The sequence below is a fragment of the Amycolatopsis sp. NPDC104863 genome (assembly GCF_055582965.1).
This window is the reverse complement of the sequence record NZ_JBVJOW010000006.1, coordinates 414,845-525,572: the sequence shown is the minus strand read 5'-3', so window position 1 is coordinate 525,572 and position 110,728 is coordinate 414,845. Positions and strand designations below refer to the sequence as shown.

Below are 110,728 nucleotides of genomic sequence, written 5' to 3'. Positions count from 1 at the left end.
CCCGGCGAGCGCTTTCTGGCACAGGACGACCGGGGCGTCGACGTCGGTGACCATCACGCTGATCCGGTCCGGCGGGTACTCGGGGTCCAGGGGCAGGTAGGCGGCACCCGCCTTGAGCACCGCCAGCAGCGCCACGACCAGCTCCGGAGAGCGTTCCGCGAGCACGCCGACAACCGTCCCGGGGGTCACTCCCGCCGCACGCAGCCGTCGCGCCAGCTCGTCCGTCGCCGAATCCAGAGCGCCTCGGGTCAGGACCCGGTCCCCGGCCACGACGGCGACGGTCTCGGGTTCGCGGCGCAGGGCCGCGCGCACCAGTTCGTGCAGTGTGGTGGCGCGGGGGAAGTCCGCCGCCGTGTCGTTCCACCGGGCCGTTCCGGCGTCGGGAGGCGGGGCAGTCATGGAGTTCCTCCTCTGGTCCGTGCCCGGCGCGTCGTCCCCGGTGGCGGTGACGCGGCCCAGCAGTGACGTCCAGTCCTCGACCACGGCCCGGGCGGTCGCCCGGTCGAAGAGGCCGGAGCTGAACTCGACGACCCCGTCCAGTTCGTCGCCGTGGTCGGTCACCTGCCAGCCGAGGTCGAACTTCGCGGTTCCGGTGGGCACGAGCTCGCGGATCCCGGTCACCGGTCCGAGCCGGATGTCGCGGTGTTCGTGGGTGTGCATCTCGAAGGCGACCCGCACCAGTGGTTCGCGATGGCCCTCTTGGCTGTGCACAGCGCGTTCGACGACGTCGAACGGCACGTCCTGGTGACCGAAGTCCGGCAAGACGGTGGTGCGGACCCTGTGCAGCAGCTCCCGGAAGCCGAGGTGCCCGCCGAGGTCGAACCTCAGCGCGATCAGGTTCACGAAGTAGCCGACGAGACCCTCGAAGCCGGCCGGGCGGCCGCTGACGGGAGTGCCGAGGACGATGTCGTCCTGCCGGGCGCGCTCGCCCAGCACCACGGCACAGGCCGTGGCCAGGACCAGGAAGGGGGTGACTCCCTCGGCGCGAGCCAGCGCGCGGATCCGCCGGGTGGTCTCGGTGTCGAGGCCGAAGGTGACGGTGTCGCCTCGGTAACCCTGGTCTTCCGGTCGAGGAAGGCCGTGGACCGGCGCCAGACCGGCCAGCCGTCGTCGCCAGTAGGCGACATCGTCGTGGAAAACGTCGGTTTCCGCTCGGTTCGCCCGGAGTTCGACGAAGTCCTGGTACTGCCGGCGGAGCGGGGAGAGCGGGGTTCTGCCGCCCGCGGTGTAGATCTCCGCCAGCTCGGCCTCGAACACCGCGAGCGACAGCTCGTCCCAGACGATGTGGTGGACGACGACCATCAGGTCGGACTCCTCCTCACCACGGCGTAGGAGGACGGTACGCATCAGCGGGCCCCGGGCCAGGTCGAACGGCGTCCGGGCGGACCGCCGGATGATCGCGGCGGCGTCCTCGGGACCGGCGTCGCGCAGGTCGTGCAGCTCCAGCGGCACCCACAGGTCAGGCAGGTCCACCCGGCGCGGTTCGCCCCAGGGGCCGGGGAACGCCGAGCGGAGGGGCGCGTGCCTGCGAACCAGCGCGTTGAGGGACCGTTCCAGCAGCCCGGGATCCACCGGCCCGTGCAGGTGGAAGCACCACGGCACGTTGTAGACGGGACTGTCCGGAGCCCAGCTGTTCAAGAACCACAACGATTCCTGGCCACTCGACAGCGCCTGCTCGTGGTCCACGGCTCGTGTTTCGGGCACCGCGGCCGCGGCAGACGGGCCGACCAGGTCGAGTTCCGTCGCGAGGTCCGCGAGCGTCGGCGCGGAGAAGACGGCTTGGGCGGGAACGTCGGCGCCGTACTCTTCGGTCAGGCGCGCGATGGTGGTCAGCGCACGGAGTGAATCGCCACCCAGCGCGAAGAAGTTGTCGCCGGGGCCCACGCGGTCAACGGCGAGGACCTCGCGCCAGACCGTGGCGAGCCGGGCTTCCGTCGAGGTCAGCGGCCTCGGCGTGGCCGGCTGCGGCTCGTCGGCGGGCTCCGGCAGCGCGCGGCGGTCGAGCTTCCCGTCCGCGGTGAGCGGGAGCGCGTCCAGAAGGTGGACTCGGGGAACCTGCGGTGGAGGCAGTGCCTTTTCCATGTGTGCCAGGAGTTCCGCGGCGTCGCAGTCCGGCGCCACGACGTAGGCGACGAGTACGGTGCCGCCGCCCGGCGCAGGGCGGCCGAGCACAGCGCACGACCGCACGGCGGGATGCCGCTCCAGGACCTGCGCGGTTCGTGCGGGTTCGACCCGGAAACCGCGGATCTTGACCTGGTCGTCGATCCGTCCCACGAAGTCCAGGTTTCCGGAGGGGGAGCGGCGGACGAGGTCACCCGTGCGGTACATCCGTGCGTGGTCGTCGTCGGCGAAGGGGTCCGGCACGAACGCCGCGTCCGTCGCTTCGGAATCGCCGTGGTAGCCGTCGGCCAGCAGCGGGCCGCCGACGCACAGTTCACCCGGCTCGCCATCGGGTACCGGGTCCAGGTGCTCGTCCACCACGTACAGGAACCGTTCGCCGCAGGCCGAGCCGATCGGGACGTCGGTCACGTCCGGGGAAAACGCTTCCGGCACGCGGTAGGTCGTCGCCGTGATCGCGCATTCGGTGGGGCCGTAGGCGTTGACGAGCGGAACGTGCGGCAGCTTTTCCCGCCAGGCCCGCACCGAACCGGGGGACATCCGTTCGCTGCCCGAGATCATCAAGCGAAGCCCGGAGCACGCGGCGACGTCTTCGGGGCGCAGCGCGAGCGCAAAAGCGTTCCAGTACCCGGCAGGCAGGTTCGCCACGGTGACCCGGTGGCGGGCCAGCAGCGCCGCGAGCTCGGCGAACCTCGGGGGTGCCGCGCTCCGTGCGACGATCGTCGCACCGACGCTCAGCGGGAGAAGAGCCTGCTCGATCGAAACGTCCACGTGCGGCGCGGCAAACCACAGGACCCGGTCACCGGGCACCACACCGAACGTTTCCCGTATCGACGAGAGGTGTGCGGCCAGTACGGTTCGGGAGACCTGCACGCCTTTCGGTAAGCCGGTCGTCCCCGAGGTGGGCACGGTGTAGGCGATTTTTTCCGCACCTGGTGGACGGGGTGCGCGATCCGCCGTTTCGGACAATTCGTCCAGGCAAAGGAGGCCGCTTTCCTCTTCGCGGACGATCAGCCGGGCTCCCATCGCCCGGCAGATGCCGGCATTGACGCTCGCCGGCGCCAGCGGATCCACCGGAACGTAGTTGACCTCCCTTTTCAGGCATGCGAGCAGGGCGATCAAGGCGTTGACGCGTGCACGGCAGGAAACCGCTACGGCCTCGCCGTGGTGAACCTGGTGGCGTTCCAGCTCGCGGACGAGTTTTCTGCATCTTTCGTCGAGTTCGCCATAACTGAGAGAGCGATCCTCGTGGATGACGGCTGTCGAGTTCGGTGGATGGCCGGACAGCAACGTGTTCAAGTTCACGGGCATGCCGAAAGGATCCCCCTGTGAATGCGGAGTCGGCCCGGTTGTCGGATGTCGGAGACGGGACGAATCGGGCGCGTATCGGTAAAGGGTGCTCAACTGACTGAGATTGCTTGACGATCCGTTGGTTTACCTGGATTCCACGTTCCATTCTTGCGGGAACGATGGTTGCTGACGGCGCGGGGCCTACCCGCAAGCGGTTTTTGATGATCACGCTTCATCCGATGCTACCCACGACCTGATCGACGTGCTACTCGGCCTGGGCACATCACCCGATTAGACCCCCGCTGTTCGCGCGTCTCCGAGTCCGCCGTATGCACTACCCGGAGTGGGACTGGTCAGTGCTGGCGAAAAGGCGATCGAACAGGGCGTGGAAAGCAAGGACGGCGACATTTATCCTCGTTGTTGCTGGTCACGGTGATATGCGGGTACGTCGTCCGCGCGGTGGTCGAAGCGCCGCCGGAGCCGGGTGGCACCCGGTGCGGCAGCAACTCGGGGAGGGGGCCTTTCGGGTGACGGTCATGAAACCAAGTTGTCGAATGAGCCTCTTGAAATAGTCGAATGTGCGTTTGTGGCAGAGACTGCGCTCGTTAGGGCGTGGACGAGGCCCGGCAGCCGAATATGCGGCCATGGGTGCTCCGAACGGGCCGCGACGCCACCCGCCGGCGTCGATCGTCGTCCGGGGATGAGGCCTCCTCGGCCGACGCCGAGAGCGGATCCCGGTCGTGCGGGCCGTTCGCCCAAATGCACAACACCGTGTCCCGAAGGCGGCGAACTCCCGGCCGGCCTGACTGCGGCCGATGGCGCGAGGTGGGTCGCTATCGCCCTGCGGGGCGCCTTGGGATCGGAGCGCCGTGGCGTCGGCGATCCGGTCGTAGGCGATGCCGGCGAGACCGGTTCGCGGGCGGCGAGCTCGCGGTAGGCGGCGTGTCGTTCCCGATTCGGGTCGCGGGTGATGACTGCGCTTGGTGCGCGTGGTGGTGACCGGCTCGGCGTCGTCCGGTGCCGCGCGGCAGGGCAGCGAGCCGGTGCTGACGCGGCGGATGTCCGGCTCTGCCGGCTGCCCGGGGTGCGACCGGGGACGACGACGTCGACCGGCAGCGGGATGGCGTCGGTGAAGCGCGCCTCCCCGCCCGCGAACGGCACCTGACCATTCATCAGGGACACATCCAGGGGTGAACGAGGCCGGCCAGGCAGCGCGGAACTCCGGCGGACCCGGGGCGTCACCGAAGTTCGGCTGCGGCCGACCGGGCCCGGCATCCGACGGTGTTCGCCCAGGCCGTCCGTGGGTGACCGGACGCGCTGGTCCGGGATTGCCGTCGCCGGCCAAGGGTGTCCTGGCCGCACTCCATCGTTCTCTAACGCACCTTGTCGTTGCCTTAAGAGGGTGCTAGCCTGATTAAAGCAACAAAGCGTTGCTTTACTGGTGAGTCAACGGAGTAAGGGGTGGACATGCGGATCCTGATCAGTGGGGCAGGAGCGGCCGGGCTGAGTGCGGGCATCGATCTCGCGCGGGCCGGGCACACAGTGGAGATCGTCGAACGGGCCGACCACCTGCGCGTCAACGGCTCGCCGATCGACGTTCGCGGCGAGGCCATCGAGACCGCGCGCAGGATGGGCATCCTCGACGCGGTACTCGAGCACCGGATCACGATGACCGAGCAGACGACGTTCGTCGACCGCTCCGGCGCGGCCGTGGCCTCCCTGGTGATGGCGGAGATCAACGAGAGCCCCGACGACATCGAGATCCCCCGTGAGGACCTCATGGCCGTTCTGCGGCAGGCCTTGCCCGAGCAGGTCGACCTGCGCTTCGAAGAGTCGATCGCGGTGCTCGCCGACGAGGGGAGCCGAGTGGTGGTCACCTTCGCCTCCGGCCGCGAGGCCGCTTACGACCTCGTCGTCGGCGCCGACGGGGCGCACTCGGCGGTGCGCCGGCTGGTGTTCGGCCCGGAGAAGGACTTCGCCGAGCACCTCGGGGTGTACGTCGCGATCGGGGACGCGCCCGGCCAGGCGGCTTCCGGCGACCGCGTGACGGAGGTCCTCAACCTGCCGGGGTGCTTCGCCGGTGTGGCCCGCTACCGCGATAAGGCGTTGGGGATCTTCGAGTTCCGGTCCGAGCCGATCGACTACGACCACCACGACCTGGGCGCGCAGAAGCGAGTCCTGGCCGAGGCCTTCGCCGGGATCGAGGACTGGAAGGTTCCCGAGCTGGTCGCGACGGCCCAGGACGACCCGAACCTCTACTTCGACGTGCTCGTCCAGATCCTGATGCCGAGCTGGCACCGGGGACGGGTCGTGCTGATCGGGGACGCTGCGCACTGCGCGACGCCGATGGCCGGGCGCGGCACCTCGCTGGCCCTGCTCGGGGCGTGGACGCTCACCGAGGAGCTCGGTCGCCACGGTGATGACCTCGAGGCGGCGTTCAACGCCTACGAGCAGCGCCAGCGCCCCCACGCGGCGGCGGCCCAGGAGTTCGCGCGCGGCGGCGCCGACCTCATGGTTCCTGCCACTTGGGAGGCCATCGAGGCGCGCAACGCCCGGCTGCGCTCAGTGCAGCCGCTGTAGGGTGTCGTCCGTGGCCGACGACGGACCCGAGCGAGAACCCGCCCGCCGGCCGGGTGGGCGGACCGCCCGGCTGCGCCGGCAGATGCTCGAGGCCGCCGTCGAACTGGTCGCGCGGGACGGAATCCGAGGCCTGCGCTACGAGGACGTCGCCGAGCAGGCCGGGGTCAACAAGACCAGCGTCTATCGCAACTGGCCCGACCGTACGGCCCTGGTCGCCGACGCGCTGACCGCCTTCAGCGCCGATGCGGCGCCCCTGCACGACTCCGGTGACATCGAAGCCGACCTCGTCGACTTTCTCGAAGCCCTCGCCGCCTCCCTGGTGAGTCCGCACGGACGGGCCCTGCTGAACGTGATGAGTTCGGCCAGGGAGGACCCCCAGCTGCAGACTGTCGTCGACGAGGTCTTCGCCCGGCGCCAAGCGACGCTGCGCCGGCGGGTGGAAACGGCGATCCGAGCCGGCGAGCTGCCACCGGTCGATTCGTATTTCCTCCTCGAGATGCTCAGCGGTCCCGTCCACCTGTTCCTCGGGCGCGGCGCCCGTGTGTTCACCCGAGCCGACGCGCGGCGAGTCACCGCGATCGTGCTCGCCGGGGTGCGTGCCACCGGTGGCTACGCCGGGCCGGAGCAGGCGCGAATGGTCCGTGGCGCCGAAGCAGGCACCTCGCACGCCACCGGACAGCACGCCGCCTCTTCCGGCGACGCCGCGCGGTGACCGCATCTTCCGAGAGCTCGACCGGATCGCTGCCCAGTCCTGGCTACCGATTCGCCCTCGCGTGCTGCTCCGCCCATGCAGGTGATTTCGCGCGACTGAGGGATCGAGTCCGAGCCGGAATGGCTTTGCGCGCGCCACTGTGGTCGCGGGAGTGAATGGCCCTCCGGGTTGGTGGGGTGCGGTCGATGGCGCCGCCATGGCGGCAATGACGAGGCCCGGGCCTCCGGTTGTGTCGAGCACCGGAGCAGGTCCGGCGGCGCCCTCGTTCGGTCATCGGGACATCGCCGCAAGTGCCGGGGGCAGACCGAGCCAGGCCCGCGCCCGCGCCATGGTGGGGACCACGGTCAGTTTCCGGTCCAGGCCCAGCGCCTGCACCGGGCGCAGCACGGCCCGTTGGCGGGTCACCAGGACGAACCCGCCGCGGGCCAGCAGGTCGTCGCGGTGCGCGTGGCTGTCATGGGCGGCGTCGAGCAGGCCCATGCTGCTGGCCGCGCAGAACGTCACCGCCTGCAGGTCGGCGATCAGGGGCAGGTCGGGGTCGGTGGTGGCCAGTTCGACTTCCAGCTGCGGGTCGGTGTGCAGGTCGAGCGCGCCGGCGGCGACCACGACGCTGACGTCGGGGTGCTCGCAGGTGGTGCAGCAGAGGGTGGTGGGTTCGGTCATGCGGATCGTCCGCCTAACGGTTGCGGGACGCCGAACGGGTGTTCCGGCGTCGCAAGCTCAGCTCGGTTCCGGCTCGAGCGGGTCCGAGGTCAGAGCCGCGGTGGTCGTGGTCAGAGCCGCGGCCAAGGAGGTCGTGATCGTGAGGTAGCGGTTCATGCCCAGCAGCGTCAGCGGGCGCAGCACGGCATCGACGTCGGTGGCCACCACCAGGGGCAGCCCGGCCTCGGTCAGCCGGACCGCCGTGGCCGCCAGCTGCCCGAGGATGCACGACGCGCAGAACGTCACGGCGGTCATGTCCACGATCACCGGCCGTCTTCGCGTCTCGGCCTGGGTGAGGGTGGCGCCCAGCAGCGGCTCCGCGGCCAAGTCCAGCTCGCCGGACGCTTCGACCACCACCACGTCGCCGCGGTCGGCAGTCTCGATGGTGAACAGCGCACGCGAGGACGCGTCGTCGACGGCCATGGTGCTCCAGCCCGTGATGCGGTGGCCCCTGGCACCGTCAGGCCGGTCGCGTGCGAGGCGACCGCCGGAGTCCGGTGCCGACGGGGGTGAAGCGACGGGGCTGGGTGCTCAACGACGTCGCACGACGAGACTACCCGGAGGCACCGACAGCTCTTGCAAAGCGGGCTCGACCTTCACCCCGCTGTGACGGATCCGTCACAGTGAGAAGGCTGCCCGTGACGGCCGGCTTGCGCGCCCGGATGCCGTACCGCCGTCCGTGGTTGGCCACCCGCCGCACGGGGCATAAGTCCAGTGGACTGTGTTGCCCTGGGGGAGTCGGGGCGCCGAACCGGAATGGATCGTTGATGACGGCTGACCGTGCCCAACACACCGAAAAGCAGGTCGAGGTCAGAATCCTCGACGTGGCCGACGACCTGGCCGAACTGGCCCGGGTCCGCGGCTGGGCGCGCACCGCCCTCGCGGACATCCCCGCGCGGGAGCTCACCGACATGATCATGGTGCTGGACGAGCTGGTGTCCAACGCCCTGCGCCACGGCACCCCGCCGCGGCGGGTCCGGCTCAAACGCCGGCCGGGGTGGCTGCGCATCGAGGTCGACGACTCCTGCGTGGACGGAGCGTGCCCCCGTCCGCCGGCCGAGGACGGCGGCCGCGGGCTGACGCTGATCGAGTCGTGCGCGATGGTGTGGGGCCAGGCTCAGCACGAAAACGGCAAAACGGTCTGGGCTGAGCTGACCTCGGTCGATCACCCACAGGGCGCGGTGCTGGAGTAGCTCCGCGCGCACCGAGGGGTCCACGGACTTCCGTGGCCGGTCTCCGATGCCGGCGAAAGACAGGCCGGCACGACCAGCGACGACCACTGCACGAGCGCGGCGTACGTCCCCGACACCGCGGCGGGGGATCAGCGGCATGCGGCCGGCCGAGGAGGCCGCCGACCGGTGGGGTCAGTGCGTGACCGTCGCCGGCAAGACGGTGCGTGACGGAGTTCCAGCCGTTGCCCACGACTGCTCAGGACGAGACGGCAGTGGCGAGGTGGGCGAGTGACTCCTGGAGCTGCTCTTCGGTCACCAGCGGGAACGACACCTTCTGCAGGATGTTCTTGTCGGTGACCTTGCTCCAGTCGTAGGTCAGCGCGACGACGGTGGATTCGGGTCCTTCGGGGGTGAGCTCCCACAGCCATTCCCACCCGGGCGGCTCGGTGCCGGCCGGACCTGTTCGCCAGGCCAGCACCTTGTTGACGTGGTAGCCGGTGACGTGGTTGTCGGTCTGGTAGTCGCCGCCCATGTGCTCGCCGGTCATGTTCATGGTGAAGGTCTGCCCGGCCGCGGTGATCCGCTGCGGGTGGTCGGCCGACCGCACGAAACCCGACCCGTCGATGTCGGCGTGCCGGTCGGGACGGGTGAGCAGGTCGAAGATGTCGTGGGCTGCCGCGTCGACGGTGCGCTCGACCGTGATCCGCTTGTCGCTGGTTGTCATGGGTGCATTCTGACCCGGATATCCCGGGAGGACGACTCGAGCAGCTCGGGACTTCGGGCCGCACCGCATTCCCCGCGGCGCGGCCCGGGCCGAGATCGGCGCCTCGCGGGCGGGTCCCTGGTGTCGACGACGCACTCGGGTTCGGCGGCCGCTCAGCTCGCGTCGGATGGCGGTCCGAGCACAACGGGGAAGGTTCGCGGCGCGTGGACGTGCACGCTGCGGCGGAACGTCAGTTCGTCCTCGGGTGCGGCGGCGCGAAGTTCCGGGAAACGGCCGAACAACGCCGTGAGAGCGACCTCCGCTTCCAGCCGCACCAGCGCCGCGCCGAGGCAGCGGTGGATGCCGTGCCCGAACGCGACGTGGCCGGCGGGTTCGCGATCCGGGTCGAGGGCGGCCGCGTCGGCGAACCGGCCGGGGTCGCGGTTGGCGGCCCCCGTGGAGAGGGTGACCGAGGCGCCTCGGGGGATCGGGACGCCGCCGATCTCGAGGTCCTCGGTGGCGAACCGCAGCGACGCGTTGAGGGCGGGGGAGACCCAGCGCAGCAGCTCCTCGACCAGCTCCGCCGCGGCACCCGGCTTCAGCCGCCGCCGCGCCGCCGGGTCGGCCAGCAGGGCCCGCACGCTGTTGGTGACGAACACCGCCGTCGTCTCGTGGCCGGCCATCAGCAGCAGCATCGCCATCGCGACGATCTCGAGGTCGGACAGGCGTTCGCCGCCGTCGGACGCCTCGATGAGCCCGGACAGCAAAGCGTCGTCCGGCTCCTTGCGGCGCAGTGCCACGAGCCCGCCCAGGTAGTCCGCCAGCTGGTTCGAGGCGCGGACCAGCTCGGGTTCGGGGCACTCGTCGATCAGCACCGTCGACCAGTGGGCGAAGTCCTCGCGGTCCAGTTCCGGCACGCCGATCAGCGCGCAGATCACCTCCATCGGCAGGGGAATCGCGTAGCCGGCCACGAGGTCCACCGGTTCGCCGGTGGGCAGGCCGGAAAGCAGGTCCTTGGCGATGGCCTCGACGCGGGGGCGCAGTTCGGCCACCCGGCGCACGGTGAACGCCTGGGTGACCAGGCTGCGCAGCCGCGTGTGGTCGGGCGGGTCGAGCGAGGTGAGCATGTGCGACATGGGCGCGGGCAGTCCCGGTGGGGCGGTCGCGCGTTCTTCGGCGGGCAGCGCGGCGCGGTAGTCCTTCGCCAGCCGCGGGTCGGCGAGCCCGGCCCGCACGTCGGCGTACCGCGTGACGAGCCAGGTCGGCCCGGTCTCGAAGGTCACCTCGCGCACGGGGGTGTGCTCGCGGGCGTAGGCCAGCGCGCGGTGCGGGTCCTGCCAGTACAACGTCATGAAGTCCCGGTCGTCCACGGCGTCAGTCCTTGACCGCGGTCGCGCTCATGCCGGCGACCCGGTGGTGCGGCCAGCGGGCGCCGTCGCCCTTGGGCTCGTCGCCGAGCACCGTCACCCGCCGGCCGACCCGGCGTGCCGAGTAGTCGTTGACGGCGTGGTGCTGGGTGGCGCGGTTGTCCCAGACGGCGACCGCTCCCTCGGTCCACCGGAACCGGCACACCCGTTGCGGGCTCTCGGAAACGGCGAACAGGGTGGCCAGCACCGCCGCGCTCTCTTCGGCGGTCAGCTGCGGGATGCGCTTGGTGAACATCCGGTTGACGTAGAGGGATCGCCTGCCGGTTTCCGGGTGCACGCGGACCACGGGGTGCTCGGCCTCGCTGCGGAACGACCCGTATTCGAACACGTGCAGCGCGGTGAGCCCGTCGGCCAGTTCCCGGAGCGGTTCGGACAACGCCTCGTAGGCCAGGTACTGGTTGCTCCACATCGTGTCGCCACCGACTTCCGGCGACCGCACGATCTGCAGGATCGAGGCGATCGGCGGGGAAGCCGCGTAGGTGACGTCGGTGTGCCACACGTCCGCCTTGGCGCCCTGGTCGGAGTCGAGAACGACGATTTCTTCGTGCTCGGCCAGCTTGGGCAGGAACTGGTGCACTTCGAGCGGCCCGAAGCGGCTGCCGAAGGCCTTGTGATCGGCGGGGGTGAGCCCGGCTTCGTCGCGGAAGAACAGCACCAGGTGCTCGAGCAGCAGCTGGTGGATCCGGTCGAACAGGGCGTCGTCGACGTCGGCGAGCGCAACCCCGCGGATCTCGGCGCCCAGCGCCCCGGTGAGGGGGCGAACGTCAAGAGAAATCATTTTCCACTCATTCCTGAAAGCCGTTCCGCATCACGCGGAACGGATCGTCGAATATCCCCGGAAACTTGTCCGAGCCGGTTTTTCGTGCCATCTTCAGAAGGTCATCGAATCCCTCTCCGGGACATTCCCGAAAGGACCACCGTGACCAGTGAGACCACCGGCACCGCCGCCCTCGCCGCTCTCGTCGACCTCGCCACGCCGTTCGCGGTGCGGTCCGCGGTCGCGTTGAAGCTGCCCGAGCTGGTGCGGGACGGGTGCACCACGACAGCGGCGCTGGCGCGGGCGTCCGGCACCGATCCGGACGCGCTGGCCCGCCTGCTGCGTCACCTCGTGGCGGTCGGGCTGTTCGCCGAGCCCGCACCGGGCGAGCACGAGCTGACCCCGGTGTCCCGGGCCCTGCTGGACGAGCAGAACGCGCTGCTGCGGTCGTGGCTCGACGCCGACGGTCCCGGCCTGAAGATGGATCTGGCCTACAGCGGGATGCTGCACGCCGTCCGCACCGGCGCCTCGGCCTACGGTGCGGTGCACGGCCGGGACTTCTGGGCGGACTACCGCGACGACGAAGAGCTGCGGTCGTTCTTCGGCGCGACGATGGCCGGGTTCGCCTGGCAGACCGGTCCCGAGGTCGCCGCCCGCCACGACTGGAGCGCCGTGCCGAGCGTGCTCGACGTGGGCGGCGGCACCGGCGCGCTGCTGGCGGCCGTGCTGACCGCGCACCCCCACCTGAGCGGCGCGGTGCTGGACCTGCCCGAGGTCCGGCCGGAGGCCGAGGAGTTCCTCGCCCGGCTGGGCGACCGGGCGAAGTTCGCCGGCGGCAGCTTCTTCGACCCACTGCCCACCGGATACCACGTGCTGATGGTTTCCCGCGTGCTGACCGACTGGCCCGACGCGGACGCCACCCGGATCCTGAGCCGCTGCGCGGAGGCGGTTCCGGAGGACGGCCGGGTGCTCGTGGTGGAGGTGCTCGCCGGCGCGGAGCACGCCAAGAACAACTCGTCGTTCGACCTGCAGTCGCTGACCCTGCTCGGCGGCCGGGAACGGCGGCCGGAGGACTTCGACGCGCTCGCCACCGCTGCCGGTCTGAAACCGTGTGGGCGGATCGAGGGGGCGAACGGCCTGGTGATCCTGGAGTACGCCCGCGGGTGAGTCCCCCGGTGCGTTTTCCCTGACGCCTCGGGGAAAACGCACCGGGCCGGACCGGTCCGGACTCATCGGGCCGGCTCCCCGGAGACCGCCCGGTTCACCCAGGCGGGGAGCCGGGCCGCCCGCGGGTCGGGCAGCAGTTCGATCTGGTGCAGCCGGTCCAGCGGGGTGAGCCGGCGCACCCCGAGCCCCGACATCGTGTGCATGACTTCGTGCCGGAGACGGTCGTTGCGGCCGGTGCCGGCCAGCGCCCGGCGGCCGACCCAGGACCGGGTCGTGATCATCCGCGCGGCGTTGTGACTCGTCCGCGCGATGTGGGCCAGGTTGGCCCGGCGCGCTTCGTCGTAGCGGCGCAACGCGTGGTCGAGGACGTCGGCGGCCAGTGTGCCGCCCTGGCGCACCATCGCGGCCAGCTCGTGGGCGTCCGCGATCGAGCTGTTCATGCCCTGCGCCGCCATCGGGTGCACCGAGTGCCCGCTCTCGCCGACCAGCGCGATCCCCGGCGCGACCAAGGTTTCCGCCGTCGACCGGGAGACCGGCAGCACCTGACGGCGCTCGAGCCCGGCGCGAAACGCCGCGGCCAGCGGCGCCAGGCCGGGACAGCCGTCGAGCACGCCGTCCGCCCACGTCCGCAGCCCGTCCGGGCCGATCCCGCGCAGCTCGTCGGGGCCGGCCTGGACGTAGAGCCGGACCCGGCGGCCGGGCAGGGGGTAGTGCAGCCGCAACCCGCCATCGGTGACGTAGGCCGAGAAGTCCGGTTCGAGCTCGGCGACGTCGTGCAGTTCGAACGCCGCCAAGCGATGCGGGTAGTCCTGCCGCCGCGCGCTCAGCCCGGCGGCGGTGCGCAGCCGAGAGGACATGCCGTCGGCCGCCACGACGAGCGTCGCGGGGATGTCCCCGTCCTCGCACCGGACGCCGGCCACCCGGCCGCCGGCCCGCAGCGGTTCGCGGACGTGCACGCCCCGGCGCACCTCGACGCTGTCCGGAAGCGCGTCGGTCAACGCGTCGAGGATCGCCTGGTAGTCGTGGGCCAGCAACCACGGCTGCGCGGCCGGAAGCCGGGCGTAGTCGAGCACCATGCGCGGTGAGCCGTCCGCGGCGCGGGCGACCAGGCGCGACAACCGCACCGCCCCGGCGGCTTCGAGCCGGTCGGTCACGCCCCAGTCGTGCAGGATCGCCAGTGAGCCCGGTTGCAGCACCTCACCTTTGGCCACGGGCGCGGGCGAGGGCTGTTTCTCCAGTACGAGGACTCGCTGCCCCAGCCGGCCCAGTGCGCAGGCGGCGGCGAGGCCCGCCACGCCGGCTCCGCAGACGACGGCGTCCGGCGCGCTCATCGGGCCACCGCCCGGTAGCGGCCCAGGGCCCGCAACGCCATACCGGTGGTGAACCCCGGGTTGGCGTAGCGGCTGACCCGCCGGACGTATTCGTGCACCGGTTCGGCGGGCCACCCGCCGCCGTCGGCGCGGGCGTCGAGCAGCCAGCGGACCCCGGCCGCCACCGCGGCCGGTTCCTCGCCCGCCGCCAGCAGGGACGACACCGCCCAGCCGGTCTCCTCGACGGTCCCGGGCGCGCCGTGCCCGTCACCCCACGAGCCGTCGTCGTTGCGCGTGCCGAGCAGCCACGACCGTGCGCGGGTGCCCGCTTCGCCGTCGGCGGCACCGCAGCGAGCGAAGGTTTCCAGCACCGCCGCGGTGCCCATCGTGTGCTCGCGGTACCACACCGACTCGTAGCTGCCGTCGGGCAGCTGCGCCCGGCCCAGCCACCGCACCGCGCGCCGGATCCGTTTGCCACGAACGGAAACTCCCGCGTCGAGCAGGGCGTCGACGGCCTGCGCCGTCGTCATCGGGCACGGGCCGCTGTTGGCGACCTTGGTGTTGCGCACGCAGAGTCCCCACGAACCACGGCTGTCCTGGCGATCCCCGAGCCAAGCCGCGCCGGTGCGGACGGCGTCGGTTTGGTCCTGCCCGGGCAGCTTCGCCAGGGCAGAGACGATTTCGCCGGTCTCCAGCACCGCGGGCCACCCCACCGCACCCGACCAGCCCCAGAACCCCGGTGGGCAGGCGAACGCGAGGAACGGCCGGTGCTGCTGGAGGCGCACGAACAGGTCCCGCGACACCGCCAGCCGTTCGTCGTCGCGATAGCCGGCCTCGATCAGGCCGCGGACCGCGTACATCGTCCAGGCCGCGTCCAGCGGGGTCGTCGCCCACGAGCCGTCGGGGTGCATGGTGCGGCGGAACCACCGCACCGCCGCGTCGACCATGTCCTGGCCGAGCCCGGCCCGCGCGAGGCCGATGCAGACCAGCCCGGTGACCCAGGCGTCCTCCGACCAGGAGCCGGCGGACCCCTCGTGTTCGAAAGCCTGCCGGATGCCCAGCAGCGCGTTCGGCTCCGCCCGGCGGGCCAGCGATCGCTGCAGCCGGGTCAGCGGCCGGTGCCGGACCTGCGCGAGCCCGAGCGCCGAGGCCATCGGCAGCCGCAGGTCGAACAGCCGCCGGTACAGGCCCGGCACCAGCGCGAGCTCCAGCGGGAACCGGCGCATCCGCTCCGGGGCGAGCCAGCCGGCGAAGCCGTAGAACTGGCGGCACCACAGCACGACTTCCGGGTGCGGGATCGCCTCCAGGCCGCCGTAGTCCGCCATCCACCGCCGCCCGGCCTCGACCACCGGTGCGTTGCCGGCCGGGTCGATCAGGTGCAGGGCCGCCGCCGACACCGCGGTCGGGCCCGGCTCACTCGGCAGGCCGGGCACCATCGCCCAGCCCCCGTCGTCGTTGCGGGTGCGGCGCAGCCGGTCGGCGCCCGTTTCGATCAGGTCCGCGGCGCCGCCCGGGTCGGCGAAGTGCAGCGCGGTGATCGCCCCCGCGGTCGCGAGGGTGGAGCGCAGGGTGCTCGCCCCGAAGTCGAACACCCCGTCCGCACGCTGGGCCCCGAACAGGTCCCGCGCCCCCGCCGAGATCGCGGTTTCCAGTTCCGCCACCGTGCCGGTGTGGACCGAGGTCATGGCCTGTCTCCCTTGTTCGGTGTGCCGTCCGGGAACTCGTGCCGGGACCGCATCCGGCTTTGCAGAGCGAGTGAGAAGACGAGCGCCGGCACCAGCACCGGCAAGGCGGTGCCGGCGCCGGCGGCCCCCGCGACCACCGCGGCGGTCAGCACCAGGCGTTCGGCGACCAGGAGCTCGTGCGAGCGGAGGGCTCGCCGGGCCGTGAGCGACACCGGCCGTGCCACCGAGAACGCGCAGCCGCCCAGCAGCGCGGCCACGACGACCAGCGCGAGCTGCGCGCCCGGCCGCGCGGCGACCAGGGCGCCGAGGCCGACCGCGGTGGTGCCCGCCAGCCACAACCCGCTCGCGAGCTTGACCGCGGTCGCGACGCCGTGCCGCACCGGCACCGAGTGGTAGCCGCCGGCCCGGTCGCCGTCGACGTCCCGCACGGTGCCGATCAGGTTGGACGCGGTGTCGTGCAGCAAAAATCCCGCGGCCACCGGCAGCAGCGCCATCGGCGGCCAGGGGACGGCGGTCATCGCGCCGATCACCAGCGCCAGCGCCGACAGCGCACCCCGGCTCAGGTTCCCGCTGAACCCCATCCCCTTGAAGACGGCGCTGTAGGCGACGACACCGCCCATCGCCAGCGCGAAGACCGGCAGGATGCGCCAGTTGAGCGCGACCGCGACCGCCAGCGACGCCGTCGCGCAGCCGATGCCCGCGGTCAGCGCCGCGGTGGGGGACAACCGCCCGGACGGGATCGGCCGCTGCGGCTTCGCGATCGCGTCCAGGTGCCGGTCGAAGTAGTCGCCGAGGTAGTGCCCGGAAATCCAGCCCAGCACCGGGGCGAGCACCGCGGCGGCGATCTCTGCGGGGTGCCGGCCCCCGGCGAGCAGCACGCCGGCGAGCCCGAGCAGGGCCGGGTAGCACGTCGTGTAGGGCCGCCACGTCTCCCAGTGCGCCTGCGCCCGTCCCCGTACCGTCCGCCCGGCGATCCCGGGGGCGCGTGCCTCAGTGGTCACGGTCGACGGCGAGCTCGGCGATGCCGGCCAGCCGGTCGGCGGCCTCGGCTCCCGGCAGCTCCCGCAGGCGCGCCATCGCGATGCCGGAGCGCTCCCGCGCGAGGTGGCGAGCGGTGTCGAGCGCGCCACTGCCGATCACCGCGAGCCGCAGCGACTCGAGTGCCTCGGCCGGGCTGAGCGAGCCGGAAAGCGCGGTCTCGACGGCCTTCCGGTGTTCCGGCCGGCCGTCGCGGTGCGCGATCAGCACCGGCCAGGTCGGCCGGAGGTTGGCGGCGTCGCTGGCATCGGGCTTGCCGGTCCGGCCGGAGTCCAGGTAGGGCAGCAGATCGTCGTACATCTGGAAGGCCACGCCGGTGTGCCGGCCGTAGTCACCGAGCAGGTCGACCTGCTCGGCCGAACCGCCGCCGAGCAGTGCGCCGGCCCGGCACGCGGCGCGGAACAACGCCCCCGTCTTCAACGCGGCGACGTCGAGGTAGTCCGCCAACCGGCTTCCCGGCCGATGCGGTCCCGGCGGTGTCATCGCCGACTCCAGCACCTGCCCACGGCACAGATCACCGCCCGAGCGAGCCAGCTCGTCGACGACCGCCACCACCACCTGCGCCGGTGCGCGGCATTCGGCGACCGCGGCGAACAGGTCGAACAGCAGGGCGTCCCCGGTGACGATGGCGTCCGCGACGCCGTAGCGCGCGTGCACCGAAGGGCGGCCGCGGCGCAGGTCGTCGCCGTCGATGATGTCGTCGTGCACCAACGAGGCCACGTGCAGGTGTTCGACCGCCACCGCCGCGGGCAGCGTGTTCTCGGCGGCGCCGCCGACCGCTTCCGCGGCCGTGACGAGCATCAACGGGCGCAGCAGCTTGCCCGGCACAGCCATGGCGTAGTGCGTCAGCTCGTCGAACCGGTCGCCGGCCCCGGAACGCCGCCGGACGAGGGCGCCGCGGATCACCTCGGACCGGTCGCCTGCCTCGAGCGCCTGGCTCATCGTGCCGGTCATCGCGCGGCCTCCGTGACGAGCGGGTGGGTGGTGAACGAGCGGGCCGCGGCGAGCACGGCGTCGTTGGCCTCGGGGAGCCCGGTGCTCACGCGGACACCACCGGCGACTTCCCGCACCGCCACCCCGTGTTCGGCCAGGTGCGTGATGAACTCCTGGTTGCGCGGCCCGAGCCGCACCCAGAGGTAGTTTCCCCCGCTGGGCGGGACGTCGAAGCCCAGTTCGTGCAGGCCCGCGCGGACCCGATCCCGTTCCGCGGCCACCTCCCGGCACTGCGCGCGCATCCGGTCACCGGCGTCGAGAGCGGCCAGCGCGGCGGCTTGCGCGACGGTGGGCACGCGGTGGAACGGCGCCGTCCGCCGCAGGGGCCCCACCACTTCTTCCGCCCCGACGAGGTAACCGACTCGCAGGCCGAGCAGACCGTGCGACTTGGAGAAGGTGCGAACCACGGTCAGACGCGGATCCGACAACGTTGTCGCGTCCCCGATCAGGACGGGATCGGCAAATTCGCGGTACGCCTCGTCGACCAGCACGAGCACGTGCGGCGGCAGCGCGGCGAGCAGGGATCGCAGCCACGGCAAGCCCAGGACCTCGCCGGTCGGGTTGTTCGGGTTGCACACCAGCACGACCCGGGTCCGCTCGTCGACGGCTCCGGCGAGGGCGGCGAAATCCTGCCGGTCGTCTTCAGCCGCGGGCACCGCGACCGGCTCCGCTCCCGCGTTGCGGATCAGCAGCGGGTAGAGGTCGAACGACGGCTCGGTGTGCACCACGGTCGAGCCCGGCGCGCAGTGCGCGGTCAGGAACTGCTGCAGCAGAGCCCCGGAACCCGCGCCGGCGACCACCCGGCCCGCCGGCGTGCCGAGGTCCTCGGCCAGTCGCCGTTCCAGCCCCGCGGCGAGTGCGTCACCGGTCAGGTTGATGGTGGCGAGTGAGCCGGCCAGCGCTTCCGGCACTCCCGGCAACAGGGGCCAATGATTCTCATTGAATGCCAATTGATGAATGATTCGAGTCAATTTACGAACCTTCCCGATCTGGGCGATCTCGACCTTACGATCGTTGCCGTTCCACGGTCAAGGCATCATGGGTGCAATTCTTGAACAACAATAATGTAATTCGTGCATCTGTCTTGTGAGCCGATTTTCTGCCGTTGTCAAGCGCGTGGGAGTGTTTTGCCCTCGTGGACAGCAGGCGCATCACAAAGAGTCATGGTTGGCCGCTGTCACCCTGTCGGCGGAACGGGCACGTCGGATTGTGCCATTCGGCAGAGTAGGCGTCGTCGAATGGCGGAAGACCTTGGTCGAATTCGCGTATACGGCGATTTTTCGGGACTGGTCGAGATTAATGCGATTCGTGGTCGACGGGTGGCGGGCGGAGCGGTGTTCGGCTAAGGTCGCGCGCCGCGACACCGGCCACGACGATGGAGCCCGGTTTCTCCTGTTGCCCGCATTTCCGAATTTCAGTTCCGAGATCCGGCGTCGGGGCGGTGGTCCGGTTGGGCGCCGGAGGCGAGTTCAGGGGAGCGCGGCCAGGAAGCCGGTGAGCGCGAGCAACCCCGTCACGCCGAAGTTGACGAGCCGATGCTCCATGAGGATGGCGGTGAACTCCCGGATGGTGGCGCTGGGCCAGTAGTAGAGGGCGGTCGGTGCGCCGACGACCTGTCCGTTCACCTTCGCCGTGCGGGCGAGGATCGCGGCGCGGAAGGCGTGGAAGTTGTTGGTGACGACCACGCACCGGTGCCCGGGCCGGTGCTGCCGCATGAGTTCACGGCTGAACGCGAGGTTCTGCGCCGTGGTCGCCGAGCGGTCTTCGCGGAGCACTTTGTCGGCGGGAACGCCGTGGGCGATGAGGTAGTCGGCCATGGCGTGGGATTCGGGCTGGTTTTCGTCCGGTCCCTGGCCGCCGGAGGCGACGACCACCGGGTCGCCGCCCCGGTCGCGCTCGTCCCGGTAGACGGCGATCGTCTTGTCGAGCCGGGCGGCCAGCAGCGGCGGGATCCTGCCGGTGATGATCCGGGAGCCGAGCACGATCACGAAGTCCACGCCGGGACGGACGCGCAGCCGGCTGTACAGGAAGGCGTAACCCAGGTAGCAGCAGAACAGGAAACTGACGTAGGACACCGCGGCCAATGCGGCGACGGCCACGGCGCCGATGGCCGGGTGCTGGGTGTACTGGGCGGTGACCAGCAGGACCACCAGTGCCAGCAGTCCCAGGCCGGCGAGGAAGGACAGGAGGTTGCCCAGGGACCGGCTCTCACGCCGGATCATGGTCACCCCGTTCGCGAGCAGGAAGACCGTCAGGACCAGCACCGTGATCAGCGGTGCCAGGAGGACGAAGAACACGACGACGCCGGCGGTTTCCGGGGGAAGCCGGTCGATGTCGTCGAGGAGCGCGATGACCAGGCCGGCGACGGCCAGGCCGAGCAGGACCGCGTTGCGGAACCGCCGACGGTCCTGGCGGATGCTGACCAGTGCCACGATCAGGAACAGGGCGGCCAGGGCGTAGAGAATGGCTGTCGCCTCCGGGGTCTCGGGTTCGGATCGCCAGCAGGATCATCGGGCCTCGGGAGTGAACGGCGCGGTTGTGACACTCGTCGGCGACGGCGATTCACCTGACCGGGCGGAGGGTTCTCCGCGCTGTACGCTCCACTGTGGCGTGTCGCCGCGAGGCGCCCGATCGCGGGGCGATCGCGTCAACCGGCGGCCGCGGGCCCGGCTGAGTGCGCTGCGCCGGGACGGCTCGCTTCAGGACGTGCTCGGCAGCCCGGCGGCGGTGGCGGCGATCATGCGCTGCAGGGTGGGCCGGAACGGGGGGAACACCCCGGCGATCTCGGGTTCCTGCTCGTACAGCTCCTGCAGCGCTCGCGGGGGACGGGTGAGCGGGAACAGCTTGGCGACGAACGCGCCGGCGGCCATGACCACCGCGGCGCCGTCGGCGACGTCCAGCTGGGGGCAGGCGGTGGAGATCTGCCGGCCGAGGGTGAAGTACATGTCCACGGCCCATCGCTTGTGGGCTCGCAGTGCCGCGACGGAGACGTTGTGTTCGAGCATCGTCTCGGTGTGGATGGTGAGGTCGCAGTACAGCGGCCGGTCGGCGTAGGCGCCGGCCAGGGCGGCCGCGACCGCCGTGACCCCGCTCTCGCCTTCGAGGGCGGCGCCGGCCGCGGCCGCCCAGCCGGTGCCCTCCCGCATGGTCAGCTGGAGGTAGATCTCTTCGCGGGTGCCGAAGTAGCGCAGGACGTTGGACTTGGCCAGGCCGACCGCCGTGGCGATGTCGCCCAGGCTCACCCGGGTCACGCTGGATTCGAGCGCGAGTTCGCCTGCCGTGGCGAGGATCGTCTCGCGCCGCTGGTCCTTCTGTTCCGGGCGCCTGGCCCGCTGGAACGCCGCATCCATGATGGCCGTCAGAGTACCGCCAGGTTTTAAGCAACACTGTTCTCTTGTTAAGGAGACGGTGTTCTTATAACCTGGGCCCATGACGGTCAGCAGTGCCGGCCTGAGCCGGACCATCGATGCGTTCGTGGCCTCCTTCAACGATCCCGACCTCGACCGGGTGATGTCCTTCTTCGCCGAAGACGCCCGTTACCTGCCCGGGCGCGCTCCGGAACTGCGCGGGCTCGCGGCGATCCGGGCGGCCTTGGCGCCGCAGTTCGCCGGCCGCTACGGGGAGCTGTTCTTCGACGTCTACGACGAGGTGGTCGACGAGGAGCGAGGCCGGGCGGTGATCCGATGGGTGTGCCGGCTGGACCTGACCGGCGCCGAGGGCCGGCGCGCGACCCCGCTGTTGCGCTGGTTCGCGCGGCTTCGCCACGGCGGCCGGGTGCAGTGGCACGGCCTGGACGTCTTCCACTTCGACGCCGCCGGGAAGATCACCGGCAAGTTCACCTATGCGGCCTTCCGGATTCCCCTCTGGGAACCGGTGCGCCGGCCGAGGGAGCGGGCATGATCAGCTTCGCCCATTTCGCGGCCCTCGTGGCGATCCTGAGCACCGGGATCGTCTACGGCACGGACACGTTCTGCGCATTCGTCCAGCGCCCCGCCCTCGCGCGGGTCGACGACGCGACGCTCACCTCGATGATGGGCAATGTGCACCGGTTCGGCGATCGGCGGATGCCGGCTCCCGGCATCCTCGGGGTCGTCGCCGCGGCCGCCGCGGCGGCGGTGGCCGCCGTCGCCGGGCACCCCGCGGGATCGGTGGCCGCGGCGGCCGCGTTCGTGCTGCTGGTGATCTGGGTGCTGGTCTACCTGCGCGTCAGCGCCCCCATCAACCGCAAGCTGACCGCGGCGGCCGACGCCGGCGACACTCCCGTCGAAGTCCGCGCGTGGCAGCGCAACTGGGACCGCGTCATCGTTCTGCGGGCTGCGCTGCAGGGCTTGGCCGTGCTCGCCCTGGGCGTCAGCCTGCTCGGCTGACCGGCGTACCCCGACCTGGAGCGGAGGCTCACTGTCATGACCACGAACGCCTACCACGTCCGATCGACCGCGGAGACCGGCCACGACGGGTATCCCCGCTTCGCACACCATGACTCGATCTCGGCACTGTGGTCGCAGAAGTGGCGGGCGCCCTGCGCGGCGGGGATCTACCCGTTCACCGACGGCAGGGTGGCCGACTTCGACCCGATCTTCGCCGAGCTGAGCGACGTCTTCGCCGACGATCCGGCGATCTTGTCGCGTCCCGACGACTACGCGAAGCCGTTCTTCCCGGTCGCCGACCGCCTTGCCGCCGCCGCGGACGAAGCTGCGTCGGTCCGCCGCGCGGTCGAAGCGAAGGAGCTGTACCTGCGCGCGGCAGCGGTGTACCGCATCGCGCGGTTTCCCATCAACCGGTCACCGTTGAGCCGGCAGGCTTGGCAAAAGGGCAAAGCCGCCTACGAACGAGGCGGCCGGCTGCTCGACCCGCCGAGTGTGCCCATCGAGATCCCCTTCGCCCACCTCGACTCCGCTGCCGGCGATCTCGGCACGGGCATCGCCGCTCACCTCCGGCTGCCCCGAGGTCCGAAGCCTGCGGCCGGCTGGCCCGTCCTGCTTTTCATCTGTGGCCTCGACGCCTACCGGACCGATCACACCCCGCGCACCCAGGCCCACGTCGAGCGTGGCTACGCGACGGTCAGCTTCGAGATCCCCGGGACCGGTGACTGCCCCGCGGCGCCGAACGATCCCGCCTCACCGGACCGGCTGCTGAGCAGCGTTCTCGACTGGACAGCCGGCGCCGCCGACGAGCACGGGTTCGACATCGGAAAGGTGTTCGCCCGAGGCATCAGCACCGGCGGCTACTACGCGCTGCGCGCCGCCCACACCCACGCGGACCGGTTGCGGGCCGTCGTGGCCCAAGGCGCCGGCTGCCACCACATGTTCGACCCCGGCTGGATCGGTGCCCAGAACCGGATGGAATACCCCTTCGCCCTGGCCGACGCGCTCGCCTGGAAGTTCGGTTACCACGACCCGGATCCGGCGGCAGCCGTGGCCCGGTACGCCGCGGAGGCGGGCAAGTTCAGCCTTCTCGACTCCGGCGTGCTCGACACCCCCTCGTGCCGGCTGCTCGTCATCAACGGGATGGAAGACTCGATCTTCCCGATCGAAGACAGCATTCTCGCGGCGACCCGGGGCCGCGGCAAGGACCTCGTGGTCCGGGGAAACCGCCGGCACATGGGTAATCCCGGTGCGGAAGAGATCCTCTACGAGTGGCTCGACCACGCTCTCGCCGACCTGTCCTGACCGGCTCCACGGCCGGCGCCGGCGCTGCTCCGAAGCCGGGAAGGCCGCCGCCGGATGGCGGCCTGCTCGGGGAAAGGGGACCAGCCCGGACAGCGCCGGCGTGTCGGTCGGGCCGGGCATGACGGCATCGACCCGATTCCACGGCCCTTGAGCTCGTGGGCCCAGGTTCGGGCGAAGGACCGGGGTCCCGGTTGTGGACGGCCGCGTGGAGCCGGTCGAGGTCGGCGAGGTGCGCGATCTCACCGGTCGGCCTCCGCCCAGTTCCGTATCGATCGATGCGAAAAGGGGTAGCCTGTGGCCGTGGAGACCGGACGGCGTCGCTCGACGGGGCGGCCACGGGGATTCGACCCCGAAGAGGCACTCGAGCGTGCCCTGCTCGTCTTTTGGGAACACGGCTACGAAGGGGCGAGCCTGGTCGCGTTGACCGAGGCCATGGGGATTTCCACCACCAGCATGTATGCGACCTTCGGCAACAAGGAAGAGCTGTTCCGCAAGGCGGTGGAGCGCTACACCGAGGGCCCGAGCGCGTATGTCGTGCGAGCGCTGGACCGGCCCACGGCGCTGGAAGTCGCGACCGCGCTCATCGCGGGGGCGATCAGGACGACCACTCGGCCGGCTGGTCCGCACGGCTGCCTGGGTGTCCAAGGGGCCCTGGTCACCGGAGACACCGGCCGCGGCGCCCGTGATCTGCTGATCGACTGGCGTGAAGACGGCTACCGGGCCCTCCGTGACCGGTTCGCGCGAGCCGTCGATGAGGGTGACCTGCCGTCCGGGGCGGACCCGGCCCTGCTGGCCCGCTACCTCACGGCCCTGGCCTACGGCATCGCCGTGCAGGCGGCCGGCGGTGTCGGTCGCGCCGAGCTGGAGGAGATGGCCGACGCGGCTTTGCGCGCCTGGCCGCTTTCCTGAGACGCCCGCCACTTCTGTAGTGATCGATGCAAAATCTGCTACGGTTGAGTTCTGCATCGATCGATGCGGAATTGGACCGAGAGCGGAGGCGGCAGATGCCCGACCGCGACCTGCGTGAGTTCTACGAGCGCTACCTGGGCGAGCTCAACGCCCACGAGTTCGACCGGATGGCCGAGTTCATCGACGACCGGACGACCCTCAACGGTGAGCCGGCCACCCGCGACGACCTCATCGCCGTCCAGAAGGCCGACGTGGCCGCGGTTCCCGATCTGCACTGGGAGCTCCAGGACCTGCTCTTCGACGGTGACCGCCTGGCCGCGCGCCTGGTCAACACCGGCACCCCGGTGCGGGAATGGCTCGGCGTGGCACCGACCGGAGCCTCGTTCGAGATCACCGAATACGCCATCTACCGGGTCCACAACGGACGGTTCGTCCACATGGCCGCCCTGCACGACGCCGGCGAGCTGCGCCGGCAGCTCACCCGCTGAGAGGAAGATCCATGACCGTCACCCTGATCACCGGCGCCAACAAGGGCATCGGGTTCGAGACCGCGAAGCAGCTTCTGCGGCACGGCCACACCGTCTACGTCGGTGCCCGCGACGCCGAGCGGGGGGAGAAGGCCGCAGCCGAGCTCGGCGCGCGGTTCGTGCAGCTCGACGTCACCGACGACGCCTCGGTGACCAGAGCCTTGGCCACGATCGACGCCGCCGAGGGGCGCCTCGACGTTCTGGTCAACAACGCGGGTGTCCTCGGTGGCGGCTCCCTCGACGGCCCGACGGCGTTGCGGGTGTTCGACACCAACGCCGTCGGGCTCGTGCGGGTCACCGAAGCCGCGTTGCCCCTGCTGCGCAAGTCGTCGAACCCGACCGTGGTCACGGTGTCCAGCAGCGCCGGTTCGTTCTGGGCGGTGACCAACCCGGACCGGCCGGAGTTCGGGCTGCCGCTCGCGCTCTACTCCGCGTCCAAGGCCGCGGCGACCATGCTGACCGTCCAGTACGCGAAGTCGCAGCCGGGCATCAAGTTCAACGCCGTCGAGCCCGGCACCACCGCCACCGACATGACCGCCGCGTTCGGCATCGGACGGCCGCCGGCCGAGAGTGCCAAGACGGTCGTGCGCCTGGCTGTTCTCGCCGCGGACGGCCCGACCGGAACCTTCCAGGACGAGAGCGGCGAACTGCCCTGGTAGGCCCGGTAAGGCTGCTTTCGCGCTCGACTCGGGGGTGGCCGTCCTGCCGTTCTGGTCAGGGAAGCTGCGCGGCGCGGTCGAGGGGCGCCGGCACGGCCGGCAAAGCCTGCAGGGTCGCGTGCGCGGCCAGGAGACCATCCGGCCGGTCGGCGGTCGAGGCTTCCCAGGCCCGGCGCAGCGGCACGCCCTCCGCGAGGACGAGGTAGGGGCCATCGCCGTGCCGGCCGGCCAGGACGACTCCGGTCTTGTCCCGCTCGCGGGGGCCGGGAACGCCGCCGGGCAGGAAGAGCAAGAGGCAGGTTTCGCCGCTGCCGGTGATGTCGTCGGTCAACCCGGTGCCGGTGAACCGCTCGGACGTCTCTCGGTCGGATTCGTCGGCGGGCACCGGGGCGTCGGGGTAGGCGAGGTTGTACTCGGCGGCGGAGAGGTATGCCGCCGGCGGCGCAACCGGGTCGACTGGCGAGGACGTCATGAGAGAACTTTAGGCGCGCGTCGCCTGGCCGGCAGTCCTCGCGGAGCGACGGTCAGGCAGGCGCGGTCAGCGCGGGCAGCAACACGGCGTCGATGACGGCGACCAACTGGTCGGCGGTCGCTTCGGTGCCGGTGAAGAGCTTCTCGACGAAGACGCTCCCCAGCAGGAACATCTCGGCGTGCGCCAGTGCCGGGTTGTCCGGCCGGATGGCGCCGCGGTCGACGTGACGCCGCAGGATCGCCGCCAGGGCGCGCAGGTGCGGGGCGAACAACACTTCACGCAGTGCCCGAGCCAGTTCCGGTTCGGCGAGGACCGCCTGCCAGATTCCCAGGGTCGGAGCTCCGGCGGGATGCGGAGGCGGCATCAGCCGGGCGAGGGCGACCAGGTCTCCGCGCAGGTCACCGGTGTCCACTTCGGGCAGCGGCGGGTACTTCCGGGCCAGCAGCGCCGTGATGACCAGCTTGGGTTTGCTGTCCCACTGCCGATACAGCGTCGCGGTGCTGGCCTTGGCCCGGCGCGCCACCTCGTCGACGGTCGCGCGCTCGTAACCGACCTCCGCGACCAGGTCGAAGGTGATCTGCAGGATCAGCTGCTCACGCTCGGATGTCAGGCGCTTGCGCCGCGAAGCCGGCGTACCGCTCACGTACTCTCCCTAGTTGTCGAAAACGTACTTTCGACTGTACGGTTTCGACAACGCGTTTTCAAGAAGGAGATGGACATGACGGACGACCTCGTCCTGGTCACCGGCGGCACCGGGTTCCTGGCCACGCACTGCATCGCCCAGCTGCTCGAGGCGGGTTACCGGGTCCGCACCACGGTGCGCCGCACCGCTGCCGAACGTGACGTCCGTGCCGCCGTGGCCGCGGCGGGCGCACCGGGCACCGACCGGCTCGCCTTCGCCGTGGCCGATCTGGGGCACGACGAGCACTGGGCGGCCGCCGTCGCCGGCTGCCGCTACGTGCTGCACGTCGCCTCGCCGTTCCCCGCGAGCCGGCCCGAGCACGAGGACGACCTGATCGTCCCCGCGCGCGGAGGGACGCTGCGAGTGCTCCGGGCCGCACGGGCCGCCGGTGTGCGCCGCACGGTGCTCACGTCGTCCTTCGGGGCCATCGGCTACGGACATCCGCCGACGCCGCACGCCTTCACGGAGGAAGACTGGACCGAGCCGAGCGGACCCGGTGTCACGCCCTACATCAAGTCCAAGACCCTCGCCGAGCGTGCCGCCTGGGATCTTCTCGCCGAACCGGGCGGTGGCGACATGCAGCTGACGGTCGTCAATCCGGTCGGGATCTTCGGCCCCGCGAGCGGGGCGCGCCTGTCCGGGTCGCTGCAGCTCATCCACGGCATGCTGCGCGGCCGGCCGCCGGGAATCCCGAACCTGTTCACCGCGGTGGTCGACGTGCGTGACGTGGCGGACCTGCAGCTACGGGCGATGACGCACCCGGACGCGGCCGGCCGGCGGTTCATCGCGGCCGCCGGGGATGCCGTGCCGTTCGCCGGTATCGCCCGGATCCTGCGCGAGCACCTCGGCGAGGCGGCCGACCGCGTTGCGCGACGCAGGATGCCGGACGTCTTCGTGCGGCTGGCCGCCCTGGCGATACCCGCGCTGCGGGAGATGACCGGCAACCTCGGGGTCGTCCGGCACGTCGACAACAGCCGCGCCCGTGCCGTGCTCGGCTGGCGACCGCGCTCGACCGAAGACGCCATCGCCGCCAGCGGGCAAAGCCTCCTCGAACTGGGGCTGGTGGGCACGGCCCCGCGGTAGGAAACGGGAACCGGCCGGGCGCGGCGCCGGAACCTCCGACCGCACCTCTTCCGGGTGAGTCTCGTCGCACGGGCGAATGATTGTCGGCCTTTCCGCCACCGGAGGGGGCCGGGCTACGCATGATTGCTTCGCAGCCGATCCGCGGGCCGCGCGGATCTTCCGGCCTCGAGGAGGGCGCAGTGCGCACAACCATCGCCTGGCGAGCCGGGCTCGCCGGGGCCGTCCTGGTGGCCGGGTTCGCCGCGACCACGGCGCCGGCGCGGGCCGATCCACAAGCCGGTGTGGCGGACATCGGCTCGGCCGAGTTCACCAAAGCCGGTTCCACGACCACGGTTCCGGTCCAGGGCTACTGCTCGGTCGACGGACCGACCAGCGCGACCGCGCCGCCGGTGTCCAAGACGGGTGTCAGCTTCGGTGGCGGCACCTCCTCCTGCACGACCACCGTGACGGACCCGCAGACCGACACCACGGCCACGACCTCCACCGCGACGGGGAAGAACGTCGAGCTCTCGGCACTGGTGAGCGCGGGAGGCCCTCGCATCAAGCTCGCGTCGTTCACCGTGAAGTGTGAAGCGACCCAGACGCAGACGAACGCGGGCTGGACCTACAGCGGCCTTTCGGGCATCCCCGCTCCGCCGAAGCCGGTTCCGGTCGGCTACGTGACGCCGATCAAGAAGACCAACGGAACGGTGCTGGCGAACGCGGTGTTCAACGCCCAGACCCTGCCGGGCGACGGGAGCATCGGCCTGACGATGCTGACGGTCACGTTCCTCCCGGCCTCGGGTGTCAGCGGCCAGGTCGTGCTGGGTCAAACAGCCTGCGCACCGACACAGTGAGCGGCGGCGGCAACGGAATCCTTCCGGGTCCATCGCGCATCGGCTACCGCGAAGGTCAACGGGCTTCCGTCGCCTGCTGCTGATCCGGCGAAGCCGGATCATCGAAGCCCGGCGGGGGGGGGGGGGGGGGGGGGGGGGGGGGGGAGGGGGGGGGGTGGGGCGTCCCCACGGCCTTCCATCTTCCCTCCCCCTCCCCCTCCCCCCCCCCCCCCCCCCCCCCCCCCACACCCCCCCCCCCCCCCCCCCCCCCCCCCCCCCCCCGCCGGGCTCTCGACTGCCCGTCAAGCCGGTTCCGCCACGGCCGGGCGCCTCAACAGGCGAGCGTGACCGGCTCGCAGTCGACCGGAACGTTGCCGGTCACGACGGAACCGCTCACCGAAACCGCCGACCTGCTGCCGATGCCGGCGGCGATGCCGCCGCCCTTCACGTTCCCGCTCACCGCGGTCACGGTGTTGCTCTTGATCTCGCTGTCGGTGACGGTGACGGTCGCCCGCGGTCCGGCGACGTACAGCCCACCGCCGATGCCCGCCTTCACGCCGTCGACCCGGTTCCCGTTGATCTTGGAGCGGGTCACGGTCAGCTTGACCTGCTCGCCGACGTCGATCCCGCCGCCGGACGTCCGCTGGTCGAGCACGGTGGGCAGCAGCTTGGCGGCCCGGGAGGCCACATTGCCCGACACGCTGCTGTCGATCACGACCGCCGAGGTGTACGCGTCGAGCGCCAGCCCGCCACCTCCACCGGTCCCGATGCCCACGGAGCTGTTGTTGTCCACGATGCTGTGATCCAGCCGGACGGAGGAGTTCCGGTCGGACACACTGACACCGCCGCCGGCGCCGGGGGCGGACACCGTCGTGTTCCCCAGCACCGAACTGCCGGTGAGAACCAGCGCCCCACCGCCGCGCACCCGTACGCCGCCGACGTTCTCACGGATGGTCGAGTTGACCGCGGTGACCGTGCCGCCGAGCACATCGATGCCCCGGGTCGCGTTGCCGAACACCACGCAGTCGTTCAACGTCACGGTGCCACCCACGGTGGCCACCCCGCCCAGGCTCGCGCCCGCGGCGCCGGTGATGCCGAAGTTGGTCAGCGTCAGCACGCCTGTCTTGGCGACGACGAACGCGGAGTTGACCGCGCCGATCGCGGTCGCCTTCGTCGCGTCCACGACCAGTCGTCCGCCCCGGGCGACGAGGTTGAGCTTCCCGGTGAGCGTCGGCAACAGACCGGACGCCTCGATCACGCACCCGGCCGAAGGGGTGTCCACGGTGGCGGTCACTTCCGAGGAGACGGAGTTGGCCTGGCTGATCAGGCTGACCATTCCTTTCAGGTCCAGGCTGATCTTTCCGGTTCCCGCGGCGCACACCGCGAGTTTCGGTGCGGCGGCCGGCCCGGTCGGCTGCGCGGCCACCGCGGTGCCGGACACGGCGCCTGCCGCCGCGAGCAGGGCGACCGCGCACGTCGCCGCACCGAGCCGGACTGGGGTGAAGACGGTCATGAACACGCTCCTTGCACTGGGTCGTGAGACTGCCTCTCTCACCATCCTTCACCACTCGCCGTAATTGGGCGTTGACGCAGAGGGTTCACTCGGTTCAGGGGCATCCACCACCCATCCAGGGTGGAGCGGCTCGTATCCGGCTGGTGCGCCTGGATCCCACCCGAAGGTCTCGGCGTGGCATGGCCGCCACAGCCGTACTGGGCAAGGAGAAGGTTTATTCGTAGACGACGTAGGACGGCGTCGGCTCGAGGGCCAGCACTTGCGAGGGTGTCATCAGCGCGGAGCCGTTTCGCGTGTCTTCGTCGAAGAAGAGTTTGAAACCCGTCCGGACCCGGTCGGGGAGATCGCTGGTCAGTTTCCGCCAGGTCGCGCTCTTGGCGGACGCCGAGCCGATTCCGTCCACCACTTTGAGCGCCGAGACACCGCTGTGGACGCCCAGCGACCGTTCGTCGCGGACCACGGACGACGCCACCTGGTGGTAGGCCATGATCTTGTCCGGCAGCCGATGGTCTTCGACCAGCTTCCCGAGGTAGCTCGCCACGTCGTCGAGTTCGGACCCGGTGGTGTTGCCGAACTCTTCGCCGGGGACGACCCCGGGATCCACCGCCCATTCGGGATCGAGAGCGACGCCGACGTCGGGTTCGGTGAGCCATCGCTCGTACGCCTGCACTTCGGGCAGGAAGTCGGCCTGCCCCGGCTGGATGTTGAGCAGGAGCACGCCACCCAGCTCCCGCGCGACATCGAGGTAGTGCCGCACCGTTTCGTCGGTGCACCGGCTGCGGTACCTGCCGTCGGCGCCGGGCGAGCGGTGCGCGGTCGTGGCGATGAGCTCGACGACCGGTTGGACCGGTCGCGCGGGAGGGTAGGTGCCGATCGTTTCGCGGAGCTTCCGGCTCGCGACGGCCAGGTCGCCCGTCATGGCGCCGAGGGCGGGAGAGCCGGGCGTGCCGCAGAAGCCGACGAGGAGCGGGGGCGTGGTGTCCGCTCTCGAAGATGGCGAAGGCGTGGATTCCGGGGTGGGATCCGGTGAAGAGGCCGGCTGGGGTGGTGCCGTCCGGGCGGCCGGACTCGGCTGGTGGGTGCCGCAGGCGGACGCCGCCCCCGCGAGCGCGAGCGTCAGCAGCAGTCGTCGGTTCACAGTTTTGGCCCGCACGGTTCAGGAACCGGATCGGCGCACGCCGGTAGTGATCGTCAAGAGACTGATGACCCCCTCGGTCCGTTCTGGCGAACTGAGTGATCGAATACCCGTTCGAGCCGCGGGCAAAACGTGGTCCGCCGCGTCCCGAGGCGCAGGGTTCACACCGGGAAGTCAGGGATCGGATCGTGCCTGCGCGGACCTAGCCCGCTGGTGGACGACGACCAGCGTGATGATCATCGCGATCGAGAGCAGTGCGAGGAACGCCGCCGGGGGAACGGCAGGCCGAAGTCGTCGGCAAGCCACCGGCCGAAGTCCGAACGGTTGAGCTTGCGGCCGAAAGTCACGATCGTGGCGAACGCCGCGGTGGCGGGCAGGATCCAGGAGCGAGAGATGATTTCCGCGCGTGTCGTCCTTCGGTCGCCGCCGGACTCGCCGGGCAGGAACGCGCCGACCACCGCGGTGAGCGGCAGCACGGCGAAGAGCCAGAGCATTCCGCCCAGCGGCACCGCGGCCAGCCCGAGGAGGGACAGCAGCAGGATCGCCGTGTGGATCCCGAAGTGCCGGTCGCCGGAAGGAGTCGAGCCCGGGGTGGCCACGAGCATCACGACGAGCCCGGCGGCGACCGGGCCGAACCACACGACGGCCGCCGTCACGCCGGAAGGCCCGCGCCGTTCCGGCCAGGAGTCGAAACCCCAGGCCAGTTTCTCGCGGAGGTCGAGGTCGGTCCGGAGGTAGACGGCCGACAACACCTGAAGCAGGCCGTTGAGCGCGTAGGCGCCCAACAGCAGCGTGACGCCGAGATCGCGGGCATGGGTGTCGCCGTGGACGAAGAACGTGAAATAGCCCCACAGCCCGGCAGCCAGTGTCACGCAGGCGGCGATGATTTCGGGGCTCGCCCGGCGAACGTCCACCCGGGTACCGTATCCGTCCGCCGGACCGGGTGCGGTGGGTCGATCGACCGACACGGAACGCCGGGAGCTCGGGTGCCCGGCCCTGTCGCGCGCGTCGAGCGGCCTTCCGCTGCCGTCTTCACCCGGCCACGGTCGTCAGCGGAAGAGGCGGAAGAACCCGCGGATCTGCTCGACCAGCGACTCCGGTTGCTCCAGCGCGGCGAAGTGGCCCCCTCTCGGCAGTTCCTCGAACCAGCGGAGGTCGGTGAACCGCAGCTCCGCCTCCCGCCGTGACGGCCGGGTGATGTCCCGCGGGTAGACCGACAGCCCGGACGGTGCGGTGACCTTGTCCCGGAAGCGGGCGAAGCTCTCCCAGTACAGGCGCGCCGATGACGCGGCCGACGCGGTGAACCAGTACACCGAGATCTCGTCGAGGATCTTCCGCCGGGACACCGCGTCCTCGTGGTCGCCGTCGTGGTCGGTCCACGCCCGGAACTTCTCGGCGATCCAGGCGGCCTGACCCGCCGGGGAGTCGGTGAGGCCGTAGCCGACGGTCTGCGGCCGGGTCGCCTGCACCGCCGAATACCCCCGGCCGGTGCGCTGGAACTCCCTCTCGGCCTCGAGGTTCGCCAGTTCCGCGGGCGTCGGGTCGTCGAACGTGCCCGCCGCCACCGACCCGAGGTTCAGGTGCACGGCGGCGACCCGTTCCGGCGCCACTTCGCCCAGCGCGCCGGACACCGCCGACCCCCAGTCACCGCCCTGCGCGCCGTAGCGCTCGTAGCCGAGCGAACCCATCAGCGTGTCCCAGGCGCGCGCGATGCGCGTGACGCCCCACCCGGTCGTCGACGGCTTGTCACTCCAGCCGTACCCGGGCAGGGACGGCGCGACGACGTGGAAGGCGTCCGCCGGGTCCCCGCCGTGCGCCCGGGGGTCGGTCAGCGGGCCGAGGACGTCCAGGAACTCGAGCACCGATCCCGGCCACCCGTGCGTGAGCACCAGCGGGAACGCGTCCGGTTCCGGTGAGCGGACGTGCAGGAAGTGGATGCCCAGCCCGTCGACGGTGTCGCGGTACTGGGGGAAGGCGTTGACCCGCTCCGCGAATCCGAAGTCGTAGTCCTCGGCCCAGCTGCGGCACAGCTCTTGCGTGTACTTCAGCGGGATGCCCTGTGACCAGCCGGGCACCGGCTCGGGTTCGGGCCAGCGCGTCCGGCGCAACCGGTCGCGCAGGTCCGCGATCTCGGCGTCGGTGATGCCGACCTCGAACGGCTCGGCGGCCACGACGAACTCCCCTCCGTTGCCTGCTTCCTCCCCTGCAACGGTAGCTCGACGGCACCGCCAATGGCCGGCGGAGCAGGCTCAGGTGAGCAGCCAGCGGTACCAGTCGGTGTCGTAGCGGGTGCCGATCGTCTGCTTCAAGAACGTCCGGGCGGCGCTCCACGCGCCCGTGCGGTAGTAGCCGAGGAGCTGGGCGACGTCGGCGGGGTGGTTCTCCGCCATGTACCAGACCGCCAGGTAGCCCCAGACGTACGTGCGCGTCTGGTCGTTGCCGGGCGTGTTGTCGAACAGCGTGCTCAACGCGTACGTGCGCTTCCCGGCTTCGGTCGCGGCCTGGCTGTAGAACACCTTTCGGTAGCTGTAGCTCACGTACTCGGCGAGACCCTCGATCCACCACTGCGTCGGCGTCGAGGTGTTGGCCCGGTAGTCGCCGTAGAGGTCGTACCGGCCGTCGAGGTAGTGGGTGTACTCGTGGTTGAGGTTCTTGATCTCGAACGCCGGCTTCGTGTCGTCGCGGTAGGCGACGAACCGGGCCTGGTTGCCCGCCGCCGACGGGTCGCCTTCGAGGTAGACGCCGCCGTTGTCGGTGCTGATGCCGAACATCGACGGCGCGTAGTACTGGTAGTCGGCGCGGGAGTCGAACACGTCCACCTCCAGCGCCGTGTTGCGGTCGCCGGCGACCGGGCCGCTGTCCTTCACCAGCTGGTGGAAGTAGGCGTCCTGCCCGGTGAGGCTCGAACAGGTCGCGCTCAGCTGGGCGGCGGTCATCCGCTGGGCACGGATCCGCAGCGCGCTCGTGCAGGACTTCGTCACCGGCAGGACGTCGGCGGCGGCCTGGGCGGGCGCGGCCGCGGTGGTGACGTCGCCGCCGGGCCCGAGGGGGTGGCCGGCGGTCCTCGGGTGGGCGGTCAGAGCGGAGGCGGGCGGGACGGTGACGAGGGCGAGCGTGGCGCAGACGCCCAGGACGGGGGCGGCGAAGCGCTTGAGGCCGCGTCGGACCGGCGAGTCGTTCATGTCGTGCTCCAGGGAGGAGAGGAGTGGGGAGGGCGGCTCCGGCTCGGGGAGGGCCGGAGCCGCCCTCGGGCACGGACAGCGGTGGCGTCTTCGTGCCGGCAGGTTCGGCGCCGTCCGACCGCGCGATCGGGACGCGGGATTGTCCGCCGGCGCCGCAGCTCTGCCGGAAGAGATCCTCGCTCCGGAGCCGCCCGCCCGGCCATGCGCGAGCCGGGAACTACGGATACCCAAACAAATGCCGGGGCCCGCCTTTCGGCTGGTGTCCTCCGCCCGGGCCCGGCCTACGATGCGCCGATGAGCCCCCGCACCCCCGGCGACCAGGCCCGGTCCACGGCCGGGCTCGTGCGGCAGACCCTGCTGGGGGAGCGGGACCGGCCGCTGCTGGTGCTGGTCACCGGCGCCGCGGGAACCGGGAAGACCACGCGGACCGCGGAGCTGGTCGCCCTCGCCCGCGACGCGCGTGTGTCCCATGTGGACTTGTCGTTCACCTCCGCGCACAGCCCGGTCGTGCGGTCCGCCGTGGGGGTCGGCCCGCCGCCGGATCCCGCGAAGCGCGACGACGCCGGCGCGTGGCGCGAACGCCTGGCGCGGGAGGCGCCCGCGCTGCTGGTCGTCGAGGACGTCCAGCGCGCGCCCGCCGGGTTCGTCGCCCTGGTGCGCGACTGGGTGGAGCGGGCGGGGAACGGATGCGTCACCGTCGTCACGGCGCGCCCGGAGGAGCTCGCCGATCCCGACCTCCCGCTGGGACCCGGGCTCGCGCTGCCGGCGGCGCTCTCCGTGCGCCACGACCGCACCGCGCCCTGGACCGACGGCCGGGTGCAGGAGCTGGTCCACGCGCGGCTCGGGCCCGAGCGCTGCCCGCGCCAGGTGGTGGCCCGGCTCGCGCAGCTTTCCGGCGGCAACGTCCAGGTCGTCGCCGACCTGCTGGAGCTGCTCGGTGCGACGGGCTCGGGCGACGGGCCGTTCACGACGCAGGACGTCGACGCGCTCGGGGTGCCCGCCCGGCTCGCGCAGCTGACCGCCACCCGGCTCGCCGCGCTGTCCCCGGCCGCGTCGGCGCTCGTGGCGGCGGCGGGCGTGCTCGGCGGTCCGGCGGCCGTCGCGGACCTGGCCACCGCGGCCGGGCTGTCCGTCGAAGACGCCGAAACCGCGCTGGCCGAGGCCGGCACCCTCCTCGTGGCGGACGACCGGGGGGACCACGGGTTCGCCGTGCCGCTCGCGGCCGCCGCTGTCCGGGCCCGGCTGCCGGGCCCGCGGCGGCGGCGCCTGCACCTGCACGCCGCGGACGTGCTGGGCCGCCGCGACCCCGTTCCGTGGGCGCACGTCGCCGAACACCGCCGCCGGGGCGGGGCGACCGAGGAGTGGCTGCGCGCGGTCGAGCGCGCCGCCGGCGACGCGGGTGCGTTCGCCGACCCGGAAGCGGTCGTCGACGTCGTGCGGCCGGTGCTTGCCTCCGCGGAGATCGGCGAGGAGGTGCGGGCCCGCCTCGCGCTGCGGCTGTCCCGCAACGCGATCTTGACCCTGCCCTCGCCCCGGACCGTGGCGGTGCTGCGCGAGATCGTCGGCCTGCCCGGGCTCGCACCCGGGGTGCGCGGCGAAATCCGGCTCGAGCTCGGAGTGCTGCTGCACAAGCAGCTCAACCGCGCGGAAGGCTGGGAAGAGCTCGAACGGGCCATCGGCGAGCTGCGTGAGCGGCCGGCGCTGCTCGTGCGCGCGATGACCGCGCTGGCCAACCCGTTCCAGCCGGGGGCCGGCCTCACCGAACACGAAGCCTGGCTGGCGCGGGCCGGCCGGGTCGCCGACGACGACGTCTCGCGGGCCGCCGTCGCCGCCGCGCGGACGTCACTGGCCGTCGCCTGCGGGGACGCGGCCCCGTTGCGGCGGGTGCGGCCGCCCCGGGCCGGGCTGAACCCCCGGCACAACGAGTACCTGGCTCGCGGGCTCACGAACACCGCGGTCGGGGCGGTGTTCGCGGGCCGGTACCGGGCCGCGGGCGAGATCCTCGACCAGGCCCGCCGGTGCGCGGACGTGCTCGGGTCGCCGTTCTTCGAGCAGTGCGACCGCGGCACCCGGCTGCTGTACGACTTCGAGCGCGGCGCCTGGGACGGGCTGGCCGAGCGGTGCCGCCGAGGCATGTCGGACGCCGGTGTCCATTCGGACGCCCGCCTGGTGCTCGTCCAGCTGGCCGTGGCGCGCGGCGACTGGGCCGAGGCCGAAGCCGTCTGGCCCGGCCGGGAAGGCTTCGCGTTCGTGCCGTACGCCGCGGCCGCCGCGGCCACCCGGGCCCGCATGGACCTGGCCCAGGGCCGGGTCGGGGACGCCGTCACGACGGTCGAGCAGGCGTGGGGATCGCTGGTGGGCAAGGGGATCTGGGTCTGGGCGGCCCGGCTGGTCCCGGTCGCCACGCAAGCCTGGCTCGCGGCCGGGGCTCCCGACCGGGCGGCCGACGCGGCCGGGCAGTTCGCCGCCGGCCTGCGGGGCCGGAGCTGTCCGATGGCCGCCGCGGCGCTGCGGTGGACCCGGGCCCTGCTGGCCGACGGCGAACCCGTGGCGTTCGAGCGCGCGTCGGCGCTGTACGCGCGGCTGGCGGCCCCGTACCCGGCGGCGCTGGCGCTGGAGGGCGCGGCCGGTGCCCGGCACCTCGAAGCGGCGCTGGCGACGTTCACCCGGCTCGGAGCGGCGTGGGATGCGACCCGGGTCCGCGGCCGCCTGCGCTCGGTGACGGGCGATGCCGAGCTCCTTCGCGGCCGCGGCCGCCCGGCCTACGACGACGCGTTGTCCCCGCGCGAACGGGAGGTCGCCGAGCTGGCTTCCGGCGGGATGACGAACCGGGCGATCGCCGAGACCCTGCACCTGTCCCCGCGCACGGTGGAGCACCACGTCGCCCGGGCGATGCAGAAGCTGGGGACCCGGTCCCGCCGGGCCCTTGCGGCCGCTCTCGGGACGTGATTACGACGGGTGCGGACGGGGTACCCGCGGCCGGATCGAAGTGCCGGCGCCGGAGGGTTTCCGCAGTGTGGATTCGCAAGAAGATGGCCGTTCCCGTCAACGACGTCGACCGTGCGGTCGCCGTTCTCGCCGCCCAGGGCCTCGGCGCCGAGGGAGCCGGCCGTGAGCTGAGGGAGATGGCGCGGGTGCGTCACATCTCCCTGGCCCGCTGCGCGGCGTTGGTCGTGGCTTCCGCGGACCGGGCCGGGCGCTGACGCTCCCGTCCCGGTCCGCCGGCTATCCGCCCAGGGTGACGTGGAAGATCTTTTCGTTGCTGTTGTCGGGGATGCTGTCCTTGTCGCCGTTGTTCGTCGTCGTCAGCCACAGGCCGCCGTCGGGCGCGGGTTCCACGGTGCGCAGGCGCCCGTAGGTGCCGTTGAAGTAGGCCTGGACGTCGGTCAGCTCGCTGCCGCTGATCACTTCGCGGTACATCCGGGTCCCGCGTTCGCAGGCGACGTAGAGCACGTCGCGGACGATGGCGATGCCGGAGCAGGAGCCGTCCGCCGTGGAGTACGTCCGCTTGGGCGCGATGAACCCGGCGGTGCCGCACGTCCCGGACGTTCCCTCGCAGGCGGGCCAGCCGTAGTTGCCGCCCTTGGTGATCAGGTTGGTCTCGTCCATCACCGCGTTGCCGAACTCCTGCTCCCACAGCCGGCCCTGGGAGTCGAACGCCAGGCCCTGCGGGTTGCGGTGGCCGTAGCTCCACACCGGGTTGCCGAACGGGTTGTCCGAGGGCACCGTGCCGTCCGGGTTGAGGCGCAGGACCTTGCCGTTGAGGCTGGCCTTGTTCTGCGCGTTGTCGCCGTTCTGGGCGTCGCCGGTGCTGGCGTAGAGCTTGCCGTCGGGCCCGAAGCGCAGCCGGCCGCCGTTGTGGAACTTGTTGCGCAGCAAGCCACTGAGCAGGACCTGTTCCGACGCCGTGTCGAGCTTGTCGTTCGTCAGCTTGATCCGCACGATCCGGTTGTCGGACGGCGACGTGTGCATGACGTAGAGCCAGTGGTCACTGGCGAAACTGCTCGCGACGGCCAGCCCGAGCAGGCCGCCCTCACCGTCGGTGTTGTCCACGCCGGGAACCGTGCCCACCGACGTCTTGGCCCCGGTGGCGGGGTTCAGGTGGACGATGTCGTGGGCGTCGCGCCGGCTGTAGAGGATCGTGCCGTCCGGCAGGGTCACCAGGCCCCAGGGGATGTCGGTGTCGGTGGCGATCTGCGTCACCGCGCAGACGGAGTCGCCGCAGGCCGCGCCGGTCGTCACGGTCGTGGACGCGCTGGGTGAGGACACGTTCGCCTGGGCGTCCCGCGCGACGACGTAGTACGTGTACGTCGTGTTCGCCGCCAGGCCGCTGTCGACGAAGGTGGTCGCGGGCGGCGTGGTGGCGGTCCCGGTGACCGCGCCGACCTTGGCGCCGCCGCGGTAGACGTCGTAGGCCCGGACGCCGATGTTGTCCGTGGCCGCGGTCCAGTTCAGGGTCACCGTCGTGCCGGACGCGCGGCCGGTCAGCCCGGTCGGCGCGCTCGGCGCCTGGGTGTCCGGCTGGCACTGCGGCGGCGTGATCGGCACGGTGGTGCTGGCCTGTGAGACGTTGCCCGCCGCGTCCCGCGCGTTGACGTACAGGCCCCAGGTGACGCCGCCGACCACGGTGAGACTCGTCGACAGGGTGCTCCCGCTCACCGACTTCATCAGCTGGCCGTCGTGGTAGACGTCGTAGAACGCCACGCCCACGTTGTCGGTGGCGGCGTTCCACGAGAACGTCACGGCGTCGCAGACCAGGTCGCTCACCCGCGGGTTGCCCGGCACGCTCGGCGGCTGGGCGTCACCGAGGGAGGTGCGCCACTTCTGGTTGCCCCCGCCGTTGCAGGTGTACAACCCGACCAGGGTGCTGTTCGCGGTGCCCGCCCCGGTGACGTCCAGGCAGAGGCCCGACTGCACGCCGACGACGGTGCCGTCGGCGGTGATCCGCCACTTCTGGTTGCCGCCGCCGTTGCAGGGGTAGATCTGCGCGTCGGCGGGGGAGCTGGTGCTCGCGCCGGCGACGTCGAGGCACATCGTGCCGTCGTAGACCCGCAGCTCGCCGGCCGCCGTGAACGTCCACGCCTGGTTGGCCTGGCCGTTGCAGTCGTAGATGTTGACACGCGTCTTCGCGGTGGTGCTGTTGCCGACGACGTCCAGGCAGCGTCCGGAGGCCACGCCGACCACGGTCGAGCCGGTGGCGGCGGTCGCGGTGGGCGCGGCCGCCGCGGCGGCGCCGAGCACCACGGTCAGGAGCCCGGCGAGAAGGCGCCGGCGGGTGCTCGAGGAGACCATTCTTCCCTCTTTCACGGTGAATCGGCCGGAGAGCGCGGAAGGCCGGAGTGCCGCACCACTGTGGGGGGACCGCGACCGGACGTCAAGACTTGTCCGGCTGCTTGTCCGATGGGTTGCCGGTTCCCGTTGTACGGTGTTTCATATATCAGATTTGACTTGGGGAGGTCTGGTGGAGCTCACCCGACGTCAGGCCCTGGCGATCAGCGCGGCCGGTGTGGCCGCGGCGGGGTTGCCGGTGCCCGGAGCCGCGCCGGCGGCCGTGGCCGGGCCGGTGACCGAGACCATGCTGCTCACCGGCAGCGACGCCGACCACACCGTCGACTGGGACTTCGTGGTCACGGCCGGCCGGCGTGCGGGGGAGCAGGCCGTGATCCCGACGCCGTCGAACTGGGAATGCCACGGCTTCGGCAGCTACCACTACGGCGGGGATCTGGTTCCGGCGGAGAAGGGCGACTACCGGCATTCGTTCACGCCGCCGGCGTCCTGGGCCGGCCGCCGGATCTTCCTGGTGTTCGAGGCCGCCATGACCGACGCCGACGTGCGGGTCAACGGCGTCTCGGCGGGCCCGGTGCACCAGGGCGGCTTCTACCGTTTCCGCCACGACGTCACGGCCCTGCTGCGGCTCGGCGAGCCGAACCTGCTCGAGGCGACCGTCAGCAAGGAGTCGGCCGACAACTCGGTGAACGACGCCGAGCGCCGCGGCGACTTCTGGAACTTCGGCGGGATCTTCCGGCCGGTGTTCCTGGAGGCGTACCCGGCTGCCCGGATCGACCGCGTCGCGATCGACGCCCGTGCTGACGGGACCTTCGCCGCCCACGTCACGCTCGCGGGGGTGACCGCGGCGGCCCGGGTGACCGCGCAGCTGCGCGGGCTCGACGGCACAGCCGTCGGCGGGGCGTTTTCGGTCGCCGTCGCGAGCGGCGCCACCGGCGCGACCTTGACCACCACCGCGGTGCGACCGGCGTTGTGGACGGCCGAAACACCGAACCTCCACCGAGTCGAACTGTCTCTTGTGGACGCCACCGGAGTGCCGCTGCACAGCACCGCCGAGCGCTTCGGCTTCCGCACGGTCGAGGTCCGGGCCGGCGACGGCGTCTACGTCAACGGGAAGCGGATCGTCCTCAAGGGAGCGAACCGGCACACCTTCTGGCCGACGTCGGGCCGGGCGTCCAGTCCTCGCCTCGCCCGGCTCGACATCGGGCTGATGAAGGACATGAACATGAACGCCGTCCGGATGTCGCACTACCCGCCGGACACGTTCTTCCTCGACCTCTGCGACGAGCTCGGGCTCTACGTCCTGGACGAGCTGACCGGCTGGCAGCGTCACTACGACGAGGGCGTCGGGGCGCCGCTGGTCAAGGCCCTGGTGGAGCGCGACGTCAACCACCCGTCGATCCTGTTCTGGGACAACGGGAACGAAGGCGGCTGGAACACCGCGCTGGACGACGACTTCGGCCGGTACGACCCGCAGCGGCGCGCGGTGCTGCACCCGTGGACGACGTTCGGCGGCGTCGACACCAGTCACTACCAGACCTACAGCAGCACCGCGAGCAAAGCCGCCGGCACCACGGTCTTCATGCCGACCGAGTTCCTGCACGGCCTCTACGACGGCGGCGCCGGAGCCGGCCTGAACGACTACTGGAAGCTCATGGGCGGCGCCCAGCGCTCGGCGGGCGGGTTCATCTGGGCGCTCGTCGACGAAAGCGTCGCGCGGGACGACCGCGGCGGGGCGCTCGACACCAACGGCAGCCGCGCCCCCGACGGGATCCTGGGGCCGTACCGGGAGAAGGAAGGCAGCTTCTTCACGATCAAGGACATCTGGTCGCCGGTCCAGCTGGCCAGCCCGGCCTACTACGACTCGGTGTTCCCGGCGTCGTTCGACAAGACCGTGAAGCTGGTCAACCGGTACGACTTCACGAACCTCCGGGAGTGCCGGTTCGCCTGGCAACTGGTGGCTTTCCCGGTGCCGGGCGCGGGAACCGGCCACCGGGTCCTGTCCCGGGGCCAAGCCGGCGCGCCGGACGTCGCGCCGGGCGCGACCGGTGCGGTGACGCTCGGCCTGCCCGCCGACTGGACGGGCGCCGACGCGCTGCGGCTGACCGTGACCGACCCGGCCGGCCGTGAGGTCGCCGGCTGGACGTGGCGCATCCGGAAGGCGCCGGACTTCGCCGCGCGCCTGGTCATGCCGGCGACCACGGGCGGAGTGACCGCGACCGAGACCGCCACCGCGGTGACGCTCGTCGCCGGAGCCGTCCGGGTCACCGTCGGCAAGGCCGACGGACGGCTGGCCGGTGCGCGCCGCGGAAGCACGCCGGTGTCACTGGCCAACGGTCCCGCCCCGGCTCACGGGACGGCGGCGCTCACCGGGTTCAGTCATTTCCGTGACGGCACCGGCTGGGTCGTGCGAGCGGACTACAGCGGCGACCTGACGTCGGTGCGCTGGCGCCTCGACGCCAACGGCTGGCTGCGGCTGGACTATCACTACCGCGCCACCGGCGACCACGATTTCCTCGGGGTGAACTTCGACTACCCGGAGGCGAACGTCCGGGGCCTCACCTGGCTCGGCGACGGGCCCTACCGCGTCTACAAGAACCGGCTGCGCGGCGTGTCGCCCGATGTTTGGCGCAAGCCGTACGACAACACCGCGACCGGGGCGAGCGGGTTCGCGTACCCGGAGTTCAAGGGCTACCACGCGCGGACCTGCTGGGCCGTGCTGGACACCGCCGAAGGCGCGGTCACGATGGTCGCCGGGGAAGAGGGTATGTACCTGCGGTTGTTCACGCCGGCGGTGGGGCCGGATCCGCAGCACGCCGTGGTCGCCTACCCCGCCGGCGGCCTCTCGCTGCTCGACGGGATCGCACCGATCGGCAACAAGTTCCACAGCGTCACGTCGCTGGGTCCGGAGAGCGGCCCGAACGCCGCTGCCGGCGAGTACCACCGCACCGTGTATTTCCGCTTCGACGGGTGACCGCCGCGGTCGTCACCTCGGAGCTTCCCAGGCGGCTTCGACCATCCGGAAGATCTCGTCCAGCGCGGCCCCGGGGTCGGCGGCGTCGCGGGCGATCGCGTAGGCGTCGACGACGAACCGTGCGATGGCCCGGCACGCGGTGGGGGAGCGGTCCAGGTCGGTGGTGATGGTCGTGGCCAGTGCGTCGGCGTACCGCAGCAGCATGGCGTCCTCGTAGGCCCGCAGCGCGGCCGAGGAGCTGATCATGCGCCGGAGAGGAGCCCGGTCGCGCGCCGCGCAGTGGCGGACCATGGCGTGGACTTCGCGGTGCAGCGCGGGGATGAGCGGTTCACCGGCGCGGTCGGTGACGGCCCGGGTGAGGCGCTGTTCGAAGTCCTCGTCCTGCGCGAACACCAGTGCCTCTTTCGAGGCGAAGTGGGCGAAGACGGTGGTGACGGCGACATCGGCTTCGGCGGCCACGTCGCGGATGCCCACCGGGTCGTACCCGCGGTCGAGGAACAGGCGCAAGGCGGTGTCGGCGATCTTCTGCCGGGTCGCGGCCTTCTTGCGCTCGCGGCGTCCTGGTGGCGCGGTCACCGGCGGAGACTATCAGGTCGCTAAAGCTATCCGTTCTGAAAAGCTAACCGTTAGTGTTATGGTCGGGGTATGAAGATGATCAGCTTCGCCGAGTTCGGCGGTCCCGAGGTCCTGCGTCTGGTCGACGCCGAGGAACCTCACGCCGGTCCCGGGCAGGTACGGATCGCGGTGCGGGCGGCGGGCGTGAACCCCGTCGACTGGCGGTTGCGGGAGGGCCAGGTGCTCGGGGCGCACCCGGTCGTGCTGCCGGCCGGGGTCGGGCTGGACGCCGCCGGGGTGGTGGACGAGGTCGGCGCCGGAGTCGGCGGGGTCGCGGCCGGCGACTTCGTGTTCGGGGAGGGGACGAGCACGTACGCGGAGTTCGCGGTGCTGTCGGCGTGGGCGCGGATGCCCGATGAGCTGACGTTCGCGGAGGCGGCCGGGTATCCGTCGGTGGTGGAGACCGCGGTGCGCGTCCTGCGCGAAGTGGGCGTCGAGGCCGGGCAGACGCTCCTGGTCAGCGGAGCCGCCGGCGGGGTGGGAACGGTGGTGCTGCAGATCGCCCGCGCCCGCGGGATCAGGGTGATCGGCACGGCCGGGGCGGCGAACCAGGACTACCTGCGCGGTCTGGGCGCGGTGGCCACGACCTACGGCGAAGGGTGGGCCGACCGGGTGCGGGCCCTCGGCCGGGTGGACGCGGCGCTGGACCTGGCCGGCTCGGGTGTGCTCGGTGAGCTGGTGGCGCTGACCGGGGACCCGGGGAAGGTGATCTCGATCGCCGACCTGGCGGCCCCGCGGTTCGGCGTCCGGTTCTCCGGCGTGGCCGGCAGCGTGCCGGACGCGCTCACCGAGGCCGTCGCCCTGATCGCGCGGGGTGAGCTCCGCATCCCGGTCGAGAAGTCGTACCCGCTCGCCGAGGCGGCGGCGGCACACGTCGACAGCCAGGCCGGTCACACGCGAGGCCGCCGCGTCGTGATCATCTGACCGCGGGCCGTGATGCGGGCCACTGTCGTCCGGTTCGTCGGGGAGTTCACGCATGACGGGTGCCCGGATCGGGTAAGCCGACGCGTCTCGCGTGCGCGCGAGGCGGCTGAAGAGGTGGTGCCGGTTCAGCCAGCAGCCGGCACCACCGTCCGGCTTCGGGTCGTTGCCGGCCACAGGCGAAGGGGATCCTGATGAGCCGCCGCGGGGTGTCGCCCGGCGAGCGGCGGACGGTCGTGCTGGACTGGGCGAGTGGATCCCGTCGAGGAGTGGACGAACGCACAGCACCGGGTGACCGGCTTGACCGGAGATCTTTCCTCGGGGGAGGCGACCGAGCTGGTGCCGGCTTGTCCCGAGTGGACGGTGCGGGACCTTCTCGCGCACATGGTCGGGCTTGACGCCGACGTGCTGGCGGGTGACGAGCCCGACGACCACAACGAGGCGTGGACGCAGCGGCAGGTGGACCGGCGTGCGAACAAGTCCGTCGTGGCGCTGCTCGAGGAGTGGGCGGGCCTGGTCGAGCCGATGCGGCGGTGGATGCGTGAGCACACCAGCCGTCCGCTGAACGACGTCCTGATCCACGAGCAGGATCTCCGCGGCGCCCTCCGGGTTCCCGGCGGACGGACCACTCCCGGACTGTCGAGCTTGCGGGACGACTTCGCCGAGCGGTTCCGGGCCGCGGTCGCCGACCGTCCACCGATTCTGCTGGACGGTGGTACCTGGCAGTGGGTTTCCCGGGGACCGGCCGAGCGCGTCGCCACCGTCGTCCGCGCCGACGCGTTCGATCTGACGCGTGCCTTGATGTCCCGCAGGTCGGCCGGTCAGCTGCGCGCGTGGACGGTGCACGGGGACATCACGCCGTACCTGTCCGGCTTCGCCACGCTCGGTGACCTGCCGGAGCGGGATCTCGAAGAATGACGGCGCCGGCATGGACGGCCGCGCGCGGTGGGCCCGCCGAATTCACTCTCTCGTGTCATCTTCGACCGGACTTTCACCCTGTGGGGCATCGTCACCGATTTTGCGGGTAACCCGAGTCGGATCGGTCAAGCCCACGAGATGCAAGTGAGTTCGCAGATGTCCGTTGACAGCGCAAAATCCCCGGTGCTCGACGCCGTCCGGCTGCTGGCCGTGCTGGCCGGCGCCGAGCAGCACGCCCGAGACGGAGAAGGTCTCACCGAGCGCATCCGGTCTCTCGAATACCGGGCCGGAGCCGGGGATGCGTACGCCCACGCACAGGAGCTGGTGCGCAAGATGACCGGCATGCCGGTCGAGTCGGACTCGGACCGGTGACGTGGCGACGTCGCTCGCGCTCTTCACCCGCGACCTGCGGGTGCACGACAACCCCGTGCTGCACGCGGCCGCGGCCGCCGGCCGCTGCATTCCGCTGTTCGTGGTGGACGATCGGATAGGGCGCTCCTTCGGGTGCCCCAACCGGGCGGCCTTCCTCGCGGACTGCTTGGCCGACCTCGACCGAAGCCTTCGTGACCGTGGGGGACGGCTGGTGGTCCGGCACGGTGAGCCGGTCGAGGAAGTGCTGGAAATCGTGCGCCGCCACGACGTCGGCGAGGTGCACGTCGCCGCCGACGTGAGCAGGTTCGCCACCGCACGTGAAGGAAGACTGGCGGAACGGCTCGGGCAGCTCGGCGTGGCGTTGCACGTCCACGACACCGTCGTCACCGCGGTCGCGCCCGGATCCATCACCCCCACCGGCGGAAAGGCCCACTTCGCGGTCTTCACCCCGTACGCGCGGAAGTGGCAAGCAGCCGACCGGCGCGTGGTCCTGCGGGCGCCGTCCTCGGTGAAGGTGCCGCGGATGGCCGCCGGGAAGGTGCCCGGCGCACGGCAGCTGGATGGCGGCTCGCCGTCACCGGAGCTCCCGGAAGGCGGCGAACGAGCCGGACGCAAGCTGGTGACATCGTGGCTGCGCGATGGCGTCGACGGCTATGCCGACAGCCACGACGCGTTGGCCGAGGAGGGGACTTCGCGCTTGTCCCCGCATCTGCACTTCGGCACGGTCTCGGTCACGGAGCTGCTGGACCGGGTCGGGACGGGGTCGGCAGGTGCCCGCGCGTTCGCGCGGCAGCTGGCGTGGCGCGACTTCCACCACCAGGTGCTCGCCGCCCGGCCGGAATGCGCGACCCGGGACTACCGGCCGCACGGTGACCGGTGGCGCGAGTCCAAGCGGGATTTCGCGGCCTGGCAGGAGGGCCGGACCGGTTACCCGGTCGTGGACGCGGGGATGCGGCAGCTCGCCCGGGAAGGCTGGATGCACAACCGGGCCCGGCTCATCACGGCGAGCTTCCTGACCAAGACGCTTTACCTGGACTGGCGGCTGGGTGCCCGGCACTTCACCGAGCTCCTGGTGGACTGCGACGTCGCCAACAACCAGCTGAACTGGCAGTGGGTCGCCGGGACCGGCACCGACACCCGGCCGAACCGGGTGCTCAACCCGCTGGCCCAGGCCAAACGCCACGACCCGGACGGTGAGTACGTCCGCCGCTACGTTCCCGAGCTCGCGCACGTCCCGGGCGGCCGGGTGCACGAACCGTGGAAGCTGCCGGACGACGACCGGCGCGCACTCGACTACCCGGCGCCCATCGTCGACTTGACGGACGGTGCGCGACGGTTCAAGCGGGCCAGGGAAACGGCCTGACCGAACGCGAAAGTGACGGAGGAGAACCATGAGCGAAGACGAACACCGGATCGTGACCACGATCGCGCGGGAGGTCCGCACGGCGATGATCACCAGCCGTGGCGCCGGCGGCAAGCTGACCAGCAGGCCCATGACCAGCCAGCAGGTGGATTTCGACGGCACCGCCTGGTTCTTCGTCACCAGGACCGCCGACCTGGTGGCCGACGTCGGCCGGGACGACCAGGTCAACGTCAGCTTCGCGGGTTCCGGCTCCTGGCTGTCGCTGAGCGGGACCGCGTCCGTGGTCGACGACGCCGCTCGCAAGAAGGAGCTGTGGAACGAGTTCGTCCAGGCCTGGTTCCCGAACGGCCCGGACGACCCCGATGTCCTCCTGCTGAAGGTGGACGCGGACTCCGCCGAGTACTGGAACACCCCCGGCGGCAAACCCCGGGCCCTGTTCGAAATGGCGAAGGCCCGGCTGACGGGAAACCGGCCGGACCCGGGCGACAACAACGCCGTGGACCTCTGAACCGGCCCGGCCCGGCCCGGACGGCGCCGCGAACGAGGTCCTCCTCGTCAGGGTTTCCGGAAGTCCGGTCGGCGCCGCCGTCGAGGACGAGCTGCTGATGGCGCGGACGAGGGTGACCCCGGCCGTCGAGGGCGTTGTCGTAGACCTGTCGGCGGTCACCCTGCTGTCGATGGAAGCCGTCGACGCGCTGATGAAGATGGCCCGGCGGTGCCTGGACCACGGATGTCCTCTTTCGGTGCGGGCCTCGGTTCCCGCGCGCCGGAAGCTGGAGCGGATGGGGGTGGCCGGGTTGCTGCGGCTGGAACCGCCTTCCGACCCCGCGTCGGTCCGCAGTACCTAGGCCTTCGACCGGCGACCGCGGTGGTCGAACCCAGTAGTGTGCGGTGGGTCGGGACACCGTTCGACGGCGTCCCGACCCACCTGCTGCGGCGACGTTTCCCCGCGCCTCCGCTCCCCTGATTCCCCTCTTCGCAGCCACGCCCCTCGCCTGACTGCTTGATCATCTGTAACCCGCCGGCGGAGAGTTCAACCGCCGTTCCGGTGAAGTCACCCCAGCGGGTGATGCCACCCGATCCGCCTCACCGGCCTCGCTGCGCGACGATCACGTCGTCGACGAAACGCAGCTTGGCGTGAACGGGGGCGGAAACGACGAACGGGTAGGGATCTTCCTTGCCCATGCTGCGGTTGAGCTGGTTGAGGGCACGGGACAGCGGGACCCAGGTCTCCAGCAGGCCGTCGAGGTCGTCCGGGTGGTCCTCGGGGACGGCGTCGACCGACGTCGCTCCGTGCGGTTCGATCGGGGTGCCCGCCACGAGCACGCCCAGTGCCGCGGCGGTTTGCACGGTGTCGCGGATGTGCAGCAGGTGAGCGAAGGTCTCCGCCCAGTCTTCCCACGGGTGCGCGGCCGCGTAGTGGCTGATGTGCCTGTCCGCCCAGTCGCGGCCGGGCGGCTTCGCGTAGTGGTCGGCCAAGGCCCGCTGGTAGTCGGCGCGTTCGTCGCCGAACAGCTGCCGGAACTCCGTCAGCGCCGGGCCGCCCGCGATCAGCTTTTCCCAGTACCAGTGCCCGACCTCGTGCCGGAAATGGCCGAGCAGTGTGCGGTACGGCTCGTGGAGCCGGGCACGGAGGGCTTCGCGGTGGCTGTCCTCGGCCTCGGCGAGGTCGATCGTGATGACTCCGTCGGCGTGCCCGGTCGTCACCTGCCGGCCGGCGCTGGACAGCAGGTCGAACGCCAAGCCGTGCCGGGGGTCGACCGTGCGGTCGACCACCGGCAGGCGGAGATCGTCAAGCTGGTGGAGAAGCCGGCGCTTGGCCGCTTCGGCGCTGCGAAAGGCGCTGTGGGCGGTGGTTTCGCCGTCGTCGGGCCGGGTTCTCGTCAAGGCGCAGCAATCGCACAGCTCGCCCTCGACAGCGGTCCAGTTGCACCCGGCCCGCTCGGCGTTCGCGCACCGGCGGGACTCGATGGTCTTGACCATCGCGCGGCTCCGGCGGTCGTAGCAAACGGCAGTTCCACAGACGACGCACCGGTCGTTTTCGAAGAACAGCAGGTTGGCGCATTCCGGGCACGTGAACGTGTGCACTTAGGCCTCGGACCGGGGTGCTCAGAACCAGTGCGCGCGGCCGCCGATCATGCGCCCGGTGCCGCCGAGGATGGCCAGCACGACGCCGGCGACGGCGAGCACGATGCCGATCGTGTACAGCACGGGGATGCTGATGACGAACCCGAGGACGATCAGGATGACGCCGAGAACGATCACGGTGGAGAACTCCTTTTCCCGAGGTTCGCCACCGGGATTGGTGGCGGCCGACCTCGCGGCCGGGATGCCCTCGGCGGGGGTTGTCCAAACACTCGTTTTCACTCGGTGGTGACGACGGGCCACGCACCGGCAACTGCCGGCGCGTCGGGGAACAGTGCCCGCCCGGGTTCGGGCGGGCTCACACTTCCGCCCACGTCATCCAGTCGTCGCCCTCGCGTTGAACGCCCCAGGCCGCCGCCAGCTCGTCGAGCATCAACCGGCCGAGCGCGGCGTCGGCAGACTCCACCGCGTCATGGCGTGGCACGGCCGGCGGAGTGGAGATCACCTCGATGTGGGCGGTCGTCGGCATGTCGAACCGGCACAGGTACACCTCCCGCAGCCGTCCGCCGTGGCGCTGAGCGTCCGTCACGAGTTCGTCCACGAGCAGCAAAAGATCGACGCGCCGGGCGGCCGAAACGTCCGCGAACACTTCGGCTGCCAGCCGGCGGGCCGCGGCGCCCGGCGGCAGCTCTCCGGCCGCGACGCGCAGGACGGAAATGGCGGTCATCGCGGCACGCTCCTTCGGCCTGGCACCCGGATTCGGGGTGTACCCGGCGCGCTGCGGCACAAACGGAAGGCCTGAAGGTGGTCGTGTGAAACGAGCGGTTCGTGGGCACCCTGGCACCGGACGACCGAGCGCTGCGGCTGAGGGAACGATTCGGATGAAATACGAGACGGCGAACTACGAGACCGGCGGGCGAGACTGGGCTGACAGCGAAGACGTCCGGAATGACTTGGCCGAGCTGATGGGGCAGCTGCCGGCCCGAGCCCGGCCGCTGCTCGCCCGGATGTCCACCCCGGGCTGGCACGCTGTTTCGGACGTCGACCGGCTGCTGGTACGGCAGGTCAACTGGTGGTGCGGAGCGTTCTGGTTCCGGTTTCCACTGCTGCAGTGCGATTCCCGTGGCGTCAGCATGGCCCCGGCTGCCCGCCCTCTGGTGCGCGCGATGCTCGGCGTCGAAGATTTCGACGAGCATGATGGCCCGGTTCGGGTGACGTCGATCCCCGCGCCTGTCGGGAGTGGCCGATCGGCTCGAGCGCGCGAGGCCTCCGTCAGGCCTTTGCCGGCGCGGGGCTGAGGAAGACGATCAAGAACGTCGCGATCGGCCCGAGCAAGAGGGACAGCAGGAACCACACCAGGCCACTGCGGTTCTTGCTCTGGGCGAGTCCCGCGTTGATCAGGCTCAAGGTGCCCCAGCCCGCGTAGTAGCCGGCGTTGATCATCGAATGCTCCTCCTGGTGGAAGCGGTGGCGGGTGCGCCAGTCCTCGAGAGGGCCAAGATAGCGGTCGAAGATTCCGGCCGCGACCGCGGCGCGAGTTTGGCCCTGCGTGGCAAGGGGAATTCCCAGTCCGGCCGCGTCGCTCTCGGCCGTCGGGCGCGATCCTCCTCACCTCGGTGCGTTCGACGGCTCGCGAAGGTTCTGGTGCCGGACTCCTCGGTACGGCACCAGAACCGCGCGACAGGTCAGCTCTGCTTGGTAAGCGCCGATCTCGAGGCCTGCGCCGGGCTTGCCCGCCGGAAAGGGCAAGGGACGGCCGACAACCTGATCGTCGCCGGTCATCCCGCGGACCGGATCCGAAAGATGATCCGGTTGACGAGACCGGGCGCCGGCCGGACGTCGGCGGCGGCGATCAGGTTCAGGCAATGGCGGAGCCTGGCGATCTCGGCCCGCAGCGCGGCACAACCGGGGCACGGTGCGCTCGCTCCCTCGCGGTCTTCCCACGCGGCGGCTGGATCGTGTTCGCACGGCCGGTTCCCGGACGGGCCGGCGGTCACGGCGCCAGGACTCGGCTCAGCGCAAGCCGTGCCCGCCGGAGCCCGTCCCTCAGTTCCGGCTCGGTCACGGTGAGCAGCTCGGCCGCCCTCGCGATGGGGAAGCCGAGGACGTCGTGGAGCAGCCACCCGGTCCGGTCGAGGCGGCCGACACGACGCAGCACGCCGGGCAACGACGTGGTAGCCGGGCGGCCGACGCAGCGGGCGACCGCGTCGCACAGAAGATCGGTGACACTCGGATCGCGGCCTTGCCGGCGCCACAGCGCGACGAACAGCTCTTCGGTGACTGCCTCGGCCTCCTCGGCGTCGCCCAGCAGACAGGCGACCAGCCGGAACACGGTGACGTGGTTGAGGCGGACGAAGCGTTCGAAAGCGAGCAGAGGTGCGTCGACCGGTTCGTGGGGAGAAGCGGTCAAGACGGACGATGGCACGGTTTCCTCCCGGGGCCTCGCTGTTGAAGCCTGGCGCGGGGGGAAGTTGCCCATCGCGGCGGTGCCCGAAACACCGCCGACGAGGTTCAGCCCTCGGGAGCCGGTTGTGCGGTGGGAACGATTTCCGCCCAGACCGTCTTCCCCGTACCGCGCTGGTCCTGACCCCAGGCGACCGAGCACCGCTCGACGAGGGCGAGCCCACGGCCGCCCGTTTCCGACGGCGGACGCGGGCACGCGGGATCCAGGCACGAGTCGTCGACTTCGACGCGGAGCCAGTTCGACCGGCGCAGCAACCGCACCTGCCGGGGTGGTGTCCCGTGCCGAAGCGCGTTGGACACCAGTTCGTCCATGACCATGACCGCCTCGACCACGTCCTGCTCCGGCAGGTCGCCCAACGCGGATCGCGCCCAGCGCCGAACCCACGACAACTCGGCAAGATCGTCCTCGACGTCCAGCACCAGGGTCTCGGTCTGGTCGTTCGTCACCTTCGCGTACCCAGTCGACATCGGACTCCCAGTGTTCTTGCGGCCCCGCCGATCGAGGTCCGTGGAGGCCGGATACCCACACCTGGAAGCCGAAACACCTGACGAGCGGAGCACCGAGCCCGTGGCCGAGTCGCTGCTCTCAGTGGCGAGACTGACTCATGCGTCGCGAGTCGCGGACGGGGAGTCCGTCGCCGGGACGTCGTCGTGCCGCTGCTGAGCGAAGTACGCCGACAGGCCGGTCCGCTGCAGCATCATCTCCAGGCAGCGAGGCGGATCCCTCAGCTCCAGCCGCACTTCGGCGGCCGTGGCGTCCCGGTGGACCAGCAGCAGGGTTCGCAGCCCGGTGGAGTCCAGGAAGGTCAGGCCCGCGCAGTCGAGCACGAGCACCTCGAGCCCGGTCGAGGCGAGTGCTTCGGCGGCCGTGGCGAGCAGGACGCGGGCGGAGCCGAACTCGAGGTCGCCGCACAGCCGGATGGCCGTGGTGGCGCCGGTGGGATGCAGGGTGGTGCAGTGCAAGGGCGTGGCGGTCATTCGGTGAACCGCCCGCGGGTGTGCCCGCCGATCGCGGTCAGGTGCCGGCCCCGGGACGCGGTGATCGCCAGGACCGCCATGTCGTCGTGCCGGCCGGTACCGGCCCACTCGGCGGCGAGCATGTTGACGTGTTCGGCGACGGCGTCAGCGGACATGCCCACGCACGCTGTGAGTGCTTCGGCCAGCCGCTCCTGGCCGAACATGACGTCGCCCAGCGGACCACCGCGGGCTTCGATGATGCCGTCGCTGTAGAGCAGGCACGTCTCTCCCGGGGCCAGGAACAGCTCGGTGGTGGTGGTCTCGAGGTCGGGCAGGACGCCGAGCAGCGTACCGGAGGTCTCGACCGGCTCCACCCGCCCGTCCGCCCGGACCACCAGCGGCGGCACGTGCCCCGCGGTGGTCAGGCGGATCCGGACCCGGGAGTCGCGCCGGGACACCGAGGCGAGCGCCAGGGTGACGAACCGGGCCTCGCCGTCCTGACGGAGCACGTCGTTGAGCAGGTTCAGGACCCGGTCGTGCTCGCCGACCAGCCGCAGCAGCGCGCGCAGGGTGGTGCGGACCTTGCCGGTCAGCACCACGGCGTCGAGGCCCTTTCCGCACACGTCGCCGAGCACGGCGACCGACTCCGCGTCGTGCTCGCCGTCCGCGGCTCCGACGCGGGGATACACGTCGTAGAAGTCGCCGCCGATGCGGTCGGCGTCGGCCGCGGCCTGGTAGCGGCCGGAGTAGTCGACGCCGTCGAGCCGCCCGATCTTCGGCGGCCGCAGCTGCTTGTTCAGCGCGTCGGCCGCCGAGGCTTCCCGGGCGAGCAGCCGCGCCGCGGAGATCGCGGTGCCCGCCTGAGCGGCGAAGGAACGGGCGAAGGTCTCCTCGTCCTCGGTGAACCCCGGCTCGGTCGCGGCGCGCACCAGCACCAGCGCGCCGACCGGCCTGCCGTGGCCGGGCAGCGAGGTCACGGTGATCGCGCCGGCCGGACCGAGCTCTGCCGGCGTCAGCCAGGACGGCGCCGTCGCCGGGGCCAGCCAGCCCGAGGGAACCGGCGGGAACCCGCCCAGTGCCTCGGCCAGCCCGGGCACCGCTTCCGGTTCGACGCGCAGGGAACGCAGCCGGGCACGCTGCCCGCGCACCGACCAGGTCACCTCGTGCTCACCGGGCAGCTCACCCGGGGTGACGACCAGGGCGGCGTCGGCGAGGTGCCCGGCGGCCAGCTCCGCGGTGATCTGCTGGCAGCGGAGCTCGGTGAGGGAGGACAGCAGGGTGGTCGACAGCCGGGCCAGCAGCGCGGCCCGATCGCGCTCGGCTCGCAGCTGGCGCTGGGCGGCCAGGGTGTCGGTGACGTCGGACAGCCACCACAGCACGGAACCGTCCTGCTGGGCCACGCGGTGGCCGGCGAACCAGCGGTCACCGATCGGGCCGCCGGCCTGGTCGCCTGCGGTGCCCGGGGCGTCGATCAGCCAGCCGGGCATCACCGATGCGATCGGGTCGCCCGCGCGAAGCGCCGGGAACAGCGCCCGGGCCGCCTTGTTGACCGCGACGCATCGGTCGCCGCGAGCTTGCAACGCCGGCGAAGGCGCGCTGAACCAGCCGCCGACAGTGGCGGTGGTTCCTGGCGGTGTGATGCGAACATCGTCCATGTCGGCAGAGTTTCCGCAGGCCGGGAGACTCCTCACCCCATCGCTGCTCGGCGGCACGTCCCTCTCAGGATAGCGGGTCGCGATCAGTTGCCACGGCGAATCGCATCGGTTGTGCGTCGATTTCACCCGCCGAGACGATGGCGTCCGCGGGACCGGCGAGGGCACCGCGGCAGTTCACGCCGGTCGTGTTCGCCGAGGCCGCCGACGGAAGTGGGAACAGCGCACCCGCGGTTCCGTGTCCGCCGGCGGACTTACCTTGCCCGACCGGCTCTGGCGCCGGCTCAGGCTTCGACTTCGACGATGGCCGCGCCATCCGCGGCGCGCTGCACAGCCTCACAGCCGGCTTTCGCGGCGGCCTTCGTCTCGTAGGCTTCGCCGGAGGCGACGACCTCACCGTTGCCCGCCTTCAAGCGGAAGCGGTGCTTACCTGCTTTGTCCTGGTATACCTCGAACTTTCCCGCCATGGTCGCTCCTTCGGGGCGCCTGGTCGTGCTCGGACACGATCGGGTTACCCCGCGGAGAAGGGCCGTAACCCGCGGTCGGAGAGCGCAGTCGACCGGGCCGTGATCGGGTGAACCACGTCGGGTCCGATCTCACCTCATGCACTGTGTCCGCGTAGCAGGATGAGGCTGTCCCGCAGGGAGCCGGCCACCGTCTCCGGCGGCAGTGACAACGCCGAGGCGATCTCGCCATACGTGCGCCCGCCGCAGTAAGCGAGGAGCACGAGCTCCCGGTGAGGCGCGGTCAGCGCGGCGAACGCGGGATCTTCGGAGCCGTGCACACAGGAGGGCGCCGGGAGCGAGGTCGACTGCGCTCGGAGGTGAGCCACGGCGTGCTTGTGGGCGAGCGACAAGGCCCAGGTGCGGACGGTTCCGTCGGCACGGCGGTAGTGCGGTGCCGCGCGCCAGAGCTCGACCAGCACCTGCCCGGTCAGGTCTTCGGCCACCGACCGGTCGGTCACGACGTGGCGGACCAAGCCCAGCACCGGGCCGGCCAGCTGGTCGACCATTTGCCCGAACGCGAACTCGTTTCCTCGGGCGACGAGCTCGATCAGCCGGTCGAGGGTGGCCCGTGAACGTCTCCTGCGCAAGTGCCGCCCGATGCGGGAGCGCACCGGTTCGCCGGTGCCGCCGGAGTGTCGGGGCAGGGCCGCTTGGACCACGTCAGACCGCCTTCAGGAGCAATCGCGGTACCTGCGTTCGCAGGCATCCGCGAGCGCTTTCCCCCGATGGCGAACTCTCAAACCCGAATCGTGCCGGCAAACCGTCAGGGCACGATTCCGACGCCGCCGTAGCCCAGTCGTTCCGCCGTGGCCGGCGCTCGGAGCCGAGGGCCGTCGGGCCACCAGGCGGCCAACGGGACCAGCCCCGGTTCGAGCAGGTCGAAGCCGGCGAACTGCTGCCGGAGCTCGGCGACGGTGCGGCAGCGGATGCGCCGGCCGGAATGGACCTGCCAGATCTGCGCGACAGTGCGCGGCAGCTCTTCGTCGGCGTCGGTGGCGTGGGCCCAGCCGCTGAGAGCCAGTGCCGACCCGGGCGCCAGCAGGGTGCGATATCCGGCGAGTGCCGCGGTCAGGCGGTGGTCGTCGAACTCCAGCTGGGTGCCGCGGGTCAGCAGCACCGCGACGGGGCGGCGGAGATCCAGAGCCGGCCACAGCTGCTCGCCGAACAACAACTGGTGTGGGTCGAGATGGTCGCCGTGGACGATCGCGGTGTTGTCATCGTCGTCCAGGAGCGCCCGCGCGTAACTCAGCAGAAGTGGATCCGTGTCGGTGTAAACGACTTTCGCGTCCCGGTTGTACCGTCGCGCGACCTGGTGAGTGTTCTCCCGGACGTGCGGCAGACCGGCGGCGAGGTCCAGGAACTGGTCGATGCCACGACCGGCGAGATGACGGACGACCCGGATGTGCCACGCGCGCGCCGCTCGAAGCAGCTCGGTGAACCCGGGCGCTGCCTCCTCCAGCGCCGCCAGCGCTTCTCGGTCGAGGACGTAGTTGTCGGTGCCGCCGAAGGCGGCGTCGTGGATCCGCGCGGACGAGGCGACCGGCTGACGCCCGGACCGTGCGGCGGCAACGCGCGGGGAAGTCGTGTTTGTCACGCCACGCACCTCCGGTGCCGAGTGGGGAGGAACGGTTCCGTGCCGGCAGGCAGACTATCAATTCTGATAAGGCTTGTGACCACTTCGGAAGTGACACCAAAGTGCGATTCTTGCTCATTCGATGTCTACTCGCAGTGGGTGTCGGAGCCGGCGTTTGCCGCGCTTCCCGGTCTCGGCGGCTGTTCGAGGTCTCCCGCCGGTTACCCGGTGTCGTATCGACGGATGCCGGTGCCGCGGCCTGCCGCCGGGCTCGCCGGTTCGGGTTGTGTCGTCGTGCGTGATGACGCCGAGTAAGGTTCGGCTCCGGTTGAGCACGCAGCCACAGTCCTCACAGCTGTTCGAGCTGTTTTCTGCCGGCGTCGCCCCCGGAACCTTCCGGAAACGCTGTGCGGTCCGGGAGAGGTGGCTGTCTTGTCGAACGCGGTACGTCTCGGCCCGCACGTGCCTCCGATGCTCGCTCCCGGGCGGGACCAGCTGCACATCCTGCTGGTCGAAGACGACGACGGTGACGCGATGCTGGTCGAGGAAATGCTGCTCGACGTCGCGGCGAGCGCCGAGAGCGTCAGCTTGGAGCGGGTCTCCACCTTGGCGCAGGCGCTGCTGCGCCTGGACGCGGTCGACGGTGTCCTGCTCGACCTGCAGCTGCCCGACGCCACCGGCCTGGCGGGGTTGAACCGGATCCGCGGGCTCGCTCCGACCACCGCGGTCGTGGTCCTGACCGGCCACCAGGACGACCAGGCCGGAATCGCCGCGGTCGGCGCCGGGGCCCAGGACTACCTGGCCAAGGACAACGTCGACGGCCCGCTGCTGGTGCGGGCCTTGCGCTACGCGTGGGAGCGCAGCCGCTCCGAGCGGTTCGAGCAGCAGTTGTTGCAGCACCAGCTCGTGGCGAGCGAGAACGCCCGGCTCGAACGCGGCCTGCTGCCCAGTCCGCTGGTCCGGGACCCGGGGCTGCGGCTGACGGTCCGGTACCGGCCCAGCCGGGAGCGTGCGCTGCTGGGCGGGGACTTCTACGACGCGATCGAGCTACCGGACGGATCCGTGCAGCTGATCATCGGTGACGTCTGCGGGCACGGCCCGGACGAGGCCGCACTCGGAGTGGCGCTGCGGATCGCGTGGCGGTCGGTCGTGTTGTCGGGCATGCCGATGGCACGAGCCCTGGGCATGGTCGAGAAGCTGCTGGGCGTCGAAGCGATCGAACCGCTTTTCGTGACAGCCTGCGCGGTCACCGTCGCCGCGGACCGCCGGTCGCTGCGGATGGTCCTGGCGGGGCATCCGCCGCCGCTGCTGGTCGACGGCGATACCGGCGCGCGGCTGCTGAGCGCGCACCTGAGACCGCCGTTGGGCATCGCGCCGGGCAGTCCGTGGCGCGAGCACGACGTCGCGCTGGGCGGGGCCTGGTCGTTGCTGCTCTACACCGATGGCGCCTTCGAAGGCCGCGCTCCGGACGGGCGCCGGTTCACCGGCCACGAGCACGCGGTGGACGCGGCGGCGCGCGTGGTTTCCCGGCGACGTCGCGGCGACGTCCTGGACGAGGTGATCCAGGCGGTCGACGAGATCCACGGCGGGCCGCTCGACGACGACCTGGCCCTGGTCTTGCTGACCTTCGACTCCGAGGAGCGGTCTTGACGAGCCACGAACCCGCCGCGGGCCGCGTCCGGTCGATCACCACGTGGGCGTGGATCACGGGCGTGGTCGCCTCGGTGCTGCTCGCCGCGGCGATCATCGCCGGCGGGTTCGCGGTGACGAAGCTGTCGGCCGCCCGCACGGCCCTGCTCGACGTCACCGGCCCCCAGGTGCTCCAGGCCAACGCTCTCTCGGCCGCGCTGGTGAACCAGGAAACCGGGATCCGCGGCTTCCAGCTGACCCGGGAGCCGCAGTTCCTCCAGCCTTATCGGGACGGTTTGGCCGCCCAGGAAACCGCGGAGGCCGAACTCCGGCGCCTCGGCGCCGTCGCGGGGACACCGGGCGGCGCCGATCTCGCGGCCGTGCTGCGGGCCGCCGACGAGTGGCGCCGGGTGATCGCCGACCCGGTGCTTTCCGGGGCGGCCGTCCCACCCGCCCGGCTCCTGGACGGCAAGACCCGCTTCGACGGGCTGCGCGCCGTGCTGGCCACCCAGCAGAGCCACCTCGACGCCGACCGCACGGTGGCACGCGGGAACCTCGCGGATGCCGCCGGTCTGCTCACGGCCATGCTGGTGACGATCGCGGTGTTGTTGTGCGCGGCGATGGCGGCGGTGTTCACGGTGCTGCACCGCACGGTGATCCGCCCGATCCGGAGGCTGGCCGGCGAGGTCCGGAGCGTGACGCTGCACGACGTCACGCGGCACGTCCGGGGCACCGGGCCCCGGGAGATCCGCGACCTCGCCGGGGACGTCGAATCCCTGCGCGCCCGGATCGTGGACGACCTCGCCCGGCTGGAGCACGCCAAGACACTGGTGCAGGCCCGTACCGAGGAGCTGGAGCGGTCGAACTCAGACCTCGAGCAGTTCGCCTACGTCGCCTCCCATGACCTGCAGGAGCCGTTGCGCAAGGTCACCAGCTTTTGCCAGCTCCTGCAGAAGCGCTACCAGGGCCACCTCGACGAGCGAGGGAACCAGTACATCGGCTTCGCCGTGGACGGGGCCAAGCGCATGCAGGTGCTCATCAACGACCTGCTCGCTTTCTCCCGCGTCGGGCGCCGCACCGGTGAGCCGAGCGAGGTCGACACCGGCACGCTGCTGGCGGCGGCGACCGCCAATCTCGATGCCACGATCACCGAGACCGGCACCCGGATCACCCGCGGCGACCTGCCGACCGTGACCGGAGAGCCCGCACTGCTGACCGCGGTGTTGCAGAACCTGGTCGGCAACGCCGTCAAGTTCCGTGGCGAAGACCCGCCGGTGGTGCACGTCGCGGCGGAGCGCCAAGGTGCGGTGTGGCTGTTTTCGGTGACCGACAACGGCATCGGGATCGGCGAAGAGTACGCCGAGCGCATCTTCGTGATCTTTCAGAGGCTGCACGGCCGGGCGGACTACCCCGGTACGGGGATCGGGCTCGCGATGTGCCGCAAGATCATCGAACACCACGGCGGCACCATCTGGCTGGACACCACCCACCACGGTGGCAGCCGGTTCTGCTTCACGTTGCCTGCCACGCCCATCGCAGCTCCGACGCTGGTCGGTGCCGTACCGGAAGGAAAGTCACGATCATGACCGAGGGCAGCGAGCCGATCGACATCCTGCTGGTCGAAGACGATCCCGGTGATGTGCTGATGACGCGGGAGGCGTTCGAGCACCACAAGATCCGCAACAGCCTGTCGGTGGTGTCCGACGGGGAACAGGCGTTGCAGTTTCTGCGCCGGGAAGGGGCTTACGCGGATGCGCCGCGGCCCGGGCTGATCCTGCTGGACCTGAACCTGCCCCGCAAAGACGGTCGCGAGGTGCTCAGCGAGATCAAGGCCTCGCCCGAGCTGCGCAGCATCCCCGTGGTCGTGCTCACCACCTCCGAAGCCGAGGAAGACATCGTGCGCAGTTACGACCTGCACGCCAACGCCTACGTCACCAAGCCCGTCGACTTCGACAACTTCGTCGAGGCGGTCCGGCAGATCGACAACTTCTTCGTCACCGTCGTCAAGCTCCCGCGCTGACCGTTTCGCAGAACCGTTGCCGCCGTTTCCGGCTCGCGCCCCGAGCCGGTTTCCCACCCGGTCGAGGGAAGTTCCCCGCCCCGGCGCCGTGAGAGGCTTCCGATGAAGAGGGGATGGCGCGTGGAAGAATCACGAGGCGGCGCGGGCGGGATCGCCGCGGTCGCCGGACCGGAGCTGCTGGCCTTGCTGGACGCGGTTCTGGACCGGGTGGACACCGACCTGTCCGGGACTCTCGGGACGGCGCTGACCGTCCGATCGGGGGCAGGCCGGGCACCGGCGATCCTGGCTGCCACCGGAGCCGGTCATCTGGTGGAAACCGCCCAGCTCGTTCGAGGCCGCGGACCCGTCGCCGACGCCCTGCGGTCAGGGCAGCCGGTTGTCACCGAGGACGTCCGGTCGGATCCGCGGTGGCCCGGCCTCGACGAGGCCGTGATCGGAAGCGGCCACGCGGACCTGACCAGAGCGTGGGAGCCGGTGCGGGGGATCGGCGTGGTCACCGGCCTTTGCGCGGGAAGCCTCATCGCCTTGTCCGCCACGCTGGACCGGCCGGCCGGGGTGAGCACGATCGTCAAGCTCGCGCGGCTGATGGCGTTGGTGCGCGGTGCGCTGGAACTGGCCGTGGCTCGGCCGCCCGCGGGCCCGGAAGACCACACACTGGCAACGGATTCCCGCGGCGTGCTCGACCGAGCGATGGGAGTGGTGATGGGGGTGGTCCGGTGCGACGCCGCCCAAGCTTGGCGGTTGCTGGTCGAAGCCGGCCGCCGGTTCGAACTGCGACCGGGTGACCTGGCGTCCGCTCTGGTGCAGACGTGCGCGACGACGGCGACGGAGCCGGTCGTGGCATCCGAGACCGCCCGGGACGCGGCCACCGCGACGTGGGCAGCGCTGCAGGCCCTCGGCGCGGCGACGGTGCGGAGGTCCTGACCGCTGGGTACGACAGGGAGAATCACCGCCGGCGGCGGCGGCACCGCCCGGAACAGCCGGGCACGGTCTTGTGCCGGGGCGCGAACACGAAGCCGGGTGGCTGCCCTCGCTGTTCGGGGAGCGGGCTGCCGCCGGTTCAGGGGCGCGGTGGGGTGCTCCGGGACCGCGAAGTCAGCGCGCCCCCACCGCGTCCGTTGTGCTTTCTCCGCTCGCAGTCCTGGCGGGTTTCCGCCGCGAAGAGGTCACCGGCTCACCGAGTGACCTCGGGTCTCGAGCGGCTTTCCGGATCCCGGGTAACCCGCTGCGGCGCATGCGAACCGCCAACGGCGAGGGTCGAAGGTTTTCCCCGGAATCCGGCGCGAAGACTTGACAACGCCGGCGAACCGACCGGCGCCCGGGCCGGGGTCATCCCGCGGGCGGAGTGACCGGTCCGGCTGAGCGCCGCTTGGCGGCGATCAGCCGGCGCAGTGCGTCTTCGCCGAGGCCACCCCAGATGCCGTAGGTCTCTTCGGTCGAGATGGCGTGCTCAAGGCACTCGGCCCGGACCGGGCAGCTCGAGCAGATCTCCTTGGCCGACTGTTCGCGGTTTCGGCGGGCGAAGCCGCGCTCGTTGTCGAAGTGGAAGAAAACCGCAGCGTCCATGCCGCGGCACGCTCCGCGTATCTGCCAGTCCCAGTTTTCGGCGACGACGGCGGGCAGACGGCTCACGTCGGTCATCGGGCAATCCCTTCCGTCGACGGCCGGGCCGGCCGCTGACCGGAGGACTACCCGGTGTTTGCCGGGTAAACCGGGCTCTCGCGAAGATCACCCGCGCGGGTGCGGTGTCGCCGGGCGGGTGACCGGGTACGCGCCCGGAATGAGCATCCCGAGCATCTTGGTCTCCGGCGCGAGCATCGCCGGACCGGCCGCCGCGTCCTGGCTGGCCTCGGCAGGATGGGACGTCACCGTCGTCGAACGCGCCGGGCAGGTGCGCGACGAGGGGCAGAACATCGACATCCGAGGCGTCGGGCGCGCGGTACTGCGTCGCATGGGGCTGGACGACTCCGTCGCACGCCACCACACCAGCGAAACCGGCCAATCCTTCGTCGACGCGGACGGCCGCGCCTACGCCCGGTTCCCCGCCGGCGGCGGCGAAGCGGACACCGGCCCCACCGCGGAACTGGAGATCCTGCGCGGACAGCTCGCCCGGCTGCTCCAGGAGCACTCCGCCGACGCGGTCGAGTACGTCTTCGGCGACCGGATCACCGCCCTGCACGACGACGACCGTGGTGTCGACGTGGAGTTCGCGCACGGCGCCGGGCGCCGGTTCGACGCCGTCGTGATCGCCGAGGGCTCACGGTCGCGGAGTCGTGACCTGGTCTTTCCGGAACCGGCGCTGCACGAGCTCGGGCTCCTCTTCGCTTACGCCACGATCCCGCGCACCGCCGACGATGACCGCCAGTGGCGCATCCACGTGGCCGGGCACGGCCGCCTGGTGCACCTGCGGCCCGACAACGTCGGCACCACCCGGGCCATGCTGACCCTGCGCACCGGCCTGCGCGGTCTCGACCAGCTCGACACCGGCAGCATCACCGCGATCCTGCGGGCGACTTATCGTGACGTCGGCTGGCAGGCCCCGCGGATCCTCGCCGCCCTGGACGACGCGCCCCTCTACGTCGACCAGATCACCCAGGTCCGCCTCCCCGCCTGGCACCACGGACGGGTCGCGGTGCTCGGTGACGCCGCCTGGTGCGCGGGCCCGTTCGGCACCGGAACCACCAACGCGCTGGCCGGTGCCTACGTTCTGGCCGGCGAGCTGGCCGCCACTCCGCACGACATTCCGGCGGCCTTCACCCGTTACGAACACATCCTGCGCCCGCAGACCGACCGCGCCCAGGCCGCCGTCATGCCCCGGATCGGACATCCGCACACCGCGTGGCAGCGCTCGCTGCTGCAGGCCGGCTTGCGTGTCCTCGCCGGGCCCGCGGGCAAGGTCCTGAACCGGATCCGCACCACGGCACCACCGGTCGACGTCATCACCCTGCCCGACTACCCGTCCCACGCGGGCGGGCGCGCCTGAACACGACCGAGGTCGCGTCAGCTCGCCGGCGCCTGGCGGTTCAGATCGGAGATGACGCAGCCGGCCAGCCGGTCGCCGGCGTCTCGCGCGTGGACCACGCACAGCTTGCCGGTCGCGCCGTCTTCGTCGGTGACGATCGCGGTGGCCGGTTCCGCGCAGGGGGTGTGGAGCCGGTCGTAGTCCCACTCGCGGTCGCAACCGGGGTCGGCGCACCAGGCACGGTCGCCGCCGGCGCGCAGCGTGACGCCGTGGGCCGGGCAGATGCCCCACGGGACGTCGCACAGCCCGGGATCGCGGGAAACGCGGACCCGGGCGAGGCTTTCGGCGGTCCGGGAGAGCTCGTCGGTGTAGTCGCTCAGGTCGTGGGTCGCCTTGGCGACGGGCCGGGCTAGCCGGTGCAGGCTGTCGTCGGGCGCGGTCTGCAACCGGGCGGCGACCTGCGCCGTCCGGGTGGCGAGCGCTTCGGCGTCCGCAGCCAGTGCGCGCAGCTCGGCCGGCGAGGGTTCGGGCGTGGTCGGCTCCGACATGATCGTCCTCGGTCGTGCGGAAGGGTGAGCGGACTGCGCAGGTACCCCGAACTCGCCGTCCTCAACCGCCTACACGGCCCCGCTCGTCTCCGCGTGCCACGGAGGCGTCACGTCCGGAGCGAAGCGGCGCCAGAGCGCCCGGGCCTCGGCCAGCGGCGTTCGGCGATCGACGTGCAGCGCCGCCAGCGAGGGAAGCGTGGCGCCGGATTCGAGCAGTGAAGCGAGCTGCGCCGGATCGACGCCGAGGACCCGGACGTGCCGCTGGTGCGCGATCAGGTGCAGCCCGGCCACTTCGACCCCGCGAACGTCGACGTGGATCAGGCTCGGCAGGGCCGCCAGCTGCGCCACATCCACGGAATGCTTGAGCCCCTTGACTTCCAGCCGCCACAGGCGGTGCCCGGCCAGCGCGTCCAGGTCGGCTCGGTCCGCCTCGATCGTCAACGCCTCCAGGGCCGGGAAGGAGGACAGGTCGCCGGTGACGTGGGTGGCGCGGTTGATCCGCAGCTCACGGAGGTTCGGAAACCCGTGCAGCACGGTGAGGTCGAGCGTGTCCGCGTCGTTGACGTACAGCTGCTGCACCAGCTCACGCTCGGCGATCTCGTGCGTGGCCAGGTTCCCGATCGCCGGAATGTTCAGCACCTCGCTGTGCTCGCGGAACGTGCTGTCGCGCAACGAAACCTCCGGGTCGAGGAACACCTCGCCCTCGTAGTCCTCGTACCTGCCTGCGTGCAGCGCGTCGACGACCTCGGTCAGCATCGCGGTGATCGAGGGCGCGACCCAGCGCGGCGGGCCGTGGATGTCACGGCCGTACTCCAGTACCTGGCCCGCGCGACCCGAGGGGCCGGGATCAAGATCCGCGCACAGGTGGTTCATCGCCCGGTCGCCGCCGAAGGTGAGCCACCAGTCGCTGCGGGAAAACCGTTTGACGTGACCGAACGGCGGGGTTTCGAACACCACGCCGGTGTCGGTGACGCTGTCTTCCCAGCCGTACGAGCCGGGCGAGCCTTCGAGGTATTCGGCGAGCACACGGTTCAGCGGGGTGCACGAATAGGGACCCAGCAAGCCGGTTTGCCCAGGATCACCGTCCGCCACGCGGTACAGCGCGCGCAGGTCGTCGGGCAGGCGGACGCCGATGCGTCTTTCCGCGGCCGCGAGGTCCGCTTCGGTGCGGCCGGACGGCCACGGGGGAGTGTGGCCTTTGACGCGCTCGTAGTGCCGCGCGAACTCGGCGCACAACCGGGTGATCTCCGCGAGCACGGCGGGGTCCGTCGGCGCTCCGACCGGATCGGCCGCGAGGGGACGCCGGAGCCCGGGGCGCGGGTGGTTGGGGTAGCGGAAGCGGTCGTCGAACACGAGCCAGCCGTCGTCGTCCGGGGCGAGCGCCCCACCGGCGGTGAGGTGGTACGCGCCGTCCGCGCTCAAGTGCAGCTCGTACGTTCCGGGCCGCGAGCCGAACAGGCCGCTCAGGTCACCTGTCCGCACCCACTCCTTCGCCGGGCTCCACGCGTCGATGGCCAGTCCGCCGGCGACCCGCACCCGCAGCACGGCTTCCCCTTCGCCCGCGCCCTCACGCAGGGCGGTCGCCATGATGTGCGCAACCCGGTCGAAATCCATGCCGGGCGACGCTAGCACGGGGCAGCGAGACCCGGGCGCCGGTGATCACGCGGCCGAGTAGGGTGACAAGCGGTTGAGCAGCCAGCCACGCCCGCGCGCAGCGCGATGTGCCCGCCGACGCTCGCCTCACCCAGCCCGTCGACGGCGACAGCTTCGTCAACGCCGTCCGTCGGATCGGAGCAGCCTGTGGTCACCTTGGACATCTGGTACCGGCATCCTGGTCCGGACACCACACATCCGGACGGAGCCACCGTGGTGGTGGCGCTCGCCGGGCAGCTGAACGCCTTTCTGGACCAGGTGCTGGCCGAGACCGAGGACGACGCGCTGCCGCCGATGATCCAGGTGGCGGTCGCCGACGACTACGCCGCACCGGTGCTGGAGGTCGGCCTCGGCCCGGAGTACGGCTTCCTCCACTGCCTGTCCCGCGACAGCAGCTGGTCGGTGGAGGACGCCGGCCGGGCGGGCTTCGTCCAGTACCGGTACCTGGCGGAGGTGCGCGAGATTCCGGCCAACGCGGAAATCCCGCTCGCCCAGGTTCGCCTGGCCCTCGAGCAGTTCCTCGCCACCGGAACCCAGCCCAAGGGTGTCACTTGGCTGAGGCGATGAAGGTGTGCTTCCGGGCGAGAAGGTCCGGCCGGCTGCCGTGACGCCGGTCACTGCCGGTTTGCCGGATCGTGGGGCCGGGCAGCCTGCTGCCGGATCCAAAGGGTGTTCGGCTTCACGGTCCGGGGGTGGGCATGGCGCGGTGGGAATACCGATGGCCGGCGGCCGTAGCGCTGGTGGCCGTCACCTCGGCGGCATTGGTCTCGGCCGCGGCTCTCGGCCACCCCGGTCCAACGCGGACGCAGGCGGAGCCGCCGAAGCAGGACGTCGCCGTCATGTCGGCGCCGCCGATCGCCACTTCGCCCGCCCCACCGGCCGAGGAGTCCCGCGCACCGCAACCGGTCGACGCGGCTGCTCCGGTTTTCCCGCGGGCTCCGGCGAGTGCCGGGCCGGGGCACTCGCACGTCGTCATCGACGACGAGCAGCCGGTATCGGCCGTCGGTGACTGTACCTCGGCGGAGATCACCGCCACCCTCGTTTTCCGGGGCTCGGCCATGGGCAGCCGTTATGGCGGGATCCAGTTCACCGCCGCTGCCGGCGTGACGTGCACTTTGCCCGGCTCGCTCCCGGTTTCGATCCTCGGCGCGCCGGCGCTGACGGTGCAGTCCGACGCCTCTCCGGAAGCGGCGGCCGTGACGATCTCGGACGGCTCCTCGGCGTACGTGCCCCTGCGGTGGTCGGTCGTGGAAGCCGCCGAGCATCAGGCGACGCCCTTGTCCCTCCGGGTCGTCGCCCCGGCTCGGGTCTCGCCGCGCGGCGAAAGCAGCGTCCCCGAAATCGTGCTGCGCTGGAGTTTCGGCGCGGTTGACGCCGCACCGGGGAACAATGATCTTCGGCTCGGGACGCTGACCGGGGGTGCGGTGCCGGTCGACCGGTGACACCGCTCGTCCGCCACTTCGTGATTCAATACGCCTCCACGAGGAGGCCGGATGGGCAACACCGCCGGGACGCGGTTCTTCAGCTCGAGCGAGGTGGCTCGGACACTCGGGGTGTCGCAGGTGACACTGCGCACCTGGGAGCAGCGGTACGGGATCGGCGCCGCGGAGCGGGAAGCCAACGGCCGGCGCCGGTACACGCTCGAAGACGTCGACCGGCTGCGGCGGATGCGGGCTCTGCAGGCCCAAGGGACCAGCGCGGGCGACGCCGCGCGGCTGGTGCTGGAGCGCTCGGCCGCCGGGGTGACCGCCGGGCAGCGCCGGCAACGGCTCGCCGAGACGGCGGAGCAGCTCGACCTGGCCACCATGGGAGGCCTGGTCGAAGACGCGCTCGGCAGTCTGGGGGTGGCGAAGACGTGGACCGAGGTCGTCGCGCCGGTGCTGCGCGCCATCGGAGAGCGGTGGGCGCGCGACGGTGACCGCACTGCCATGGCCGCGGAATGGGCGCTGGCGGCGGCGGCCTCCGGGGCGGTGGACCGGTACCAGGCGCCGGCGCCGCGGCGGGCCGGTCTTTCCCCGGTCGTCTTCGTCTGCGGTCCGGCGGAGCGCCACGAGCTGCCGGTCAAGATGCTCAGCGCCGCGCTGAACGACGACGGGGCGCCGGCGATGTTCCTGGGCGGCCTGGTGCCGCTCGACGTCCTGCGGGTGGTCGCCGGCCGGTTCGCGCCGAGCGACGTGGTGGTCTGGTCGATGACGGCGCAGTCCGCGGACGTGCGGATCTTGCGGGTTCTGCACGGCGAAGGCGTGCCGGTGCGTCCGGCCGGCCCCGGCTGGCGGGGGCTGCCGACGGTGGGTGAGCCCCTGCCGCCGTCCTTCACCGCGGCGCTGGCCGGGTTCGGCGGCTGACCGTCCGGGCGACTGTCCACGAGGGTGGCGTCATCGCCGCTTCCGTTCCAGGGCAAGGTTTTTTCGATCAGGTCAGGGTTGGTGGACTTCGATGAACTCGCCGTACGGCAGCCGTTTGATGATGCCCGTTTCGATGCTGTGCTCCAGCACCTCGCGGTCGGCCCGCTGCAGGCCCGGGCAGAGCCGGTACGTGAGGGAGGGTGAGCACGAGGAGAAGGCGATCGCCATCGCGCCGATCGAGGTGCGGACCGGTGCGTCGCGCGGGCGCCGGAGAGTTTCCTTTCCAGGAAGGGATAAGTCAGCAGCAGTTGCACGAGAACCGCGATTCCGACGGCGCCGGCGAAGAACATCGGGGCACGGTGTGGTCGCCGATGTGGAGCCCCCGCGGCGCCCAGATCGGCAGCAGCCCGTCGGCCCACCCCGTGCACCAGTCCGGCTGCTACCCGCGCATGTTCTTGAAGCCTTCTCGACCTCTTGGGCGACGTGCTTGCATCGAAAATGAATCGAAGAATACGTGCTGGATCGGCGGATTTCGTCCCGGATGACTACCGTGAACCCAGTCATTGAGTCGAATGTGCATCGGAGGTGTCGATGAGCGCGGAGTTCTCCTGCGTGGTGCCGGCCCCGCTGGACGAGGTGTTCGCCTGGCACGGCCTGCCCGGGGCGATCACGCGGCTGACCCCGCCGTGGCAGCCGGTGCGGGTCGGCGCGGAAGCGGACTCGCTGCGAGACGGCACGGCCGCGCTCTTCCTTCCCGGCGGGCTTCGCTGGGCCGCGGCGCACCAGGCCGCGGGCTACCGGCCGCCGCACCAGTTCGTCGACCGGCTCGCCACCCCCGTGCTGGCGTCGGTGCTGCCCTGGCGGCACACCCACCGGTTCGACGCCGATGGTCCCGGCCGCACGGTGGTCACCGACCGCGTCGAGACACCACTGCCGACGGCGTTCCTGCGGGCCATGTTCGCCTACCGCCACCGGCAGCTGGCCGACGACCTCGCCGCGCAGCGGCGGTACTGGCACGAGCCGCTCACCGTCGCGGTGACCGGCGCGAGCGGCCTCGTCGGCTCGGCGCTGACCGCGCTGCTGACCACCGGCGGCCACCGCGTGATCCGCCTGGTCCGCCGCGAAGCCCGTACCCCCGACGAACGGACGTGGCGGCCGGAGGATCCCGAGGAGAAGCTGCTCACCGGGGTGGACGCGGTGGTGCACCTGGCCGGGGCCTCGGTGGCCGGCCGGTTCGACGGGCGCCACCGGCGCGCCGTGCGCGACAGCCGGCTCGGCCCGACCCGCGCGCTCGCCGAACTGGCCGCCCGCACGCCCGACGGGCCCGGCGTGTTCGTCTCGGCGTCCGCGGTCGGGTACTACGGCCCCGAGCGGGGAGACGAAGTGCTGGGCGAGGACGCGGCCCGCGGCGACGGGTTCCTGGCCGACGTCGTCGACGAGTGGGAGGCGGCCGCCGAGCCCGCGGCCGGCGCCGGGATCCGCGTCGTCCGGGTGCGCACCGGGCTGGTGCTCAGCCCGCGCGGTGGCGTGTTGCGGCTGCAGTACCCGCTGTTCGCGGCCGGGCTGGGCGGGCCGCTCGGCGCGGGCCGGCAGTGGACACCGTGGATCGGCCTCGACGACCTGACCGACGTCTACCTGCGCGCGCTCACCGATCGCACGCTCGAAGGCGTCGTCAACGCGGTGAGCCCGGAGCCGCTCCGCAACGCCGAGTACACCCGGGTGCTGGCCCGGGTCCTCGCGCGACCGGCGGTGCTGAAGGTGCCGCGGTTCGGCCCGGAGCTGGTGCTCGGCCGCGACGGCGCCCGCGAACTGGCCTTCGCCGACCAGCGGGTGCGACCGGGCCGGCTGATCGAGGCCGGGCACGTGTTCCGGCACCCGCGGCTCGAAGACGCGCTCGCCCACCTGCTCGGCCGGGCGAGCGCCCCGGCCGAGCGCCCGACCGTAGGAGAACCGGTATGACGACCGTGCACCGTTCCGCTCCCGCGCCCGTCGTGCTGGCCGGCTTCGTCGCCGTGGTGGCGGTGGTCGCCGCGGTCGGCAGCCTCGCGGCCACGCGGTCACGGGCCGTCTACGACGGGCTGAACCAGCCGCCGTGGGCGCCGCCCGGCTGGCTGTTCGGTCCGGTGTGGACCGTGCTCTACCTCCTGATCGCCCTGTCCGGCTGGCTGTTCTGGCGCGCGGGCGGCACGCGGCGCGAGTTCGCCTGGTACGCGGCCGGCCTCGTGCTCAACGCGGCGTGGACGCCGTTGTTCTTCGCCGCGGGCGCCTACACCGTGGCCCTGGTGGAGATCGTGGCGCTGGACCTCGTGATCGCCGGGACGGCGCTGGTGTTCCGCCGCCGCTCGCCGGCCGCCGCGGTGCTCCAGCTGCCTTACCTTGCGTGGACCCTCTTCGCGACGTCGCTCAACGCCGCGATCGTCGTGCTCAACTGATCGGACTGCTGTGATCGACACCCTCCTCGACCGTTCCGTGGTCCTCGGCTACTCGCGCGCGGGCTACCTGCTGCGCCGCCGGACGTGGCCGGCCGCCGACCCGCCTCCGGACGCACTGCGCGGCCGGGTCGCCCTGGTGACCGGGGCGAGCTCAGGCCTCGGCGAAGCTGTCGCGAGGGGACTGGCCCGGCTGGGTGCCGAGGTCGTCCTGGTCGTCCGCGACCTCGGGCGCGGTGAAGACGCGCTCGCCCGCGTCCGTGCCGCGGTGCCGGAGGCCAAGGTCCGGACCGCCCGGTGCGATCTGGCCGACTTCGCGTCGGTGCGCGAGTTCGCCGCCCAGGAGCCGCGCGTGGACGTCGTCGTGCACAACGCCGGTGTGCTGCCGCCCCGGCGTGACGAAAGCGTGGACGGGCACGAAGTCACGCTGGCCACGCACGTGCTCGGGCCGTTGCTGCTGACCGAGCTGCTCCGCCCCGCATTGCGCGCGTCCGCGGACGCGCGGGTGATCCTGATGTCCTCCGGCGGGATGTACACGCAGTCCCTCGCCGTCGACGACCCGGAGTACCTCGCCGGCCGCTACCGGGGTGCGACCGCCTACGCGCGCACGAAACGCATGCAGGTGGAACTGACGCCGCTGCTCGCCGAGCGCTGGCGCGCGGACGGCGTCGGCGTGCACAGCCTCCACCCCGGCTGGGCCGACACCCCCGGGCTCGCCACCTCGCTGCCGGCCTTCCGGCGGCTCGTCGGGCCGCTGCTGCGCACGCCCGACGAGGGCGCCGACACCGCGATCTGGCTCGGCGCGACCCGGCCCGCGCCACCGACGGGCCGGTTCTGGCACGACCGGCGCGAACGCCCCCGGCACCTGCTCCCGCACACCCGCGCGTCCGCCTCCGAGGCGGAGAGCCTGCTGCGGTACTGCCTGGACGCCGTTGACCGGTGAGCGGTCGATTTCCCTCGAGCGCGGCTCGCCCGGCCGCCTGGCCGAGCCCGCCCGGGCTCTCGCGTAAAGTCCGCGACGGCGAAGTTCAGCAGGCAGCTTCCCGGTCATTGCCTGTCCACGAGCTGCGAGGTTCGCCATGGTGTTCTCGGTGAGCGATCACGGGTGCGCGACCGGGATCTTTCCGGCGTGAGCGCGAGCGAAGGGCTCGAGCGCTGGTGGAGCCGGCAGGTGCTGGACCGCGCTCCCTACGGCGTTGTCGTGATGCGCCGTGACACGCCCGCGGGCTTCGTGTGCGTGTACGCCAACAGCGCGGTCGTCGTGCACACCGGCATGGCCGATCCCTCCGGTGACGCGGTCAGCGAGCGGTTGGCGCCCGACCAGTCTGCCCCGTGGGACGCCCTCTACGAGCAGGTCTGGCGCACGGGCCGCACGGTCCGCCGCGTCCAGCGCCTGGAGGAGACCGGCCGTGACCTCGAGGTCGCGGCCTTCGCCCTCGACGGCGAAGGCCCGGAGCGGCTGGTCGCGATGGTGATCACCGACATCACCTCCCGGACCGAGGACGAGCTCGACCGGGAACGCGAGCGGCGCCGTACCGCCGAGATCGCGCTCGCTCTGCAGCACGCGATGCTCGGCCCCACGCACGACCTGCCCGCGAACATCGCGGTGCGCTACCGGCCGGCCCACGACGACGCTTCGGGCCGCCCGGACGAGGACCCGTTGCTGGTCGTGGGGGGCGACTTCCACGACGTCGTCCCGCTGCCGGGGGACCGGTGCGCGCTGATGGTGGGCGACGTCGTGGGCAAGGGCCTGAAGGCGGCGACGGTGATGGGGCAGTTGCGCAGTGCCGCGCGGGTGCTGTTGCTGGAGAACCGTGGTCCGGCGGAGACGCTGACGTCGCTGAGCACGTTCGCCGCCGATCTGGAAGGCGCGTTCTGCACCACCGTCTTCTGCGCGGTGGTGCACGTGCGCACCGGTCATCTCGACTACGCGTCGGCGGGGCATCCGCCGGCGTTGCTGAGCGTCCCGGGCGCCGGAGGCCACCGACGGCTCGGCGAGGCGGTGGGCACGCCGTTGGGGGTGCCGGCTCGCGGCGCGCGCGGTCAGGACAGCGTGCTGCTGCCGGCCGGTTCGCTGTTGCTGCTGTACACCGACGGCCTGGTCGAGGCGCGGCGCCAGTACATCGACGACGGCATCGACCGCGCCGGCGCGCTGCTCACGGAGCTGGGCGGCCGGAACCTCGACACGGTCGCCGACGCCCTGCTGGCGATCCAGCCCGAGACGTTCCTGCCGGACGACACCGCCTTGCTGCTGTACCGGCACCAGCCCTGACACCCGAGCCACGGGCGGCGGTGTCGGATGCTTTTCAGCCCTTGGCCAACCCCTCGAGCAGTGCCGCCGAGAACTCCTTCGGCTTCTCGATGTGCGGGCTGTGCCCGGTGTCTGCGATGACCACCTCGCGGTAGTGGCCGCCCGCCGCGGCGTAGCGGTCGAGGACGGCTCTGGTCTGGGTGACCATCGGCTGCGCGGGGTGGGTGTCCTCGCCCGGCCAGCCGGGCACCGCGCCGAGCCGGCCGAGATGGGCGAGGTCGAACAGGGAGGTGTCGGACACGATCTGGTCGTCGGCTCCCCGCACCCAGAGGATCGGGGGCTTGGACTCGATCGCGTCGAGGTCGTCGAGGCGGAAGTTGCCGGGCGCCAGGGTGTTGAGCACGCCCCGGGTGCCCGGCGCGACGCCCGGCCACGCGTCGGTCGTGGTGAAGTCGCCGGGGTAGTGGTCGTCGCCGACCCGGGTGGTGAGCATCGACTCGACGAAGTCGTCGAGGCGGGCGGGGTGGAACGGCGGTTTGACGTAGAAGGCCAGCAGCACCTGTCGCGGGGAGAACGGCGACTCGTCCGAGGTGTCGCCGTCCTTGAGCCGGGCGACGAAGTCGGGGTTGGCCCCACCGCCGCCCGAGCCCGTGCCCGCCGCGTCGACCGGCTCGCCGTCCGCGCCCTTGGTGCCGCCGAAGCCGTAGGGCGAGACCGGGTTGACCAGTGTCACGGTGCGCGCGAGCCCGTGGTGCTCGCGCAGCAGCTGCAGCACCACGCCGCCGCCCAGGCTCCAGCCGACCAAGTGCGCGGCGTCGATGCCCAGCGCGGCCAGCGTGGCGGCCACGTCGTCGGCGTAGTCGCGCACGCCCCGCGTCGCGTCCACCGGCAACGGGTCGGTGCCGCCGAAGCCGCGCAGGTCCACCGCGATCGGGCGGTACCGCGGCGGCAGGTCGAGCATCTGCTCCTGCCAGAAGGCAGAAGACGAGACGTTGCCGTGGACGAACACGACCGGCTCGCCGTGCTCGCGGCCCGCCACCTCCAGCACGTGCGCGGTCAGCCGGTCGGTCGGCACCTTCGCCGAGGTGATTCCGTCGAGAAGTGTGGTCACTGCCGTCCCTTTCACGCCAGCCAGCTGGTCACCTGGGACATCGACGCCGACGCCCAGCCCAGCTGCAAGTGGTTCACCGAACCGACCAGTGCCGTCGCGGCGAGGTGGCCGATGCCGGTGCTGTCCAACGCGCTGGTCACGAACACGATGCCGTCGCTCGGGCCGCGGTTCTCGTTGAACACGCCGACGATGGTGGGCGAGCCACCGGCCAGCAGGTACACCGAGACGCCGGCCGGGGTGCCGGCGGACTGGATGGTGGAGATCATCGACCCGGCGTTGATCGCGGCCTGGATGCCCGTCCCGTCGGTGTAGAAACCCTGGCCGCCGTAGTAGGTCGTGTACCAGTCCTGTTGCGAGCCGTCCACGCCGAACGTGCCGTCGAAGCGGGCCAGCATCTGCCGCTGCCCGGGGTAGGTGTCCCAGCCGGCCGTGGGTGTGATCGACAGTTCCGGGTGGTAGGTGTACCTGCCGTAACACGTCATCCTGGTGTGCGGGCTCGGCGCGTTGATGTTGACGCCGCACTCCGGCCAGATCGACAGGTCGTGCGCGTAACCGTGCGCGAACGGGTAGTCGTAGCCACCGTTCGGTCCGCCCAGGGTGATCAGCTTGCGCACGTCGCCGGCGTAGGCCCGTCCCCACGGGGGCTTCACCGAGGAGACGTACATCCGGGTGGACATCTCGCCCTTGCTCCAGCCGACCAGGTCGACCTGGCTCACGCCCAGCCGTGACTTGATCAGCGCGATCGCGTCGCCGACCTGCTGTGCCTGCTGGCGGTTCTCGCCCTGTTTGTGCGCGAAGCCGATGGCGAACACCCGGTACCCGCGGGAGCTGAGGTACTGCATCAGCCCGGTCGACGGGCAGGTCGCCGAGCCGCACCCGAAGCCGCCGGATTCGTTCGGATTGGCCCAGGCCCGGTCGGGGTTGTCGTTGGCGCCGTGGACCAGCAGCACCGGCGTGGCCTTCGCGCCGGTCGACCAGCCGGGTGCGGAGTAGAGCAGGAACCGCGACGAGGACGGCTGCGCCACCCCGCCGAAGAAGGTCAGCCGCTGCCCGTCCTGGTTGCCCCGTCCGTCCGGCGGGTACTGCTCGTCGGCGAATCCCGCTGTGGTGTCGCGGTACCGCTCCACCTTGTCCCACCCGTTGGCGACGGTGCCGAACGTCGCCTCCTTGGTCAGGTAGGCGGGATCGGCGGCGGCAACCGGCAAGGCCGGCGCGGCGACCTCCACACCGGCGACGAGGGCGGCAGCGACCACCAGGCTGAGCAGGCGCACGACGGGCTCCTCACGACATCGGGAGAACTCCGCAACTATGGGCCACCGGCCGAGCCGGGGCAATGTGCGCCGGCCACGCCTCGCGCGCCTCGGACATGGTTGTGGGCACCATATCGAGGGGTGCGGTCACCGGTTCGCCGAAGGTGTTCGGTCCAGGGTGCCTCGGGTGAGGGGCGGCCGCCGCGTCGACGTACACGCAGTGCCCGCTTCGAACACGCGAACGTGACCGTGTCCTCCCTGCACGACAACTGTCCGGGAGGTGCGTCACGACGGGCATCCAGCCGCTCATGCTCCCTCCCCGCACGGGCGTGCAAGAACCCGCTCTCGCTCCGGCCGAAGCGCTCGCAAGGGTAGGACGCGCGTCCGTGAGCATGGCGCGGGTTTCCGGCGGTGTGGCGGCGCCTCGGCCGGGTCAGGCAGCGCCCTGGTGTTCGTCGCCGGTGTCGAAGAAACGGTCCACGTACTCTTCCGGTGGCAACGCGCTGTCACGCAGCAGCGAAAACACCTCGCTGCCGGACACCAGCTTCTCGTTCCCCGTGGCATAGGCCTGTGCGAGCCCCACGTAAGCAGCCCCCATTTCCTTCGCGTACTCCCGCGCTTCCGTCTCGGCGAGCGCCAGCGCCGAGTCGATGTCGACCGCGTGCCACACCGTGACCCGCTCCTCATAGGAAGGTTCGACAGCTTCGGTCCACCGGAAGACGCACCGCACCCCGTACCACTCCGTCATGACTTCGCCCCTTCTCGGCTTCGCGGCAACCCGAACGCCGGAAACATACTGTTCTCGAAGCGAATCATGCCGCAGATCCGGACACGACCCGGTCCGGCGATGCGCCCGACCATCGCGACCGGAAGCCCGGCCCAGGTGGGTATCGCGAGTTCACCGTCACCGAGCACGGGTCGTCGTAGCCGCAGCGAGGAGAGGGATGCGAGGCTCGATTCGGCGAGAGCACGATCCGCGTGGCGTATCCCCTGGGCGACAAGGGTTACCGGTACGCTGACCTCGTCCGGGACTCCGGACGAGACCAACGAGGACCAGGCCGGGGTGTGGGTGCCGGTGATCGGGACCGTCGCCGGCGTGAGCGGGCTCGTGTTTTCGGTCGTGGCCGCCGTGAACTGGCGACGCCGGTACCGCGAGGTGCGCGCCAACGGTTGGCGGATCACGTTGCGTGCGCCCCTCCCTCTCGCCCAGCTGTCCTTCACCCGTATTTGACCGACTTTGGAATGGAAATGACCAAAGGGAATTGGGCCGCGTCCGTCGAGGCCGGAGTCGCCGCGTTCTGCGCGGGCGACGAACCGCCGAGCGACGACGAAGTCGAGGCCCGGCTGACCGGCGCCGGGGTCGAACCCTGGCTGGCCGAGCGGCTGCTGTTCTTCCTGCCGATGGCGTACGCGTGGCGGTTGCTGCCACAGGTCGCCTTCAAGGACACGATCCGGACGCCGAGCGGGCGAGTGCACCTGCCGGCCGAGCCGGTGTTCGTGGCGGCGTTGGCCCGCGCCGAGCAGGCGGACGACGCCGAGCTGAAGCGGATCGCCCTGCACAGCGCCGAGGCCAAGGGGGTCAACCAGCTCGTGGCGCGAGGCTCGAAGCCCGAGAACCTCGTGCTCATCGAGACGGAGTTGAGCGCGGACCTGCCGCCGGTCCGCAAGGGCGACGGGGGTGTGCCGTCGCCGACGGCCGCGTTCGTGGAGATGCTGCGCGATCACGGCGTCCGGCTCGGCCACCGGACGCTTGCCGACGCGCGGCTGCTCGCCCACCCCGCACCGCCCGGTTTCGTGCTGGGCCAGTTCGACTTCGCCGTGACACACCCGGCGCTGGCCGTCCCCCGCCTCGTGGTGAGCCTGCCCGGCCACGGTGGCACCTGGCGTGAGGCCACCGGCCTCGCGCTGCGTAAATTCGCCACGAGTGCGTTCCACCCGCTGCTCGACGGCTTGCTCAAGCCGGGTTCCGCCGCCGATCAGGTCGAGCGGGAACGGTATGACCATCCCGGCGGCGGATTCGACTTCGTCTCGAACACCCAGCTGGTGCTTCCCGCCGGGGTGCCGGTGCCCGACGCGGGGCCGCCGGTGGCGGGGCTGCTGGAAGCGCTGCGCGCCGAGCCCCTCACCCGGCAGGTTCACACGCTGTGGGTCTACGTGTTCGCCGAGGACGGCGAGGTGCGGGCCACCGAAGTGCGGTTGGACAACGCACCCTGGCCCGCAGGCGAGGCCGTGCTGGCCGCCCACGCCACGCCCCGGCTGGAGGGCGAGGTGACGATGCGGCTGTTCGGCCTGCTGGTGCCCACCGAGCAGACTGCCCGGCGACGGCGTCCGCTGCTTCGCCGCCTGAGCCGGTGATCGCCAGTACCGGGACTGCCGCGGATGACCGCGGTACAAAGCCGGGACCCATCGGGTCAGCGCCGATGCGGCATCGAGGCCGGCCACCGTCGGATCGAACGATGCTGTGGTTGGCGCAAGGTGCATCCGGAGCGAGCACAGCAAACGTCCTTCCTGGGCGTGCGAGGCAGACAAGAGCACCAGGTGTGAGCGGCCCGCGGGTTCGTCCTGTGGATCCGGCTCACCCAGAGACCAGGCACCGGCCTCACCCGTTCACCGTGCCTCGTCGTGGCTCGCGGTGTCGAGCTGCGCGACTGTCAGCTGACCTGCGTGGGGCCACCAGCCTGCGACCACCGACATCGGCAAGCAGATCGGGAACCGCCTTCAGCTGTCCATCATCGAAGCCACCTTCGCCAAGTTGCCTGACGTCGGCGACAGCACAAGCGTCATCGACGACCCGGCCCGCTGGCAAGTGAACCCGGAGCCACCCACTCATGACCGAACGCCGCACCCTCTGCGCCGTCATCGCCGCCCTCTTGATTTCGGGGCTGAGTGCCGGCTGCTCATCCAGCCGCCCGCCGAATCCGGCTGAGCCGTCGGTGTCGGTCCCGCCGATCCCCGGGGTCGGGATGAGCGGGGCCGGCCGGTTCCGCGCTGATCCGTGCGCCGCGGTCACCGTCGAGCAGCTCACCGCCCTCGGTTTCACCGGCGGTGATCGCAGCCGCGACGGGAACCGGTGTGTCACAAAGTTCGGTGCCGTCGCCAATGTCAGCACCTCGAACCGCGGCGACAGCCTGCAGATCTTGTATCAAGAGCACGCCTTGGGCCACGACACCGGTAACCACTGGGAGCCGATCACCGTCGAGACCATCTACCCGGCGGTCATCGTCTCCATCGACGAGAACGTCCCCAGCAAACAGGCCGACGGGCCGCGCGGCTGCACCCTCGCACTCGCCGCCGACAACAGCACCCTCGCCTACATCAACGCCGCCACTGCCGACCAGCCCGAAGCGGGTCCGTGGCAGCACGACCCTTGCGGTGCCGCGCAGAAGATCGCCGCGCTCACCGTCGCCAACCTGACTGCGTAGCCGATTCCCGCCGACGAACCGCTGGCCACCCCACTACGCGTCACGTAGTGAGCCTCGAGTCGAGACCGCTGATCTCAAGCAGCTCCGGTGTCAAGCGGGTGCCACGCGGCTGGGGTGTGCGGCTTCCGGCGCAGCCCGCACGCCGGAAGCCGCACGAGTCAGCCGACCTTCTGGATCTTCGCGTTGCGGATGAGCTGTTTGCCCGGCTGGTGAATCTGGTTGAAAGCCGAATCGTTGAGCAGCGCGCAGCTGCCGGAGGTCGCGGTCACGGGGACCGTGATGGATTTGGCGTTGTCCAGGTTCGTGACCTTCAGCATCGTGCCGACCGGGAACTGGTTGCTCGACGCGGCAGGCGAACCTGCCTCGCCGGAAAGGGTGACGGTCGAGCCCGGGCAGACCGTACTGCCGGCCCCTGCCGAGTCCTGGCTGTCCGCTGCCTGGGTGCCGGTGGCTTGGGTGCCGGTGGCCTGACCGCCGTCGGCTGCTGCGACGCAGTCCGCCGCGACGGCTGCGGCTTGCTGGCCGGCGCCGTTCTTCGCCAGGCCTTTCTGCTCGGTGGTCCCGCTGTCCATGCCGTTGGCCATACTTTGCTGTTTGGTGGCCCCGTTCATGCCGGTGGTCATGCCCTGCTGGTCCGCGGCCGCGTTCGAATCCGCCTGCGCGACGCAGTTCAGAAGGGCGGCGCAGGCCTGGCCGGCGGCCGCGTCCTGGGTGGCCGTGGCTTGCCCGCCGGCCGCGTTCGGGTCGGCTGTGCCGGCCATCCCGTTCCGAGCGCTGTTCTGATCCACGGTCTGGTCTTGACCCGCCGTGCTCTGTTGGTCGGCCATGCCGTTTTGGCCGCCGGCATCGACGGCTGCGGCCTGCTGGGCCAGGCACTGCTGAACGACCCCGCAAGCCTGGGCGGCCGCTGCGTCTTGTCCGGCGCCACCGGACTGGTCCGCTCCGCCCTGTTGAACGTCCATGCCGTTCCGGTTTGCCGCCTGGCCCTTCTGGCCGGCCATGTTCTTGTGCGCGGCACCCTTCTTGTGCGCACCGTTCTGAGAATTGTTCCCCTGCTGTGCTGCGCCGTTCTGGTCGGCCATCCCGCTCTTACCGGCTGTGCTCTGCTGGTCCGCCATGCCGTTCATGTCGGTCACGGCCGCGCTGTCGGCGACCGCGGCGCAGTCGACTGCCGCCTTGCTGGCCGCGACTTTCCCTGGGCAACCGGCGTCCTGGCGCCGCTGCTGGATCTGGTCGACCACGGCCTGGCGGTTGGCGATGCGAGCCGGTGACTGTGCGTCCGGAGCCTTCTGCTGGCTCGCGATGAAGCCGAGATTGTTCTGCAACGCGGTATCCAGCCCGGTGCAGCTCCCGGTGGCCGCGTTGCTCGCCGGGCTGCTGAGGGCGATCGCGGTGGCGGTCGCCCCCGCGACGCCCAGCAGGGCGACGAGTCCGATCGTCGCCGGCTTGCGGTGTCGTCCGGCGGTACGCAAGTGGGGCATCAGCCCCTCCTTTCAGGTCGCCACCTCACCACGGCACACGGCAGATCATCCTGAGTGGTTCAGAATTGTTTGGATTTGTCGAGAGCGTGCCAATCGTGTTAATGGTCGCTATCTGCGGCATATACCAAACTCAAGGTTAATGCGAGGTTAGCGCACTCGAAAAGCGAATTTGGCTTGGCTCGGCCGAATTTGCCGAGCCGACAGTCTGTCGACAGACCGCCGGTCACGTCCCGCGGCGTGGTAGCCGGGCTATCGCCGGCCCCAGCCCGCTGGTCCCGATCGCGCGGTCCCGGCTGCGAAGGGCATCTCCCGGACATCACCGTCCTCGATCAGCCGGGGCCGCAGCTGGCTGGTCGGCTCGCTGCCGTTCGCGGGGCTGATCGTGTTCCTGGTGATCGCGTGGCGCCGCGTCCGCCCGGCGCGCCGGCCGCTCATGGTGTGATCACCGCCGGGGCACGTGGTACCGGTGCTCGGGACGGCCCGCGGTGCCGTAGTTCAGGCTGAGGTCCAGCAGGCCGCGGCGCACGAGGTCGGCCAGGTACCGCTGCGCCGTGGCGCGGCTGACGCCGAGCTGCTCGGCCACCTCGGTCGCGGACAGCGCGCGCGGTGCGGTCCGGACCTGCTCCAGGACCTGGGCCATGGTCGCGGGCAGCCGCCGCCGGCCGGCCTGGTGCCCGGCCGGGCCGCGCAGGAGGCCGTAGAGCGCGTCGACCGTTTCCTGGTTCGCGACGTCGAGCCCGTCGAGGCTTTCGCGCAGCCGGCCGTACGCGGCGAGCTGTTCGCGCAGCTGCGCGAACCCGAACGGCTTGACCAGGTAGTAGACGGCGCCCAGCTGCATGGCCCGCCGGACGCTGTCGATGTCCTGCGCGGCGGTGATGACGATGAAGTCGGGCCGCGGCACGGTCTCGTGCAGGGAGCGCATCAGCTCGAGTCCATGTCCGTCGGGCAGGTACAGGTCAAGCAACAGGAGGTCCGGCCGGAGCGTCCGGACCAGCGTCCGCGCCTCGGCCAGCGAATGCGCCTCACCGGCCGCGACGAAGCCGTCGACGCGGCCGACGCCCGTCGCGTGCACCTGGGCGATCCGGTAGTCGTCGTCCACCACCAGGGTCCGGATCATCGGACCTCCGAGGCGAGGACCGGCAGCCGGACCTCGAACGCGCCGCCCGGCCCCGGCGCCACGGTGATCCGGCCGCCGAGCCGGACGACCAGCCGGTGCACCAGGGCCAGGCCCAACCCTCGCGGCAGCCCGCTGCGGGGCGGCTTGGTCGTGTAGCCGTCCTGGAAGACCCGGTCCACGAGCTCGGTGGGAACGCCGGGGCCGCTGTCGGTGACGGACACGGCGATGGCGCCGTCGTCGTGGGCCAGCCGCACCACGACCTCCCGCGGCGCGGGCGTGTCGGCCACGGCGTCGAGGGCGTTGTCGACGAGGTTGCCGACGATCGTGAGCAGCGCGTCCGGCGCCGGCTGGTCGAGCCGCGAATCCTCGGACACGGTCAGCCGGACGTCCCGCTCGGCCGCGATGGTGATCTTGGCCAGCAGCAGCGCGGCCAGCGACGCGGGCGCGATGCGGGAGCGCAGCTCTTCGGCCTGCCCGGTGCTGCCCGCGGAGATCTCGTCGAGGTAGGCCATCGCCTCCTCCTGGTCGCCCATCCCGACGAGCACCGACAGGACGTGCAGCCGGTTGGAGAACTCGTGCTGCTGCGCGCGCAGCGCGTCGGTGAGCCCGGTGACGCTGTCCAGCTCGCGCAGCAGGGCTTCCAGCTCGGTGCGGTCCCGCAGGGTCACCACCGAGCCGACGTCGCGCCCGCGCACCCGCACCGGCATCCGGTTGGCCACCAGGAGGTGCTCGTCGGTCAGCACGATCTGATCGATCCCGTCGCCGCCGAGCACCTCACGCAGACGGCCCTCCGGCACGACCTCGTCGAGGGTCCGGCCCAGCTCCGCGCTCCGCCAGCGCAGCAGCCGCCGGGCCTCGTCGTTGACCATGGTGAGCCGGCCTTGCCGGTCGAAGGCCACGACCCCTTCCCGGATGCCGTGCAGCGTGGCTTCCCGCTCCTGCAGCAGCGACGCCAGTTCGTGCAGCTCCAGCCCGAACGTCATCCGCTTGAGCCGCCGGGCGAGCACGAGCGCGATCAGTGTCCCGGCCAGCAGCGCCGCGCCGGTGTAGCGCAGCAGGGTCGGCACCTCGGCCCAGAAGTGCTGGGAGACATCGGTTTCCAGGATTCCCATCGAAACCTCGCCGGCCAGGGTGCCGTCCGGTGCGCGCAACGGCGCCTTGCCGTTGGCCGAGTCGCCGAGGCTGCCGGCGTCGAGGCCCACGTGGCTCCGCCCGTCGAGGGCGATCACCGGCTCTTCGATCCGCCGTCCGACGAGCGCGGGGTTCGGGTGGGAGTGCCGGATCCCGTCGCGGTCGATCACCACGACGTAGGCGGCGCCGGTCGCGGTCCGGACGTCCTCGGCGACCCGCTGGACGGCGCCCGTCCGGTCCCCGGCGGCGATCCCGGCGCGGACGGCCGGGTCGGCGGCGACCGCTTCGGCCACCGACAGGGCCTGCCGTTCGCTGTAGCGGTCCAGCAGGTCGCGCGTGACCTGCGTGTAGAGCGCGAAACCGAGCACCATGGTCACGACCAGGATCGCGAGCACGTACCCGAGGATCAACGACGAGAGTGCCCTGGGATGGCGCACAGCGGCCTCCTCGCGTCTTCGCCGACGATCCCGGGAGTGTCCTCCACCGCGTGCTAACGCGAGGGAAACCGGGCTGGCAGAACGCGCAAAACCTGCGGATACGCGGGTAACCGGCCAAAGCCGCACAACGCTGTCGCCGGGCCGCGAGGCGGACCTAGGGTCCCCGGCCCATGGACACCTCAACTCCGACGGCGATCCGGCTGCGGAACGTCACGAAGCGGTTCGCGACGCCGTCCGGGCGGATGTACACCGCGCTGGCCGACCTCGACCTCGAGATCGGCGCCGGCGAGTTCTGCGCGGTCGTCGGCCCGACCGGGTGCGGGAAGTCGACCACGCTGACGCTCGTCTCCGGCCTCGAACGCGCGTCCACCGGGCAGGTGCTGGTGGACGGCGGCGAAGTGACCGGAATCGACCCGAAGGTCGGGTTCGTCTTCCAGAACGACGCCGTGCTGCCGTGGAAGACCGTGCTGGGCAACGTCTCCGCCGGGCCGCTGTGGCGCGGTGGTGACAAGCGCGACGTCCGGGACCGCGCCCGCGACTGGCTGCGGCGGGTCGGGCTGTCCGGCTTCGAAGGCCACTACCCGCACCAGCTCTCGGGCGGCATGCGCAAGCGCGTCGCGCTGGCCCAGTCGCTGATCAACGAGCCCGGGATCCTGCTGATGGACGAGCCGTTCAGCGCGCTCGACGTCCAGACCCGCTCGATCATGTCCGACGAGCTGCTGCAGCTGTGGCAGCTGACCCGCCCGACGGTCATCTTCGTGACGCACGACCTCGAAGAGGCCATCGCACTGGCGGACAAGGTCGTCGTGCTCACCGCCGGGCCCGGCCGCGTGAAGGCCGTCTACGAGATCGACCTCCCGCGGCCGCGCACGGTGCAGGAGATCCGGTTCCAGCCGCGGTTCGTCGAGCTGTACCGGCAGATCTGGACGTCGTTGCGCGACGAGGTCCAGCTCGCCTACGCCCGCACGACCACGCAGGCCGCGTCGTGACGGCGCGGATCGCCGCGCCGGAGGAGACGGCCGGTGCGCTCGAGGAAACCACCGCCAGGACCCGGGCGCGGCGACGTCAAGTCCTGGTGAACGTCGCGCGGGTCGCCGTCGCGGTCGTCTTCCTCGGCGCCTGGGAGCTGGCCACGGACTTGAACGTCCTCGACCCGTTCTTCTTCGGCCAGCCCAGCGCCATCGTGCGCCAGCTGGGGGAGTGGTTCCAGCACGGGACGGACGCCGGCTCGATCTGGGAACAGATCGGCGTCACGCTCGAAGAGGCGTTCCTCGGCTTCGGGATCGGGCTCGTCCTCGGCGTCACGTGCGGGGTGGCGTTCGGCCGGGTCCGGCTGCTGTCGCAGATCTTCGGGCCCTACATCAAGATCATGAACTCGATCCCGCGGATCGTGCTCGGCTCGATCTTCCTGGTCTGGCTGGGGCTGGGCATCGAGTCCAAAGTGGCCCTCGCGGTCGTGCTGGTGTTCTTCGCCGTGTTCTTCAACGCCTACCAGGGCACCCGCGAGGTCGACCGCAGCTACATGGCCAACGCCCGGATCCTCGGCGCGTCCCGCGGCCAGGTCACCCGCCAGGTCGTCCTGCCTTCGGCGTTCACCTGGATCATCGCCAGCATGCACATCAGCTTCGGCTTCGCGCTGATCGGCGCGATCGTCGGGGAGTTCCTGGGGGCCCAGCGCGGCCTGGGCCTGCTCATCCAGCAGGCGCAGGGCAGTTTCAACCCGAACGGCGTCTTCGCCGCGATGGTCATCATCGCCGCCGTCGCCCTGATCACCGAAGGCTTCATCGGGCTGCTGGAAAGGAAGCTGCTCGCCTGGCGCCCGCCCGTCACCTCGACCGGCGCGGACCTGTGAACCCCCTGGAACGAAGGAGTTCTTCCATGAAACTGCTCGTCACGTCCGCGCTGGCGGTCTCGTGCCTGGTCCTCGCCGGCTGCGGCGGCTCGTCCACCCCGGCGACCGCGCCGTCGAACGCGCAGGGCCAGACGGTGGTCAAGCTGATGGTCGGCGGCGCCAACAAGCAGATCTACCTGCCGGCGAAGCTCACCGAACGGCTCGGGTACTTCAAGGAGCAGGGCCTGGACGTCCAGCTCTCCGACGAACCCGCCGGCGTCGACGCCGAAACCGCGATGCTCGCCGGCCAGGTCGACGGCGTCGTCGGGTTCTACGACCACACGATCGACCTGCAGGGCAAGCGCAAGTCGGCCGAGTCGGTGGTGCAGCTGCTGCAGGTGCCCGGCGAGGTCGTGCTGTGCCGCACCGACGTCGCGGACCAGATCCATTCGCCGGCGGACTGGAAGGGCCGCAACCTCGGGGTGACCGGGCTCGGCTCGTCGACGAACTTCCTCACCAAGTACCTGGCCGTGCGCAACGGGTTGCAGGCCGCGGACGTCCATTCGGTCGCGGTCGAGGCGGGCAACACGTTCATCGCGGCGATGCAGCACAAGTCCATCGACTGCGGCATGACCACCGAGCCGACGATCTCCGCGCTGCTGAACACCGGGCAGGCGAAGGTCCTCATCGACATGCGCACGGCGGCGGGCGCGAGCCAGGCACTGGGCGGCGTCTACCCGGCTTCGGCGCTGTACATGCAGACGTCCTATGTGGACGCCCACAAGGACGTCGTGCAGAAGCTGGCCAACGCGTTCGTCAAGACGATGAAGTTCATCGCCAAGAGCAGCGCCGACCAGGTCACCGACAAGATGCCGCCGGAGTACTACACCGGCGTCGGCCGCGCCGCCTACGTCAAGGCCCTGGCCGACGAGAAGGGCATCTACACCCCGGACGGCGTCATGCCCGAGGGCGGCCCGCAGACTGTGCTGAACGTCCTGTCCGCGTTCGACCCCAACGTCAAGGGGCACAACGTCGACCTCGCCAAGACGTTCACCACCGAGTTCGCGCTGCAGGCGAACAAGAGCGCCGGCTGACGGCCTAGAGTGGGCGGAAGACCGAGGAAAGGCAGGACGTATGCGGCCGTATCGACTTCTCGCGGCCGCATGCGCTCTGGCGCTGGCCACCGCCGGATGCTCGCCGGCCCCGGTGGCCGGGCCTCCCGCGCCGTCGGCCGGCCCGACGCCCGCCACGAGCCCGTCCGCCCAGGACTCCGCCGTGAACCCCGATCCGGCGAAGTTCGCGCCCCAGGTCGTCGCCCGGGCCGGGGAAGCGGGCGTCGATCCGCAGCTGGTGCTGGCCATCCTCTACAACGAGTCGTACAAACCGCACGACCCGCAGCTCGAGCGCGCCTGGCAGAACCTCAAGCCGGACGCGGCTTTCGGAGTGGCGAACATGCACCGCGCCACCTACGACCAGACCCGCCGCGGGCGGCCGTTCGCGGCCCGGCAGTGGCAGGAGCTGCCCGACGATCCGGACCTCGCCATCCAGGCCGAAGCCTGGTACCTGCACGACCTGGCCGCCCAGCTGCCCGCGAAGCACGACAACCAGTACACGACCGACGAACTGCTCGCGCTGGGCTACAACGCCGGGCCGGGGAACATGAAGGCGTTCGCTCGCGGCACCAAGCCCGGCGCGCAGGTCCGGACCTACCTGACGGACCTGCGCGCGAACTGGGCGAAAGCGGGCGCGGCGGTCGGAAAGCCCTGAAGAGCTCAGCCGAGGGTGGTGAGCAGCGCGGTGAGCGCGGTCTTTTCCCCGGCCTGGTCGGGGCTCGCCGCCCGGAGCTCGCGCAGGACCTTGTCGATCTTGCCGTCGACCTTCGTCCACTCGGCCTTGTTCTTGGGCTTCAACCGGGCTTCGGCGTTGTCCCACTGGAGCTCGAGCTCGTCGACGTGGCTCGTCGCCCCCGCCTGGTCACCGCCGTTCAGCAGGGTGAGGGTGTCCTGGGTGATGCCGCGGAAGACCGACAGGTCACCGAGCGGTGAGGTGTGGACGGGCACCGGCTGCGCCGGGCCGCCGCCGGGCGCCGGCGGCAGGGCGGCCGGCACCTGCGTCGACGTGTCGGCTTGCAGCGCCGAGGTGCGCAGGGTGTACCCGACGCCGCCGGCGACGAGGATCACCGCGAGGAACACGGCTGTCTGCCACACCCCGCCCCGGACCGGTTCTTCGACGGGCGTGGTGGCCCCTCCGGGGATGACGTCGGCCTTCGTGGCCGACAGGTACACGACCGTGACGACGATCGCGGCGACGAAGATCAGGCTCGTCACCGTCGAGCCCAGGCCCAGCCCGCCCTGGCTCGCGGGCTGGGAGAGGTAGTCGCCGAGCGACGCGCCGAGCGGCCGGGTCAGGACGTAGATGAACCAGAACGCGAGCACCGGGTGCAGGCCGAAGCGCCAGGCAAGCGCGGTGACGGCAACCAGCGCGACGACGATGGCTCCGGTCACGAGGTAGCCCAGTCCGAGCACCTCGGCCATGAGGTCGCCGGTCGCCGTGCCGAGGGCGAAGGTGAACAGGATCGCCAGCCAGTAGAACGTCTCCCGGCGGCGGGTGACGATCGAATGGATGGACAGCGTCTTCTCGGACGCGTACCAGACCACGAACGTCCCGGCGAGCAGGACGCCGAACACGAGCGTGCTGACTTCCAGCGGCAGCCCGGCGTTGTCGGTCAGGTTGTCGGTGACCCGGGTGCCGAAGACGCTCACGATCGCGACGGTCAGCCAGTACAACCCGGCGACGTAACGGGTCGCCCGGAACTGGAAGACCAGCGCGACCAGCAGGAGCACACCGGTGACGAGCGACACCCCGCTCAGCCCGAAGCCCAGGTCGACGTTGAGGAAGTCGGCGGCTGTCTCACCGACGGTGGTGCACAGCACCTTGATGAGCCAGAAGTAGAGCGTGACCTCCGGCACCTTGTTCAGGAACGTGCGGCCGGGCAAAGCAGTCCGTACTGAGGTCATGAGCTCGCAATCTCGGCTTCCCGCGGGTGACGGTGTCGCAACTCGGCGCACCGTAACGAGATCCGGGTTCACGCCCCGCGAATGCCGGGTGAGTGAATGGCAAAACGGGGGTTCACGATCGGGTGATCACTCCCGCGGAGAGGGTGCTGAAGAACCGGCGCACACGTCGGCGAGCTTGCCCGGCAGCAACGCCGCCGGGAGTTCGACGGCTCAGTAGCCGATCAGCGAGATGCGGAATCCACTGCGGGTGTCGTCGAGGCCGCGCAGCAGCCCGACGCCGACCGCCCGGCGCGGTCCCGGATGCCGCCGCGGTGCTGCCGGTGCAGGGGACCGTGACTCGAGAGGCTTCCCGTGACCCAGCCGCGCAAGATCCGCAACCTCGTCGACGGCGTGCCCGCCGACGCCGCCGACGGCCGCGAACTGTCCATCGTGGACCCCGCCACCGAGACCGCGCCGCTGTCCGGCCCCGCCGACGTCGCCGCCGCTTTCGACGCGGCCGCGAGAGTGTTCGAGACCTGGCGGTGGAGCACACCGGCGACGCGGCAGCGGGCGCTGCTGGACCTCGCCGACGCCGTGGAAGCCCGCGCCCGCGAGCTGACCGAGGTGGAGTGCGCCGACACGAGGCGGTCCAGGAGGAGATCTTCGGCCCGGTCATCGGCGTCCAGCCGTTCGACGGCGAAGCCGAGGCGACCCGGCTCGCGAACGACGTCGAGTTCGGCCTGGCGTCCTCGGTATGGACCCGCGACCACGCGACGGCCCTGCGGAGGCGGCGAAGCTCGACTTCGGGGTGGTGTGGTTGAACACCCCACCTGCCGTTCGTCGCCGAGATGCCGCACGGCGGCTTCAGGCATTCCGGCTACGGCAAGGACCTTTCGCTGTACGGCCTGGAGGACTACACCCGCGTCAAGCACGTCATGAGTGCCTGGTCCTAGCCGCCGGCGGAGGACTTCCGGCGGACCTGCTTCACCGCACGCTCGACCGCCCAGGCGTCGGCGACCGGCCCGAGGTGGCCGAGCTTGTCGGGGTTGAGCACCGAGCGGATGGTCTGGATCTGCCCGTCGCGCACCTCGAGGGCCAAGATCAGGAGCACCTTCCCGTCCCGGTCGCCGAAGATCGCTCCGGGCTGGCCGTTGACTTCGTGCGGCTCGAAGGTCACGTCGACCTCGGTCAGCCGGGGGACGACGGAGGCGAGCAGCCGGGCCGCGTTCCCGGCTCCGATGACGGCCCTGGCCAGCTGCGGGGCCTTGCCGCCAGCGTCGCCGACCATCGACACGTCGGCGGCGAGCAGATCCTGCAGGCGGGCGACATCGCCTTCGCGGAGGGCGTCGAAGAAGCGCGCCGCCAGCTCCTGCCGCTCCCGGCGGTCCGCTTCGAACCGCGGCCGTCCGGCCTGCATGTGCCGCCGGGCCCGCACCAGCAGCTGCCGGCACGCCGCCTCCGACCGTTCCACCGCCGCGGCGACCTCGTCGAAGCCGAAGCCGAACACCTCCCGCAGCACGAACACCGACCGCTCCAGCGGGCTGAGCCGCTCCAGCAGCAGCAATGCCGCCATCGACACCGAGTCGGCCAGTTCCGCCGAGCGTGCCGGATCCTGATAGGGATCGGTGAGCAGCGGCTCGGGCAGCCACGGCCCGGCGTACTCCTCCCGCCGCACCCGCGCCGAGCGCAGCACGTCGATCGAGATCCGCGTGACCGTTGCGGACAGGAAGGCCTTGGCCGACGTGGGCCGGGTCGCCGAGCCGTCGAAGCGCAGCCAGGTTTCCTGGACCGCGTCCTCGGCCTCGCCCACGCTGCCCAGAATCCGGTAGGCGATCGAGAACAGCAGCGGCCGCAGCTGCTCGAACTCCTCGACCTTGCTCACGTCGGCTCCCCTTGTGTCATCCGGTCGATTCAGTGGAACTGCCCGACCTCGTAGCCGCCGGCCGGTTGCCGGGTGATGATGTTCAGCCGGTTCACCGCGTTCATGAAGGACACCATCATCACCAGGGCGGTGAGCTGCTCTTCGTCGTAGTGCTGGGTCGCGCGCGCCCAGACTTCGTCGCTGACGCCGGTGGCCGCGTCCGCGACCCGGGTCCCCTGCTCCGCCAGCTCCAGCGCGACGCGTTCGGCCTCGGTGAAGACCGTGGCCTCCCGCCACGCCGCAACCAGGTTCAGCCGCACCGGACTCTCCCCGGCCGCGGCGGCGTCCTTGGTGTGCATGTCTATGCAGGCGGCGCAGCCGTTGATCTGGCTCACGCGCAGCGCCACCAGCTCCTGAGTCGCGGCCGGCAGCGGGTATTCCTTGAGTGCCATGCCCGCCGACATGAAGTACTTGAGGGGCTTGCCGGGGTTCGGGCCGGTGAAGTAGTTCAGTCGCGCGTCCATCGTGTGCTCCTCCGTGATCGTCAGTGGCTACACCCCCGAGACGAGATAGCCCGGCGTCCTGTGACACGGAGAAGTGGTTGCGCGACGACGGTCAACGCTCGCTCGTGCCCGTCTCCGCGTCCACCAGGTACCGCTTGACCGGGCCCAGGGTCAGCATCCCGCTGCCGGCGCCGGCCTCTTCCGCGTCGGCGTCGCGCAGCGCCGCCGCGGCGCGTGCGGCGGTTTCGCGCTCGCCGAGGCGGGCCGCGGCGTGGGCGGTGAGGCACCACATCGCTTCCTGCATGTGGTCGTGGGCCGGTTCGGGTGCTTGGGCGAGGGCGGTGCGCGCCTCTTCGGTCCGGGCTTGGGCGAGCAGCACGTGCGGCTGCGTCCAGGGGCGGTACGGGCCCCAGTCGAGATGGGGGTCGGTGGGCGCGGAACGGCCGTGCAGCAGGCGAAGCCCCAGCAGGGCGAGAGGAAACAGACCGCGGTGCAGACCCGGCATTCCGGCCGTCCGCAGCGCGTCCTCCGCGGCACGGTACTGCGCCGCGGCCGCGGCGGCGGTCGGGCCGCCGGGTTCGATGCTACGGGCGGCTGCCGCCCGGGCGCGGAACCAGCCCGTGAGGACGGAGACGAGCGGTGCCTCGGTCGTGGCAGCGAGTCGTTCGGCGGCCGTCGCATGGTCGGCCGCGGTGTCGAGGTCGCCGAAGGCCGAGGCGGACTGCCACCGGATGAGCCGGCCGAGGACGGCGAAGTTCGGCAGGTCGTGCCGGGTCGCCAGCTCGAGGATCTCGACGCCGATCCGGTCCCGGTCGGCCGCGAGCCCGGGGCGGGTGAAGGACTGCAGGAACACGCCGTTGAGCGCGAAGACCAGCAGGGCGGGATCGGCCAGGTCACGGGCCAGTGCCTCGGCCTCCTGTGCGGCCTGCCGGGCGTGGTTCAGCTCGGCTTCGGTCAGGCCGGCGCTGCGGCTCTCGACGGCGACCGTCGCGAGGAGGCGGGCTCTCAGGTCGGCGGGTCCGTCCGGGCCGAGCGCGCTCAGCGTGCGCTCGGCGGCCGCCACGACGGCTCGCGACTGTCCGGGGTCGTCGGCCCGGCTCCAGATGGCCGGTACGTCGTAGGCGCCGATGACGCGAGCGGTGAGCCGGAGGTCCCCGGTGCGTTCCGCGGCCCGGATCGCGGCGAGGCGGTCGCGTCGCGAGTGGACGAGCGCGTCGCCGCCGGCCAGCGCGAGGGTGCGGGCCAGATCCACGGTGGTGCGCGGGCCGAGCCGGGTTCCCGCGCCGGTCCACGCGGGCGTGGCGCCGGTGAGGATCTCCGTTTCCACCTGCCGCAGGCCGGGTCCGGGGTCGAGCCCGAGCCGGTCGACGAGCATCGTGCGGGCGCGGCGGAGGGTGGCCAGCGCGTCGGCCTGGCGGCCCGCGCGGTGCTGGGCCCGGGCGAGCAGCCCCCAGGCCGGTTCGCGCCACGGGTGTTCGGCGACGTGGGCGCCGAGCTCGGCCACCAGCTCGGCCCCGTCCCCGGCGTCGAGGAGGATGCCGGCCCGCAGCTCAACGCCCGTGAGGCGCAGCTCCTCCAGGCGGGCCCGTTCGCGCAGCGCCCATGCGGACCCGGGCACGTCGGCGTAGGCCGGCCCGCGCCACGCCGCCAGAGCCGCGCCGAGGTCGGACCCGGCGGCAGGGTTGTTCCGGGCGCGCGTCAGGGCGTCTTCGAACCGGTGGACGTCGACGTCCTCGCGCGGCAGGCGAAGGACGTAGCCGGGCCCCTCGGTGACGATCACCCGCGGTGGCGTGCGCGGTGGCCGGTCGGGCTCGAGGGCGCGGCGCAGGGCGGCGACGAAGGTGCGCAGCGCGCCCACGGCGCGGGCCGGCGGGTCGGTCCACAGGTCGTCGACCAGGGTGTCGGTGGTCACCAGCCGGCCCTCGGCGGCGACGAGCCGGGCCAGCACCTCGCGATGGCGGGGCCCGCCCAGCTCGAGCGGGCTTCCGTCGTCGCGCAGCGCCCGCACGGTCCCGAGCACGTCGATTCGCATGCCCCCATCATCGGTGCCGGTGAGCGGGCGCGCCCCTCCGCACTGATCGGTTGCTGATCGCCGCCGCGCAGGCTGACCGAGTCAGATCCCCGACGAGAAAGACGGCCTTCGATGACGCTCTCCATTCCCGGTTTCGACAACCTCCGCCTGCCCGGCGCGGACGGTGTGGAGCTGGCCGCCGCGGTCGGCGGCAGCGGCAGCCCGGTCGTGCTGCTGCACGGCTTTCCCCAGACGCACCTGATGTGGCGGCACGTCGCCGAGCGGCTCGCGAGCGAGCACACCGTGATCTGTCCCGACCTGCGGGGATACGGCGCCAGCGCCAAGCCGGCGGCCATCACGGAAGAGGTCTACGCCAAGCGCACGATGGCCGCCGACGTGGTGAGCCTGGCGGCGGCGCTCGGTCACGAGCGCTTCGCCCTCGCCGGGCACGACCGGGGCGCCCTGGTCGCCTTCCGGACCGGGCTGGACCACCCCGAGACGGTCACGCACCTGGGCATCCTCGACGTCGTGCCGACGCTTGACATGTGGAACGTCCTGCACGGGGTGTCGGCGGCGGTCGGTTACCACCTGTTCCTCATGGCGCAGCCGCCCGGCCTGCCGGAGACGATGATCGCCGCCAGCGCCGACGCGTTCTTCGGCTCGTTCCTCGACGCCTGGGCCAACGATCCGGCGGCGATCCCGGCGGGCGTGCGTGCGGAGTACCTGCGGGCGAGCGGCGCCGCGGTGCCGTCGATCGTCGCGGACTATCGCGCGTCGGCGGGCATCGACGTCGCGCACGACCAGGCGGATCTGGACGCCGGGTCGCAGCTGGCCATGCCCGTGACGGTCGTCCAGCAGGACTGGGGCGCGCAGCTGGGCTACGACGCCGCCGGCGTCTGGAAGGCGTGGGCGCCGGACCTCGATCACCGGCTGACCCGGGCCGGGCACTTCATGGCCGAGGAGGCTCCCGACGAGATCGCGGCGGCGATCCGGGACCTGCTGGCCCGCTGAGTCCCGGGGAGATCGCGGGTGGCCGGCGGCCCCGGACCCACCCGCCACACCGAGGTGAAGACTGTACCCATGACCGACCTGACGATCCGGACGTTCACCGGGGCCGACCTGCCCGGCCTGTGTGACAAGGTGGCGGCCGACGATCCCGACTTGGCCCGGATCGTCGGCGAGTACGGCTACCCGGAGTTCTGGGATCGCGCCAACACCTTCGAGTCGTTCGTGTGGTTCATCCTCGAACAGCAGGTGTCATTGGCGTCGGCCAAGGCCGCACTGGAAAAGCTCCGCGACAGAATCGGCACGATCACGCCGGAGAACGTCCTCGCGCTCAGCGACGAGGAGCTGCGCGCAACGTATTTCAGCCGACAGAAGATCGGCTATGTGCGAGGACTGGCTCAGGAGATCGCCGACGGGAACCTGGATCTCGCCGAACTCGCCACCTTGCCCGATGACGCGATCCGGGAACGCCTGGTCAGGTTGAAGGGCATCGGCAACTGGACCGTCGACGTCTATCTGATTCTCGTCCTGCACCGTCTTGATCTCTTCCCGATGGGCGATTTGGCGGCGGTGAACGGATTCAAGACGCTCAAAGGCCTCCCTCGCAGCACGCCTGCGACCGAGGTCGCCGCGGCTACCGGCGAGTGGGCCCCGTACCGCACCATCGGAACGATGCTGGTGTGGCACCACTATTTGGCACGTCGGAAAGCTCCCCGATAGCACCGGGGAACCCGGCTCCGGACGCGCCGGCGTCACCACCGGGTGCGGCCCGGGTGGCCGGGATTCACAACCTGGCGTTGCGCCGGCTAGCGGCGGACCAGCTCGACGACCGGGATGAGCCGGGTGACGTTCGCCTGGTACTCGCCGAACTGGGGTCGTTGCGCGACGTTCTTGGCGTAGATCTCGTCGCGCTCCGCGCCCTTGATCTCCTTGGCTCGCACGGGGAACGTCTCGTCGCCCAGCTCGGCCGTCACCTCGGGGTGGGCCATCAGGTTGTGGTACCACGCCGGGTTCTCCGGCAGGCCGGCTTTGCAGGCGAAGACGAACAAGCGCCCGCCCTCGGAGTAGCAGGCCAGGGGCGAAACGCGTTCGGTGCCCGACCGGGCGCCGAAGTGGTGCACCAGAATGAGGGTGTCACCGGCGAAGGGGCCGCCGACCTCGCCGCCGTTGGCGCGGAACTCGGCGATGACCGCTGGGTTCACCTCGTTGAAATCGGGCATGGCTTCCTTTCCTCACTGCCGGCGGCCGGGGACGGCCGTCCCGTTCCTAGCTCACGGTGCCGGGGACCGGTCCCGAGTGAAGCAGCTCGCACCGCGACTGGTCGACTCCGTCGTGACACAACCCCAAGCCGATCAAGCCGACGAACGCGCTGCGGCTCAGTCGGCGCGCATGGGCTGGACGAGCTGACCGGCACGTTGATCGACCGCGTGTTCCCGGGGCGTCCGTAAGAGATCGGTAACCGCGCGTTGGAGCACTGCTGGGCGATTCGTCCCGTTGAATAGGGCATCGCGGACAACGGAGGAGAACGAGATGAACGGCACGACCCGCCGGCGCGCCCGGCCCTGGCTGATCGGCGTCCTGGTGACGGGCCTGGTCGCGGTCGCGGCGGGCCTGTACTGGTTCCAGCCGTGGCGGCTGTGGGTGGACGAGACGGTGCAGGAAAGCCTTCCGGCCGCCGCGCCCGTGTCGCAGCCTTCTGCGCCCGTCAAGGAATCGGCAGCCTCGCCACCGGTCGAGGTCGCGGCCGGCACGCTGATCAGTCACGAGCACCGGACCACCGGGACGGTCCGGGTGTTGCGCGCGGCGGACGGATCACTCGTGCTGCGCCTGGAAGACCTCGCCACCAGCAGCGGCCCCGACGTCCACGTCTGGCTCACCGACGCGCCGGTACGGCCGGGCAAGGACGGCTGGGACGTCTTCGACAACGGCAAGCACCTCGACGCCGGCAAGCTCAAGGGCAACAAGGGAAACCAGAACTACGCCCTGCCGGCGGGCACCGACCTGACCGGCTACACCAGCGTGAGCATCTGGTGCGACCGCTTCGACGTCTCCTTCGGCGCCGCGGAGCTGACCAGCCGGCCCGCCTGAGGGCCCGGCCTGCCGTCATGGCGAGGTCGCGGTGAGACGGCGGCTGAGTGCCATGGCCTGGTCCCGTCTGAGGAGCGGGCGCAGCCGGCAGGTATAGCTGTTGTCGCCGCCGACGCCCATCTGGCTGTTGTTCACAGCTGACAGATCCTCCGGCGTGAAGTGCGAAGCGTTGACCTCCAGCAGCGGCTCGCCGCTCGCCAGGAGGCCGGTGCCGCGCCGGTTGGTCAGCGCGACCCACCCGGCTGAGCGGCGAGCCGCTGGTCCGTTCGCCGAGGGCAGGGAGCACCTCGGCGGCTTCTCCCTCGTCGAGGCCACGGCCGCCGGCGGGGTTCGAAGCCTGAACCTCATCCCCGGCGGGGTGGGGGTCCGAGGTCACCCGTCAGGCTTGCCGGGCCGCCGGGAAAAGTGCTCGATGGCGAGCACGCCGATCGTCACGATCCCCACGACCGTCAGGCTTCCGCTGCCCACGAAGACTCCCACGACGAGCGCGCACACGCCGGTGACCGCCAGCAGCACGAAGAACCACCGCCACCTGTCGGGCGGCCGGCAGAACCGGTCGGCGAGGGCGGGATCGGTGGCCGATAGCTCGGCTTCGATCCGCTCGAGCGCGCGCCGTTCGTCCTCGGGAAACATGGGCACCTCTCTCGCCGCGCGAAGTCGCAACGGAATGGAATGCCCACCCGAACGGGCTTCTCCCACCCGACCGGTGACAAGTCACTCGAAGGTGTTACTGCGCGCGTCGGCCGGACCCGGGTCAGCCACCCTGGGTGAGACCGAAGACCCAGGTGACGCCGAACCGGTCGGTGACCATGCCGTAGACCGGCGCGAACGGCGCGGGGCCGAGCTCCGCGATCACGGTGCCGTCCTGGGACAGTCCTTGCCACAGCGGGGCCAGCTCGTCGAGGGAGTCGCCGTTGAGCAGCACGAAGAACGGCTCGGTGTGGGTGACTCCGTGGGCGCGCGGCGCCGCCGGGCCGGGCGGTGCGGCGATGCCTCCGGCTTGGGTGGTGCCGGTGGTGCCGAGGACGTCGTAGGCGGCGATGCGGAACCCGTTTTCGGCTACCACCATGCCGAAGGCGACGCGGCCGGCGTCGGGGTCGTCCGCGGCCATCGGCACGTAGCCGGTGTCGCGGCCGTCGGTCGGGCTCCCGAGCTGGGTGCCGTGCTCCATGAGCATGAGGTGGCCGCCGAAGACGGATCGGTAGAACTCCAGTGCCGGCCGGGCGTTGCCGGTGAAGTTGAGGTGGGTGAGCGTGCTGACGGCCATGGGATCCTCCTGCGGTTCGTGCGAGCGACTTGACCTGACTGTGCCCCCAATAGCGGTCAGGAGGTGACCGCTAGTGATCTCGCTGGGGCATCCGGGTCGTCACCTCGAACGGGTCGTGCGGCCGTGAATCGACTGTGCGCATTCACGGCCGCGTTGTTCATCTGCGCGCCGAGGCGAGGAACCGGTCGATCCGCTCGGCCGGGGGCGCGGTGGCCGGACCGGGCTCGAGCACCGACAACGCCGCGGCCGCGTTCGCCCGGGTCGCCGCGGTGGTCAGGTCCGCGCCGGTCAGCAGCGCGGCGGCGAGGACGCCACAGTGGGCGTCGCCGGCGCCGTTGGTGTCCACCGGGGTGACCGGGAAGCCCGGCACCACCGTGACCGTGCCGTCCTGGGCGAGCACGCAGCCGGCCGCGCCGTTGCGCACGATGACCGCCGCATCGGCCGGGAGCCGGGACGCGAGCGCCTTCGCCGCCGCGCGGGCGTCGGTCTCGCCGCTGAGCGCGCGGGCCTCGGCCAGGTTGGCGGACAGGATGTCCACGCTGGGGAGGATCGCGGCGAGATCGCCGGCATCGGCGGCCAGCGGTCCCGGGTCGAACAGCACGCGCGGCCCGTCGAGACCGGGCAGCCACTGGCGCAGCGCGGCCCGGTTCGATTCGTGCGCGAGGCTGTAGCCGGTCACGTAGACCAGGTCTTCCGCGGTCGTCCGCACGCCGGACAATCCGTCCCTCGGCAGCTTGCCCTCGGCGCCCGTGCCGGTCACGAACGTCCGCTCGCCGGAGTCGTCCACGAGCACCACGCACACGCCGGTGTCCACCTCGGCGGTGATCGGCTGGACGACTTCGACGCCCGCGGCGGCGAGTGCGGCCCGCGCCTGGTCGCCGAACCGGCCCGTGCCGTGCGCCCCGGCGTAGACGACCCGCGCACCCGAGCGGGCGGCGGCGGCCATGACGTTGAAGCCGCCGCCCGCGTGGAGCGCGGTGCCCGCGGCCAGGACGTCGCCACCGGGCGCGGGCAGGGCCGGGACGCGCATGACCAGGTCCACGACCACCTGTCCCGTGTGGACCAGCCGTCCGGTCATCGGCCGGCTCCGCGCCGGGCGCCGCCGGACAGGCCGTAGAGGCCGGCGGCGACGACGAAGGTGATCACCCAGCCGAGACCGTTCTGGCCGGGCCAGCTGCCGGCGAAGAGCCCGGTGAACCAGACGTCGTCGCCCGAGCCCGCGGTCGTGAACTGGTAGCCCACCACGATGGCCACCGCCCACGCCCCGAGCGCCCGCGGCTCGACCCCGCCGCGGTACCAGTAACGGCTGGTGCGGCGCATGTCCATCAGGGCGTCCGGGTCGTAGGTCCGGCGGCGCGTCATGTCGGTGACGAACACGCCGACCCACGCGGTGATCGGCACGGCGAGCAGGCTGATGAACGCGATGAACGGGTCGTAGAAGTTGTCGGCGACCAGCATGAAGTAGATCGCGCCCGCGGTGGTCACCACGACGTCGACGACAACGGCGTAGACGCGCTTGATCCGGACGCCGAGGGTCAGCGTGGTCAACCCGGCCGAGTACACCGACAGGTGGTTCGACAGCAGCAGCCCGCCGAACGCGGCGATCAGGTACGGCACCGCCATCCAGGCCGGCAGCATCGCCCGGATCGCGGCGACCGGGTCACCGGCCTGCGCCAGCGCCGGGTCGCCCGCCGACAGCAGGCTGCCCAGCGAGATGAGCAGCACCAAGGGAATTCCGGCGCCGACGGCGGCGGAGGCGACGAGGGAGCCGGCGCGCACGGCCGGGTGCTGGTAGCGCGACATGTCCGCCGACGCGTTGGCCCAGCCGATGCCCGTGCCCGCCGCGATCGTGCCGATCCCGGCGATCATCGCGCCGAGCGAGGCCGGCGACGCCGAGCCGACCGCGTGCCAGTCCACAGTGGTCACCAGCGCGGTTCCGACGACGATGTTGAGCGCCCCGAAGATCCAGGTCGCCCACCGCTGGACGGCCACGAGCACGCGGTGCCCGAGCCCGGACACGATCACGGTGCACACGACGAAGACCGCGATGCAGGCGATCGTGAGCACGGGGACCGACTTGGCCCGGGAATCGGTGCCGAACACGATGGCGCACAAGGACAGCAGCGCGAACGCCGCCGTCGTCGTGTTGACGGTTTCCCAGCCCAGCCGGGAAATCAGGGAGACGACGGTCGGGCCCGCGTTGCCGCGTACCCCGAAGACCGCGCGGGACAGCGTCAGGCCGGGCGCGCCGCCGCGGCGGCCGGCGATGGAGACGGCGCCGACGATCGCGAACGAGCCGACCGCGCCGAGCAGGGCGACGATCGCGGCCTGCCAGAACGCGAGGTGCCAGACGGCGACGAGCGTCGCGCCCAGCGGCAGGCCGAGGATCGAGATGTTCGCCGCGAACCAGACCCAGAACAGCTGCATGGGGTGGCCGGTGCGTTCGGCTTCGGGTACGGGCTCGATCCCGCGGGTTTCCAGGGCTCCGTCGGTTTCGGCGGGTGTTTCGGTGGTGGTCATCGGCGACTCCTTTGGGCCGAGTTGCGCAGGTCGAGCAGCCCGTCGACGACGGGTTCGAGGTCCAGGCGGTTGACTTTCCGCACGGTTTCGACGAGGTCGGCCGGGAGTCCGGCCAGGCCGTGCCGGGCGCCGAGGATCGCCCCGCACATGGCGGCGACGGTGTCGGTGTCGCCGCCCACGCCGGCGGCGAAGGTAAGCGCTTTCTCGGGCCGGTCGCCCAGCGCTTCGGCGATCGCGAAGGCCGCGACGACGGACTCCTGGGCGGCGACCGAGGTGCCGATCACGCCGGTGACGGCGGCGGTCAGCTCGTCGGCGTCCATACCGCGCACCCAGCGCCGGGCCCACCGGATCCGCGCGGCGATCTCACCGCCGGCGCTCCAGTGGCCTCGCGGCGCCGCCGCGGCCGCGGCTTTTTCGGCGAAGTCCAGCGCCTGCGGCAGGTCCGCGCCGTCGATGCCGGCCGTCACGGCGGCGGCGACCGCGGCGGCGCCACCGATGCCGAGACTCGTGTTGTGCGTCAGCTCGCTGGCCGCGACGACGGCGTCGAGCAGCGTGCCGAGCTCCGGCGGAGTGGCGATGGCGATCGGCGTGACGCGCATGGCCGCGCCGTTGGTGGTGCCGAACCGGCCGGCCCGCTCCGGCGGGGTGCCCGATTCCAGCAGCTGCAGGGCGCGTTTGGTGGACGGCCCGAGCAGGTCGGACAGTTCGCGCCGGATCATGTCGGCTTCCCAGTCCAGCAGCGCCTTCGCGAAGACGTGCGGGTCGATCCGGCCGTGGCCGTCGAGCAGCAGCCCGGCGACCAGGACGGCCTGCTCGGTGTCGTCGGTGATCGTGCCGGCGGGCAGGTTCGGCGCGATCGGCTGTTCGGGCACGGCGTCGAGCAGGGTGTCGACCACGCCGTAGTGGGCGGCGATCTGCGCCGGGGAGAACGACTGGGTGGGCATGCCGAGCGCGTCGCCGAGGGCGAGTCCGGTGAAGGCGCCGAGGGCGCGGTCGCGGGCGTTCACCGGTCACCGAAGCCCAGGTGGAAGCGGAACCGGGCCGGGTCGAGCAGGCTCACGACGTGTTCGACCAGCCCGCCGTCCGCGTCGGTGCTCGTGCGCGTGGCGAGCAGGAAGAGCGTGCCGGCGGGACGCTCCAGCAGCGCGGCGGCGTCGGAGGCGAGCGGTTCGGCGCCGAGCCACTGTTCACCGCCGGTGGCGACGAGGCCGGCGTCGGTGAGGGTGGCGGTGAGCGAGCCGCGCACCAAACCGCGCTCGGGCAGGTCGGCAAGCGTGCCGGTGGCGGGTACGAGCGCGACCTCGTAGGAGACGGGGCTGGCTTCCCGGTCCCGGCGCAACCGGCGCACGGCCACGAACTCCGGTACGGCGAACCGCTCGGTCAGCGCGGCGTCCGCGACCCGCTCGATGCCGAGCAGCTCGGTGCCGATGGTGAAGCCCGACCCGGCGAGGGCGGTCGCCCAGCCGACGGACTGGTCCAGCTCGACGCCGTCGAAGGTGACGAACGAGCCGATCCCGCTCCGGGTGGCGATGAGATCCCGCCGCTGCAGCTCGGACAGCGCGCTCCGCACGGTGCCCCGGCTGACCTGGTACTGCCCGGCCAGCTCGACTTCGCCGGGCAGCCGCGCCCCGTGCGCGAGCCGGCCCGAGCGGATCTGCGCGGCGAGCTCGGCGATCAGCCGGTCCCGCTTCCCGAAGTGAACCTGTCCAAGCCTGTTCATACCTGTACAGTACAGCGCGACAGCCAGGGCGCAAGACCGTGACGACGTCCGTCAGGAGGTGTGCCAGTCGCGGAAAGCGCCGAGGACGGCCGCACGCGTTTCGGGGGAGAGGGTCTCCGCGGGCAGGCGGCCCAGCTCGTCGATGGTCGTGCGGAACTGGTCGAGGTAGCGCTCGCAGCCTTCGCACAGGGCGAGATGCTCGATGAAGCGGGCTTCGGTGGCGGAGTCGAGAGCGTCGTCGAGGAACGCCGTGACGAGCTCGACGAATTCGTCGCAGTTCACGTTCGCACCCCCTCGCCCAGGTATTCCGCCAACCGCGCCCGGACGGCCGCGCGGGCCCGGTGCAGCAGCACGCGCTGGTTGGCCGCGGAGATCCGCAGCATCGCACAGACCTCTTCGGCCGTGTGATCCCCGACGTCGCGCAGGCTCAGCACCGCCCGTTGCCGCGCCGGGAGCTCGTCGAGCACGGTGGTGATCACCCGGCGGATCTCGAGGTTGAGCGCGGTGTCCTCCGGCGACGTCCATGCCGCCGGCGCCTCCCGCCAGTGGCCGGGGTAGGCACCGCCGGCGTTCTGGAAGCGGGCGGGGTCGACGGTCGGGCCGTGGTCCTCGTCCCGGGGCAGCAGGCTGGTCCAGGGGACGCTCCGGCGCTCGGCCAGGCCGCGCTTCTTGGCCGTGTTGACCAGGATCCGGTAGACCCAGGTCTTGAACGCCGATCTGCCTGCGAAGGCGTCGACGCCCTTGAGCACCGCGAGCCAGGTCTCCTGCACGACTTCCTCGGCCGAAGCGTGCGTGGACACGAACGAACGGGCCAGCCGGAGCATCGACGCCGACCACGCGTCGAGCACCGCGGCGAAGACCTCGTCGTCGCCGCGGCGGACCGCGGCGACCAGCTCCTCGTCCGGCGGCAGCGTCGTCACCAGGCGAATATAACCGTGGCAGACAGGGAAAAAGATGACCGTCACCTTACGGCGGCCCCTTCCCGGTTCCGCAGCAGGGAAAGCGCGCTCGCCGGGAAGACGAGTACCGACAACAGGCCCGCGCACACCAGCGCGGCGGCCGTCACCGGGGACATCAACCCGGTCAGCACACCGATTTGGGAAGCGGTGACGAGGAACGGAAGCGACGTCGCCTGCAGCAGTGCGGCCGCGACCGCCGGACGCCGGCCGAACTCGCGTGTGTACACCACCGCCGGGATGCCGCGGGCGAGCAGCAACGCCGCCAGGAAGAGCGGAACTCGCGCCCACGCCGCGGGGTTGGCCAGCAACCCACCGAGGTCCAGCCGCAGTCCACTGGTGACGAAGAAGACCGGGATGAGGAAGCCGTACCCGATCGCGTCCAGCTTCACGCGGAACCGCGGATGCGACGCGGCGTCCCGGTCGAGCAGCCCGACCACCGCACCGGCGAGGAACGCGCCCAGGATGCTCTCCAGCCCGAACGCCTCCGCGAGCGCGACGAACGCGACCAGCAGCACCACCGCGGCACGCACGCGGATCTCGGCGGTGGTGTCCTGCAGCCGGGTCAGGGTCGCACCGAGCCGGCGTGACTTCCCGGCCAGCGCCACCACCGCTGCCGTCACCGCGACCAGCAGCGCGAACGCCACCAGCAGCACGATCCGCCCGCCGGTGCTGCCGCCGGAGGTGGAGAACAGCAGCGACAGCAGCACGACGGCGGCGAAGTCGGCGACCGAGCAGGCGGCGATCACGGCCTGCCCGAGCGCGCTCTCGGCCTGCCCGGCGTCCTTGAGCACCGGCACGACCAGGCCGAGCGACGTCGCCGACAGCGCGACGGCGATCAGCACCGGGCTCGTCACCCAGCCCGCCGCGCCGAACCCGGCGCCGGCGGCCAGGCCGAGCGCGAGCGTGACGCCGTAGCCGAGCAGAGCCAGCCGCAGCGCGCGCCCGCGCAGCCGGTGCACGTCGATCTCCAGCCCGGCCAGGAACAGCAGGAACGCCAGGCCGAGCAGGGCGGCGATCTGCACCGGCACGTCGGCGTCGACCCAGCCCAGCACGGACGGCCCGACGACGATCCCGAGCACGATCTCCAGCACCACCGCCGGCACCCGCAGCTTCGGGACGAGTGCGAGTGCCAGCGGCGCGGCGAGCGCGATCGCCGTCACCGCGAACAGGTTGACGAACTCGACGCCGGGCACGGCTCAGCGGTACTCGGGGTTGGCGAAGTCGAAGCGGCAGCCGGCGTCCCATTCGCTGCGCTGGTTGCCGTGCGCCGGGATGCCGCCCGCGTCCTTGAGCATCCGGGCGAGGTGCAGCAGGTTCCAGGTCATGAACGTGGTGTTCCGGTTGGTGAAGTCGTTCTCCGGGCCGCCGGAGCCGGGGTCCAGGTAGGACGGTCCGGGCCCGGCCTCGCCGATCCAGCCCGCGTCGGCCTGCGGCGGGATGGTGTAGCCGAGGTGCTGCAGGCTGTAGAGGACGTTCATCGCGCAGTGCTTGACGCCGTCCTCGTTGCCGGTTATGAGGCAGCCGCCGACGCGGCCGTAGTAGGCGTACTGGCCGGCGTCGTTGAGCAGGTGCGAGCAGGCGTAGAGCCGTTCGATGACGAGCTTGGTGACGGAGCTGTTGTCCCCGAGCCAGATCGGCCCGGCGATGACGAGGATGTCGGCGGCCATGACCTGCTCGTAGATGCCCGGCCAGGCGTCGGTGGCCCAGCCGTGCTCGGTCATGTCGGGCCAGACGCCGGTGGCGATGTCGTGGTCGATCGCGCGGAGCACGTCGACGTGCACGCCGTTCTTCTCCATGATGCCGCGGCTGACGTCGATCAGGCCTTCGGTGTTGCTGGGCTCGGGGGAGCGCTTGAGCGTGCAGTTGAGGAACAGGGCGCGCAGGTCGGTGTAGTTCGGCATGGTTTTCCTTCCGGTCAAAGGAGTTCGGCGTCTTGTTCGACGCAGAGCAGGGCGGGTCCGTCGGTGGCGAAGAACGCCGTCATGGCGGCGTCGAGCTGGTCGCGGGCGGTGACGCGGAGGCCGGTGGCGCCACACAGTTCGGCGTAGGCGGCCCAGTCCGGGTTGCGCAGCGAGGTCTGCCAGACCGGGTAGTCCCCGGCGAGCTGCTCCTTGCTGATCTTGCCGAGGGCGTTGTTGTTCAGCAGCAGGTGCTTGACGGGGATGCCGTACTTGACGGCGGTGGTCAGCTCGGCCGCGTACTGCCCGAAGCCGCCGTCCCCGGTGACCGCGACGATCGGGCGGCCCGGCGCCGCCGCCCACGCGCCGAGCGCGGCCGGGTAGCCGAACCCGATGGAGCCGAGGTAGCCCGACATCAGCACGGGCTGGCCCTGCGACTCCAGGTAGCGGCCGAGGGAGTAGGCGTGGTTGCCCACGTCGACGGTGACCACGGCGTCGGCGGGCAGGTGGCGGGAGAGCGCGTCGAACACGGCCGCCGCGGCCACGCCCCGGCAGCGGTCGTCCCGCGCCCGGCGCGCCTTCTCCGCACGCCAGATCTCCCACCGCGCGGCGACGTCGGGACGCTGGTCCTCGGCCTTCGTCGCGCCGAGGGCGGCGGTCAGTGCGGCGACGGTCAGCCGGGCGTCGCCGAGCAGCGACGTCGTGACCGCGTCGAACCGGCCGATCGCGGCGGGCTCGTCGTCGATCTGCAGGATCGGCTTGTAGGCGGCGATCCCGGTGTGGTCGGCGAAGGACGCGCCGACGACGATCAGCAGGTCGGCCTCGTTCATCAGCCAGCTCGCCACCGGCGTGCCGCTGCGGCCCAGCACCCCGGCCCCGAGGGGATGCGTGTCGGGCACGAGCCCCTTGGCCTTGAACGTGGTCAGCACGGGCGCGTTGAGCGCCTCGGCCAGCTCCCGGACCTCGGTCTCGGCGCCCCGTGCGCCGTGCCCGGCGATCAGGACGGGCCGCGGCGCGTCGCGGACCAGCGCTGCGGCGGCGTCGATCGCAGCGTCCTCGGGCCGGATCCGGCGGTCGGCGGCGCGGCCGTCCGGAGTGGACGGCGGCGCGTCGCTCGGCTGCACCTGGACTTCGTCGGGCAGCACGAGGTGCGCCACCCCGCGCCGGTCGATCGTGTGCTTGACCGCGAGCGCGGCCAGCTCGGCGTGGTTGCTGCCACTGTGGACGGTCGTGGTCGAGACGGCGACGTCGCGGAACACCGCGGAGAGGTCGACGTCCTGGAAGGCGCCGCGGCCGAGCACCTTCGAGGGCACCTGGCCGGAGATCGCGAGCACCGGCGCGCCGTCCAGCTTCGCGTCGTAGAGCCCGGTCAGCAGGTTCGTCGAGCCGGGCCCGGCGATCGCGAAGCACGCCGCGGGACGGCCGGTGAGCTTGCCGTACGCGCTCGCCGCGAACGCCGCCGCCCCTTCGTGCCGGATCCCGACGTAGGTGAGGTCACCGCGCTCCTCGGCACGGCGAAGCGCCTCGGCGAACCCGAGGTTCGAGTGCCCGACCATGCCGAAGACGTGGGTGACGCCCCAGGCCACGAGCGTCTCGACGAGCACGTCGGCGACCGTGCGCGCGGGCTCGGCCGGCTCCGGGAGCTGCACGAACACGCCGTCTTCGCGCTGCTCGACCGGGTAGGTGGTGACGCTGTCGCCGAAGCCTTCCGGAGGCTGTCCGGACACCGGGTCGTAGTCGTAGCCGTGCCACGGGCAGCGCAGCCAGCCCTTTTCGATCGAGCCTTCGCCGAGCGGCCCGCCCTGGTGCGGGCAGCGGTTCTCCAGCGCGCCCAGCCGTGCGCCGCAGCGGGACAGGGCGACGCTGCGGCCGCCGACCGTGACGCTGCGGACCCGGCCGTCGTCCGGCACGTCCGCCGGGTCGACCCGGTGCCAGCCGTTCTCCGTCATGTAACGCCTCCCTGGTTCGCGGACACTGTGCCGTCGCGGCAGACTCAGTGCCTCGGCCGGGGCCAGGCGTTACACGAGGAGTTCGACGATGACCGAGAACGTGCTGGAAACCACCCGGCGCTTCCTGCACGGAGCCGCGGAGCTGCTGCTCGCCGGACCTCAGCACCGCGCGACCAGGAGGATCGAGTTGCGCGTGGTCGAAGGCGGTTTCGCCACCTCGGCCGGGCCCGACCGGCGCGTCGAAGGTGACGAACTCCTTACGGAAGCCGGCCGGTTCTCTCTCGACGGGCGCTCGTACGACGACGTGGCCGCGGCGGCCGGCCTTGAAGCCGGGGAGCCCGCCGGGGTGTACGGCGGCGGTCCGGGCGTGCGGACGGGCGAGGTGATGGCCCTCGACGCGGAGGCGGTGAAGACGCTGGTGGCGGCGTTCGCCGCCGGGGACCGCGCGCTCCGTGAATTCGCGCCCGGCAGCACGCCGATCCTGTGGCCGGAACACTTCGACGTCGCGATCACCCTCGACCAGGTGAACTACGGCGTCTCGCCCGGCGACCAGCACGTCGCCGAGCCCTACGCCTACGTCGGGCCCTTCGAGCCTCGCCGGGGTGAGTTCTGGAACATGGCCTTCGGGGCGACCCGGACGATGGCCGAGCTCGGTGGCGCGGACGCCGTCGTCCGGTTCTTCCGTACCGGTCGTGAGCTCGCTGCCCGCCCATGAGGCACGCCGTGTCCGAGGTGCTCAGCGGTTCGGCGCCGCCGGTGCGGGCGCGGTGCTGAACTTACCCTGCCAGCTCGCCTGGGCGCCGGAGTCGCCGATGCGGTAGACGTCGTACCACGCCGCGCCGGCCGCCATCACCGCCAGGACCGCGATGACCGCCGTCGCCGCCGTCGAGGACGGCGCCAAGAATGTCCGGCGGCGGGTGCTGACAGTCGTCGCCGTGTCAGTGGCCTGTGCCCGCAGGTTTTCGCGGCGGCGCCACCACACCACCAGCGCCAGGACGGCGACCGGGATCGCGACGTACAGCGCTGTGTCACCGAGTTCGGTGTGGGCGCGCACCAGCGGTGTCGGCGCGACGCGGCGCTCCAGCCATTCGCCGGCGTCGGTGGTGACGGGGACCAGGACCACCACGACGACCGACAGGATCGCGTTCGGCCCGGCCAGCTTGTGGCGGGCCGCCGGCCACGCGGCGCTGAGCACCAGCAGCAGCCCGGCGAGCGGGAGCAGGACGACGATCGTGTGCACGAGCAGGATGTGGGCGGGCAGGCCGTTGACGGTGGTCATGGTGTCCTTTGTGGAGTGCGGGCGAGGGCGGGGCGGGCAGCCGGTCAGGGTGCCCGGGCGAGCGCGGCGACGCCGTAGTCGGGGGCGCGTGCGGCGACCCAGCGTTCGACGTCGGAGCCGCCGCGGGCGAACGCCGCCGTGGCGAAGACGTCGGCCCACAGCAGGGTCGGCCCGGTGACCGTCACGGCGAGCAGGCCGGCCGGGTGGCGGCCCGTGTGCGGGTCGACGATGTGCCGTCCCCGTTCGGCCGAGCCGGACGTCGCGATTCCGCCGCCGCGCAGCTCGAGGATGGCCAGGAAGGCGTGTGCGTCCTGCGGGTCCTGGACGGCGACCTGCCACGCCGGGCACCGGGGCGCGACGCGGCCGGTCACGTCGCCGCCGGCGTTGAGGTAGTGGTCCACGCCGCGCAGGCGGGAGAGGTGCGCTGCGGCGCCTTCGGCCGCCCAGCCCTTCACGAGGCCGGACGGGTCGAAACCGCCGGGCAGCCACGCGTCGAAGTACCCCTCGGTCCGCTGCCGGGCCTCCTCGCACAGCGCCACGACTTCGGTGACCCACGGATGAGCGTCGCCGGGGGAGAGCTCGCGGCGGCGGATCGCGCTGATCTGGCTGTCCGGGCGGTAGGTGCTGAACAGCTCGTCGGCCATGCGCAGGTGCCCGAACACCGCGGCCACGGCCGGTTCGACGGCGGGGTCGCTGCCCACTCGCGGGCCGCGCAGGTGCAGGCTGACCTCGGTGCCCATGACCGACCGGTGCCAGGACCGGCGCTGCCGGTGGCCGGTGGTCACCGGTGGGCCGCGTCGATCGCCGACTGCAGGGACTGCTGGTAGCCCTCGGAGGTGTAGGTCGCGCCGCTGACTGTGTCGATCTGCGCGCTCTGCGCCTTCAGCGCTTCCTGGTTGAGCTCGGGCACGGCGGCGGAGTTGATCCGGACGTCGCGGCCGCTCTCCTGCGGGTACTGGACGGCCTGGGCGTCGGTGACGCGGCCGCCGGCAACGGTGATCTGCACCTGCACGGGTCCGTAGCGGGTGTCGGCGGCGTCACCGGTGAACGTGCCGGCGACGGCCGGCGCCGAGGTGACGGGGCTCGTGGTGCGGGTCGGTTGTGTCCCGGCGCCGAGGGGATGGCCGGCGGCGGCCTGGGTCGGACCGGTGCTGGTGCGGTAGCTGAAGAGCAGCACCACGACCGAGACGGTCGCCGCGAAGGCGAGGGTGATCCTGCGCATCGGAGGTCCTTTCCTACCAGCCGAACCGTTCGGAGTGGACGCGGTCGGCGGGGACGCCCGCACGGCGGGCGCAGGCGAGCACCGCCGCGGTCCAGGCGTCCGGGCCGCAGACGTACACGTCGTGCTCGGCGATGTCGGGGACCAGGTGGCGCAGCACCTGCTCGTCGGGGACGGGGGCGTAGTCCGCCGGCAGCCACGAGGCGCGGTCGCGTGAGCGGGGGCCCGGCAGGGCGTGGATCCGGATGCCGCGGCTCGCGGCGAGGCCGGCCAGCTCGGTCCGGAACAGCAGGTCCGCCGAGGTGCCGGCGCGGTGGAACAGGATTGCTTCACCGGGTCGGAAAGGGAGGTCGGCCAGCAGCGCGTGCAGGGGTGTGATCCCGATGCCGGACGCGAAGAAAGCCAGTTTCCGTCCTTTTCGGACGGCGCCGGTGAGGCGGCCGTACGGACCTTCGACCAAGGCGCGGGTGCCGGGGCGCAGGGTGGCCAGCCGCCGGCTTCCGGGGCCGAGGTCCTTCGCGGTGATCCGCAGCCGCCGCCCGTCGGGAGCGGCCGACAGCGAGAACGGTTTGCCGCGCGTCCAGCCCGGACCGGACCTGAACCGCCAGACGAAGAACTGGCCCGCCGCCACGGGAAGCAGGTGCAGGCGCTGGCCGCGCAGATACACCGAGACGACGCCGGGGCCTTCTCGGACGACGCGTTCGACGACCAGGCGGTGCCTGAGGTTGAGCCACACCGGCAGCCCGAGCCGGAACACCAGGACCGCGCCCGCCGCGGCGGCGTAGGCGGTCCACCAGAACACCGTCGCGAACGGGGACGCGGTGAAGTCGGCGCCGGTCCACAGCTGGTGTGGCAACGCGAGCCCGGCGCCGAGGTAGGCGTAGAGGTGCAGCAGGTGCCACGACTCGTACCGCAGCCGCCGCCGGGCCGCGCGCGCCGACGTCACCGCGACCATGACCAGCGCGAGCGCGCCGGCGGTGGCCAGGAGCATGCCCGCGTAGGTGGTCACGAGCGTCCAGACCTCGCCGAGGAGCCCGAACCGGTCGGTGGCGGCGTAGCCGAGGCTGATCAGCACGATGTGCGCCGCGAGCAGCGTGATCGAGGTGAACCCGGTCAGCCGGTGCCGGCGGGCCAGCTCGTCCTGGCCGTAGCTGCGCTCCACCCACGGGATCCGCGCCATCAGCAGCACTTGCAGCAGCAAGAGGTCGGCCGACAGCAGTCCGGTGAGCCGGCCGGCCGAGGTGAGGAACCCGGCCGGGGAGCCGAGGTCCTGCAGACCGCGGCCCGACACCCACAGCGCGGTCACGAACAACAGGCTCAGCCAGGCCGTCAGCCCGGCGGCGTCACGCCACCACGCGCGGACCGGACGCGGCCGCGCGAGCCGGGGCGCGGCGAGGGCGGTGGTCGACATCGGTGCTCCTGGAAGGTGATCGTCTCCGTCCACCCTCCCCAAGCCCGGTTAGCCCTCGACGTGACCTGGGTGAGAATCGGGTAAGAGCAGCTCGGCGCCGACGGTGAAACCGACGGCCGTGCCGCCACCCGGGCGTGGCTCGGCGAACACCGAGCCGCCGTGGGCGAGGGCGATCTCCCGGACGATGGCCAGGCCGAGCCCGGAACCCGGCAGGCCGCGGGCGCCGTCGGCGCGGTGGAAGCGGTCGAACACCCGGGCCGCGTCCTGGTCGCCGATCCCGGGACCGCGGTCGAGGACTTGGACCCGGCCCGCGCGCACGTCGACCTCGATCGTCCCGGCGGGGGCGAACTTGACGGCGTTTTCCAGCAGGTTCGACACCGCGCGTTCGAGGGCTTTCGCCTGGCCGGTGAGCCTTGTGGCGTCGGTCCGGACGGTGATGTCGCGGCCCGAGCGGTGCCGGACGCGACCGGCCGCGCGTGCGACGACCTCGCCCAGTTCGACCGGTTTGCGCTCTTCGGCCTCGTAACGACGGGTGGCCAGCTCGACGAGCTCGTCGACGAGGTGGGTCAGCTCGCGGGTTTCCCCGTCGACGTCGTCGAGCAGCCGGGCGCGGGCGTCGGGGCCGAGCTCGGCGAAGCGCCGCAGCACGCTGGCGTTGGTGCGCAGGCTGGTCAGCGGCGTGCGCAGCTCGTGCGCGGCATCCTGGACCAGGCGTTCCTGGTCGGCGCGGGCGTCGGCGAGGCGGCCGAGCATGCGGTCGAACGACGTCGCGAGCCGCCCGACCTCGTCGCGGCCGCCGGCCGGGACCGCGACGTCGGCCAAGCGGCCGTCGCTGACCTGCTCGGTGGCCTGGGTCAGCCGGACGAGGCGGCGGGTGATCTGGCGGGCCAGCAGCCAGCCGGCCAGCGCCGCCCCGAGCAGGACGGCCGCGCTGACACCGGTGATGCGGGCGGCCAGGGCACTCAACACGTGCCGGGACTCGTCGACGTCGATGCCGAGCTGCAGCGCGCCGCGACCACCGCCGAGCGCGACCGTGATGACCCGGTAGTCGTCGGGAGGCGCGGTGAAGTCCTGGTAGCGGCGGTCACCGAAGGAGCCGTTCGCGGCCAGGGCCCGGTCTTCGGCGCCGACGGCGAGCCGGACCGGCCGCCCGCCGACGGGCCGGACGGCGCCGTCCGGGGTGATCGCCTGGGCGACCATGGGCTGGGCTTCGTCGTGGTCGTCGTCATCGGCCCCGCGGGTGACCGGGCTCGGCGCGAGCACCTGCGTGGCGCCGGCCGCGACCTCGGCCGACGTCGTCAGCAGCGACCGGTCCAGCTCCGCGCTGATGCGCTCGGACGCGGCCTGGTAGCTGAAGACGCCGACCAGGATCGCCGCCGCGGCGCCAACCCCGGCGAAGGCGATCGCGAGCTTGCTGCGCAGGTTCATGCCGGGCGCACCGAGTAGCCGACGCCGCGGACGGTGTGGATGAGCTCGGTCGCGCCGGCCTGCTCCAGCTTGCGGCGCAGGTAACCGATGTAGACGGCGAGGTTCTTGGAGTCGGCGCCGAACTCGTAGCCCCAGATCCGCTGGTAGATCGTGGCCCGGTCGAGGACGATCCCGGCGTTGCGGACCAGCAGTTCCAGGAGGTCGAACTCGGTCTTCGACAGGGTGATCTCGGTGCCCTGCCACCACACGCGCCGGGCCGCGGGATCGACCGCCAGTTCGCCGAGCCGCAGCGTGCGCTGGGCAGCCGAGCCTGCCTCGGCCGTGGTCCGGCGCAGCAGGGCCCGCAACCGGGCCAGCAGCTCGTCGAGCTCGAAGGGCTTGGGCAGGTAGTCGTCGGCCCCGGCGTCCAGGCCGGCCACCCGGTCGGGGGTTTCGACCCGGGCGGTGAGCATGAGGATCGGCGTCTGGTCGCCTTCGGCGCGCAGGACGCGGCAGACCCCGAGGCCGTCGACGCCGGGCATCATGACGTCGACGATCAGCACGTCGAAGTCCTCGCGGCGGGCGGTGGCGAGGGCGCCGACCCCGTCGGCGACCTCGGTGACGCGGTAGCCCTCGAGGTCGAGGGCGCGCACGAGAGACTCCCGGATGGCGCGGTCGTCGTCGGCGAGCAGGACGCGGTGTGGCATCAGGTCATCATGCCCGCGCCTGCTTCAGTTCACTCTTCGTCGTCGGGTGGGGCGAGTCCGCGGTCGAGGGGGTGGGTCGATGTGATCTCCGGGGCCTCCGACTGCGGGGCCAAGCCCCGGTCAAGAGTCCGGGCTTCGGGTTCGGGATCGGGTTCGGGTGGCTGTGGGCTGTCGGCACGATGGTCTTCGTCTGTCATGACTGAGGAGTACCCGCTTTGCGCGGGAGCGATGCCCGTCGCAGGGGACCGGGGGGGGGGGGGGGGGGGGGGGGGGGTTGTCGTCTTGTTTCCTTTTGGGGTTGTCTTTGCTCTTGCGGGCTGTGTGCC

At 71.6% G+C, this 110,728-nt stretch carries 109 protein-coding genes and 3 pseudogenes (1 of these 112 only partly in view); 47 read left to right on the top strand and 65 right to left on the bottom strand.

Annotated elements, in window-relative coordinates:
* Positions 1 to 3,429, bottom strand: the 5' portion of a protein-coding gene (locus tag ACZ63J_RS33085; protein ID WP_465439717.1) for an amino acid adenylation domain-containing protein. 1,512 nt of this gene lie to the left of the window's left edge; 3,429 of the gene's 4,941 nt are visible here — the first part of the coding sequence; the start codon lies at positions 3,427 to 3,429; its stop codon lies off the left edge, out of view.
* Positions 3,430 to 4,378: 949 nt separating this feature from the next.
* Here ACZ63J_RS33085 and ACZ63J_RS33080 point away from each other — a divergent pair.
* The 3 genes from ACZ63J_RS33080 (at position 4,379) to ACZ63J_RS33070 (ending at position 6,700) form a co-directional block, all read left to right on the top strand.
* Entirely contained in the window at positions 4,379 to 4,573 is a 195-nt protein-coding gene (locus ACZ63J_RS33080) for a hypothetical protein (RefSeq protein WP_465400470.1), read from the top strand.
* A gap of 302 nt (positions 4,574 to 4,875) precedes the next feature.
* Entirely contained in the window at positions 4,876 to 5,988 is a 1,113-nt protein-coding gene (locus ACZ63J_RS33075; RefSeq protein ID WP_465400469.1) for an FAD-dependent monooxygenase, read from the top strand.
* 10 nt (positions 5,989 to 5,998) lie between these two features.
* On the top strand, positions 5,999 to 6,700 hold the full coding sequence (locus ACZ63J_RS33070; RefSeq protein WP_465400468.1) for a TetR/AcrR family transcriptional regulator: 702 nt from the start codon (positions 5,999 to 6,001) through the stop codon (positions 6,698 to 6,700).
* A gap of 270 nt (positions 6,701 to 6,970) precedes the next feature.
* Here ACZ63J_RS33070 and ACZ63J_RS33065 read toward each other — a convergent pair whose 3' ends face one another.
* Positions 6,971 to 7,363 (bottom strand): STAS domain-containing protein, encoded by a 393-nt coding sequence (locus ACZ63J_RS33065; RefSeq protein ID WP_465400467.1) that lies wholly within the window; start codon positions 7,361 to 7,363, stop codon positions 6,971 to 6,973.
* A 57-nt stretch (positions 7,364 to 7,420) separates the two neighbouring features.
* Positions 7,421 to 7,825 carry an STAS domain-containing protein gene (locus tag ACZ63J_RS33060; protein WP_465400466.1) on the bottom strand — a complete coding sequence of 135 codons (405 nt, stop codon included), beginning with the start codon at positions 7,823 to 7,825 and terminating at the stop codon, positions 7,421 to 7,423.
* 344 nt (positions 7,826 to 8,169) lie between these two features.
* Here ACZ63J_RS33060 and ACZ63J_RS33055 point away from each other — a divergent pair, with 344 nt between their 5' ends.
* Complete coding sequence (locus ACZ63J_RS33055) at positions 8,170 to 8,595, top strand: ATP-binding protein (protein ID WP_465400465.1); 426 nt, start codon at positions 8,170 to 8,172, stop codon at positions 8,593 to 8,595.
* Positions 8,596 to 8,830: 235 nt separating this feature from the next.
* Here the strand turns inward: ACZ63J_RS33055 and ACZ63J_RS33050 are convergent, their stop codons facing one another.
* From ACZ63J_RS33050 to ACZ63J_RS33040, 3 genes are all read right to left on the bottom strand, one after another.
* Entirely contained in the window at positions 8,831 to 9,298 is a 468-nt protein-coding gene (locus ACZ63J_RS33050; protein ID WP_465400464.1) for an SRPBCC family protein, read from the bottom strand.
* 152 nt (positions 9,299 to 9,450) lie between these two features.
* On the bottom strand, positions 9,451 to 10,647 hold the full coding sequence (locus ACZ63J_RS33045; protein ID WP_465400463.1) for a cytochrome P450 family protein: 1,197 nt from the start codon (positions 10,645 to 10,647) through the stop codon (positions 9,451 to 9,453).
* Between the two features lie 4 nt (positions 10,648 to 10,651).
* Positions 10,652 to 11,482 (bottom strand): TauD/TfdA dioxygenase family protein, encoded by an 831-nt coding sequence (locus ACZ63J_RS33040; protein WP_465400462.1) that lies wholly within the window; start codon positions 11,480 to 11,482, stop codon positions 10,652 to 10,654.
* Positions 11,483 to 11,623: 141 nt separating this feature from the next.
* Here ACZ63J_RS33040 and ACZ63J_RS33035 point away from each other — a divergent pair, with 141 nt between their 5' ends.
* Entirely contained in the window at positions 11,624 to 12,628 is a 1,005-nt protein-coding gene (locus ACZ63J_RS33035; RefSeq protein WP_465400461.1) for a methyltransferase, read from the top strand.
* A 62-nt stretch (positions 12,629 to 12,690) separates the two neighbouring features.
* On the opposite strand, the gene ACZ63J_RS33030 is transcribed toward ACZ63J_RS33035, so the two are convergent.
* From ACZ63J_RS33030 to ACZ63J_RS33000, 7 genes are all read right to left on the bottom strand, one after another.
* Positions 12,691 to 13,959, bottom strand: a complete 1,269-nt coding sequence (locus ACZ63J_RS33030) for an FAD-dependent oxidoreductase (RefSeq protein WP_465400460.1) — start codon at positions 13,957 to 13,959, stop codon at positions 12,691 to 12,693.
* Positions 13,956 to 15,623 carry a prenyltransferase/squalene oxidase repeat-containing protein gene (locus tag ACZ63J_RS33025; protein ID WP_465400459.1) on the bottom strand — a complete coding sequence of 556 codons (1,668 nt, stop codon included), beginning with the start codon at positions 15,621 to 15,623 and terminating at the stop codon, positions 13,956 to 13,958. The genes ACZ63J_RS33030 and ACZ63J_RS33025 overlap by 4 nt, the downstream gene beginning before the upstream one ends.
* Entirely contained in the window at positions 15,620 to 16,624 is a 1,005-nt protein-coding gene (locus ACZ63J_RS33020) for a UbiA family prenyltransferase (protein ID WP_465400458.1), read from the bottom strand. Before ACZ63J_RS33020 ends, ACZ63J_RS33025 begins: the two co-directional genes overlap by 4 nt.
* Positions 16,614 to 17,615 carry a polyprenyl synthetase family protein gene (locus tag ACZ63J_RS33015; protein ID WP_465400457.1) on the bottom strand — a complete coding sequence of 334 codons (1,002 nt, stop codon included), beginning with the start codon at positions 17,613 to 17,615 and terminating at the stop codon, positions 16,614 to 16,616. Before ACZ63J_RS33015 ends, ACZ63J_RS33020 begins: the two co-directional genes overlap by 11 nt.
* Positions 17,612 to 18,604, bottom strand: coding sequence for an aminotransferase class I/II-fold pyridoxal phosphate-dependent enzyme (locus tag ACZ63J_RS33010; protein WP_465400456.1), 993 nt, complete (start codon positions 18,602 to 18,604; stop codon positions 17,612 to 17,614). The genes ACZ63J_RS33015 and ACZ63J_RS33010 overlap by 4 nt, the downstream gene beginning before the upstream one ends.
* Before the next feature lie 519 nt (positions 18,605 to 19,123).
* Positions 19,124 to 20,086 (bottom strand): YdcF family protein, encoded by a 963-nt coding sequence (locus tag ACZ63J_RS33005; RefSeq protein ID WP_465400455.1) that lies wholly within the window; start codon positions 20,084 to 20,086, stop codon positions 19,124 to 19,126.
* A 267-nt stretch (positions 20,087 to 20,353) separates the two neighbouring features.
* A complete protein-coding gene (locus ACZ63J_RS33000; protein WP_465338736.1) occupies positions 20,354 to 21,004 on the bottom strand; it encodes a TetR/AcrR family transcriptional regulator in 651 nt (216 codons plus the stop codon).
* Positions 21,005 to 21,083: 79 nt separating this feature from the next.
* Here ACZ63J_RS33000 and ACZ63J_RS32995 point away from each other — a divergent pair, with 79 nt between their 5' ends.
* The 6 genes from ACZ63J_RS32995 (at position 21,084) to ACZ63J_RS32970 (ending at position 25,418) form a co-directional block, all read left to right on the top strand.
* Positions 21,084 to 21,554 carry a YybH family protein gene (locus ACZ63J_RS32995; protein WP_465400454.1) on the top strand — a complete coding sequence of 157 codons (471 nt, stop codon included), beginning with the start codon at positions 21,084 to 21,086 and terminating at the stop codon, positions 21,552 to 21,554.
* Complete coding sequence (locus ACZ63J_RS32990) at positions 21,551 to 22,021, top strand: anthrone oxygenase family protein (protein ID WP_465400453.1); 471 nt, start codon at positions 21,551 to 21,553, stop codon at positions 22,019 to 22,021. The genes ACZ63J_RS32995 and ACZ63J_RS32990 overlap by 4 nt, the downstream gene beginning before the upstream one ends.
* A 36-nt stretch (positions 22,022 to 22,057) precedes the next feature.
* Entirely contained in the window at positions 22,058 to 23,323 is a 1,266-nt protein-coding gene (locus ACZ63J_RS32985; protein WP_465400451.1) for an alpha/beta hydrolase family protein, read from the top strand.
* 300 nt (positions 23,324 to 23,623) lie between these two features.
* Positions 23,624 to 24,232, top strand: coding sequence for a TetR/AcrR family transcriptional regulator (locus ACZ63J_RS32980; protein ID WP_465400450.1), 609 nt, complete (start codon positions 23,624 to 23,626; stop codon positions 24,230 to 24,232).
* 95 nt (positions 24,233 to 24,327) lie between these two features.
* Positions 24,328 to 24,720 carry an ester cyclase gene (locus tag ACZ63J_RS32975; RefSeq protein ID WP_465310880.1) on the top strand — a complete coding sequence of 131 codons (393 nt, stop codon included), beginning with the start codon at positions 24,328 to 24,330 and terminating at the stop codon, positions 24,718 to 24,720.
* 11 nt (positions 24,721 to 24,731) lie between these two features.
* The gene (locus tag ACZ63J_RS32970) at positions 24,732 to 25,418 is read left to right on the top strand and encodes an SDR family NAD(P)-dependent oxidoreductase (protein WP_465400448.1); all 687 of its coding nucleotides are present in this window, start codon (positions 24,732 to 24,734) and stop codon (positions 25,416 to 25,418) included.
* A gap of 55 nt (positions 25,419 to 25,473) precedes the next feature.
* On the opposite strand, the gene ACZ63J_RS32965 is transcribed toward ACZ63J_RS32970, so the two are convergent.
* Both ACZ63J_RS32965 and ACZ63J_RS32960 read right to left on the bottom strand, forming a co-directional pair.
* Entirely contained in the window at positions 25,474 to 25,890 is a 417-nt protein-coding gene (locus ACZ63J_RS32965; protein ID WP_465400446.1) for a hypothetical protein, read from the bottom strand.
* A gap of 52 nt (positions 25,891 to 25,942) precedes the next feature.
* On the bottom strand, positions 25,943 to 26,533 hold the full coding sequence (locus tag ACZ63J_RS32960) for a TetR/AcrR family transcriptional regulator (protein ID WP_465400445.1): 591 nt from the start codon (positions 26,531 to 26,533) through the stop codon (positions 25,943 to 25,945).
* Positions 26,534 to 26,608: 75 nt separating this feature from the next.
* Here ACZ63J_RS32960 and ACZ63J_RS32955 point away from each other — a divergent pair, with 75 nt between their 5' ends.
* Complete coding sequence (locus tag ACZ63J_RS32955) at positions 26,609 to 27,655, top strand: NAD-dependent epimerase/dehydratase family protein (RefSeq protein WP_465400444.1); 1,047 nt, start codon at positions 26,609 to 26,611, stop codon at positions 27,653 to 27,655.
* Positions 27,656 to 27,834: 179 nt separating this feature from the next.
* Positions 27,835 to 28,491, top strand: coding sequence for a hypothetical protein (locus tag ACZ63J_RS32950; RefSeq protein ID WP_465400443.1), 657 nt, complete (start codon positions 27,835 to 27,837; stop codon positions 28,489 to 28,491).
* Between the two features lie 310 nt (positions 28,492 to 28,801).
* On the opposite strand, the gene ACZ63J_RS32945 is transcribed toward ACZ63J_RS32950, so the two are convergent.
* The 5 genes from ACZ63J_RS32945 to ACZ63J_RS32925 all read right to left on the bottom strand — a co-directional run bounded on the left by ACZ63J_RS32945 (position 28,802) and on the right by ACZ63J_RS32925 (position 34,300).
* Positions 28,802 to 29,983 (bottom strand): right-handed parallel beta-helix repeat-containing protein, encoded by a 1,182-nt coding sequence (locus tag ACZ63J_RS32945; RefSeq protein WP_465400442.1) that lies wholly within the window; start codon positions 29,981 to 29,983, stop codon positions 28,802 to 28,804.
* Between the two features lie 214 nt (positions 29,984 to 30,197).
* Positions 30,198 to 30,902, bottom strand: coding sequence for a hypothetical protein (locus ACZ63J_RS32940; protein ID WP_465400441.1), 705 nt, complete (start codon positions 30,900 to 30,902; stop codon positions 30,198 to 30,200).
* Positions 30,903 to 31,354: 452 nt separating this feature from the next.
* Entirely contained in the window at positions 31,355 to 32,032 is a 678-nt protein-coding gene (locus ACZ63J_RS32935) for a hypothetical protein (protein WP_465400440.1), read from the bottom strand.
* A gap of 135 nt (positions 32,033 to 32,167) precedes the next feature.
* Complete coding sequence (locus tag ACZ63J_RS32930; RefSeq protein WP_465400439.1) at positions 32,168 to 33,289, bottom strand: epoxide hydrolase family protein; 1,122 nt, start codon at positions 33,287 to 33,289, stop codon at positions 32,168 to 32,170.
* Positions 33,290 to 33,367: 78 nt separating this feature from the next.
* Positions 33,368 to 34,300 (bottom strand): collagenase, encoded by a 933-nt coding sequence (locus ACZ63J_RS32925; RefSeq protein ID WP_465400438.1) that lies wholly within the window; start codon positions 34,298 to 34,300, stop codon positions 33,368 to 33,370.
* A gap of 294 nt (positions 34,301 to 34,594) precedes the next feature.
* Between ACZ63J_RS32925 and ACZ63J_RS32920 the strand changes: the two genes are divergently transcribed.
* Positions 34,595 to 37,249 (top strand): LuxR C-terminal-related transcriptional regulator, encoded by a 2,655-nt coding sequence (locus tag ACZ63J_RS32920; RefSeq protein ID WP_465400437.1) that lies wholly within the window; start codon positions 34,595 to 34,597, stop codon positions 37,247 to 37,249.
* 83 nt (positions 37,250 to 37,332) lie between these two features.
* The gene (locus ACZ63J_RS32915) at positions 37,333 to 37,503 is read left to right on the top strand and encodes a hypothetical protein (RefSeq protein WP_465400436.1); all 171 of its coding nucleotides are present in this window, start codon (positions 37,333 to 37,335) and stop codon (positions 37,501 to 37,503) included.
* A gap of 22 nt (positions 37,504 to 37,525) precedes the next feature.
* Here the strand turns inward: ACZ63J_RS32915 and ACZ63J_RS32910 are convergent, their stop codons facing one another.
* Positions 37,526 to 39,592: a PQQ-dependent sugar dehydrogenase gene (locus tag ACZ63J_RS32910; RefSeq protein ID WP_465400435.1), complete on the bottom strand. Its 2,067-nt coding sequence runs from the start codon at positions 39,590 to 39,592 to the stop codon at positions 37,526 to 37,528.
* A 169-nt stretch (positions 39,593 to 39,761) separates the two neighbouring features.
* Here ACZ63J_RS32910 and ACZ63J_RS32905 point away from each other — a divergent pair, with 169 nt between their 5' ends.
* Positions 39,762 to 42,560 carry a glycoside hydrolase family 2 TIM barrel-domain containing protein gene (locus tag ACZ63J_RS32905; RefSeq protein WP_465400434.1) on the top strand — a complete coding sequence of 933 codons (2,799 nt, stop codon included), beginning with the start codon at positions 39,762 to 39,764 and terminating at the stop codon, positions 42,558 to 42,560.
* Positions 42,561 to 42,572: 12 nt separating this feature from the next.
* On the opposite strand, the gene ACZ63J_RS32900 is transcribed toward ACZ63J_RS32905, so the two are convergent.
* A complete protein-coding gene (locus ACZ63J_RS32900; protein WP_465400433.1) occupies positions 42,573 to 43,136 on the bottom strand; it encodes a TetR/AcrR family transcriptional regulator in 564 nt (187 codons plus the stop codon).
* Positions 43,137 to 43,205: 69 nt separating this feature from the next.
* Between ACZ63J_RS32900 and ACZ63J_RS32895 the strand changes: the two genes are divergently transcribed.
* From ACZ63J_RS32895 to ACZ63J_RS32870, 6 genes are all read left to right on the top strand, one after another.
* The gene (locus ACZ63J_RS32895) at positions 43,206 to 44,099 is read left to right on the top strand and encodes an NADP-dependent oxidoreductase (protein WP_465400432.1); all 894 of its coding nucleotides are present in this window, start codon (positions 43,206 to 43,208) and stop codon (positions 44,097 to 44,099) included.
* Positions 44,100 to 44,348: 249 nt separating this feature from the next.
* Entirely contained in the window at positions 44,349 to 45,014 is a 666-nt protein-coding gene (locus ACZ63J_RS32890) for a maleylpyruvate isomerase family mycothiol-dependent enzyme (RefSeq protein ID WP_465400431.1), read from the top strand.
* Positions 45,015 to 45,170: 156 nt separating this feature from the next.
* The gene (locus ACZ63J_RS32885) at positions 45,171 to 45,386 is read left to right on the top strand and encodes a hypothetical protein (protein WP_465338713.1); all 216 of its coding nucleotides are present in this window, start codon (positions 45,171 to 45,173) and stop codon (positions 45,384 to 45,386) included.
* Between the two features lies 1 nt (position 45,387).
* On the top strand, positions 45,388 to 46,749 hold the full coding sequence (locus ACZ63J_RS32880) for a cryptochrome/photolyase family protein (protein ID WP_465400429.1): 1,362 nt from the start codon (positions 45,388 to 45,390) through the stop codon (positions 46,747 to 46,749).
* A 28-nt stretch (positions 46,750 to 46,777) separates the two neighbouring features.
* The gene (locus ACZ63J_RS32875; RefSeq protein WP_465400428.1) at positions 46,778 to 47,257 is read left to right on the top strand and encodes a pyridoxamine 5'-phosphate oxidase family protein; all 480 of its coding nucleotides are present in this window, start codon (positions 46,778 to 46,780) and stop codon (positions 47,255 to 47,257) included.
* A gap of 97 nt (positions 47,258 to 47,354) precedes the next feature.
* Entirely contained in the window at positions 47,355 to 47,597 is a 243-nt protein-coding gene (locus ACZ63J_RS32870; protein ID WP_465400427.1) for an STAS domain-containing protein, read from the top strand.
* A 238-nt stretch (positions 47,598 to 47,835) separates the two neighbouring features.
* Here the strand turns inward: ACZ63J_RS32870 and ACZ63J_RS32865 are convergent, their stop codons facing one another.
* From ACZ63J_RS32865 to ACZ63J_RS32855, 3 genes are all read right to left on the bottom strand, one after another.
* Positions 47,836 to 48,837 carry a zinc-binding metallopeptidase family protein gene (locus tag ACZ63J_RS32865; RefSeq protein WP_465400426.1) on the bottom strand — a complete coding sequence of 334 codons (1,002 nt, stop codon included), beginning with the start codon at positions 48,835 to 48,837 and terminating at the stop codon, positions 47,836 to 47,838.
* Positions 48,838 to 48,858: 21 nt separating this feature from the next.
* Positions 48,859 to 49,014, bottom strand: coding sequence for a hypothetical protein (locus tag ACZ63J_RS32860; RefSeq protein WP_465400425.1), 156 nt, complete (start codon positions 49,012 to 49,014; stop codon positions 48,859 to 48,861).
* Between the two features lie 178 nt (positions 49,015 to 49,192).
* On the bottom strand, positions 49,193 to 49,561 hold the full coding sequence (locus ACZ63J_RS32855) for a hypothetical protein (RefSeq protein ID WP_465400424.1): 369 nt from the start codon (positions 49,559 to 49,561) through the stop codon (positions 49,193 to 49,195).
* Between the two features lie 154 nt (positions 49,562 to 49,715).
* Between ACZ63J_RS32855 and ACZ63J_RS32850 the strand changes: the two genes are divergently transcribed.
* Entirely contained in the window at positions 49,716 to 50,132 is a 417-nt protein-coding gene (locus tag ACZ63J_RS32850; protein WP_465400423.1) for a hypothetical protein, read from the top strand.
* Here ACZ63J_RS32850 and ACZ63J_RS32845 read toward each other — a convergent pair.
* The 8 genes from ACZ63J_RS32845 to ACZ63J_RS32810 form a co-directional block, all read right to left on the bottom strand.
* A complete protein-coding gene (locus tag ACZ63J_RS32845; RefSeq protein WP_465338705.1) occupies positions 50,107 to 50,277 on the bottom strand; it encodes a hypothetical protein in 171 nt (56 codons plus the stop codon). The two genes, ACZ63J_RS32850 and ACZ63J_RS32845, sit on opposite strands and share 26 nt — an antisense overlap.
* A 550-nt stretch (positions 50,278 to 50,827) precedes the next feature.
* Entirely contained in the window at positions 50,828 to 51,244 is a 417-nt protein-coding gene (locus ACZ63J_RS32840; RefSeq protein WP_465400422.1) for a hypothetical protein, read from the bottom strand.
* Positions 51,245 to 51,345: 101 nt separating this feature from the next.
* On the bottom strand, positions 51,346 to 51,765 hold the full coding sequence (locus ACZ63J_RS32835) for an ATP-binding protein (RefSeq protein ID WP_465400421.1): 420 nt from the start codon (positions 51,763 to 51,765) through the stop codon (positions 51,346 to 51,348).
* A gap of 135 nt (positions 51,766 to 51,900) precedes the next feature.
* Positions 51,901 to 52,275, bottom strand: coding sequence for an STAS domain-containing protein (locus tag ACZ63J_RS32830; protein ID WP_465400420.1), 375 nt, complete (start codon positions 52,273 to 52,275; stop codon positions 51,901 to 51,903).
* Positions 52,272 to 53,909: a PP2C family protein-serine/threonine phosphatase gene (locus tag ACZ63J_RS32825; RefSeq protein ID WP_465400419.1), complete on the bottom strand. Its 1,638-nt coding sequence runs from the start codon at positions 53,907 to 53,909 to the stop codon at positions 52,272 to 52,274. Before ACZ63J_RS32825 ends, ACZ63J_RS32830 begins: the two co-directional genes overlap by 4 nt.
* Positions 53,910 to 54,190: 281 nt before the next feature.
* Complete coding sequence (locus ACZ63J_RS32820; RefSeq protein ID WP_465310855.1) at positions 54,191 to 54,373, bottom strand: YegP family protein; 183 nt, start codon at positions 54,371 to 54,373, stop codon at positions 54,191 to 54,193.
* A 134-nt stretch (positions 54,374 to 54,507) separates the two neighbouring features.
* The gene (locus ACZ63J_RS32815; protein ID WP_465439715.1) at positions 54,508 to 55,071 is read right to left on the bottom strand and encodes a sigma factor; all 564 of its coding nucleotides are present in this window, start codon (positions 55,069 to 55,071) and stop codon (positions 54,508 to 54,510) included.
* Positions 55,072 to 55,175: 104 nt separating this feature from the next.
* Positions 55,176 to 56,006: an SAM-dependent methyltransferase gene (locus ACZ63J_RS32810; protein ID WP_465400417.1), complete on the bottom strand. Its 831-nt coding sequence runs from the start codon at positions 56,004 to 56,006 to the stop codon at positions 55,176 to 55,178.
* A gap of 450 nt (positions 56,007 to 56,456) precedes the next feature.
* On the opposite strand from ACZ63J_RS32810, the gene ACZ63J_RS32805 reads away from it, so the two are divergent.
* The 4 genes from ACZ63J_RS32805 to ACZ63J_RS32790 all read left to right on the top strand — a co-directional run bounded on the left by ACZ63J_RS32805 (position 56,457) and on the right by ACZ63J_RS32790 (position 60,558).
* Positions 56,457 to 57,635 carry a PP2C family protein-serine/threonine phosphatase gene (locus ACZ63J_RS32805; RefSeq protein ID WP_465400416.1) on the top strand — a complete coding sequence of 393 codons (1,179 nt, stop codon included), beginning with the start codon at positions 56,457 to 56,459 and terminating at the stop codon, positions 57,633 to 57,635.
* Positions 57,632 to 59,200, top strand: coding sequence for a sensor histidine kinase (locus ACZ63J_RS32800; protein WP_465400415.1), 1,569 nt, complete (start codon positions 57,632 to 57,634; stop codon positions 59,198 to 59,200). The genes ACZ63J_RS32805 and ACZ63J_RS32800 overlap by 4 nt, the downstream gene beginning before the upstream one ends.
* Positions 59,197 to 59,634 carry a response regulator gene (locus ACZ63J_RS32795; protein ID WP_465338694.1) on the top strand — a complete coding sequence of 146 codons (438 nt, stop codon included), beginning with the start codon at positions 59,197 to 59,199 and terminating at the stop codon, positions 59,632 to 59,634. Before ACZ63J_RS32800 ends, ACZ63J_RS32795 begins: the two co-directional genes overlap by 4 nt.
* 120 nt (positions 59,635 to 59,754) lie before the next feature.
* Positions 59,755 to 60,558 carry an ANTAR domain-containing protein gene (locus ACZ63J_RS32790; protein WP_465400414.1) on the top strand — a complete coding sequence of 268 codons (804 nt, stop codon included), beginning with the start codon at positions 59,755 to 59,757 and terminating at the stop codon, positions 60,556 to 60,558.
* 405 nt (positions 60,559 to 60,963) lie between these two features.
* Here the strand turns inward: ACZ63J_RS32790 and ACZ63J_RS32785 are convergent, their stop codons facing one another.
* On the bottom strand, positions 60,964 to 61,275 hold the full coding sequence (locus ACZ63J_RS32785; protein WP_465400413.1) for a WhiB family transcriptional regulator: 312 nt from the start codon (positions 61,273 to 61,275) through the stop codon (positions 60,964 to 60,966).
* A gap of 139 nt (positions 61,276 to 61,414) precedes the next feature.
* On the opposite strand from ACZ63J_RS32785, the gene ACZ63J_RS32780 reads away from it, so the two are divergent.
* Positions 61,415 to 62,617 carry an FAD-dependent monooxygenase gene (locus tag ACZ63J_RS32780; protein WP_465400412.1) on the top strand — a complete coding sequence of 401 codons (1,203 nt, stop codon included), beginning with the start codon at positions 61,415 to 61,417 and terminating at the stop codon, positions 62,615 to 62,617.
* A 17-nt stretch (positions 62,618 to 62,634) separates the two neighbouring features.
* Here ACZ63J_RS32780 and ACZ63J_RS32775 read toward each other — a convergent pair whose 3' ends face one another.
* A complete protein-coding gene (locus tag ACZ63J_RS32775; RefSeq protein ID WP_465400411.1) occupies positions 62,635 to 63,144 on the bottom strand; it encodes a hypothetical protein in 510 nt (169 codons plus the stop codon).
* A 69-nt stretch (positions 63,145 to 63,213) separates the two neighbouring features.
* Positions 63,214 to 64,758: an SMI1/KNR4 family protein gene (locus ACZ63J_RS32770; RefSeq protein WP_465400410.1), complete on the bottom strand. Its 1,545-nt coding sequence runs from the start codon at positions 64,756 to 64,758 to the stop codon at positions 63,214 to 63,216.
* A gap of 186 nt (positions 64,759 to 64,944) precedes the next feature.
* Between ACZ63J_RS32770 and ACZ63J_RS32765 the strand changes: the two genes are divergently transcribed.
* From ACZ63J_RS32765 to ACZ63J_RS32755, 3 genes are all read left to right on the top strand, one after another.
* Positions 64,945 to 65,364, top strand: a complete 420-nt coding sequence (locus tag ACZ63J_RS32765) for an Imm1 family immunity protein (protein ID WP_465338685.1) — start codon at positions 64,945 to 64,947, stop codon at positions 65,362 to 65,364.
* 68 nt (positions 65,365 to 65,432) lie between these two features.
* Entirely contained in the window at positions 65,433 to 66,239 is an 807-nt protein-coding gene (locus ACZ63J_RS32760) for a DUF4232 domain-containing protein (protein ID WP_465400409.1), read from the top strand.
* A gap of 51 nt (positions 66,240 to 66,290) precedes the next feature.
* On the top strand, positions 66,291 to 67,142 hold the full coding sequence (locus ACZ63J_RS32755; protein ID WP_465400408.1) for a MerR family transcriptional regulator: 852 nt from the start codon (positions 66,291 to 66,293) through the stop codon (positions 67,140 to 67,142).
* 75 nt (positions 67,143 to 67,217) lie between these two features.
* On the opposite strand, the pseudogene ACZ63J_RS32750 reads toward ACZ63J_RS32755, so the two are convergent.
* Positions 67,218 to 67,581 (bottom strand): annotated as a pseudogene (locus ACZ63J_RS32750) (cytochrome bc1 complex cytochrome b subunit); the annotation flags it as partial.
* A gap of 152 nt (positions 67,582 to 67,733) precedes the next feature.
* On the opposite strand from ACZ63J_RS32750, the gene ACZ63J_RS32745 reads away from it, so the two are divergent.
* From ACZ63J_RS32745 to ACZ63J_RS32730, 4 genes are all read left to right on the top strand, one after another.
* Complete coding sequence (locus tag ACZ63J_RS32745) at positions 67,734 to 69,101, top strand: TIGR01777 family oxidoreductase (RefSeq protein ID WP_465400407.1); 1,368 nt, start codon at positions 67,734 to 67,736, stop codon at positions 69,099 to 69,101.
* Positions 69,098 to 69,574: a TspO/MBR family protein gene (locus ACZ63J_RS32740; RefSeq protein WP_465400406.1), complete on the top strand. Its 477-nt coding sequence runs from the start codon at positions 69,098 to 69,100 to the stop codon at positions 69,572 to 69,574. Before ACZ63J_RS32745 ends, ACZ63J_RS32740 begins: the two co-directional genes overlap by 4 nt.
* A gap of 10 nt (positions 69,575 to 69,584) precedes the next feature.
* Complete coding sequence (locus ACZ63J_RS32735) at positions 69,585 to 70,514, top strand: SDR family NAD(P)-dependent oxidoreductase (RefSeq protein WP_465400405.1); 930 nt, start codon at positions 69,585 to 69,587, stop codon at positions 70,512 to 70,514.
* 186 nt (positions 70,515 to 70,700) lie between these two features.
* Positions 70,701 to 71,843: a PP2C family protein-serine/threonine phosphatase gene (locus tag ACZ63J_RS32730; protein WP_465400404.1), complete on the top strand. Its 1,143-nt coding sequence runs from the start codon at positions 70,701 to 70,703 to the stop codon at positions 71,841 to 71,843.
* Between the two features lie 34 nt (positions 71,844 to 71,877).
* On the opposite strand, the gene ACZ63J_RS32725 is transcribed toward ACZ63J_RS32730, so the two are convergent.
* The 3 genes from ACZ63J_RS32725 to ACZ63J_RS32715 all read right to left on the bottom strand — a co-directional run bounded on the left by ACZ63J_RS32725 (position 71,878) and on the right by ACZ63J_RS32715 (position 74,931).
* The gene (locus tag ACZ63J_RS32725; RefSeq protein WP_465400403.1) at positions 71,878 to 72,933 is read right to left on the bottom strand and encodes an alpha/beta fold hydrolase; all 1,056 of its coding nucleotides are present in this window, start codon (positions 72,931 to 72,933) and stop codon (positions 71,878 to 71,880) included.
* Positions 72,934 to 72,944: 11 nt separating this feature from the next.
* Complete coding sequence (locus tag ACZ63J_RS32720; protein WP_465400402.1) at positions 72,945 to 74,204, bottom strand: esterase/lipase family protein; 1,260 nt, start codon at positions 74,202 to 74,204, stop codon at positions 72,945 to 72,947.
* Positions 74,205 to 74,616: 412 nt separating this feature from the next.
* A complete protein-coding gene (locus ACZ63J_RS32715) occupies positions 74,617 to 74,931 on the bottom strand; it encodes a hypothetical protein (RefSeq protein WP_465400401.1) in 315 nt (104 codons plus the stop codon).
* A gap of 500 nt (positions 74,932 to 75,431) precedes the next feature.
* Here ACZ63J_RS32715 and ACZ63J_RS32710 point away from each other — a divergent pair, with 500 nt between their 5' ends.
* The gene (locus ACZ63J_RS32710; RefSeq protein ID WP_465400400.1) at positions 75,432 to 76,538 is read left to right on the top strand and encodes a DUF6348 family protein; all 1,107 of its coding nucleotides are present in this window, start codon (positions 75,432 to 75,434) and stop codon (positions 76,536 to 76,538) included.
* Positions 76,539 to 77,011: 473 nt separating this feature from the next.
* The gene (locus ACZ63J_RS32705; RefSeq protein WP_465400399.1) at positions 77,012 to 77,605 is read left to right on the top strand and encodes a DUF3558 family protein; all 594 of its coding nucleotides are present in this window, start codon (positions 77,012 to 77,014) and stop codon (positions 77,603 to 77,605) included.
* Between the two features lie 158 nt (positions 77,606 to 77,763).
* Here the strand turns inward: ACZ63J_RS32705 and ACZ63J_RS32700 are convergent, their stop codons facing one another.
* The 3 genes from ACZ63J_RS32700 to ACZ63J_RS32690 all read right to left on the bottom strand — a co-directional run bounded on the left by ACZ63J_RS32700 (position 77,764) and on the right by ACZ63J_RS32690 (position 81,771).
* On the bottom strand, positions 77,764 to 79,086 hold the full coding sequence (locus ACZ63J_RS32700; protein ID WP_465400398.1) for a hypothetical protein: 1,323 nt from the start codon (positions 79,084 to 79,086) through the stop codon (positions 77,764 to 77,766).
* 442 nt (positions 79,087 to 79,528) lie between these two features.
* A complete protein-coding gene (locus tag ACZ63J_RS32695; protein WP_465400397.1) occupies positions 79,529 to 80,203 on the bottom strand; it encodes a response regulator in 675 nt (224 codons plus the stop codon).
* Entirely contained in the window at positions 80,200 to 81,771 is a 1,572-nt protein-coding gene (locus ACZ63J_RS32690) for an ATP-binding protein (protein WP_465400396.1), read from the bottom strand. Before ACZ63J_RS32690 ends, ACZ63J_RS32695 begins: the two co-directional genes overlap by 4 nt.
* A 170-nt stretch (positions 81,772 to 81,941) precedes the next feature.
* Here ACZ63J_RS32690 and ACZ63J_RS32685 point away from each other — a divergent pair, with 170 nt between their 5' ends.
* From ACZ63J_RS32685 to ACZ63J_RS32670, 4 genes are all read left to right on the top strand, one after another.
* Entirely contained in the window at positions 81,942 to 82,760 is an 819-nt protein-coding gene (locus ACZ63J_RS32685; RefSeq protein ID WP_465400395.1) for an ABC transporter ATP-binding protein, read from the top strand.
* Entirely contained in the window at positions 82,757 to 83,623 is an 867-nt protein-coding gene (locus tag ACZ63J_RS32680; protein ID WP_465400394.1) for an ABC transporter permease, read from the top strand. Before ACZ63J_RS32685 ends, ACZ63J_RS32680 begins: the two co-directional genes overlap by 4 nt.
* Positions 83,624 to 83,649: 26 nt before the next feature.
* Positions 83,650 to 84,696, top strand: coding sequence for an ABC transporter substrate-binding protein (locus tag ACZ63J_RS32675; RefSeq protein ID WP_465400393.1), 1,047 nt, complete (start codon positions 83,650 to 83,652; stop codon positions 84,694 to 84,696).
* Positions 84,697 to 84,877: 181 nt separating this feature from the next.
* Positions 84,878 to 85,369, top strand: coding sequence for a transglycosylase SLT domain-containing protein (locus tag ACZ63J_RS32670; protein WP_465400392.1), 492 nt, complete (start codon positions 84,878 to 84,880; stop codon positions 85,367 to 85,369).
* Positions 85,370 to 85,374: 5 nt separating this feature from the next.
* Here ACZ63J_RS32670 and ACZ63J_RS32665 read toward each other — a convergent pair whose 3' ends face one another.
* Positions 85,375 to 86,619, bottom strand: a complete 1,245-nt coding sequence (locus ACZ63J_RS32665; RefSeq protein WP_465400391.1) for a COG4705 family protein — start codon at positions 86,617 to 86,619, stop codon at positions 85,375 to 85,377.
* Positions 86,620 to 86,970: 351 nt separating this feature from the next.
* On the opposite strand from ACZ63J_RS32665, the pseudogene ACZ63J_RS32660 reads away from it, so the two are divergent.
* Positions 86,971 to 87,210: pseudogene (locus tag ACZ63J_RS32660) on the top strand (aldehyde dehydrogenase family protein); the annotation flags it as partial.
* Positions 87,141 to 87,551: pseudogene (locus ACZ63J_RS32655) on the top strand (aldehyde dehydrogenase family protein). The pseudogenes ACZ63J_RS32660 and ACZ63J_RS32655, both read left to right, overlap by 70 nt.
* Here the strand turns inward: ACZ63J_RS32655 and ACZ63J_RS32650 are convergent.
* The 3 genes from ACZ63J_RS32650 to ACZ63J_RS32640 form a co-directional block, all read right to left on the bottom strand.
* Positions 87,548 to 88,480, bottom strand: coding sequence for an RNA polymerase sigma-70 factor (locus ACZ63J_RS32650; protein WP_465400390.1), 933 nt, complete (start codon positions 88,478 to 88,480; stop codon positions 87,548 to 87,550). The pseudogene ACZ63J_RS32655 and the gene ACZ63J_RS32650 overlap by 4 nt on opposite strands.
* Positions 88,481 to 88,509: 29 nt before the next feature.
* The gene (locus ACZ63J_RS32645) at positions 88,510 to 88,983 is read right to left on the bottom strand and encodes a carboxymuconolactone decarboxylase family protein (RefSeq protein ID WP_465400389.1); all 474 of its coding nucleotides are present in this window, start codon (positions 88,981 to 88,983) and stop codon (positions 88,510 to 88,512) included.
* 91 nt (positions 88,984 to 89,074) lie between these two features.
* The gene (locus tag ACZ63J_RS32640; RefSeq protein WP_465400388.1) at positions 89,075 to 90,994 is read right to left on the bottom strand and encodes a BTAD domain-containing putative transcriptional regulator; all 1,920 of its coding nucleotides are present in this window, start codon (positions 90,992 to 90,994) and stop codon (positions 89,075 to 89,077) included.
* A 111-nt stretch (positions 90,995 to 91,105) separates the two neighbouring features.
* Here ACZ63J_RS32640 and ACZ63J_RS32635 point away from each other — a divergent pair, with 111 nt between their 5' ends.
* Both ACZ63J_RS32635 and ACZ63J_RS32630 read left to right on the top strand, forming a co-directional pair.
* The gene (locus ACZ63J_RS32635) at positions 91,106 to 91,984 is read left to right on the top strand and encodes an alpha/beta fold hydrolase (RefSeq protein WP_465400387.1); all 879 of its coding nucleotides are present in this window, start codon (positions 91,106 to 91,108) and stop codon (positions 91,982 to 91,984) included.
* A gap of 69 nt (positions 91,985 to 92,053) precedes the next feature.
* Positions 92,054 to 92,698, top strand: coding sequence for a DNA-3-methyladenine glycosylase family protein (locus ACZ63J_RS32630; protein ID WP_465400386.1), 645 nt, complete (start codon positions 92,054 to 92,056; stop codon positions 92,696 to 92,698).
* An 86-nt stretch (positions 92,699 to 92,784) separates the two neighbouring features.
* On the opposite strand, the gene ACZ63J_RS32625 is transcribed toward ACZ63J_RS32630, so the two are convergent.
* Positions 92,785 to 93,198 carry a nitroreductase/quinone reductase family protein gene (locus ACZ63J_RS32625; RefSeq protein ID WP_465400385.1) on the bottom strand — a complete coding sequence of 138 codons (414 nt, stop codon included), beginning with the start codon at positions 93,196 to 93,198 and terminating at the stop codon, positions 92,785 to 92,787.
* 310 nt (positions 93,199 to 93,508) lie between these two features.
* On the opposite strand from ACZ63J_RS32625, the gene ACZ63J_RS32620 reads away from it, so the two are divergent.
* Positions 93,509 to 94,066, top strand: coding sequence for a DM13 domain-containing protein (locus ACZ63J_RS32620; RefSeq protein WP_465400384.1), 558 nt, complete (start codon positions 93,509 to 93,511; stop codon positions 94,064 to 94,066).
* A gap of 372 nt (positions 94,067 to 94,438) precedes the next feature.
* Here ACZ63J_RS32620 and ACZ63J_RS32615 read toward each other — a convergent pair whose 3' ends face one another.
* The 11 genes from ACZ63J_RS32615 to ACZ63J_RS32565 form a co-directional block, all read right to left on the bottom strand.
* On the bottom strand, positions 94,439 to 94,699 hold the full coding sequence (locus ACZ63J_RS32615) for a DUF3040 domain-containing protein (RefSeq protein WP_465400383.1): 261 nt from the start codon (positions 94,697 to 94,699) through the stop codon (positions 94,439 to 94,441).
* 121 nt (positions 94,700 to 94,820) lie between these two features.
* Positions 94,821 to 95,333, bottom strand: coding sequence for a VOC family protein (locus tag ACZ63J_RS32610; RefSeq protein WP_465400382.1), 513 nt, complete (start codon positions 95,331 to 95,333; stop codon positions 94,821 to 94,823).
* Between the two features lie 157 nt (positions 95,334 to 95,490).
* A complete protein-coding gene (locus tag ACZ63J_RS32605; protein WP_465400381.1) occupies positions 95,491 to 96,411 on the bottom strand; it encodes a PfkB family carbohydrate kinase in 921 nt (306 codons plus the stop codon).
* Positions 96,408 to 97,853, bottom strand: a complete 1,446-nt coding sequence (locus ACZ63J_RS32600; RefSeq protein WP_465338627.1) for a purine-cytosine permease family protein — start codon at positions 97,851 to 97,853, stop codon at positions 96,408 to 96,410. Before ACZ63J_RS32600 ends, ACZ63J_RS32605 begins: the two co-directional genes overlap by 4 nt.
* Positions 97,850 to 98,860 (bottom strand): ADP-ribosylglycohydrolase family protein, encoded by a 1,011-nt coding sequence (locus tag ACZ63J_RS32595; protein WP_465400380.1) that lies wholly within the window; start codon positions 98,858 to 98,860, stop codon positions 97,850 to 97,852. The genes ACZ63J_RS32600 and ACZ63J_RS32595 overlap by 4 nt, the downstream gene beginning before the upstream one ends.
* Positions 98,857 to 99,573, bottom strand: a complete 717-nt coding sequence (locus ACZ63J_RS32590; protein ID WP_465400379.1) for a GntR family transcriptional regulator — start codon at positions 99,571 to 99,573, stop codon at positions 98,857 to 98,859. The genes ACZ63J_RS32595 and ACZ63J_RS32590 overlap by 4 nt, the downstream gene beginning before the upstream one ends.
* Before the next feature lie 51 nt (positions 99,574 to 99,624).
* Positions 99,625 to 99,855, bottom strand: a complete 231-nt coding sequence (locus tag ACZ63J_RS32585; RefSeq protein WP_465400378.1) for an anti-sigma factor family protein — start codon at positions 99,853 to 99,855, stop codon at positions 99,625 to 99,627.
* Positions 99,852 to 100,493: an RNA polymerase sigma factor gene (locus ACZ63J_RS32580; protein ID WP_465400377.1), complete on the bottom strand. Its 642-nt coding sequence runs from the start codon at positions 100,491 to 100,493 to the stop codon at positions 99,852 to 99,854. The genes ACZ63J_RS32585 and ACZ63J_RS32580 overlap by 4 nt, the downstream gene beginning before the upstream one ends.
* Positions 100,494 to 100,534: 41 nt before the next feature.
* Positions 100,535 to 101,725 carry a cation:proton antiporter gene (locus ACZ63J_RS32575; protein WP_465400376.1) on the bottom strand — a complete coding sequence of 397 codons (1,191 nt, stop codon included), beginning with the start codon at positions 101,723 to 101,725 and terminating at the stop codon, positions 100,535 to 100,537.
* Positions 101,726 to 101,728: 3 nt separating this feature from the next.
* Positions 101,729 to 102,433, bottom strand: coding sequence for a flavodoxin family protein (locus ACZ63J_RS32570; protein ID WP_465400375.1), 705 nt, complete (start codon positions 102,431 to 102,433; stop codon positions 101,729 to 101,731).
* Between the two features lie 14 nt (positions 102,434 to 102,447).
* Positions 102,448 to 104,379: a thiamine pyrophosphate-binding protein gene (locus ACZ63J_RS32565; RefSeq protein WP_465400374.1), complete on the bottom strand. Its 1,932-nt coding sequence runs from the start codon at positions 104,377 to 104,379 to the stop codon at positions 102,448 to 102,450.
* A gap of 88 nt (positions 104,380 to 104,467) precedes the next feature.
* On the opposite strand from ACZ63J_RS32565, the gene ACZ63J_RS32560 reads away from it, so the two are divergent.
* Positions 104,468 to 105,094: a hypothetical protein gene (locus ACZ63J_RS32560; RefSeq protein ID WP_465400373.1), complete on the top strand. Its 627-nt coding sequence runs from the start codon at positions 104,468 to 104,470 to the stop codon at positions 105,092 to 105,094.
* Between the two features lie 21 nt (positions 105,095 to 105,115).
* On the opposite strand, the gene ACZ63J_RS32555 is transcribed toward ACZ63J_RS32560, so the two are convergent.
* Genes ACZ63J_RS32555 through ACZ63J_RS32530 form a run of 6 tightly spaced genes read right to left on the bottom strand, consistent with a single transcriptional unit; the run spans position 105,116 to position 110,402 of the window.
* A complete protein-coding gene (locus tag ACZ63J_RS32555) occupies positions 105,116 to 105,658 on the bottom strand; it encodes a DUF2231 domain-containing protein (protein ID WP_465400372.1) in 543 nt (180 codons plus the stop codon).
* 44 nt (positions 105,659 to 105,702) lie between these two features.
* Positions 105,703 to 106,443 carry an FAD:protein FMN transferase gene (locus tag ACZ63J_RS32550; protein ID WP_465400371.1) on the bottom strand — a complete coding sequence of 247 codons (741 nt, stop codon included), beginning with the start codon at positions 106,441 to 106,443 and terminating at the stop codon, positions 105,703 to 105,705.
* Positions 106,440 to 106,880: an FMN-binding protein gene (locus tag ACZ63J_RS32545; protein WP_465400370.1), complete on the bottom strand. Its 441-nt coding sequence runs from the start codon at positions 106,878 to 106,880 to the stop codon at positions 106,440 to 106,442. The genes ACZ63J_RS32550 and ACZ63J_RS32545 overlap by 4 nt, the downstream gene beginning before the upstream one ends.
* Before the next feature lie 13 nt (positions 106,881 to 106,893).
* Entirely contained in the window at positions 106,894 to 108,288 is a 1,395-nt protein-coding gene (locus tag ACZ63J_RS32540; RefSeq protein WP_465400369.1) for a ferredoxin reductase family protein, read from the bottom strand.
* 48 nt (positions 108,289 to 108,336) lie between these two features.
* The gene (locus ACZ63J_RS32535) at positions 108,337 to 109,716 is read right to left on the bottom strand and encodes a HAMP domain-containing sensor histidine kinase (protein ID WP_465400368.1); all 1,380 of its coding nucleotides are present in this window, start codon (positions 109,714 to 109,716) and stop codon (positions 108,337 to 108,339) included.
* A complete protein-coding gene (locus ACZ63J_RS32530) occupies positions 109,713 to 110,402 on the bottom strand; it encodes a response regulator transcription factor (protein ID WP_465400367.1) in 690 nt (229 codons plus the stop codon). The genes ACZ63J_RS32535 and ACZ63J_RS32530 overlap by 4 nt, the downstream gene beginning before the upstream one ends.
* Positions 110,403 to 110,728 lie beyond the last annotated feature (326 nt).

Excerpts from the sequence above, each read along its gene's own strand:
- ACZ63J_RS32780 (WP_465400412.1), top strand. The coding sequence starts at position 61,415 with ATGAGCATCCCGAGCATCTTGGTCTCCGGCGCGAGCATCGCCGGACCG.
- ACZ63J_RS32830 (WP_465400420.1), bottom strand. The coding sequence starts at position 52,275 with ATGACCGCCACGCCCTTGCACTGCACCACCCTGCATCCCACCGGCGCC.
- ACZ63J_RS32745 (WP_465400407.1), top strand. The coding sequence starts at position 67,734 with ATGAGCGCGGAGTTCTCCTGCGTGGTGCCGGCCCCGCTGGACGAGGTG.
- ACZ63J_RS32835 (WP_465400421.1), bottom strand. The coding sequence starts at position 51,765 with ATGTCGACTGGGTACGCGAAGGTGACGAACGACCAGACCGAGACCCTG.
- ACZ63J_RS32920 (WP_465400437.1), top strand. The coding sequence starts at position 34,595 with ATGAGCCCCCGCACCCCCGGCGACCAGGCCCGGTCCACGGCCGGGCTC.
- ACZ63J_RS32870 (WP_465400427.1), top strand. The coding sequence starts at position 47,355 with ATGGCGCGGACGAGGGTGACCCCGGCCGTCGAGGGCGTTGTCGTAGAC.
- ACZ63J_RS33040 (WP_465400462.1), bottom strand. The coding sequence starts at position 11,482 with ATGATTTCTCTTGACGTTCGCCCCCTCACCGGGGCGCTGGGCGCCGAG.
- ACZ63J_RS33025 (WP_465400459.1), bottom strand. The coding sequence starts at position 15,623 with ATGACCTCGGTCCACACCGGCACGGTGGCGGAACTGGAAACCGCGATC.
- ACZ63J_RS32635 (WP_465400387.1), top strand. The coding sequence starts at position 91,106 with ATGACGCTCTCCATTCCCGGTTTCGACAACCTCCGCCTGCCCGGCGCG.
- ACZ63J_RS32885 (WP_465338713.1), top strand. The coding sequence starts at position 45,171 with ATGTCCGTTGACAGCGCAAAATCCCCGGTGCTCGACGCCGTCCGGCTG.
- ACZ63J_RS33015 (WP_465400457.1), bottom strand. The coding sequence starts at position 17,615 with ATGACCGGCACGATGAGCCAGGCGCTCGAGGCAGGCGACCGGTCCGAG.
- ACZ63J_RS32855 (WP_465400424.1), bottom strand. The coding sequence starts at position 49,561 with ATGACCGCCATTTCCGTCCTGCGCGTCGCGGCCGGAGAGCTGCCGCCG.
- ACZ63J_RS32925 (WP_465400438.1), bottom strand. The coding sequence starts at position 34,300 with ATGAACGACTCGCCGGTCCGACGCGGCCTCAAGCGCTTCGCCGCCCCC.
- ACZ63J_RS32895 (WP_465400432.1), top strand. The coding sequence starts at position 43,206 with ATGAAGATGATCAGCTTCGCCGAGTTCGGCGGTCCCGAGGTCCTGCGT.
- ACZ63J_RS32540 (WP_465400369.1), bottom strand. The coding sequence starts at position 108,288 with ATGTCGACCACCGCCCTCGCCGCGCCCCGGCTCGCGCGGCCGCGTCCG.
- ACZ63J_RS32600 (WP_465338627.1), bottom strand. The coding sequence starts at position 97,853 with ATGACCACCACCGAAACACCCGCCGAAACCGACGGAGCCCTGGAAACC.
- ACZ63J_RS32715 (WP_465400401.1), bottom strand. The coding sequence starts at position 74,931 with ATGACGGAGTGGTACGGGGTGCGGTGCGTCTTCCGGTGGACCGAAGCT.
- ACZ63J_RS32630 (WP_465400386.1), top strand. The coding sequence starts at position 92,054 with ATGACCGACCTGACGATCCGGACGTTCACCGGGGCCGACCTGCCCGGC.
- ACZ63J_RS33050 (WP_465400464.1), bottom strand. The coding sequence starts at position 9,298 with ATGACAACCAGCGACAAGCGGATCACGGTCGAGCGCACCGTCGACGCG.
- ACZ63J_RS33000 (WP_465338736.1), bottom strand. The coding sequence starts at position 21,004 with ATGGATGCGGCGTTCCAGCGGGCCAGGCGCCCGGAACAGAAGGACCAG.
- ACZ63J_RS32985 (WP_465400451.1), top strand. The coding sequence starts at position 22,058 with ATGACCACGAACGCCTACCACGTCCGATCGACCGCGGAGACCGGCCAC.
- ACZ63J_RS32705 (WP_465400399.1), top strand. The coding sequence starts at position 77,012 with ATGACCGAACGCCGCACCCTCTGCGCCGTCATCGCCGCCCTCTTGATT.
- ACZ63J_RS32685 (WP_465400395.1), top strand. The coding sequence starts at position 81,942 with ATGGACACCTCAACTCCGACGGCGATCCGGCTGCGGAACGTCACGAAG.
- ACZ63J_RS32770 (WP_465400410.1), bottom strand. The coding sequence starts at position 64,758 with ATGGATTTCGACCGGGTTGCGCACATCATGGCGACCGCCCTGCGTGAG.
- ACZ63J_RS32965 (WP_465400446.1), bottom strand. The coding sequence starts at position 25,890 with ATGACGTCCTCGCCAGTCGACCCGGTTGCGCCGCCGGCGGCATACCTC.
- ACZ63J_RS32915 (WP_465400436.1), top strand. The coding sequence starts at position 37,333 with ATGGCCGTTCCCGTCAACGACGTCGACCGTGCGGTCGCCGTTCTCGCC.
- ACZ63J_RS32620 (WP_465400384.1), top strand. The coding sequence starts at position 93,509 with ATGAACGGCACGACCCGCCGGCGCGCCCGGCCCTGGCTGATCGGCGTC.
- ACZ63J_RS32910 (WP_465400435.1), bottom strand. The coding sequence starts at position 39,592 with ATGGTCTCCTCGAGCACCCGCCGGCGCCTTCTCGCCGGGCTCCTGACC.
- ACZ63J_RS32875 (WP_465400428.1), top strand. The coding sequence starts at position 46,778 with ATGAGCGAAGACGAACACCGGATCGTGACCACGATCGCGCGGGAGGTC.
- ACZ63J_RS32535 (WP_465400368.1), bottom strand. The coding sequence starts at position 109,716 with ATGAACCTGCGCAGCAAGCTCGCGATCGCCTTCGCCGGGGTTGGCGCC.
- ACZ63J_RS33075 (WP_465400469.1), top strand. The coding sequence starts at position 4,876 with ATGCGGATCCTGATCAGTGGGGCAGGAGCGGCCGGGCTGAGTGCGGGC.
- ACZ63J_RS32805 (WP_465400416.1), top strand. The coding sequence starts at position 56,457 with ATGCTCGCTCCCGGGCGGGACCAGCTGCACATCCTGCTGGTCGAAGAC.
- ACZ63J_RS32850 (WP_465400423.1), top strand. The coding sequence starts at position 49,716 with ATGAAATACGAGACGGCGAACTACGAGACCGGCGGGCGAGACTGGGCT.
- ACZ63J_RS32610 (WP_465400382.1), bottom strand. The coding sequence starts at position 95,333 with ATGGCCGTCAGCACGCTCACCCACCTCAACTTCACCGGCAACGCCCGG.
- ACZ63J_RS32820 (WP_465310855.1), bottom strand. The coding sequence starts at position 54,373 with ATGGCGGGAAAGTTCGAGGTATACCAGGACAAAGCAGGTAAGCACCGC.
- ACZ63J_RS32955 (WP_465400444.1), top strand. The coding sequence starts at position 26,609 with ATGACGGACGACCTCGTCCTGGTCACCGGCGGCACCGGGTTCCTGGCC.
- ACZ63J_RS32845 (WP_465338705.1), bottom strand. The coding sequence starts at position 50,277 with ATGATCAACGCCGGCTACTACGCGGGCTGGGGCACCTTGAGCCTGATC.
- ACZ63J_RS32755 (WP_465400408.1), top strand. The coding sequence starts at position 66,291 with ATGGGCAACACCGCCGGGACGCGGTTCTTCAGCTCGAGCGAGGTGGCT.
- ACZ63J_RS32640 (WP_465400388.1), bottom strand. The coding sequence starts at position 90,994 with ATGCGAATCGACGTGCTCGGGACCGTGCGGGCGCTGCGCGACGACGGA.
- ACZ63J_RS33080 (WP_465400470.1), top strand. The coding sequence starts at position 4,379 with ATGACTGCGCTTGGTGCGCGTGGTGGTGACCGGCTCGGCGTCGTCCGG.
- ACZ63J_RS32565 (WP_465400374.1), bottom strand. The coding sequence starts at position 104,379 with ATGACGGAGAACGGCTGGCACCGGGTCGACCCGGCGGACGTGCCGGAC.
- ACZ63J_RS32555 (WP_465400372.1), bottom strand. The coding sequence starts at position 105,658 with ATGACCACCGTCAACGGCCTGCCCGCCCACATCCTGCTCGTGCACACG.
- ACZ63J_RS32665 (WP_465400391.1), bottom strand. The coding sequence starts at position 86,619 with ATGACCTCAGTACGGACTGCTTTGCCCGGCCGCACGTTCCTGAACAAG.
- ACZ63J_RS32590 (WP_465400379.1), bottom strand. The coding sequence starts at position 99,573 with ATGAACAGGCTTGGACAGGTTCACTTCGGGAAGCGGGACCGGCTGATC.
- ACZ63J_RS32625 (WP_465400385.1), bottom strand. The coding sequence starts at position 93,198 with ATGCCCGATTTCAACGAGGTGAACCCAGCGGTCATCGCCGAGTTCCGC.
- ACZ63J_RS32605 (WP_465400381.1), bottom strand. The coding sequence starts at position 96,411 with ATGACCGGACGGCTGGTCCACACGGGACAGGTGGTCGTGGACCTGGTC.
- ACZ63J_RS32740 (WP_465400406.1), top strand. The coding sequence starts at position 69,098 with ATGACGACCGTGCACCGTTCCGCTCCCGCGCCCGTCGTGCTGGCCGGC.
- ACZ63J_RS32570 (WP_465400375.1), bottom strand. The coding sequence starts at position 102,433 with ATGCCGAACTACACCGACCTGCGCGCCCTGTTCCTCAACTGCACGCTC.
- ACZ63J_RS32710 (WP_465400400.1), top strand. The coding sequence starts at position 75,432 with ATGACCAAAGGGAATTGGGCCGCGTCCGTCGAGGCCGGAGTCGCCGCG.
- ACZ63J_RS33060 (WP_465400466.1), bottom strand. The coding sequence starts at position 7,825 with ATGGCCGTCGACGACGCGTCCTCGCGTGCGCTGTTCACCATCGAGACT.
- ACZ63J_RS32795 (WP_465338694.1), top strand. The coding sequence starts at position 59,197 with ATGACCGAGGGCAGCGAGCCGATCGACATCCTGCTGGTCGAAGACGAT.
- ACZ63J_RS32675 (WP_465400393.1), top strand. The coding sequence starts at position 83,650 with ATGAAACTGCTCGTCACGTCCGCGCTGGCGGTCTCGTGCCTGGTCCTC.
- ACZ63J_RS32530 (WP_465400367.1), bottom strand. The coding sequence starts at position 110,402 with ATGCCACACCGCGTCCTGCTCGCCGACGACGACCGCGCCATCCGGGAG.
- ACZ63J_RS33055 (WP_465400465.1), top strand. The coding sequence starts at position 8,170 with ATGACGGCTGACCGTGCCCAACACACCGAAAAGCAGGTCGAGGTCAGA.
- ACZ63J_RS32970 (WP_465400448.1), top strand. The coding sequence starts at position 24,732 with ATGACCGTCACCCTGATCACCGGCGCCAACAAGGGCATCGGGTTCGAG.
- ACZ63J_RS32615 (WP_465400383.1), bottom strand. The coding sequence starts at position 94,699 with ATGTTTCCCGAGGACGAACGGCGCGCGCTCGAGCGGATCGAAGCCGAG.
- ACZ63J_RS33065 (WP_465400467.1), bottom strand. The coding sequence starts at position 7,363 with ATGACCGAACCCACCACCCTCTGCTGCACCACCTGCGAGCACCCCGAC.
- ACZ63J_RS32995 (WP_465400454.1), top strand. The coding sequence starts at position 21,084 with ATGACGGTCAGCAGTGCCGGCCTGAGCCGGACCATCGATGCGTTCGTG.
- ACZ63J_RS32700 (WP_465400398.1), bottom strand. The coding sequence starts at position 79,086 with ATGCCCCACTTGCGTACCGCCGGACGACACCGCAAGCCGGCGACGATC.
- ACZ63J_RS32645 (WP_465400389.1), bottom strand. The coding sequence starts at position 88,983 with ATGGACGCGCGACTGAACTACTTCACCGGCCCGAACCCCGGCAAGCCC.
- ACZ63J_RS32975 (WP_465310880.1), top strand. The coding sequence starts at position 24,328 with ATGCCCGACCGCGACCTGCGTGAGTTCTACGAGCGCTACCTGGGCGAG.
- ACZ63J_RS32560 (WP_465400373.1), top strand. The coding sequence starts at position 104,468 with ATGACCGAGAACGTGCTGGAAACCACCCGGCGCTTCCTGCACGGAGCC.
- ACZ63J_RS32545 (WP_465400370.1), bottom strand. The coding sequence starts at position 106,880 with ATGCGCAGGATCACCCTCGCCTTCGCGGCGACCGTCTCGGTCGTGGTG.
- ACZ63J_RS32825 (WP_465400419.1), bottom strand. The coding sequence starts at position 53,909 with ATGGACGATGTTCGCATCACACCGCCAGGAACCACCGCCACTGTCGGC.
- ACZ63J_RS32940 (WP_465400441.1), bottom strand. The coding sequence starts at position 30,902 with ATGACGGGCGACCTGGCCGTCGCGAGCCGGAAGCTCCGCGAAACGATC.
- ACZ63J_RS32990 (WP_465400453.1), top strand. The coding sequence starts at position 21,551 with ATGATCAGCTTCGCCCATTTCGCGGCCCTCGTGGCGATCCTGAGCACC.
- ACZ63J_RS32945 (WP_465400442.1), bottom strand. The coding sequence starts at position 29,983 with ATGACCGTCTTCACCCCAGTCCGGCTCGGTGCGGCGACGTGCGCGGTC.
- ACZ63J_RS33030 (WP_465400460.1), bottom strand. The coding sequence starts at position 13,959 with ATGAGCGCGCCGGACGCCGTCGTCTGCGGAGCCGGCGTGGCGGGCCTC.
- ACZ63J_RS32695 (WP_465400397.1), bottom strand. The coding sequence starts at position 80,203 with ATGATCCGGACCCTGGTGGTGGACGACGACTACCGGATCGCCCAGGTG.
- ACZ63J_RS32785 (WP_465400413.1), bottom strand. The coding sequence starts at position 61,275 with ATGACCGACGTGAGCCGTCTGCCCGCCGTCGTCGCCGAAAACTGGGAC.
- ACZ63J_RS32775 (WP_465400411.1), bottom strand. The coding sequence starts at position 63,144 with ATGTCGGAGCCGACCACGCCCGAACCCTCGCCGGCCGAGCTGCGCGCA.